The organism is Pseudomonas sp. B28(2017) (assembly GCF_002113025.1).
In the GTDB taxonomy this organism is placed as follows: domain Bacteria; phylum Pseudomonadota; class Gammaproteobacteria; order Pseudomonadales; family Pseudomonadaceae; genus Aquipseudomonas.
The window spans coordinates 1-82899 of the sequence record NZ_NEJH01000016.1; the positions used below are offsets into that span (position 1 = coordinate 1).

Sequence of the window (82899 nt, forward strand, 5' to 3'; positions counted from 1 at the left end):
CCGGATGAACACCTCCGCTCAGCCTGCCGAGGGGGCGGGTGGATCAAGATCAAGAGCGGCAGGCGAGCTAACGCTCGGCCTGTTGAGTGGTGAGGAGCGTGGGTGTACGCCGACCTGCTTTTGCTCTGCTTTTGCTCTTCTGTGGGAGCGGGCTTGCTCCGGGCGGCGTTCCGACGATGGACGTCAACGATAACGCGTGCGGCCTGATTCCCCGCGGTGTCCCGGCGTTTTTCGCGAGCCAGCCCGCTCCTACAGGGAAACGCGTTCAATTGCGATCAGGCCGGCCAGCAGGCCGCCTCGCTTTTGCTTTTGCTTTTGATCTTCTTGCCCCCTCGAGAGGCCGAGCGCAGGTTCTGCGCAGTGGGCAACCCGGCATGGATGCCGGGTTAGCCGCGTACGGCCAGGGATGGCCGATCGCGGCGGGCCCACGGAGCAGGACCGGAGCGAGGGAATGCCGAGCCTTGGCGAGGCACCGAACGTCAGGGGCAAAGCCCTTTGGTTACTTTGGGGCTTTTCCAAAGTGACCCGCCGTAAAGGCGGAACCATAGGTGGCCGTGACCGCAGAAACGGATATGTACACCGGTAAAAGACACGTCGCCCAACACCCCGCCATCGCAAGCAGGCTTGCTCGCGAAGGCGGCCTGACAGCCAGCTGTCTTTTGTTGACTGTGTACATATCCGTTTCTGCGGTAACGGCGACTTAGGGTTTCGCCCTTACGGCGACTCACTTTTTTTGACAAACGCCTCAAAAAAAGTAAGCAAAAAAAGCGCTCGCCCCGAACGTCCGGCCCCTCGCCAGGGCTCGGGGTTCCTTCGCTCCGGCATTCATCCGGGGGGCATTGCCCTCCGGTTGGCTTCGCTGCACCTACATGCAATGTGTTCGACTGCGTCGAACGGCGCTGCGCGCCCATCCCCGGATGAACACCTCCGCTCAGCCTGCCGAGGGGGCGGGTGGATCAAGATCAAGAGCGGCAGGCGAGCTAACGCTCGGCCTGTTGAGTGGTGAGGAGCGTGGGTGTACGCCGACCTGCTTTGCTTTGCTCTGATCTGCTCTTCTGTAGGAGCGAGCTTGCTCCGGGCGGCGCTCCGACGATGGTCGTCAACGATGACGCGGGCTGTCTGAATCCCCGCGGTGTCCCGGCGTTTTTCGCGAGCAGGCTCGCTCCTACAGGGAAACGCGTTCAATTGCGATCAGGCCGGCCTGTAGGCCGCCTTGCTTTTGCTTTGGCTTTTGATCTTCTTGCCCCCTCGAGGGAATGCCGAGCCTTGGCGAGGCACCGAACGTCAGGGGCAAGAGCCCTTGGTTACTTGGGGCTCTTCCAAGTAACCCGCTGTAAAAGCGGAACCGTCAGCCGCCGTTACCGCAAAAATGGATATGCACACCCTCAAAAATCCATATCGCCTGCCAACCAACCACTTCCTTACGGCCAGCCCGGCAATCTCAGCTCCGCACACAACCCGCCGCCTTCACGGTTGCTCAAGGTCAGCGCCCCGCCAATCGCGATCGCCAGTTGCTGGGCGATCGCCAACCCCAGCCCGGTGCCGCCGGTGCTGCGGTTGCGGGAGTTTTCCACGCGGTAGAACGGTTCCATCACTTGCTTCAGTTCTTCCTCGGCGATCCCCGGTCCTCGGTCGAGGATTTTGATCGACAGGTTGCCATCGGCCTGTTTTTCCACCTGCAACTCGGCGGCACCGGCAAACTTCAGCGCATTGTCCGTCAGGTTGACCAGCACCCGGCGCAGGGCGTGGGGGCGGGTGTCGATGACGGCCGCACTCTTGCCTGTGAGCTGTACGTTCTTGCCCATGTCCTGATAGTCGAACACCAGGCTGTCGAGGAACGAGTCGAGGTCGGTGCGGCGGCTTTCTTCGGTGGCGCCGTGGATGCTGCGGGCGTAGGCCACACCTTCGCGTACCAGGTGTTCCATTTCGCCCAGGTCGTTCCAAAGTTTGTCTTTTTCGCTGGAGTCGTCCATGAACTCGGCGCGCAGTTTCATGCGGGTGATCGGGGTTTGCAGGTCGTGGGAAATCGCCGCGAGCAGTTGCATGCGTTCCTTCAGGTACGCCGCGATGCGTGCCTGCATCGAGTTGAAGGCCTTGGCGGCGTGGGCGACTTCGGTCGGGCCTTTTTCGTTCAGGAGCACTGGGTGGGCATTGGGGTCCAGGTTCTCGACAGCGTCGGCGAGGCGGGTGAGGGGGCGGATCGCGATTCTGACCGCCAGCCAGGAGCACGCAAGCATCAGCGCCAGTTGCCCGAGCAACACGATAGGCAGCCAAGGCGACAACGGGACCATCGCCGGGCGGACGTCGATGGTCAGCGGGCTGCCATCGGCCAGGTTCAAGTGCACTTGAAAATGTTTGTTCGGCCCGGGGATGTCGGTAAAAGTCATCGGGTAATCGTGACCGATGGCATCCTTGATCGATGCGATAGCGATGGGCGCATCGGGCATGTCGGTGCGTATGGGCGTGCCCGGCGAGCCCTCATTGAGCAGGTAACGGTAATTGCGTCGTTCCAGTTGTTGCAGCCAGCCTGCCCGCTCATTGGCGGGCAGGCGGTCGAGGATGGCAATGGACGTGGAAACGTCGGTTTCCAGATTGCCGAGCATGGTGTTTTTCGAGGATTCGTAGCGCTCGTAATACTGCGCACCGAAGGACAGCGCCTGGGCGAGGATCAGGCCGATCAGGAAGATCAGCGACAGCCGCGAGGCCAGGGTGCGCGGCCAATGTAACGCCTGCGTCATGATTGATCGCCCAGGATTTCCACCGGCAGGGAAAATACATAGCCTTCGCTGCGCACGGTCTTGATGTAGGCCGGTTCGCGGGCGTCGTCCAGCAGGCGCTGGCGCAGGCGGCTGACCAGCAGGTCGATGGAGCGGTCGAACAGGTCGGCGTCGCGGCCCTGGGTCAGGTTGAGCAATTGATCACGGTTGAGCACCCGTTGCGGGTGATCGAGAAATACCCGCAGCAATCGATACTCGGCACCGCTCAAGGCGACCATGGTGCCGTCTGCATCGAGCAGGTGACGCGCCGAGGTATCCAGGCGCCAGCGGCCGAAGGCCAACAGGCGGCTGGCTTCGGTCACCACCAGGTTCGGCGGTAGCATGCGGGTGCGCCGCAACACCGCGTTGATCCGCGCCAGCAGCTCACGGGCTGCGAACGGCTTGACCAGGTAGTCGTCGGCACCCATTTCCAGGCCGAGGATGCGGTCGGTTTCATCGTTGCGGGCAGTGAGCATCAGCACTGGCGTGGCCTTGTGTTTGCCGGCGCGCAATTCGCGGCACAGCAGCAGGCCATCGTCCCCCGGCATCATGATGTCCAGCACGATCAGGTCCACCGGGGTGGTTTCCAGAAAAGCGCGCATCTGCCGTCCATCCGCCACGACGGTGGTGCGCAGGCCGTTCTTCTTCAGGTAGTTGCCTACCAGCTCGCGGATTTCGCGGTCATCGTCAACGATGAGGATGTGATCAACGTGATCCATTGGGCCAAACCTCTGATGAATGGGGATTGCCACACAGTCTATCGAGCCTCGGCGGGGTCGCCTGCCGCCCTTTGTATTGCAGTGTATCCGGCCTGCCTGCGGATACACACGAAGGCAAAAAAGACGATTTCCAGCGGTTTTGTATTGCTTTGTATCCAGGCACCGTTCTGATACGTACCGATTGATTCTCGCCGATTCCCGACACAGACGAGATACCTCGCAGGCTTTTAATAGGTTCCATCGAGGCAAACCAGAGCGCCTCGGCCCAACGAACAGTTGACCTGTTGAAACCTGAGGAATCCGCCATGAACACCAAAGCCATCTACGCCGCCTGTCTGTTTGCCGCACTGAACATCTGCACCTTGTCGGCCCGTGCAGAAGCCGATGTCGCTCCCAAAACCTACACCTACGGCACCCAACTTGACATCAGGAAAGTGGTGTCGCTGACCGAGGACACTACACCTTCCTGCGGCGTGGTGAATGCGCGGCTGACGTATCTCGACTCCCAGTCCAAAACCCAGGTGCTGGGCTACAGCAAGCTGGCCGACAACTGCAACTCGGAAAACTGAGTGTTGCGATCAACCACCGCTTAATCCATTTGAAACAGGAAGGACATCATGAACAACTTTTCCCGCTACTTGACCGCCATCGCCTTTTCCGTCGCCGGTGCGGCCGCCCATGCCAACGCCGCTGTCGAGCAAAGCGCCTGCGCCAGCAACACCTGCTTCCAGCTCACGCCGGTAGCAGAGAAGGGTACCCAGGGTTTCCTGGCGCAAGACGGTTCCAGCCGTACGCCGCAAGGGCAGATGCTCGCCGAGAACGGCACCAGCCGCACGCCTCAGGGGCACTTGCTGGATGAGCAGACAGCTTGAGAACCCCCCAATCCGCTGTGGGTGCAGGATTGCTCCCACAGCGGCCATGTGTCGCCCTCTAACCTGTATCAGGTGATCCCATGTTACTCATCGCTTTCCTGGGCGGCATATTGACCGTCCTCAGCCCGTGCATCCTGCCGGTCGTGCCATTCCTGTTCGCCGGAGCCGACCGCACACGCTCCTCGATCCTGCTCACTCTCGGCGGCATGGTCCTGACCTTTGCCCTGGTCTCCAGCCTGGCCGTGGTCAGCAGTGAGTGGGTGATTCAGGCCAGCAACACCGGCCGCCACGTAGCGCTGGCGGTGATGGTGCTGTTCGCCCTGTCGCTGATCTCCGCCCGGGTCGGTGACTGGCTGGCCCGTCCCTTCGTGTTGCTGGGCAATCGCATCGACCCGGACTCGCGCAAGATGTCCGGGCCGCTGGCTTCGATCATGATCGGTGTCGCCACCGGGTTGCTCTGGGCACCCTGCGCCGGGCCGATCCTCGGGGTGATTCTCACCAGCGCCATGCTACAGGGTGCGAACGCCGGCACCAGTCTGTTGTTGGTGGCCTATGGCGCGGGCAGTGCGCTGTCCCTGGGGACCTTGATCTTTGCCGGTCGCGGCCTGGTCAATCGCTTGAAACCGTCGATTCCGGTCACCGGCTGGTTGCGCCGCGGCGCCGGGGTTGCGGTGCTGGCCGGTGCGGCGGTGATTGCAACGGGGGCCAACGACCTGTTGCTGGCCAACACCTCATCCGAAGGTGTCAGCCGTGTCGAGAAAGGCGTGCTGGAAACCGTGCCGAAAGTCGTCGATTACCTGGTCAGCAAGGTCAAGGCCGACAGCACCATGGACAATGCCCAGGGCGCGATGCCGTCGCTGTCCGGCGCAGTGGACTGGCTCAACTCGCCCGCACTGACCAACGAAGCCCTGAAAGGCAAAGTGGTACTCGTGGACTTCTGGACCTTCGACTGCATCAACTGCAAGCACACCCTGCCGTACGTGAAGGACTGGGCGAAGAAATATGAAAAGGACGGCCTGGTGGTGATCGGCGTGCACACGCCCGAATACGGCTTTGAACGCATCATCGACAACGTCAAGGCCAAGGTGAAGGAATACGGCATCACCTACCCGGTGGCGATCGACAACAACTACGCGATCTGGCGCAATTTCGACAACCAGTACTGGCCGGCGCACTACCTGATCGATGCCAAGGGGCAGGTGCGTTACACCCACTTCGGTGAAGGCAGCTACGACACTCAGGAAAAAATGATTCAGCAGTTGCTGGAGGAGGCAAGGACCAGCGCACCAGCAGCGTAATCCGCTCGATCAATGGCTCACAGGTCTTGCCTCGTGGGCCATGTTTTTTTTCTCCTGACCGCGCCGCCATGCCGCCGGCGGTGCTCCAAACTCGCGACGGAAGGCCCGGCTGAAGGCAGTATCGGTCTGGTAGCCGACTTCTTCGGCGATCCGCGTCAATGAGCTGTTGCTGCTGCGTAACAGATTGGCGGCAAGCAACATGCGCCATTGCGTCAGGTACTGCATCGGTGACATCCCCACCAGTTGCTGGAAGCGTTCGGCCAACACCGATCTTGAGGTGCTGGCGGTGCGTGCCAGTTCGTCCAGCGTCCAGGCGTGGCAGGGTTTTTTGTGCAAGGCGTTGAGGGCGGCACCGACGATGCGGTCACGCACGCCGGCCAGCCAGCCGGTACGGCCTTCGCCCTGTTCGTTCATGTACAGGCGCAGCACTTCGATGAACAGCACTTCGGCGAGTTTGGCCAAGACCCCTTCGCCGCCAGGGCGGGGCGAGCGGGCTTCGGCGAGGGCATAGCGCACGGAGGACTCCAGCCAGACACCGGCACTCGAACCGCGCACATTGACCCGCACCACGGCCGGCAATCCCTTGAGCAACATGCCCGCCAGCCGCGTGTCGCACGCCAGGTAGCCGCATACCAGGCGGGTGACCGCGCCACCGCCGCCATAACTCAACTGCCGGGGCCGGCGCGCCAGCACCGCATCCAGTCGCGCACCCGTGGCCGGGGGCAATCCCGGTCGGGAGCACATGCGATGAGCGTCGCCCTGAGGGAAGATCACCACGTCGCCCGCGCTCAGCAGCAGCGGCGGGTCATCGCCGAGTTCGACGTAGCACTCGCCCTCGGTGATCAGGTGAAAGATCACCACCCGTTCTGCATCGGGCTCCAGAAACGGCGCCGCCGTATCGGCACTGGGCGACTGGTAGCACCAGGGCGCGGTGAACCGGGCATTGATGAAGATCGCACCGACCAGGTGCACGACGCGCAGGGTCTGTGACAGGGCGTCCATTGGGGTTTCCCCGTGGAAGGATTTCTGATTGTGAGCGCCTCGGCGCGCAACGTGGAATCTCCGGACGATCGGGCAGGCTTGGCCGACGATCGGGCAGGACGCCAACGCCCGTCAGGACGATAGTTTGTCTACGGGGTCAATACCGGCCCTGACACCCACAACAAGAAAAGAGAGGTTGCCATGCCGAAGTTCGTGATTGAACGCGAGATCCAGGGCGCCGGAGCTTTGTCGGATAGGGATTTGAAAGCCGCTTCGCAAAAGTCCTGCCGGGCGTTGCGTGAGTTGCCAGAGGTGCAGTGGCTGCAGAGTTATGTCACCGGTGACAAGCTCTACTGCGTGTATATCTCGCCGAGCGAGGCGCAGATCCAGGAGCACGCCAGAATCAGTGGTTTTCCCGCCAACCGCATTTCTCAGGTCATGAACATCATCGATCCGACGACGGCGGAGTAACCGCGGTCAGGCCCGATTCGTGTTTCAACCCAGAGACCTTCTCCATGAGTACACCCATTGATCTGACTGCCTTGAAAAACCGCCAGATGGCCTCTTGGGCCAGCGGCGACTACGCCGTGATCGGCACCACCCTGCAAATTGTCGGCGAGCAACTGGCCGAAGCCTGCGACTTGTTGTGCGATGAGCGCGTGCTCGATGTTGCCGCCGGCAACGGCAACGCGACCCTCGCTGCGGCGCGCCGTGGCTGCCAGGTGACGTCCACCGACTATGTCGCGGCCTTGCTGGAACGTGGCGAAGAGCGGGCCCGGGCAGAACGCCTGAACGTCGCCTTCCAGGTCGCCGATGCCGAAGCCTTGCCCTTTGCTGACGGCAGTTTTGATGCCGTGCTGTCGACCTTCGGCGTGATGTTCACGCCAGACCAGCCCAAAGCCGCCGCAGAACTGGCGCGGGTTTGTCGCCCGGGCGGGCGGATCGGCCTGGCCAACTGGACGCCGGAAGGCTTCGTCGGCCAGATGTTCAAGACCCTGGGCCAGCACCTGCCACCTCCGCCAGGGGCGAATCCGCCCTCGCGCTGGGGCACCGAAGCCTGGTTGCACGAGCATTTTGACGAGCGGGAGTTTCTGCTCCAGGTGACGCGCCGCACATTCAATTTCCGCTATCGCTCGGCGGCGCATTTCATCGACACCTTTCGCGACTGGTACGGGCCGATGCACAAGGCCTTCGCCGCGCTGCCTGCCGACGGCGCCAAGGCCCTGGAGACGGACCTGACCGAACTGATCAACCGGATGAACCGGGCGGGTGACAGGTCGCTGGTGGTGCCGAGTGAATACCTGGAGGTGGTGATTACGCGGCGTTGATCGATAACAATGCAAAACCCCTGTAGGAGCGAGCCTGCTCGCGATGGCGGTCGTCCAGTCACAAGTGCTGTGTCTGAGATACCGCTATTGCGAGCAGGCTAGCTCCCACAGGGGGGGCATGGCATCTAAATCACTTCGGCACCACGTGCCTCCAGCAACTCGCGCAACACCGACCGATGACAATGCGCTTCTTCCTCGCAATAACAGCCCACGGCCAGTGAAGTCTGGTGGGACAGCGCGGCCAGCAGGTCCAGCATCTGACTGGCCGCAGGCTGGCTCATCTCGGCCTTGAACTTGCGTCTGAACACCTCCCAGGCTTTGGCATCCTGCGCAGCCTTGGCCTCGGCTACCAACTCTGCACTGGGCGACAGCAGCGGTTGCCAGACATCATAAAAATCCCGACGGGCGAATTCGGCTTTCGGTACGCCACGGGGAGGGCGGCGTACCGTGCCCAGGCGCAGTCCTTCGTCGGGACGACGGGGTGATCCGAGTTGAACGATATGGACCGGCATGACTACTTGAGCCGCGATTCGTCGAACCACTCCAGCGCCGTGCGCCAGAAGCAGATGCCCAGGAAGTACGCCGACATCAGCAGCCACAGCCCCATCACCAACGGGTTGATCACTGGATGGTTGAGCACCAGCGACAAGCTGCACAGCAACCAGATGGCCGTCACCGCAATGTTGATCGGCATGAACCGACGCACCCGAAACGGGTGCAGGAATTTCATCCGGGTCACGGTCAGCAGGGCCAGGCCGATGACCGTAATGAAGGTGACCCACGGCGACGGGGCGATGATGTACAGGCACAGGGCAACCACGTTCCAGGCGGCGGGGAAGCCCTGGAAGTAGTTGTCCTTGCTCTTCATGTTGACGTTGCAGAAGCAGAACAGCGACGACACCAGAATCACCGACACGCTCAGCAGCAAGGTGTAGTCCGGCAGCGGGATGTAGCGATAGATGAACAGTGCCGGGATAAACACATACGTCAGGTAATCGATCACCAGGTCGAGGATCGAGCCATCGAAGCTCGGCAACACCGACTGCACATTGACCTTGCGCGCCAGCGCACCGTCCAGCCCGTCGACGATCAGGGCGACACCCAGCCACAGCAGGCAATGGGTCGGCTGGTTATCCAGCAGCGACAGGGTGGCGAGGAAAGCGGTGACTACGCCAGTGGCAGTGAAACCATGGGCGCCCCATGCTTTGAGTCTGGCGATGTGCAGGGTTGAGATCACGGGGGCGTTCTCCAGTGAATGAAGCAAGCCAGTTGTCACCCCGCGAACGGGGGTGGTGGCAAAGCGGGTCGGGTTGCAGGTATCGACCGGGTATTCGGGAATAAGGTTCACCACCTATGAATCTTAGCTGCGCCGCAAAAAAACACCCCGGACAATCCGCGGTAGCGCGGGCAAGTCGGCCCAACGGTGCTGGCACATTCGTCTGCGAGGTCTATCGTTGCCTGACTGGAAACCCCCTTCCCAAGAGGTCAAGCGTCATGAACACCAGCGATCTGCTCGAACAATTATTGCGCGCCGGCCAGGGGGCAATGACGCAACAAGGTGGTGCATCCGTCATAAAAAAAGCTTCGCGAGCCTGCTCGCGAAGAGGCAATCACTGCCGAGATGCATCGGAGGGGGGATGAAAAAATAGCTCGTAGCGAACTCCATGTGGCGAGGGAATTTGCTCCCTCGCCACATGGGCGTGTTATTTGAGGAACGCCTGGAAGTCGGTACCCATTTTGTCGATCGCCGCCTTGAAGTCCTTGGCGGTAACCTTCTGGCTCTCGTTCTCCAGGGCGGTGCCAAATACCTTGCGCACCACTTTGGCCACGGTCTGGTTGCTCTTCGCGTCGATGAACTCGGCTTCGATGAACAGGATGGTTTCCTGGTCACGGTGACCGGTGGCTGCCTGCGTTGCCCCGACTACGGCCGCGATGGGGACCACTTCATACCACTTCATGCCTTCGTTCTCGGCGCTTACCCCCGTGATCGCCGCACGCATGATCAGGGACCGGGAACCCGCCGGTGCGGCGGAGGAGTTAGACACTACTCGATACTTCTGGCCCAGCGTGGCCTTGGCCTTGTTGGTCATGTAGTTCTGAATGTCGGCCAGCGTCTGCTGGTTGACCCGCTCATTGGGTTTGGGCGCCGGGTACAGCTCCAGTTTGTTGAACACCACAGTGTCATAAGCATTCGGGTTCCACGAAGGGCTGACCCAGCGCATCGCGGTGCCGCCGCTCGGCGTCTGGACTTCCTGCAGGTTGTTGTAGTTGGACAGGAAACCTGAGTATTGCGCCTTCTCAGTCACTTTCGAGGTGCAACCGCCTAGCAACAGACTTGCCAGCGCAGCGCCGACCAGCAGTTTTCGGGACAGATTCATAGTGGTGTTTACTCCTTGGATGAAATCGTCGTTCTTTCGTTTGCAGTGCATCAGAATCGCCAGGTCATGTTCCCGGCCAAGGCTTGAATCCAGGCATTGTCGAATTGACCGGAAACTCGATTGCCCGATACGGATTTGGCCTGGTCCACCGGCATGTCGCCGAGCCAGACCATGGCCCAACTGACGTTGACATCGGTGTCCTTGTTCAGAGCATAGGTGGCTCCAGTCGCAATGCGCCAGGATTCGCCCATAGGCACGACTACGCTGCGATTGCTGTCCGAGACGGCACTGCTGTCGTAGGCCACGCCGAAGTTCCACAACCACTGCTCGGTGGCCTGGTATTGCGCGCCAAGGGAAAGGTGCCAGGTGTCCTTGAAGCCGGCGTCGACCGTTTTCGATTGTGCTCCAAACGCCGTGGTATCGACCTCTACGGCGATGTCGCCGAACTCGGACCAGTCCTGCCAGTTGGCCGAGGCCAGCAGCGCCCATTGCCGGTCCAGTTGCTGGAACAGGCTCAGGGTGATGGTCTGCGGCACCTTCATGTCGAGTTCGGTTTCGGTGTTGTTGACGCGCTCGAGCAGGCGGCCGTCGCCCTTGACGTCCAGCCGGTCCTTGAAGTCCAGGTCGACCTGACTGGTATAGGTCAGGCCAATGCGTGTGCCGGGTTGCGGGGCGTAGATCACCCCGACGTTGGCGCCATAGCCCCAGGTGTTGTCCCGGTATTTGAATTGGCCATCAGAGCGGTCAGTGAAGCCGAAAGGGGAGCGGTCGATGGCGGTGTCTGCCTTCAACATGCCGTACATGGCCTTGATGCCCAGGCCGACCGACCACTGCTCGTTGAAGCGATAAGCCACGCTCGGCACCAGCGACAAGCCGAGCAGGCTGGAGTTTTGCGCGAAATAGCGGCCCGACCAATCGTTGTCGTAATTGACCGCCAGCCCGAAGTCGCCGTACTGGCCGAAACCGACGCTCCAGTGCTCGTCCAGTTCATGGCTGATGAAGAAGCTGCCACCGGGAATCGGATCGAGGGCATTGCCGCTGCCGCTGCCCGGGACGTTGGTGCCGGAGTCGCGGTCGAAGCTCAAATCACCGTACAGGACCTGTAAGCCGGCAGTGATTTGCGTGCCGGGCAGGTAGCTCATGCCCGCCGGGTTGCTGGCGATGGTCGAGGGGCCTTGGGCGCGGGCGGCGGCGCCGGCGTTGGCGAGGCCGGCGTTATCGGTGCCGATTTCGTACAGCATGATGCCGCCGGCCCAGGCCTGTTGACAGCACAGGGCGAGCAGCGCGCAAGCAGGCAGGGCAAGTGTTCTGACCGGCATGTATCTACCTCGACAAATGTCCATTTCGAAAACGGGTGACCTGTGCCGGCCCCCCCCTGGATTCGGCTGTTTACCTCGTACCGAGCCAGCCTCCAGGCTGGTCGTTGAAGCGATACTTGAAGTCATCGATGCGGATCGCACTCAAGGCACTCTCTCCAAAGTAGAAGATCTCATGCCGGTTCGACGGACTTTTTCCCGTGATCACTGGAGTTTGATCATGGCCGTCCAATTGAACCTTGAGCGTAGGTTTGAAATGAGAAATATCCAGTAATGTGTAGTCAGAAAGCATTGATTCAGGTGCATTTAACCGAAAGAGTGCTCCGTCAAAGACGCGGGCCAAATCGGGGCGGCGAGCGGAACTCGCCGCCCCGATCGCCATTACCGGTCGGCAGTGGCGGCCAGCAATGGTGCGATTTGCTGATCGGTCAATGCGGCGTGCACGTCCATGCTCATCAGGTCGTTCCACTCCAGCACCCATTTTTGAATCGGCACCAGATCACTCGCCTCGGCAATGCCGAAGCCGGCCGAGCTCCCGACAGCGTGCCAGCGTCCGTGCATGGTGACGCCTTCGGGCGGCGCGCCACCGGTCTTGAGAAAACGTGCGATTGCGGCATCACGGTTGTCCGGGCTGATTGTCCAACTGACGATGAATAACATCGGCCACCTCCTGTTACGGATTGGCACCGGTTTTCATGCGCGTACCTGGCTGGCGCCGGGGCCATGGCCGCGCTTGGGGTTGCAGTTCCGTCCTGGCTGGCTTGCGGCAAATCTCCCATGGAAGGCATAGCAGCGCCTCGCGATTCATGTACGACCGCTGATCCTGTTCAGGTGGCTGTTAGAGGGGGGTAAAGGATGCGTGTTTCACCAGCGAAACATGGGCAGTGGCCGCAGCGGCGAGCGGATGAATTGCCGGGCTGAACGCTTTATCAGCATCGAGTGAAAACCATGGTCGGGAAAGGTCGACTGTATGGTTTTTATGAAGCTTCGGGGCAAGCCGAAACGGACCAGGCCCAGGGACACATCCACCAGATCGGCCTGACGGAAGGGTTCGACGCTGTCGGCAAAAGCGCCGCGATACCGGCGCACCTTGTGATGCTCAAGTATCAACGCACGGACTTCATCCTTCAGTTCCGGTCGTTGTTGACTGTCGAGGTACTCGGTGGCCAGGGCAATGGATGGGGGCAGGTAGTCAAGGGTGTCGTCGGTCCAGATACCCAGGTCATGAAACGCCGCCGCGATTTGTACGGCTTGCGGGGGCTGGCTATCGCTACCGCAGAGGGCACAGTGGAAATTCAGTACCCGGTAAATGTGGTTGCGGTAACCCTGCAGGTCGGCACCGATGGCCAGGGCGAACGAGGTGAGAATCTCGTCGGTGCGAGGGAATTCGAGAATGGGCTTCATCAGGCGTCACGCAACAGGTCGTTGGCATTGAGCAGTTCGTAGGCAATCTCCGGGCGCTTTTCCATGGCACGGCGAATGGCTGCGGGGATGTTGGCGCGGGTCTTGCGGCACAGCCCCGGCAGTTCGCCAATCTGGATACCGATGCCGCGCATGGTGCGCACTTCATTGAAGCCGGGGGCGATGTCCACGCGGATCCCCAACTGTTCGAACATGCGTCGTTGCACGTGCTCGAGATCGCTCAGGCTCTGCAGGTTCTCCAGGCGTTCGATCAGGCGTTTCTCTTCGTTGCGGGTCAGAAACAGAATGCGCAGGTCCGCCCCCGGTGTTTCCAGCAACGGGTCACGCCCGCAGTCGCAGGCGCCGGGCGGGCAGGGTTGGCGAATCGGAGCGGAGGCGTTCATGTGATTCAATCATAGAGCGCCATGATCGAATTTGCCCATAGGGATTTTGGAGGTTATGCAATGCAATGAAATGTAGGAGCGAGCTTGCTCGCTCCTACAGGGACTGCGGTGAAACCTGGCTAACTCATTTCAGTACCAGCATCCGGTAAACGCCGTCTTCGACTTCGATTCCGTGAGTGTCATGGGTAAAGCCGGGGAAGGACTTGTCGAAGGCTTCCAGTGCCTTGAGATACGCCAGCAACGGACCGTCCGCAGGCCCTGCATTCTCACCCGGCATGAGCAACGGGATGCCTGGTGGGTAGGGCACGATACCGGTGGCGGCAAGGCGCCCGGCAGCTTCGTTGAGGGTGACCAGTTCGATGTCGTTGCGCACCAGTTTTTCGTAGGCCTCCACCGGGCTGAATTCGGCTTTTGGCAGGGTGCCGAAGGCCTGGGACATGTTGGCGGTGGTCTTGTGTTTCTTCATGGCGGCGAAGATTTCGTCGGCCAGATCCTTCAGGCCCATGCCGGCATAGCGTTGCTGGTGGGCGTTGTACAGGTCGGGCAGGCACAGCTCGAGCTCGGCGTTGTCGTCGTAATCACGCTTGAAGTCGAGCAGGGCGTTGAGCAGTGTGCCCCACTTGCCTTTGGTGATGCCAATCGAGAACAGGAACAGGATGGTGAAGTCGGTGGTTTTCTCGACCACGATCCCCTGACGGCCCAGATACGCGGTGACCACGCAAGCGGGGATGCCGGAGGCGAGCAGGTTGCCGTCGTCACCCATGCCCGGGCTGAGTACCGAGACCTTGATCGGGTCGAGCATGCAGTAACCGTCTTCGATGTCACCGAAACCGTGCCATACCGCGTTCGGGTGCAGGACCCAACAGTTCGGGTCGGTCTTCAGCTGCACCGGATCGACCTCATGGAACGGCACGGTCGCTGCGCCCACCTGTACGGTCGGTGGCTGCCAGCAGGTGAAGAACCAGTTGTCCTTGCTCAGCATCTCGTTGTGCATGCGCGAGAGCACCTGGCGGAAGCTGATGGCTTCTTCGATCGATTCGCTGGTGAGGATCTGCCCGCTCGGCGCTTCCATCATCGCCGAGCTGACGTCGCAGGACGCCATGATCGCGTAGTTAGGCGAAGTCGAGGCGTGCATCATGTACGACTCGTTGAAACGCGCATGTTCGATCGGGTTGCGGCCATCGCGCACATGGATCATCGAGGCCTGGGACAGGGCGGCCAGCAACTTGTGGGTCGACTGGGTGGCGAATACGGTCGGCTTGGACTTGTCGTGATCGCCCGGGTCGCCGTGCATGGCATGGCGTCCACTGTACAGCGGGTTGAAGCGTGCGTAACCGTACCAGGCTTCGTCGAAGTGCAGACGGTCAACGCTTTCGCCCAGCAGCTCTTCGACGCGGGTGACGTTGTAGGTCAGGCCGTCGTAGGTGGAGTTGGTGACAATGGCGTGCACCGGCGTCGGGTCGATGCCTTGCTTGACCAGCGGGTTGTCGGCGATGGCGGCTTTCACGCCTTCGGCGCTCAGGGTCTGCGGCAGGATCGGGCCGATGATGCCGTAGCGGTTGCGGGTCGGTACCAGGTAGGTCGGAATCGCCCCGGACAGGGTCATCGCATGCTCGGCGGACTTGTGGCAATTGCGGTCGCACAGGGCGATCTGGTTGCGCGTGACGCTGGCCATGAGGATGACGCGGTTGGACATCGACGAACCGTTGGTCACGTAGTACGTGCGGTGTGCGCCGAAGACCTTGGCGGCATAGCGTTCGCCTTGGCCGATAGGGCCACTGTGATCGAGCAGGGAGCCCAGTTCGCCGACCGAGATCGACAGGTCGGAACGCAGCAGGTTCTCGCCGAAGAACTCGTAGAAGGCACGCCCGGCCGTGCTCTTGAGAAACGCCGTACCGCCGGCATGGCCGGGGGTGTGCCAGGAGTATTCATAGGTGCGGGCGAACTTCACCAGCGCGCCGAACATCGGCGGCAGGGCGGCCTGACGGTAACGTTCGATAGCGGCCAGGATGCGCCCGCTGAGGAAGCGTGAAGTATCTTCGGGCAGCCAGATGAAGTCGTCGGCGTGTTGCATGACCAGCAGCGGAATGCTCGAGGCGGTGGTACGGTCGCTGATCAGGAACACCGGCACACGTGTGTTGCGCTCGCGCAGCTTGACCAGCAGTTTGATGCAGTCGGCGTGGCCTTCGCTGGTGTCCATTTCCCAGCGGATGAGCACACATTGCACGGCAGGGTCCGAACGCAGGATCGATGCGGCATCATTGAGGCTTTCCGAGGCCAGTACACTGACGCCACGTCCCTCTACGTCGTGGACCAGTTGATCCAGGGCGCGGCCGAACACGGTTCGCTTGTCCGGCGGACTGCTGACCAGTAGCGCCAGCATTCCGAGCGAGTGTTTATATTCCGTCATGATTGAACCTCCAGAGTGGCTTTAGTCAGATTGTTCACCGGCACTGGCTCGGCAATGAGGTGCTGCGCGCTGACGGTTTGCGTCGGTACGCTGTTGTTGAGAGCTTCGAGGCGGATCAGGCGGTTGTTGACGAAGCCGAACAGGGTGTAGCCAACGATGGTGGCCACGCCGCCGAGCATCAGGGCCTGCTCACCGGAGCTGTACAGCGCCAGATAGCTGTAGGCTGCGGCGACCAGGGCAATGACGTTGGTCGCCAGTGCCTTGCCTTCCGGCACGTTGGAGACTTTCTGCATGGTCATCAGTGCGGCCATGGACAGGATGTAAGGCACCAGGTTGGTGACCACTGCGAGGTTGACGAGGGTGTCGAACTGCTTGCTCAGGTCGGGACTGATGGTGAGCAAGGCCAGCGCGGTCTGTGCGGTGAGCAACACCAGCATGCCGACGATTGGGGTTCCCGCCTTGTTGGCCTTGGCGAAGATCGACAGGAAGTAACCGGTGTCAGCCGAGCTTTTGTACACCTGGGCGATGGTGAACTGCCAACCCAGCAGCGAACCGATGCAGGCGAGCACCATTGCCGCCATCACGATATCCCCGACCATCGGGGTGAACATCTTGGCGAACACCAGGCCGAAAGGTGCGGTGGACGCGACCAGTTCTTCGTTGCCGACGATACCGAAGATGACGTTGGTGGAGACGATATAGATCACCGCCGCACCCAGGGTGCCGCCCAGCACGGCAATCGGCACGTTGCGCTCGGGGTTTTCCACCGCGTCGGTGTTGGCGCAAGCCGATTCCAGGCCGAGGAAGGCCCACAGGGTGATCGCCACCGAGGCGCCTGCCGCTTCGAACCAGCTCTTGTCATGGGGGTTCCAGCCGGCGGCGTAGACGCTGCTGTCAAACCAGAACCAACCAACCGTGGATACCAGCACCACCGGTGCAATCACCCCCCAGACCGTCACCGCGCCGATCCGGCCGGTAATTCTGGCGCCGCCAAAGTTGGCGAAGGTGGTGATCCATAACAAGGCGATGGTCGCCAGGCCTACTTGCAGGGAATCAAGTTTTATCCCGAACAACACCTGGATATAACCCACCGCAGTAATACTGATCGCCACGTTGGCAATCAACAGTGAGAGGCCGTAGGTGTAGTTGGTGATGTAGTTACCTGCCTTGCCGAACGTGTATTCGGCATAGCCACCCATGCCGCCGGTCTTGCGGCTGAGCATCCCGCATCGCGCAAAGGCGTAGGCCAGAGCGAGGGAGCCGGTGGCCGTCACCAGCCAGGAAAGAATCGAAATTGCACCGACTTCTGCGAGTTTCGTTGGTAGCAGCACAATGCCGGAGCCCAACATGTTGACGGCGGTCAACATTGTCAGTTGCCCCACACTCATTTTCTTTGCGACTGACATTCCGTTGCCTCACTTAGTTGGCGATTGAGAGTCTTAGCTATAGCAAAGGATTGAAAACTCGCAAGAAATGGCGTCAACCATTTCGTTTTTGCATTAATTCGCAAAAAAGGCAGGATGCTGGCCCCCAAGTTTAAGAATCCTCAGCAAAATTAGTTCATTTTCAGCCAGTTAAATAGGTCAAGATGCGCAAGACATGGATCGCATTAATCACGCTAGTTGTTGCGGGTATGGCCAATTCGGCTCACTCCAAAGAACTGGCCACTAATGATCAGTACATGTGCAGTTGGGGCGCGGGCACCGCCGCAAGGGCACAGGAACTCAAGCTCTCGGGCGTTTCTCTGTATGCCGCGCGCCAGAAAATCCAGGTCTACAAGTTCGCCAAACCCTGGATGCGCATGATGGCACTTGGCATTACAGAGCAAACTTATGACAGTCCGTCGCGATTCAAACCGACGGCTGTACGGCAGAGCTTTTATGAGGACTGCGTGAGGTACAAGTTGGCGCGTAAATAGAAAAGAAGCGGGCGTCGGTCGGATCGACCACGGTGTAGGGTTGAGACGTCTATATTGATTGACCATCCCTGCGACTGGATGGGGGTGTTAAAACCGGTTTCTTACAACTCAATCAGGAGGTCACCATGAACCAGATCGATAAAGTGTTGTACACCGCTAAAACCCACACCACCGGTGGGCGTGACGGCGCCTCCCGCAGCTCCGACGGTATCCTCGATGTGAAGCTCTCGTCCCCGGGCGCGGGTGGCGGCGGAACCAATCCGGAGCAACTGTTCTCAGCCGGCTGGTCGGCCTGCTTTATCGGCGCCATGCAAGTGGCGGCCAGGGAAATGAAAGTGGCGCTGCCCAAGGACGTGGCCGTCGATGCGGAAGTCGACCTGGGCACCAACGAAGGCGGCTATCTGTTGCAGGCGCGGCTCAATGTCAGCCTGCCAGGGCTGGATCGCGAGACCGCACAGAAAATCGTCGACACCGGGCACCAGTACTGCCCGTACTCGAAAGCCACGCGCAACAACATCAACGTCGTGCTCAAGCTGGTTTGAGTTGACATGAAAAGGTCTTGGCGAACGACATGGGTTGTCGCCAAGGCCTGAAATGCTCGCTGCCCCGATCCGACCTGCTCGCGAAGGCGGTGTTTCCGTCAGCCTGTCTCTTGTTGACGGTGTACATATCCGTTTTTTGGGTGACGGCGGCTTAGGGTTTCGCCCTTACGGCGAGTTCCTTTTGTCAAACGCCCGGTGTGCCGGCCCAGCCAAAAGGAACCAAAAAGTCTCGCCCCGAACGTCCGGCCCCTCGCTTGGGCTCGGGGTTCCTTCGCTCCGGCATTCATCCGGGGGCATTGCCCTCCGGTCGGCTTCGCGCGACCTACATGCAATGGGTTCGACTGCGTCGAACGGCGCTGCGCACCCATCCCCGGATGAACACCTCCGCTCAGCCTGCCGAGGGGGCGGGTGGATCAAGATCAAGAGCGGCAGGCGAGCTAACGCTCGGCCTGTTGAGTGGTGAGGAGCGTGGGTGTACACCGACCTGCCTTTGCTCTGCTTTTGCTCTTCTGTGGGAGCGGGCTTGCTCCGGGCGGCGTTCCGACGATGGACGTCAACGATGACGCGTGCGGCCTGATTCCCCGCGGTGTCCCGGCGTTTTTCGCGAGCAGGCTCGCTCCTACAGGGAAACGCGTTCAATTGCGATCAGGCCGGCCGGTAGGCCGCCTCGCTTTGGCTTTTGATCTGCTTGCCCCCTCGAGAGGCCGAACGTCAGGGGCAAGAGCCCTTGGTTACTTGGGGCTTTTCCAAGTAACCCGCCGTAAAGGCGGAACCGTTAGTGGCCGTGACCGCGGAAACGGATATGTACACAAAAAACCTCGCCAGACACAAAGCCTTAGCGAGCAGGCTCGCTCCCACAGGTTCAGTGTTTTAACTGGCGGGGCAATCAATTCATCTTGCTGTGATCATGCATCATCGTGCCGTGATCCATGGTGCCGATCGCCTTGGCAACGGCTTCAACCTGAATCGACTCTTTCTCACCCTTGGCGTCTTCCACGGTCAGGGTCAGCGGCACCTTGTCGCCTTCCTTGATCTGGGCCGTCAGGTTCATGAGCATGATGTGGTAGCCGTGGGGGTCAAAGCTCACCGCTTCACCGGCCGGCAGTGCGACAGACTGAACTTGCTGCATTTTCATCACGTCGTCTTTCATGCTCATTTCATGAATCTGCACCAGCCTGGCAACCGGCGTTTGCACGCTCAGCAACTTGCTGTCGCCGCTCGCGGTGACGGTCATGAAGGCGCCACTCGACGGCTGGCCGGCTACGGTGGCGCGGACCCAGGCGTCTTCGACCCGGGTTTGTGCCGACGCCTGAAAGGCCAGGCCGACCAGCGACAAGCCCAGCGCCAGTTGCTTGCAACGTTGCGCGAAACGGTTTTTAGCCTGCGGGGCATTCATTTCAGCAAACCTCCATCACGGTGAGCAGGTCTTCTGCGCACTCTTTGGCCGTCAGGGACGTGGACAGTCCCAGGCGCAGAGTGCCCCGGGAGTCGAAGACATAACTGGTCGCGGTATGGGAGAGGGTATAGGTATCGCCGCTGGGGACTTTTTCAAAGAACACGCCGAATTCCTTGGCGGTGGCGGCGGTTTCTTCCAGGGTGCCGTACAGCGCTTCGAAACTCGGGTCGAACGCCTTGACGTACTTGTCGAGCATCTCTGGCGTGTCGCGCTCGGGGTCCAGGGTGATGAAGATCACCTGCAGCCTTTCGCCATCGCGCCCCATCAATTTCTTGGCCTGCGCCGCACGGGCCAACGTGGTGGGGCACACGGCCGGGCACTGGGTGAAACCGAAGAACACCATGGGCATCAGGCCGCGATAGCTGCCCAACATCCTGGTTTCGCCCTCGGTGTTCTTGAGCTTGAAATTACGCCCCATGATCTTGTCGCTGAGGTCTTTGCCGTACTTGAACGACAGCTTGCTGCTGTCGTCGCAACCGGCGAGCAGGCCCAGGCTCAACAGGCCCATGCCTTGCAGGACGGTTCGGCGGGTATACAAAGTACTCATGAAAGAAAGCATCCTGTTGAACAGGCTGAAATGACAGCGTGATGACTGTACAGACGAAAAAATCGTGGGGATATTAACAAACTGTGTCGGTGCCGGAGGGGCGGATACGACCATTGGACCTTTGCTGCGGCGTGACATAGTGTCGCGCCGCAGCAAGGGGGCAGGACCAGCCGCCCCCTTGGGGCGCGCTTAACGACGCAGCTGCGCGCAGTGATCCTGTTCCGGTTGTGCGGCGGTGTACCAGACATAATCCGCGCTCTCGTCGGTCACGGTCTTGCCCGCTTCGGCCAGGATCAGCACCGCATTGCCTTCACTGGCATCGAGGTCTTTCAGGTGCAATGGCACCCCCAGATCCTTGCGCACGTGGAAGGCACCGGCCAACAACAACGCCGGCGTCGGCGCGGCCATCAGGCGCTCGGCCATGCGCCGGTCACGCTGTTGCTGCACGGCGAGCATGGCCGGCATCTGTGCTTCGGGCAACAGGCCGCAATGGGACTGGCGGATGTCGTCCAGCAAGGTCGCCTGCACCTGTCGGGTGGTGGAGGCTTCACCGGTGAGTACCGGGCGCTGTTTGTAGATCTGCATGATCTGCGCGCGGTCCAGATTCGCTGCCAGCAGCGGATAGGGTTGTCGCAGCGCGTAGGTGACGAGAGCGCCATAAACACTCCAGTCCCAATTGGCCTGCCAGGCCAGCGCCTTGAACGCATCGGCCGGTGGCTGGCCGGCGCGGGTCGCGGCTTGCGCGGCATCGACCCTGGCTTGTTGATCGGGGTTGAGCATTTCCATCAGCAGGCTGCCCTGGGGGCGTTGTGCCGCCAGCTCGCGCAGCAGCCACAATTGCAGGGCGTGGTGGTCAGGGTTGTCGTGCTGTTCGCCTACCAGGACGCGCGGTGCAACGGCCAGGTGTTCGACCAGTTCCCGGGGCGTCAACGTGCGACCGGTCGCCAGTTCGCGGATGACCCCGAGGTCAGTGTGATCGCGGCCTTGTGGGGCGATAGGCGCCGGGGGCGGTGTGACCTGATGGGTGGTTTGGCAGGCAGCCAACAGGCTGAATGCACAGAGCAACAGAAAGCGCATCGGTTTTCCTTATTGGACAGGTGCCCCCTCGATGACAGAGGAGGGGGCGGTATCAGCGCGCGATGATCAAAGGGTGGCCGCGTTCCGGATGCTGGTGAATCAGCACCTCCAGCCCATACACCGCCGCCAGTGCCTCGGCAGTCAACACTTGTGCCGGTGGGCCGTAGGCGTGGGGCAGGCCTTGTTGCAACAACAGTAGTTGATCGCAGTAACGTGCGGCCAGGTTGAGGTCGTGCAGGATCACCAGCACCGCCGCCCCGCGCTCGGCGAAGTCGCGCACGGCTTGCAAAATGGTGTGCTGGTGCAGCGGGTCGAGCATCGACGTCGGTTCATCGAGCAGCAGGATTTGCCCTTTGGCCCCCGGCCAGAGCTGAGCGAGCACCCGAGCCAGATGCACGCGCTGGCGTTCACCGCCGGACAGGGCCAGATAGCTGCGTCCGGCCAGATGAAGCGCATCGGCAGCTTTGAGCGCATCGGCGACGATTTCGGCATCGCGCACGCGACCGCTGGCGTGAGGCAGGCGACCCATGCCGACGACTTCATTGACCGAAAACGCAAAGTTCAGGCTCGAACTCTGCGGCAGCACGGCCAGGCGCTTGGCCCGCTCCTGACCCGGCCAGTCGGCGAGTTGACGCTCGTCGAGGCTGACCGTGCCTTCACTGCTCGCCAGTTCGCCGCATAAAGCGGCGAGCAGGGTGCTTTTGCCGGCACCATTGGGTCCCAGCACGCCGAGCACTTCACCGGGGCGCAATTGGACATCGATGTTGGCCAGTACCGTGCGGTTGCCACGGCGAACCAGCAAGTTGTTTGCCCGCAGCATCAGGAACGCCCTCGTACCAGCAGATAAAGAAAGAACGGAGCGCCGATCAGTGCCGTCACGATGCCGATGGGCAATTCAGCCGGCGCCAACAGCAGGCGCGCGGCCAGGTCGGCCAGCAACAGCAGGCTCGCACCAGCCAGTAACGACGCAGGCAGCAACACCCGGTGATCCGGGCCGACCAGCAGGCGCATCAGGTGCGGCACCACCAGGCCGATGAAACCGATCAGGCCAGCCGCCGCGACTGCCGCACCGACGCCGAGCGCCGTGCACAGCACCAGCTCAAGCTTGATCCGCTCGATGTCGAAGCCCAGGTGACGGGCCTCCGACTCCCCCAGCAGCATCGCATTGAGTGCCGCCGCCCGACGTGGCAACCACAACGCCACGCCCACGGTGACGATCAGCAACGGCCACAAGCGAGGGTAGCTGGCACCGTTGAGGCTGCCCAGGTTCCAGAACGTCAGGGTGCGCAAGGTCGCGTCATCGGCCAGATAGGTGAACAGCCCCACGCCGGCACCGGCCATGGCGGTCATCGCCACACCCGCCAACAGCATGGTGGCGACGTCGGTTTGCCCGTCCCGGCGGCCGAAGCGATACACCACTGCCGTGACGATCAGGCCACCGGCGAATGCGCTGACCGATAGCAGATAAGGCTCGATGGCCGGTGGCACGCCACCGAGCAGGCTGCCGCCGACGATGGCGAGGGCGGCACCGAGCGCCGCACCACCGGAAACGCCGACCAGGCCCGGGTCTGCCAAGGGGTTGCGGAACAACCCCTGCATCGCCACGCCGGACAACGCCAGTACCGAACCCACGGCGATGCCGAGCAGGCTGCGCGGCAGGCGAATCTGACCGAGGATCAGCTGCGCCTGCTGCGTGTCACCACCGCCAAGCGGCAACCCGAGCAGGCGCATTCCGGCCAGCAAGGTATCGCTCAGCGGCAGGCTGACTGGCCCGAGGGCCAGGGACAACCAGAACACCAGCACCAGCAACAGCAGCAAAAAGATCAAGGTCGGACGCGGCCGAAAAATGGCCGTCATTGGCTGATCTCGACCATCTGCGCTTTGGCGTCCGGGTAGAGCGCCATGGCACAGGCCAGCAGTGTTTTGATACGCATCGGGACTATTCCTTAGTCGATCAGAGTGGTGGCGGCTTCAGCGAGAGTACGTCAGTCGTCACGCTCGTGGATGCCCGGCTTGCGCATGCCAAACAACTGGATGAGCCGTTCGCCTTTGGCATCGAAACCTTCTTGGCGAGTGATGATGCCATCGACGCTCGGCTTGCGCACACGCCACAGTTCGGTCACACCTCTGTGGTTTTGCAGTGCCTCCGGTCGTAAAACCGCGCAATTGAACTGGCGGTACCTAGACTTTCAGCTTGATCAGCCTTGGGGGAGCCTGTCGGTCAACCTGCACCTGCGGTGCGCAGACATGAAAACCAGAGGTTAAAACATGACCACTCAATCGATAGATACCGAACAGATCAACCAGGTGGTGCGCCATTACGTGGAAGGCATGGTCTTTGCCAATGAAGCGTTGCTGCGACAGGCCTTTCATCCAGACTGTCGCATCATCGGTCACTTCCAAAAGGTGCTTGAATGGGCATCCCTGGATGAATTTGTCGTTGCCATCAAGGCCGAAATCCCGGCGTCTGCCGGTACGCAGCCGTTCTGGCAGGTGATCAACCTTGATGTCACCGGCGATGCCGCCGCGGTCAAGGTCATCGATGATTTCGCCGGGATACGGTTTACCGATTACCTGTCGTTGCTGAAGGTGGACGGTCGATGGGTGATCATTAACAAGCTTTATTACTACGAGGAGTAGTGCTTCGTTGCGACACATTCGACGCAAAGGCTTACGTCTATCTTCATGAAATAATCTCGCGATCATCACGATTTAAATGAGTTTGTCTCACCAAGGCTCGAATGCCGACAATGACGCCATTAACCACATGGAGTTTTATCGTCATGGCATTGGCCCATTCCCTTGGATTTCCGCGCATCGGCCGCGATCGCGAACTGAAAAAAGCCCAAGAGGCGTTCTGGAAAGGCGAATTGGACGAAGCCGGTCTACGTGCCGTTGGCCGCGACTTGCGCAAGACCCATTGGGACTTGCAGAAAAAGGCCGGGATCGAGCTATTGCCGGTCGGCGACTTCGCCTGGTACGACCAGGTCCTGACCCACTCGTTGATGTTCGGTGTGATCCCGGAGCGTTTCCGCCCGCACGATGGCAAGGCCAGCTTGCAAACCCTGTTCGGCATGGCTCGCGGTGTCAGCGACAGCTGCTGCGGCGGCGCGCACGCCCAGGAAATGACCAAGTGGTTCGACACCAATTATCACTACCTGGTCCCTGAATTCAGCGCCGATCAGCAGTTTCAGCTCGGTTGGGACCAGTTGTTCGAGGAAGTCGAAGAAGCCCGCGCACTGGGTCATGACGTCAAGCCCGTCATCATCGGCCCGCTGACTTACCTGTGGCTGGGCAAGGCCAAGGGCGTCGAGTTCGACAAACTCGAACTGCTCGATCGCCTGCTGCCGCTGTACGGCCAGATCTTCCAGCGCCTGGCGGCACAAGGCGTCGAGTGGGTACAAATCGACGAGCCGATCCTGGTTCTCGACCTGCCGCAAGCATGGAAAAACGCTTTTGAGCGCGCCTACAACCTGATTCAGCGCGACCCGCTGAAGAAGCTGGTCGCCACTTACTTCGGCGGTCTGGAAGAGAACCTGGGCCTGGCCGCCAACCTGCCGGTGGACGGTCTGCACATCGATCTGGTGCGCGCACCCGAGCAGTACCCGACCATCCTCGATCGCCTGCCAGCCTACAAAGTGCTGTCGCTGGGCGTGGTCAATGGCCGTAACGTCTGGCGCTGCGACCTGGAAAACGCGTTGGTCACCTTGCAGCACGCAAACGAGCGCCTGGGTGATCGCCTGTGGGTTGCGCCATCCTGCTCGCTGCTGCACAGCCCGGTCGACCTAGAGCGTGAAGACCGGCTCGATAGCGAACTGAAAAGCTGGTTGGCGTTTGCCGTGCAGAAGTGTGAAGAAGTCGCGCTGCTGGCTCAGGCAATCAGCGAGCCGGAAGCGCCGAAGGCGCTTGAAGCGCTGACTCAAAGCCGTGCCGTGCAGGCCAGCCGTGCGGCATCGCCACGCATTCACAAGCCCGCCGTACAGGCGCGTGTTGCCGCCATCACCGCCCGGGACAGCCAGCGGCACTCGCCGTTTGCCCAGCGTATCGAGAAACAGCGCGCCGGCCTGGACCTGCCACTGTTCCCGACCACCACCATCGGTTCGTTCCCGCAAACCGCGTCGATCCGTCTGGCTCGTCAGTCGTTCAGGCAAGGCAAGCTGACCGAGGCCGAATACACCGAAGCGATGCACAGCGAGATCCGTCACGCCGTGCTGGTACAGGAACACCTGGGCCTGGACGTGCTGGTGCACGGTGAAGCCGAGCGCAACGACATGGTCGAATACTTCGCCGAGCAACTCGACGGCTACGTGTTCACTCGCTTCGGCTGGGTGCAGAGCTACGGTTCGCGTTGCGTGAAACCGGCGGTGATCTTCGGCGACCTGAGCCGTCCGAAAGCCATGACCGTGGAGTGGATCCGCTACGCTCAAGGCCTCACCGGCAAAGTGATGAAGGGCATGCTGACCGGTCCCGTGACCATGCTGATGTGGTCGTTCCCACGCGAAGACGTGACCCGCGAAGTGCAGGCCCGCCAACTGGCCCTGGCCATTCGCGACGAAGTGCTGGACCTGGAAGCCGCCGGCATCAGGATTGTGCAGATCGACGAAGCCGCGTTCCGCGAAGGCCTGCCGTTGCGTCAGGCGCAACGGCAGCCCTATCTGGACTGGGCCACCGAAGTGTTCCGCCTGTGCGCCTCGGGTGTGCGTGACGAAACCCAGATCCACACCCACATGTGCTACAGCGAATTCAACGATGTGATCGAGTCCATCGCCGCCATGGATGCCGACGTGATCACCATCGAAACCTCACGCTCGGACATGGAACTGCTGGATGCGTTCGAAGCCTTCGCTTACCCCAACGAAATCGGCCCGGGCGTGTACGACATTCATTCGCCACGGGTGCCGGACTCCTCGGAAATGGCCAACCTGCTGCGCAAGGCGGCCAGGCGCATTCCCGCCGACCGCCTGTGGGTCAACCCGGACTGCGGCCTGAAGACCCGCGGCTGGGCGGAAACCGAAGCGGCGCTGGTGCATATGGTCAATGCGGCGCGTCAACTGCGTAAAGAATGGGCCTGACGCTTTACTGGCAGGAGCACGGTGTACTTCTTGTGGGAGCGAGCCTGCTCGCGAAAGCGGTAGGCCAGTCACCGATAATGTTGGCTGTGCCGACGCCTTCGCGGGCAAGCCCGCTCCTACAGTCGCGGCTCGGCCACCAGTAGCAACGACTGCGGCACGGGGCTTTGCGGGTGCTGTGGTTCCTGCAAGCCGGCCAGCGCAAAACCGGCCATGTCCAGTGCATTCAGCCAGCTGGACAAGGTGCGAAAATACCATGGCATGGGTTGCCACTGCCCCCTGAACCCGGCGAAAGTCTCTTCCCGCCAGCCATCCTGGTAGTCGCCCGCTGCAGCTGTCCATGGGTGCAGCGTCTGGATCAACAGCGCGCCGCCAGGGGCGAGCAGGCTGTTCATGGCGGTGAGCAAGGGGATGATGTCCTGATGCAGCAGGGCAAAATTGGCGCAGATCAGGTTGTAGTCGCGGCCGATGTCGACTTTCGCTTCTGCCAACTGTTCATGGCTCGCCAGATGCACCGGCGCAGTGCCCGCCGCCCGCGCCGCCTGCACCAGCGTCGCATCGCCATCCACACCGACCGCATCGATGCCTCGTTCAGTCAGTGCACGCAACAACCAGCCTTCGCCGCAACCCAGGTCCAGCACACGTTCAGGCTGACGACCCAGCACTGCCAGCAGGATCGCCTGGTCGGTGACCTTGAGGCGGCTTTCGATGCTGCCCGTGCGGATGGCGTCGATCCAGGCCTGGGCATTGTGGTGCCAGCTGTCGAGGAGGGTGGATTCGGGGTCGGGCATGGCGTTGTCCGGTGCTATGGTTTGGAAGAAAGGATAGGGCAAAGGTGCCGATCAGCCATTTCCAGTACAGACATTTGCCGGTGGTGCCGGAGTCGGCCGGCGCCACCGGCAGCGCAGCGAACGCTGGACGGGCTAGCCGCTTTTGGTGGCTGCCAAATGATAGGCAACCAACGCGTTGGCGTGGCCATGACCCATGCCATGTTCGGTCTTGAGCCAAGCCACCATTTCCATATGTTTCTTGTCACTGACGGTCTTGAGCAGATCCAGCCAATGGGCGATCGGCTGACCATACTTCTTTTCGATTGACGGGAAGTACGAAGCCGGTCCTTTGGTTCTGGTTTCTTCGGTCACGATGCAAACTCCCTTTTCGGTTTTCCGGGTTTGAAAGCAGCACCGGTCACGTTACTTATTTGCCGTCAGTGAGTCCATCTTCCGGGCGATCGAAGGCCTGCCCTGGATACAGCGGGACACCCCGCGTCAATAGTTCATCCCGTCATCGATCGCGATGCCCTGAGCACGCATGGCCTTGATCAACTCGCTTCGGGTGCCGGGCAGGTTGAGCATGGTTTTGGCGCGCAGTTCCGTGACTTCCTCGGCGGTGTAAGGCTGATAGTCGGCCGGCAGGCTGTCGCCAGCCATGCCGTCTTTACGCATCAGCCAGTTGAGCAAGTCCGCCAGTTGCGCGTTGTTCAACGCCGACTGCGACATGCCCGGTACCCGCACGAGGAATTCGCGGCCACCGGGTACTTTCAGGAAATTGCCGACAAAGCCTTTCATCCGCGGCGTGTCGTTGGCGGCGGAACCCGTGCCATCGCCCAGGTGGCAACCGGCGCATTGCAACTGATAGTTCACGCCGACGCCGTACCCGGCCTGGGCAATCGGGGTTTGCAGTGATTCATTGCCCGGCGCGTGATGCTGGTTCGGGTCGGGAATGGCCCGGGCGAGCGCGAGCGGGGCGCTCAGGGCGCAGACCAGTCCAGGCAATATCAACCTACGCATAAAACAAACCTCCGCTGATGACCGTATCTGTAGGAGCGAACTCGCTCGCGATGGACGTCAACGATAACGCGGGCTATCTGATTTAACGCGTCGCCCTTGAGTTCTTCGCGAGCAAGCTCGCTCCTACAGCAGTAAAAAAGAGCAGCAGCCACAGAAAAAAAACCGCCGATTGCACAAGCAACCGGCGGAAAGTGCGGTTTTAAACGGCGACGCCGCGGATCACCGAAACGGTGCAGTGGTAGATGTGCGATTTGGCGGCCAGGCACCAGTTCACATCGTTGTTGTTGAACGGGCGGTAAGCCGGTTCTTCACTGTCGTTACGGGTGCAGGCGCACTGGGCGCAGCTTTGCTTACCGCAGCAGTCGTTGTACGAAATGATGTAGTCCTTGCCATCGGCCGGGTTGCGGCAGGTGCCGATCCAGGTCACTTGCGAGGCTTCGGTGCCCGGTGGGCAGGAGGTCACCGACCCGCCGCAGCAACTGCACAGAAAACCGTCGATGGAGCAGTAGCGCCAGTAGTCGCAGCTGTTCGGATCACCCGGGTCGCCAGCCTGCGCCGGCTCCGCGGCCAGGGCCTTGCTGGTGCGATCCAGCGGCAGCAGCAGGGGCAGGGCGGCACCGGCCACCATCAGCGAGCCCATGCGCGACAGCAATTTACGGCGCGACGTGGTATCGGCGACACGGCGGGTCGAGCGCTCGAACAACAGATCCAGCAGTTTCATAAACGTCTCCCTGCCTTATCAGTGGCTATGGCCGTGGCTGTGGTCGTGGGTGTGCGGTTGGGCATTGAGGTACTGCTGCAGCGTGGCGTGCTTGAGGTGCTCGACTTCGAACAGGCTGTCCAGGTGCTCGCGGGAATTGACCAGGCCCTTGGCACGCAGGGTGCCGGCCTTGTCGATCAGTGCGGCGTACGGCAGCTTGCCGATCTGGTAGGTCATGCCCACTTCCGGGCCGACCACATAGGTGGCGTCTTCCAGTTTGTGTTCGCGGATCAGCGCTTGCTGGGCGTCCATGTCGCCATCGCTGACGAACACCACGTCAAGACGGTCGGCCTGTTCCCTGGCAATGGATTTGATCGCCGGCAGCAACGACTTGCAGATCGGGCAGGTCGGCGAGAGGAAGAACAGCAGTTGCGATTTCTCGCCGGCATAGCCGAAGTTCACCGGACGACCGTGACGGTCGCTGGCAGTGATTTGCGGCGCGGGCTCGTTGACCGCCACGCCTTTGTCGACCATCAGCGCGCCAGCCGGGGCCAGGCGACCGTGCAATACGCCAATCTGCCGCACCAGGCCCATGACGACAAACGCCACGGCCACCAACAGCATCCAGAGCAGAACGTTGGAAACAATCAAGCCTTCCATTTCGATTACCTACCAATCAATTTGAGCAGAAGTGGGGAGTTCGCCAGCAAGCCATCGGCGGCGGCGTAGATGAGCAACGCGACGGCGGCGGCAGCCAGGGTCACGAAGCCATCGAACGGGTTGAGGTCGCGTGCCAGCGGCGCGATGCTGGCTACCAGCGCCAGTGCCACCAGCGCACTGTTACGCAACAGCAGGACCGGGCGCAGCGGTTGTGCCTGGTCGGGACCTGCGCAACCGCAGTCGATGTCCGCACGACCGCGCCACAGGTTGATGCCGATGGCAGCGGCGTACAGCGCCAACAGGCTGGCGGCGCTCAGCGCGGCGTAGCCACGGCTGACCGGCACCAGCAAGGCGAACGCAATGGCCAGTTCCAGCAGTGGCACCAGGCGTGCCATCGGGCGCACCAGCGCTTGGGGCAGCAGTTGATAGTCCGCCAGTTGCCGGGCGAAGCGCATCGGCGCGCGCAACTTGTGGGTCGCGGCGCTGGCCAGCAACACCGCGATGGCGATGGCGCTGGCAATGATGAAGATCGGATCTGTGTGCATGGCCGAACCTCTTAGTAGCTCAGGACCTGAGTCGCGGTCTTCGCGACTTTCGGCATGCTGCCGGTGAGCTTGTTGGTCTTCAGGTCGAAGATCTGCAAACCACCCTCCACGTCGGCACCGAGCAGCAGCGGTTTGTCGTCGCCGGTGGCCTGCATGCTCCATACCGGAACCGGGGCTTCCAGGGTCGCTACCTTCTTGTGGGTCTTGAGGTCAAACGCCCAGATCAGCGGGCTCGGGTCTTCCCACTTCATTGGTTCGTGAGCGTCGTGCATCAGCACGTAAAGGCGGTCCAGCTTCGGTGCCACGGCCATCATCTGCCAGCCACCCGGTGCCCAACCGGCCTTCTTGTCCTCATCGGATACCAGCGACCAGGCCGGCAAGACCTTCGGTGTGTCGCCAGCGAAATCCACCGGGCGTACGGTGCCGGTCGTGGTGGTGAAGTAGTAGGTGTCGCCGACGTTGACGGCGCGCTCTACCAGTCTTTCCGCGTTCGGATCAAAGAACGGCGTGCGGCTGCGTGCGGTTTCCTGGCCCTGATCGTTGAGGGTTACCACTTGGAGGCTGCCGTCGCCGCACAGCGAGGCGAAACGACGGTTGCCGACCGGGTAGTTGAGCACGCAACCGGGAATCGCGATTTCCGTGGCAACCGCTTTGGCTTGGGTGTCGACCACGGTGACCGAAGTCGACGGAGTGAAGTTGTAGACGTAGACGAACTTGTCGTCGCCGCTCGGCTTGAGCGAGTAACGCTGGGTCAGCGACTCGGCGCGCTTGTTCGGAATCAGCACTTCCCAGGCGGGCGACAGGGTCGAGCTGTCCCAGGCGGTGAGCACGTCGGTGCGGGTACCGCGGGTGCCGCGGGAGTACCAGATGTCCGCGCTGTAAATGGTTTTTTTGTCGTGACTGAGGGTCGACGGCGCAGCAAAACCGGTCGGCACCATGCCGAGTATGCGCTTCTGGTCCGGGTCGACCACGGTCACGCGGCCTGCCACGAAGCTGTCGAACTCGACATCAATGACGAACGCACGGTGAGCTTCCGGGGGGAACGCCAGAACGGTCTGGCCAATCGTACCGGCGGGCAAATCCGCGCGGGCACTGTTCAAACCGAGTACAAGCAGGCCCAGGCCAAGCGCTGACTGTACGGAGATCCTGTTTGTTCGCATAAGGGGAACTTCCTGAATTGTTGGTAACGCGGATCGCGGGTGCTTTGGCAGATTTTTACCCTTTGATTCTGCCGTGCCCGGCGAACGGGAGAATTGCCCTGCCTGCCAAGTGTTTGTGTGTCTGTGCCAGTGTCAGAAAACGTTTTATGCAGGAGCGAGCACGCTCGCGAAAAACTCAGGGGCGCCGCTGGGCATCCGGTTTTGCGCGTTATCGTTTACGACCATCGCGAGCAGTCGAGCGTCGACCGGCTGCTCCTACAGGGAGGTGGGGGATGTTGCGAGGGGGAGGGAAAAGCTGAAGACGGCGCCGCACGGCTCCAGGTTTTGCGCCCAGATATCGCCACGGTGGCGGCCGATGATGTTCTTGCACAGCGCCAGGCCGATGCCGTTGCCGCTGACCTTGGATGAGAAGAATCCGTCGAACAGCTTCTCCTGCGCCTGAACCTGGATGCCACGGCCGCAGTCTTCGATTCGCACTTGCGCCACGTCGTTGTTGCGGCTGGCATGGATGCGCAGCAACCGGCGCTCAGTCGGCAGGTCGGCCATTTCTTCAATCGCGTTGAACGCCAGGTTGAGGATCACCTGGCCGATCAGGACTTTCTCGCAACTGACCTGCAGTGGTTCGGGCGCGGTGACGATTTCCACGCGCACCAGGCTCGGATCGGCCCGCAGGCTGATGAAGTAGCGGGTTTCGCGCAGCAGCTCGTTAAGATCGACCAGCTCTTCGGTCTGCTCCAGCTTGACCACGTAATCGCGCACGCTCTTGATGATCACCGACGCGTGCTCGATTTGCCGCACCGCGTTCTGCAAACCCCAGGCGACGCCTTGATCGGTGTCGCCGGCATTGCCCAGGCGAATCACCGTGCCTTCGATGAAGTTGCGGGTAGCGGCCAGGGGTTGGCTCAGTTCGTGGGCGATGGCCACGGCCATTTCGCCCATGGCGTTGTAGCGCGCCAGGTACTCGAGTTTCTGCTCGCTGACCCGCCGCGCCTCTTCGGCCTGCACCTGCTCGGTCACGTCGCGGAACAGCAGCAGATGGCCGACCAGATCGTCTTCAATCTCGATGTAGCGGCAGGTTGCGTCATGCCAGCGCCATTCGCCGTCCCGGCGCTGCACCTTGTAGTGCACGCTGAACGGCGCGTGCTCAGGTGTCTCCTGGGCGAACCGTTGCAACAGTCGCTGACGCGAAGCGTCGTCGCACCAGGCCAGGAAGTTCTTGCCCATCAGCTGGTGCACTTCGCTGTCGAGCAGGTGCGCGCCGGAGTCGCTGATAAAGCCGATATCGCCCTCGGGGCCGAGCACCGCCACACCTTCGGCCAGGTCCTGCATGAAGGCCTTGAGCCGGCTCTCGAAACGCTTGAGGTCGCGCTTGACCTTGTCCTCTTTGGAAATGTCGCGGAACTGCACCATCAACACATCGCGACCGTCCAGGTGCACCAGGGTCGCCACCGCTTCGGAAAGAATCTCCACCCCTTGCTTGGAGCGATAGCACCACTCGATGGCCCGTTGCCCGGTGCGCGCGGCCCCTTCGAGCCAGCGCAAACCCACGGAACGCCGGTATTTCGGCGCATCGCGGGTCATGTCCGGGGCCTTCAGCGGCGTCAGTTCCTCCAGGGTAAAGCCCAGCGCCGCCAGGGCAGCGGCGTTGGCCCAGAGAATTTCCTTGGTGTGCGCATCATGAAGAATGATGCACAGCGGCATGGCTTCGATCAGCGCATGAAAGTCGTTCGGTTTTGGCAAGTACATCGCACGGCCCTTGGCGGCAGAGTTTGCAGTATGGCGTTTTATACCTGCTCGCACAGGGCGATGCGCTCAGAGGTAACCGGCGTGGGCCTAGGGGTTTTCTTTAGCGTGGGGGCTGCAAGCCCCAATAGTGGTGCCCGGACACGGTTTTTACACTGGACCTCAATGCAAGGGCATCCACGCTACGCCCTTTGTAGGAGCGAGCCTGCTCGCGATGGACGTCAACGATAACGCGCCCTGTCTGAATGCCCGCGTTGTTCGGAGGTTTTTCGCGAGCAAGCTCGCTCCTGCAGAAGGTCGGTCGTCGTGCAGCCCACTAACAATAAGCAAAACGGAGAAAGCCCATGCTGCGTTCAGCTGTCGCGCAACAAGACCCTGTGTCCGGTCCGGTCGTGCCAATGGTCGAGAGTCAGCTATTTCAGCAGGTGCTGGATGAGGTTCGTCAACGCCGCGACGAATTCGACGCCGGCTCCCACGTACCTCGGGACATGATCGAGCGCTTCAAGCAGGTGGGCATCTATCGTGCCGCCACGCCAAAATGCTTCGGTGGCGACGCCTTGGCACCGGCGCTGTTCCTGCAAATGATCGAGCGTATCTCCGAAGCCGACGGCTCGGCGGGCTGGGTGGCCAGCTTCGGCAGTGCGGGTGTCTATCTCGCGGCCTTGCCGCCGCAAACCCTGGCTGAAATCTACGCCGAGAGCCCCGACCTTGTGTTCGCTGGCGGGCTGTTCCCGTTGCAGCCTGCCGAAGCGGTAGAAGGCGGCTGGCAGGTCAACGGCACCTGGAAATTCGCCAGCGGCAGCAAAGGCGCGGACCTGCTGGGTGTCGGCATCGGCGCCAGCGCCGCGGGCGGCAAGCCACGCACGGCGGTGTTCCCGGCCAGTCAGGTCGAGATCGTCGAGAACTGGGACGTGGTCGGCCTCAAGGGCACCGGCAGTCACGATCTGCGCGTCACCGACAAATTCGTCGACGACCGCTGGACGTTTATCCGGGGTGGGGCGGCAACCATTGATGAGCCGCTGTTCCGCTACCCGTCGATTGCCTACGCCGCGCAAGTGCTGGCGGTGGTCAACCTCGGCCTGGCCCGTGCAGCGCTGGACGAAATCAGCCGCATGGCCGGTGCCGGCGGCATTACCGGTGCGCCGAAAATGGCCGACCGCGCCTACGTGCGCATCGAAATCGCCAAGGCCGAAGCCAGGCTCGCCGCCGCCCGCGGGTTTTTCTACAACGCCACCGAGCAGGTGTGGAACTCGATCCTGGCCGGCAACCCGGTGACGCCAGAGCAGACCAGCCTGCTGCGTCTGTCCGCGATTCACGTGTCCCAGGCCGGTGCCGCCGTGGTGCAGAGCGCCTACAGCCTGGCCGGGACCACCGCCATTTACCTGCGCCATCCGCTGCAACGCTACCTGCGCGACTCGATGGTGGTGACCCAGCACGCCTTCCTCAGCGAAGGCCTGTACGACGGCGCCGGCTCGGTGTTCCTCGGCGTGCCGCCGTTCCCGGGCTACATCTGAATTCCCTTCAACTTTTCAAGGAACCAACCCCATGTCGCAAACCACTCAAGAACCGTTGCGCGTCGTCTTCTGCATCGGCATCACCCAGAACTTTTTCGACCTGCCCAGCGGCGAGGGCCTGAGCGTCTGGAAAGGCTTCAGCCAGATGATGGGTTCCCTCGGTGCGATGCCCGGCATCACCGTACTTGGCGCCATGGATGACGACCGGCTGATGGTCGGCCCGTCTACCACCTCGCCCTGGACCGTGTACATCATGGCCGACGTCGACTGCCACCAGTCGGTGATCGACGCCTGCAACCTGTTCCGCACCACGCCGGTCGGCGAATACAGCCTGTGGCGCTATGCCAGGGTCGAAGCGCGCATCGGTCGCCCGCTGACCATCCCAGACGCGGCCAGGGTGTAAGCCATGGACGAGGCCTTGCTGCAGCGTCTGGCGACGCTCGAAGGGGAGAGTGCGGTGCGCCGCTTGATGGCGCGCTACATGGACCTGTGCGATGTGCCGCGGGCGGCGATTCATCTGAGCCAATTGGCGCAGTTGTTCGCCGAGGATGCGATCTGGGAAGGCCTCGGCACCCAGACCGCGCAGACCTTCGGTCAGCATCACGGACGTGCGGCGGTGGCGACGTTTGTCGGTGGTTATCTGCCGCCATCCGATCACTTCAAGTTGAACCTGCATTACCTCACCAGCGAGTCGATCGTGGTCGACGGCAAGACTGCTCAGGGGCAGTGGATCATGCAGCAGATTTCAACCTACGCCGATGGCCGCAACGAGCTGTTCGGCACGCGGTTGAACATCGATTTCCGCTGTGTCGACGGCGTTTGGCTGATTGCGCATTTCCGCACGCAACGCTTGTTCAACACGGAGCTGAGTGCATGAGTACTTTCATCAGCGAGTTCCTGCTCGGTGGCGACGGCAAACGGGTTGCGATCAAAGACTCCATCGACATCGCCGGTTACCCGACTCGCTCGGGCAGCCGCGCCTTTGTCGATGCACCGGCGGCCTCCAAAAACGCCGAAGTGGTCGATGCGATCCTCAACGCCGGCTGGCAGATCGTCGGTAAGACCAACCTGCACGAACTGGCGTTTGGCGTGACCGGCATCAACGACTGGACCGGCACGCCAATCAACCCGCAAGCGCCGGATCGTGTTCCCGGTGGTTCGTCCAGCGGTTCGGCTTCGGCCGTCGCGGCGGGCCTGGCGGACATCTCCATTGGCACCGACACCGGTGGCTCTGTACGGGTGCCGGCGGCGTGCTGCGGCGTTGCCGGATTGAAACCGACGTACGGTCGCGTCAGCCGTGTCGGAGCCCATCCGTTGGAGTCCAGCCTCGATTGCGTCGGGCCGTTCGCCAAAAACATGGACGACCTGATTGCCGCGATGCAGGTGATCTGCCCGGGCTTTACCGCTCAAGGCTTGCCGGGCGATGGCGCCAAGGTCGGCTTTCTCGACGTGGCCTGCGATTCGCACCTGCAAGCCAGCCTGGGTGCCGCCGCCGACCGCGCCGGATGGCGTCGCAGCCACTTGCACCTGAGCGAGTTCGAAGCGGCGTTCGCCGCCGGCCTGACCGTGATCAATTTCGAAAACTGGGCGGCGTTCGGCCACCTGACCGGCAAGGGCCTGATCGGCGCCGATGTCGAGACACGCCTGTTGGCAGCGAGCCGCACCAGCCGCGAAGAACTGGCCCAGGCCGAATCCGTGCGCACACGCTTCACGCAACAGGTGGATGCGGCCCTGGAAGATTTTGCCGTGTTGCTGCTGCCGACGCTGCCAACCTTGCCACCGACCCTCAGCGAGGCCCGTGCCGGGAGCAAGGCCGTGGCCGGCATGACACCGCTGGTACGGCCCTTCAACTTGAGCGGTCACCCGGCGCTGTCGTTGCCGGTGGAAATCGATTGCGGCGGCTTGAAAGTAGGTCTGCAAATCGTCGGGCGCAAAGGCCAGGACGAACTCGTCTGCGCCTTCGGTGCGCAGCTGCAACAAAGCATGGCCGGCGAACGTCCAGCCCCAAAGAAATCATAAAAAGAAGCCATGAGGAGAACCGCATGAGCGCTCATGAATACCGGCTGATCGCATCATCGAAAAGCCCGGACGAACTGGTCAGTCACGACCGCGTCGACGTCTCGCTGTACAACGATCCGGCGCTGTTCGAAGCCGAGCTGGAGAAGATTTTCTACCGCACCTGGGTGTGGGTTGCCCACGAAAGCGAAGTGCGCAACAGCGGCGACTTCAAGACCGCCACCATTGGCCGTCGGCCGGTGATTGTCGTGCGCGACAAGAAGAACAACATCAACGTCCTGGAAAACCGTTGCCGGCACCGTGGCGCCACCGTGTGCGAGAAGCACAAGGGCAACGCCAGCGGTTTTACCTGCCCGTATCACAGCTGGTCCTATGGCCTGGACGGCAAGCTGCGGGCGCTGCCGTATCCGGATGGCTACGAAGGCATCCTGGAAAAGTCCGAACTGCCGCTCACCAGCCTGCGCGTTGAAAGCTACGCCGGCATGGTCTTCGCCAGCTACAACGACGAGATCGAACCGCTGGAAGACTTCCTCGGCGGCGCGAAACACTGGATGGACCTGTTCATGAAACAGGGCGCCGGCTACCCGATCAAGACCCAGGGCGAACACAAGTTCAGCTTCAAGGGCAACTGGAAGATCCAGCTGGAAAACACCACTGACGGTTATCACTTCCCGATCGTGCACAAGTCGTTCATGTCGTCGGTGGATGAAGAAACCTCGGAAATGCTTTCGTTCATGACCGACGAACAAGCCGTGACCCACTCGCTGGGTAACGGCCACAGCGTGATGGTGATGGTGCCGGAGCACGTTGACCTCGATCACGACGACGGCACCGAACAGTTGCAGGAGCGCTTTGCCCACGTTACTGAAGAACTGTCGAAAACCATGCCTCCCGAGCAAGTCCGTCGCATCGTGCGTTCGTTGCACGGCGCCGGGTTCAACCTGAACCTGTTCCCCAACGTGGCCATGTCGATGTCGTTCTTCCGCGTGCTGCGTCCGGTGTCGGTCAGCGAAACCGAGATCCGCCACGTTGCCCTGGGCATGGACGGCGGCCCGGAAATCGCCAACCGCGAACGCATGCGCATCCACGAACACTTCCAGGGCCCGTTCGGTTTCGGTAGCCCTGACGATGCCGAAGCCTGGGACCGCGTGCAGCGCGGCTCGTATGCCGGCGTCGATGCGCCAATTCTGGTCAACCGCGGCCTGAACCGCGAAATCACCGCTGAAAACGGCGACAAGGTCAGCCACGCCACCGACGAAGGCGGCATGCGCGGTGCCTACGACATGTGGAAAAGGATGATGAGCCAATGAGCAATCACGACACCCTGAACGGTTTTACAGGTCCCTTGGCCCAGGCCATCGAATTCATCTGGCGCGAAGCCGAACTGCTCGACCACAAGCACTACGCCGAATGGGCGACCCTGTGGAGTGACAGCGGCAAGTACATCGTGCCGATCGACCCGGACACCGAAGATTTCGAAGCGACCCTCAACTACGCCTACGACGATGCGCGCATGCGTGCCTTGCGTATCGAACGCTTGAGCGCCGGCTTCTCGCCGTCGGCGGTGGACGCGGCTAAAACCATCCGCACGATCTCGCGTTTCCGCCTGGTGGAGGCGGCCGGCGACATCGTCGAAGTCAACTCGGCGCAGCTGCTGTACGCCTATAAGCGCGGCGTGCATACGCCGTTCGTGGCCGACCTGAACCACTGTATCCGCTTCACCGATGGCGTGCCGTCGCTGGAGCGAAAAGTGGTGCGCCTGATCAACTCCACCGACAGCCTGAGCGCGCTCGGCTTCCTTTTGTGAGGGCAACATCATGAGTCGAGTAGCCCTCGTAACGGGTGCCTCGCGCGGACTGGGCGAGTGCATCGCCCGCCGTCTGCACACGGCCGGTTACCGCGTCGGCCTGGCCGACGTGCGCCTCGATGGCGTGCGGCAACTGGCCGACGAGCTGGATGGCAGCGGCTCCACGGCCGTCGCCATCGAGCTGGATGTGCGCAGCAAGGCCGACTTCCAGCGCGCCCGCGATCTGCTCGCCGCGCACTGGGGTGGCACCGACATTCTGGTGAACAACGCCGGTGTGTCGAAAGTCGCGGCACTGATGGAGATCACGCCGGAAGAGTTCGACGAGTCGATGGCGATCAACCTGCGCGGCACCTTCGTGGCCTGCCAGGTATTCGGCGCGCACTTTGCCGAACGTGGCTTCGGGCGCATCGTCAACATCGCCTCCCTGGCCGGGCAGAACGGAGGCACCGCCACCGGCGCGCACTACGCGGCGGCCAAGGGCGGCGTGGCGACCCTGACCAAGGTTTTTGCCCGTGAACTGGCACCACAAGGCGTGACGGTCAACAGCCTCTCGCCCGGCCCGCTGGACTTGCCGGTGGTGCGCGAAACCGTGGCGTCCGAGCGTCTGGAACAGATCCTGAAAATGATCCCGGCCGGCACCCTCGGCGATCCGTCGTACATCGCTGACAGCGTATTGCTGTTGATCGCCGACAACGCCGCCTCCGTAACGGGCGCGTGCTGGGACATCAACGGCGGCCTGTTCATGCGCTAAACAGCAGAAAAATGCCCCCCTGTAGGAGCGAGCAGGCTCGCGATGGTCGTCAACGATGACGCTGGAAACCTGACACCCCGTGGCGACCTCAGGTTCATCGCGAGCCTGCTCGCTCCTACAGGGGATCGGCCCAAGCCGTACCGTTAAACAAAAACAAATATTCAGGTGATGCAATGATGAAGGTGAAGATCGAAAGGATCGTCGACGAAGCGCTGGATATCCGCTCCTTTCGCCTCGTGCGCAGTGACGGTCAGCCGCTCGACACCTATGAGCCGGGCGCCCACGTCGACCTTACCGGGCCGACTGGGGTGACCCGCCAGTATTCGCTGTGCAGCCCGCCCCGGGATCGCCGTGCGTATCTGGTGGCGGTAAAGAAAGAAGCGCAGTCGCGCGGTGGTTCGCTGGCGTTGCATGAGCAAGTGCAAGAGGGCATGGAGCTGGAAATGGGTGCGCCGCGCAACCTGTTCCGCCTCGATGAAAGTGCCGGCGAACACCTGCTGTTCGCCGCCGGTATCGGCGTGACGCCGCTGTTGAGCATGGCTTATCGACTGTCGGAAAGCGGTCAGCCGTATCGCCTGCATTATTTCGCTCGTTCAGCGCGGTACGCCGCGTTTACCCAGCTGTTGGCGACAAACTTTGCCGATAACGTGGAATTTCACTACGGCGTGGAGCCAGCGGATCTGGACGGCGCGCTGAGCGAATGTCTGGAGCGCGCCGGCAGCGCAGCCCATGTCTACACCTGCGGCCCGGCACCGTTCATGAACAAAGTGGTGGAAGTGGCTTCGCGCAGTCGCCCGGATGATGCGATTCACCTCGAGCACTTCGCGGCGGACCCGGCGGCCAACAGTGCCCCGGCCGGCACCTTCGAAGTGGAACTGGCCAGTTCCGGCGTGGTGCTGCAGGTGCCGGCCAACGCCAGCCTGGTCGATGTACTGCAGGCTCACGGTTGCGACATCGACACCGAGTGCCGCGAAGGCATTTGCGGCACCTGCATCATCGAGGTCCTGGACGGTGTGCCGGAGCACCGCGACAACTGCCTGTCGAACAAGGAAAAGGCGTCCAACAAGCAGATCTGCGCTTGTATATCACGGGCGCTCTCCGCCCGTCTGGTATTGGACCTTTAAGACCAGGAACACTGGAAAGCGTGCGCCGGAGCCTGTTGAATGGGCGCCCGGTGGCCATCGAGGGAGGCGATGGTTACAGAAACAACGGTTTGACGAACCGCTCGATGAAGCGGTCGAAAAATAACAACAAAAACGTGAGGCATTGCGGACATGATTACAGCATCGACGGTGCGCAACGAGGCGTTCGAAAGTTGGTTGAGCCAGGTGAACCAGGCCTGTGGGCGTTTCGATGCCCGGGCACTGGACTCCGATTTCTACGGCGAACTGGCGGAGTTTCGCAGCGGTGCGATCAACCTCAGTGTGGTCGACATGGCGCACGTGCATTTGTACCGCACCAGCAAGGACGTCAGCACCAGCAGCGACGGCCACTACTACGCGGTGTTCCAGATGCGGGGCAGCTCGCAACTGGAGCAGGGCGACAACCGTGCGCAACTGGGCTGTGGTGACATCGCGCTGATCGATGCCAGCCGTCCGAGCGACATGATCTACAACGACGATTGCCGCCAGCTTTCGTTGATTCTTCCGCGCCAGGTGGTCGAGCGTGGTTCGCACTTCAATGCCGTCAACTGTGCCACGCGCATCGCGGCCAGCAGCCCCCTGGCGGCGATGGCCAACAAGCTGGTGCAGGGCACCCGCCAGCAGGAGGGGCTGGACATGCAGGAGAGCGAGGCCGTGCTCGATGCCCTGGCCAGCCTGTTGCTGCCGGGCATCAGCGCCCGTGACAGTGGCGTGGACCCGCACGAGCGACAATTTCGCAAAATCATCGCCTTCATCGACGCGCACCTGAGCGACGAAGAACTGTGCCCCGAGCTGATTGCCCGTGAAGTGGGGATTTCCGTGCGCGGCCTGTACCGGATGTTTTCCAAGCGCGGCCTGGTGGTGGCGCAATACATCAAGCACCGACGCCTGGACTTCTGCGCCGAAAACCTGCGCCGCGCTGATGTCGAGCAGAAGCTATCGGCGCTGTGTTATGCCTGGGGCTTCTCTGATTCAAGCTACTTTTCGTCGGCCTTCAAATCGCGCTTTGGCGTGTCACCGGGTGCTTATCGCAAGCGTTATAGCCATAACTGATGTTGTATTTGCTGGCCCCTTCGCGAGCCTGCTCGCGAAGGCGGCCGAATGGCCGCCGCAGATCACTCAGTGCCGCACCGGCTCATCCACCGGTAAATGCAGCACCTCGCGCACCAGCATGGCGATGCTGGTCACGCCCATCTTTTCCTTGATCTTGGTGCGGTGCACGTCAACGGTCTTCACGCTGATGTTCAGCTCCCGCGCAATCACCTTGCTGGCCTTGCCGTCGATCACCAGCATCAACACTTCCCGCTCACGGCTGGTCAGCAGTGCCAGTTTGCCTTGCAGGTTCTGCCGCTGCTGTTGGTCGGCCTGGGCGTGTACGGCAGTCTTCAGCGCGGCCTGGATGCGGTCGATCATCTGCTGCGGGTTGTAGGGCTTCTCGACGAAATCCAGCGCGCCGTTCTTCATCGCCGTGACCGACATCGGAATATCGCCGTGGGCCGAGACGAAAATGGTCGGCAAAGTGCTGCCGCGCTGGTTGAGGATTTCCTGCAGCTGGAAACCGCTGGTCTCCGGCATGCGCACGTCGAGCACCAGGCAGGCGGGCTGCCTGGGGTCATATTGGCTGAGGAACTCTTCGGCGCCGGCGAAGCACTGCGCCTGCACGCTGACAGACTCCAGCAGCCAGGCCAGGGAAGTGCGCAGGTCCTTGTCGTCGTCAACGATATAAACAATCGGTTTACGGGTTTCCATCGGGGCTGCCACGATAATTTCTAATTATTGTTTTCGCACGCGAACGCGCGGCACGCATTGGCTCATCGTTCTGGAGCCAGTATGCAGAATACCCACTGTGGCTGGCCCTTGCGATAAAGAAACCACCTAGTCGACTAGCGGAAACCCAACCTCACCATGGGGATCGTCAGAATGGTTGTGCAGCGCCTGCGGCCTTAGTCTTGTTCCATCACCTACGGACCGCTTTCGACGCGGTCCTTCTGAAGGAAGGGGCATCGACATGGCCAACCTGAGCCAGCAGCAAATCGACTTTCGCAACGCCATGGCGCAGTTGCCGGCGGCGGTGAACATCATCACCACCAACGGCCCGGGCGGGCGCTGCGGCATCACCGCCAGCGCCGTGTGCTCGGTGACCGACTCGCCGCCCACCGTGCTGGTGTGCGTCAACCGCAATAGCGCCACACACGACGTGTTCCGCACCAACGGTCGGTTGTGCGTCAACGTGCTGTGTGGCGAACAGGAAGAACTGGCCCGGCATTTCGCCGGCATGACCCAGGTGCCGATGGCCGAGCGTTTTGCCTGGGACCTGTGGGACGACGGCGCGGCCGACGTGCCGGTTCTGCGCGATGCCCTGGTGCAGCTGGAAGGGCGGATCAGCGAGTGCAAGGAAGTGGGGTCGCACTCGGTGATGTTTGTCGAGCTGGAAAAGGTCGGGGTTCGGGAACCGCGCGATAGCCTGGTGTATTTCAACCGGTTGTTCCATCGCCTTGAGCATGTGGGGGCGCATTGCTGAGAATGTGGGAGCGACGGTGCGGCGATCCGACCTGCTAGCGAAAGCGGTGCTTCAGCAGCATTGATGTTGGATGTGCTGGCCTCTTCGCGAGCAGGCTCGCTCCCACAGGGATTTTCAGTGAACACAGGAATTGTGAACGATGAAGATCCGGTGTGGGGGCGAGCCTGCTCGCGAAGGCAGTAGATCAGGCAACACATTCCTCAGATCCGAAAACTCCCCACCAACTGATTCAGCCGCGTCGCCTGTTGCTCCAGTTCGGTACAAGCGCGCAATGTCGATTGCAAGTTCTCCACGCCTTGCTGGTTCAGGGTGTTGATTTGGGTGATGTCGACATTCAGGGCCTCGACCACCGCGGTCTGTTCTTCGGTGGCGGCGGCGACGGACTGGTTGACGTTGTCGATCTCGCCGATGCGCCGGGTCACGCTGCCCAGGCGGGAGCCGGCGAGGTTGGCGATGGTGACGCTTTCTTCGCTGTGGCGCTGGCTCTCGGTCATGGTGGTGACTGATTCACGCGCGCCCATTTGCAGCTCCTCGATCATCTGCTGGATTTCCAGCGCCGATGTCTGGGTGCGTCCGGCCAGGCTGCGCACTTCGTCAGCGACGACGGCAAAACCACGACCCGCTTCACCGGCCCGCGCCGCTTCGATCGCTGCGTTGAGCGCCAGCAGGTTGGTCTGCTGGGAGATACCCTTGATCACCTCAAGAATCTGCCCGATGTTCACGGTCTTGTCGTTGAGCACTTCGATGTTGGCGCACGATGCACTGATCTTGCCGGACAGTTCACTCATCACCTCGATCGTGCGCTGCACCACCTGGCGCCCATCCTCGGCTTGTTGCCGGGCATTGGAGGCCTGATGCGAGGCATCGGAGGCGTTATGGGCTATCTCCTGTGCGGCCGCGCCCAACTGGTTGATCGCTGCCGCCACGCTGTTGGTGCGGGTGGACTGATCGTCGAAATTGCTCATCGACGAGTTTGAAGCGTCCAGTACCCGCCGCGCGCCTTCGTTCACCCCCAGCGCCGCCGATGACACCTCGCGGATCGAATGGTGGATGCGTTCGACAAAACGGTTGAACGCAGTCGCCAATTGCCCGATTTCATCCCGCGATTGCACTTGCAGGCGCCGGGTCAGGTCGCCTTCGCCCAGGGAGATATCCTCCATCACTCGGGTCAGTACTTGCAGCGGCCGGGTGATGCGCTGTGCGGTGTACCAGATCAGCAACAGGCCGAGCAGGGCCGAACCGCCACCGAGCAGCAGTTCAAGCGCGGTGCTTTGCACGCCCTGGGCATCGAGTTCTTTTTGCAATGTGGTGACCGGTGCCAGCAACACGTTCTGCGGCACACCGACCAACACGCCCCATGGCGCGGCACCGGCAATCGGCGACAGAGGTTCAAGGACCTTGATCTGCCGGGCATCGACAAACACTTCGGGTTTGCCCTGGTGCAGGGCGTCCATGACCTCGTTGCTGTCCATCGGTTGGCCCAGGCGATTGACATCCTGGCTGTTGGCGGAGATCACCCCGCGCGGGCTGACGATGCTGATCCGGCCGTTACCATTGAACAGCGCACGGGCACTGGATTCGCTGTTCTGCTGTAGGGCGGCGAGGTTGATGTCCAGTCCCACCACGGCGATGACCTTGCCGTTTTCCAGCAGCGGGAAGGCAACGCTGGTCACCAGTTTGCGGCTGCCTGAGGCTTCATCGAAATAGGGCTCCAGCACACAGGCCTGGCGGGTGTCGCGAGCGCAGGTATAGAAGGCGTTGTACGGCGCGCCGCTCGGCCCCGGCTCGGTGTTGGCGAGCAGGCCTTCGTCGCCGATCACCGCTTGCAGTTCGCCGGGTTTGCTCTGCACCCAATAGAGGGAAAAGCGTCCGGTTTCATTGCTGCCAAGTTCCGCCTGGCTGGCGAAGCCGGCGTCGGCGCCATCGAGTGCACCGGGTTCGAAAATGACATAAAGCCCGAGCAGGTCGGGCTTGTCGATCAAGGCCTGGTGGAGCTGGGCAGTCAGCTCCTGGCGCAGTTGTTGGCGGGTCAGGTTGCCCCTTTGTTGCAGTTGTCGCAGGTACAACAGATACCGCGATAACCCCTGGCCATATTCGTGGGTCTGCATGAAGGTGCGTTGCACTTGCATGGCCTGCACTTTGCCCAGGGCCTGCATGTGTTCCCTGGCCGCATTGGCAAGCATGTCGCCGCTGGCTTGCGCCACTTGCCGGCTGCTCTTGTGGGTCTGATAGAGCGACAAACCCATCAGTAAGCCGACGACCAGCAGCAGGCAGAGGCCGGCGAGGAGGGCGATCTTGCTCTGGATCGTCAGGAATTTCTTGTGCATTGGAAATACCTTTTCCCATACGGGCAACGACACCGCCGTTGCCCGTGACCGAAATTAGAAACCGGTGACGAACAGCAGTTGGGCGTAGACGTTCCGGTCGTTGTTACCCAGTTGCGTGCCGCCGTTGTCAGCGCTCTTGTCCGGTTGGTAGATACCCACCAGCGGCATCACGGTCAGGTGGTCGTTGACGTGCCATTCGGCATACAGATCGACTTCGTGGCCATCGGTGTTGCCCAGGCTGCGGTCGATGGTGTCGTAGTTGAAATACAGCGCGCCCAGGTTCAGGTTCTCCAGTGGCGAGACTTTCAGCCCGACGTTCTGGATGCGAGAGTTGGTGTTGAACGGCCCGGCGTAGTTGCCCGCCACTTCACCCTGGAACCAGGTGCCATAACCACGGCTCATGCCGTAGAACAGGGTGTCGTAGCCTTCCGAGAAGCGGCTGTAGCGGTAGCTGACGTTCGGAGTCCAGAGTGCGTCGGAGAAGGTCCAGCCGGCTTCCAGGTACCAGGCGTTTTCGTCGGAGGCGTGGGGTTTGTCCTGCCTGGCGTATTCACCGGAGAGGAACAGGTCTTTCACCCCGGCATTGCCTGCCGCGCGTACGCTGTAGGTTTTCATGCCGTCGCGTTCGAGTTGTGCCGGGGAGGCGAACTGTTCGTCGATGTCGGTGGTCTTGATGTAGGTCAGGCCGACCGTGCCGGCCTCGGCCACGTGCTCCAGGGTGCCGACGTACATTTCGGTCTTGGCCTGGGCGCGGTTGTCGGACTTGAGCCACATCAGGTCGCTGCGCCAGCCTTCCTTGCCGCCCAGACGCAATACGGCGGTTTCGTCGAAGGCTTTGCGCGCCGCCAGGTAGTAGGCGCCGCCACGGTTGAATTCGCCGTCGGCCAGGCCTTTGCCAATGTTCAGTGCGTCGCCATTGATCAGGAAACCATCGCCGACCACGATGTTCTGGCGGCCGAAGGACAGGTCGATGCCGTCTTTGCCCAATGCCCCGAACAGGTCCGCGGAACGCCAGCCGAGGTAGGCGTCTTCGAACTTGGTGGTGCGTTCCGAACCGTCGCTGAAGCCGGCGGCATCGCCGTCGCCCCAGGTGCCGGAGCTGAGCAGGTTGCCCGCACCGTAAGCCGTGCCCGCACCGCCCAGGCCCTTGTCGAAACTCAAACCGTATTTGATGTAGCCCTCGCGCCACGACGAGGAACCTTCGTCGAGGCGGCCGGACAGGGCGTAGTTTTCCTGGCTGTGGAAAATGCCGAACACCGCTTCCAGAGTGGCGTTCAGATGGCTGTCGTCATCGGCGTAGAGTTCATAGGCACCGGCATTGCCGGCACTGATCATCAGCGCCAGCGTCGAGAGACGAAGCAAGGGGGACTTGAGCATGGTGTGGCATCCGTTCTTGTTCTTGAGCGCAGGTTTGCGGTCTTTTTAGATACTAAGGCCCGACTTTTCCTTGCCCTTTTCCCTGTTTGCCAATTAGTTGGTTGTGCATGCCAGATTGCATGGCGCGTTACCACGATGTCAGTTCCTGGTGCGCATGAACGGTCGCTGCGCAGTAATCGTGCACGAACTGGTGTGGCCACAACGGTATTTCGCGGTGGCGAGCGACAGGAACGAAAAGTACAGGGCGCATCGCAGCGACTGATGCGAGGGAGGCTACGATGAGCAATGCACAACAAGTCGAGCGCTTTGATCAATGGCTCGAAAGGGTCAATCAGGTCTGCAGGCGCTTTGGTGCCAATCCGTTGGGGACGCAGTTTGCGGGCTCGATTGATGAGTACCACCGCGGTGAACTCAAAATGAGTTTTGTCGACGTGGCTCAGGCCCGATAGTTCCGCACGCTGCATGATCGTGAACGGGGTGAAGGCTCGCAATACTATGTGGCGTTCCAGCTTGCCGGTGAAGCAGCGATGGAGCAGCAGGTCAGTTTCAACACGCCGTTGCCGGGGGATATCACGCTGATCGACTCCGCGCGCCCGAGTAACGTTGTCTACCGCAACAGCGTCCGTCAGTGTCATTGATACTGCCCCGGGAGTGGGTCGAACAGCACCTTCGTTACTCCACGGTCAAACCTGCGCAACGCATTCCGGCTTCCGTTCCGATGGCGGGGTTGGCCAAGCGCCTGATCCTTGCTTTGAAAAGATAGGCTCAAATGATCGTCCGAACGCGGCTCTAGCCTTCGTAGCTCCGCATCGCTTGCAATTCTGTAGGCGAGTGCGTTTCTTTTCCAGATGCACGGACTGGGCAATACATCCTCCAAACACCCAGTCAACAACGTAGCGGACACCATCGTCGCCAGTTAGACCCTCACCGCATAACGGCATACGACCATAAAGGTTACCGTTCGTCGTATTTTTTTTGAAATTTAAAGGTCAGCTTAAAAAGCTTCTTTGAAAAATAAAGAAGTTTCTTACTCCGTCCTACAGATCGCTGAGTCCAGCGTCTTTCGGTTTGTTTCAGTTGTGAGTCAACTTTGATGTTGGATTTTAAGCGCTTATGGATATTCGCTAGTGCGGTATCGTGTTTTCAACAAAAAAGTGAACGAAAAGCGATCCGGATATCTCGAGCGAATTTTCCTTAAATGTTGAGTGAAAGTTCCTACATTCCAAAAAATTGCCTCTTGCGCCAACTTCTGGAAGTTAATAAATATAGAAGTGTCACTAACTCTGGTGACGTTTTCTCTAATAGCGAGTAATCAACGATGAATAGCGAGAGCTTTGGGGACGTTCTTTATCTTGGCGATGAATTTGAAAGCGGCTCATGCCCACACATGGCTGGAGGGTCAGGTGGTCAAGGCGGATGTGGAGGTAGCGGTGGATGTGGGGGCGGCGGCGGTTGTAGTGGAGGGAGCGGCGGAAGCGGTGGGAGTGGAGGGAACGCTGTAACTCCGCAGGTATCGTCAGATAACGACTGACAACTCATCAAATATGGCTTTTCTGGCATTGGCCAGAAAAGCCATATAAAGGAGCGGGATGATGTTAAATATACAAAGCTACGAAATACTTAATTTTCACTCTGATGATTTAGTGGTTTCAAAGAAAGGTGTTTCGAAAATCAGTTCGCCATCTTTGTTGGCGGCTTTGACTAAGTTAAAAAAATATAGAAATATTTCAAGGGCTGAGTTTCTTGAGATATTGTCGGAGCATGGCTTAAATCCAGAAACTGCCTATGGTTTTTTAGAAAAAGCGCTTTCTATTAAAGAAGACCCAGGTGAGATTTACTTTGAGAAAACAATTGTGGCCCATGATTGGGAAGAAGCCACCAATCTAGAGGCAATGTTAAGAAGTGAGATCGATACCCCGTTGGAAATAAGTGATATCTCGGATTCGCTCAGGGATGTCGTATTAAGTAAGAAATACTACATTGTAATCGTTTGTATGAGTTATGATTATGAGTTGATAAAGAAAATATACTTCGATCTTGCAAGTGTGGCGCCGGACAGTGCGATCAGTGTTTGTTATCGCTCGGGTAATTCCTTCTGTATTAGTCAGCCGTACTTGCCGAAAGTTGGAAATCCATGTCATTTTTGTAGTATAGACAGGCTGATAAATTATGAGGAGTATCATAGTGGTAGGAATACTTGGTCAAGGCTCCTTCATTTCTGTAAAAGTAAGCATATAGCCGTTCCCGCCGATTCGCTAAATATCCTGCAGCGATCATTGGTAGTTGGGCGATTGTAAAAAAAATAAAGCTGTTAACGAATGCTGGTAGTGAGTGTCGTTTTCAGGATAATGTGCTTCAAGACTCCTATGTTGATTTTAATGGGAACTTCGTGAAGGATGTCTCGGCCTCTCATTGGTATATGTGTGACTGTTTGAGGGCGCAGGGATGAAGTATATACCCCATGACTATTATCTGAGGTTCATGAGTTCAACTGTTCATGCGGAGACTTTGGATTTTCACGTAAAGGGGAACTATACGATCCATGATGCATTCAAGCATGCTACTCGTCTTCATAATCTCAGCGATGAGCAACTTGCTCAGTTGACCGGAAACGAACTGCGGCTTTACCAGGATCTTAATTTGGAGTTCCCTGTTGCCTCTGAATTAAATTTTAAGTCGGTTGTTTGTCGTGATGAATCATGTGAGTCTTTCTCCAGCACAAATATAGTTTTTTCGAAGCTGGAAAAGCTAATGTCTCCTCTGCTTTCATCAAGAAAAGATAGCTACAAGCGTGGATATCCAAGCGGTGGTGCGCTATATCCAGTTGAGATATTTGTTTGTTCTCTGATGGATGCTGAGGAAAGTTGGCCATGTCCTGAAAAGATCTTGCATTTACTACCTCGATCGAGGAGGTTTGAAGTAATGCAGGGCACACAAAATATCGATGATTTTAAGAGGGCAATTTTGTCATCTCCAAATAGTATTGGCACGCCTCGTATAGCGATAGTTTATGCCGTCTACATACCCAAGACATTATTTAAGTACAGATATCGAGGGTACAGACTTGCGCTTATGGAAGTTGGATCCATTTACATGTTGATCGAATTGCAGGCCAAAGAACTTGGACTGCGGTGCAGGTTATGGTCCGCGTACACAGACACGATGCTGTGTAAGGCAATAGGCCTTAATCCAACTGTCTTCTTTCCTATGTGTGTGCACTTCATTGGTGAGCAATGTGATTCTATATAATTCTAGTCACTACTCAACGTTACCTGGTGCGCTGATTTGTCAGCCGGCCTGCTTACTATCTCTTCCGTCCTCTGTTGAAGTGGAAGACCCTTGGTTAAACGGAGGATCTGGAATAGGAAGCGGTACCTCCTCTATAAAGGCGGGGCTAGGTGAGTACTTTGAAAGACGGCATTTCTATATGGAGGTTAAGCCCGACGTAGTAGGGGGCATCAATCATTCATTGACGAGATTGGAGGCTGGGAAATTTATCTATGCTTTTTCTCAAACCAATGAAGGTAACTTGACATCCGCACAGCTTGCCAAACATTCATATAACTTGACGGAGGTGTTGCGTGTATCGGATTTTTCTTACTGTCATATACCTACAGCATGCATTTCTCTTAACTATAATAAAATCGAAAGTGAGAATGTAATATACCCGCTGCGAGATACATGTGGTTGCAGTTTTCACTACCAATTTGAAAATGCAGCTTTTGGGTCGATAAAGGAATACTTGGAAAGGCAGTTTTTGGCAAGATTTTGGCTCACAAAAGAATGCGCTCGGTTGGTTCTTGAGTCTGACATCAAAATTGTCCTGAGTGAAAGTCGTGCTCAAGCGTTATACGGCGCTCTATGTAAGTCAGGTGAGATTACCGTTATTGATATATCAGATAATGATTATCCTGGTATATGTTTGTTGGCTGTTTACGGTCAAAAGGATAATAGGCGTCACGTTCGGTATTGCGCCGGAATGTCGTACGCGGAAACGTTAAGCAGCGCACTTGAGAAGTCAATCTATGAATTGTGGCAAACCTACAGATTCATTGATTTGTTTCGAGCTACTGAGAGTAACCTTGAAAAGGTTAAAGATTCATATTTGAAATATTTTCTAAGTTGTAATTCCTATGGGGTGTATAAGGAGATAACTTCGGTCAGGTTTCGTTGCTCCGATGTCTTAGAGTCTTCGTTTGAATTTAGCTTGTCTGGACTTTTGGCTGTGCTCAAGTCTCAGCGAATTGATGGTTATCTCTATGTTAGCTCTCTTGCGATGCAAGGTGGTTTGTATTTTTTCTGTAAGTATGTTTCTCCTGATTTATTTTTGCATATGAATAACTCTAGGGCGATAAATTTCCGCAATAGATACTCTGAGAAGTTTATGGCGCAGATATTATCTGAGCGGAAAAAGATTATGGTTCCATTTCCATGAAAAGGGTGACTCATGACAGCTTTTACAATATCAAGATCTTTCAGTTTGGCGTGGTTGTTTGTAAAGGAACAGCTAAAAGAACCTGTAGCGCTCTTTTGGATTATTGTTTCGCCGGCAGCAACCTATTATTTGCTGGCGTACTCCAGGGGAGGGCTTTCTCCTTCGGGTATGAGCTATTTAGAAAGCACTTCTTGGTTTCACGCTTATGTTTCTTCAAGTGTCGCTTTTTTTGCCTTCTCCTTTTATATTGTAGGCAGAAGGGAAAGTGGATTTATTAGGTCGTTTGTATATACCTCAGAAGCTAAGCTGATATTTATGTTGGCGCAATTTTTTGCATGCTCGCTTATTTCTTTGATTTACTGTGCCGCTTTCTACATGTTGACGCGTTTTTCTTTTGGAGGCTTTGGTGTTTCTGAGTTTTTATTGGTTTTTTCTAGGTTTTATATCTGCTATGTCATGTTTTGTGTTCCTGGAGTTTTGTTGGGCTTTTTACCTGTTAGTTTTCAGAATGCCAATACTATTTTCTCCGTGACGTCATTTGGGATGCTTGTGCTGGGTGTTTTAAGTATTCGCGATTTACATCCTGCATTGGATTTTGTCAAAGAATTTAATCCTTTGTATGTTGCAAATAAAATAATGGTTGAGGGGGTTGAAAGGCACCCGATATTGATATTGGGGGTTTTCTTTTCTTTTGTTGCTGTTTTCTTGTTGACGTTGCGATTCTTGCGCATAAATCCAGTGTGGAGTCGATATTAATGGGTAGTATAAAAGCTAGGTCGCTTTGTTTTGGGTATTCTGAAAAATTAATATTCAATGACGCATCTATCGATGTGGCTCCAGGCTCTATTACCGGTCTACTGGGGCCAAACGGCTCCGGAAAGACTACGTTTTTCGATATTGTGTGCGGCTTGAAAAAGGCGAAAGAAGGGCAGCTTGTCAATAGGTTTGTCAGGCAGCTTTATTTATCACAGACGATCATGACTCCACCCGTACTGCGTATGTTCGATATCTTTAAAATGACTACGTTGCTTTGTTCTCCCATCCGAATGTCGCAAGAGCATGCTTTGAAAAAGCTCGCTGTATGGAGCCCGGAAATAATTGAGCGATATAAGGAGATCTGGAACAAGAAGTCTTCTGTTTGCAGCTACGGCGAAAAACGCTGGTTCTTTACTCTATCATTGCTGGCTGTAGGGGCAGATCTGGTGATATTGGATGAACCCACCGCTGGAGTTGATCCTGAGTTCAGACACTACATTTGGAAGTGTTTACGTGGAGCTGCTGCTGAGGGAATGGCAATTCTAGTCTCGTCACATAACATCGAGGAGGTTGCGAACAACTGTGACAACTTTTACATGATTAGCATGCGACGGTTTGTGCCGTTCAGCTCCGGTAAAGAGTTCTTGGACTCTTACGGTGCAAGCACTCTGGATGAAGCTTTTATCCGCGCGGCGGCTGCACCCGCGTTCACGGCACCTTCTACTCAAAAAAAATCATGACTTCATCGCCTTCTCAGCTCAGCTAAAACAAGTTCCTGATGTCGCATACCTGCACGCGCTGTTTCTAATGAGCAATCTGGCACAACCGCCAACACAACTGGCACGCAGGGCAAAACCTGCGGGCCGGCGACCGCCGACAATCCCTACCAACCTGCCGAAGCTCCCTGCCTTGGCATTTTTAGTGTTGGCGTTCGCCTGGCGGCGAGCGCGCGGATTTTCAAGGTCGGTTTCTTATGTTCACTTCGCTGCGTTTGCCCTTGATCGGTTTGCTGTCCTTCACCCTGGTTCAGGCGGTGTCTGCCGCCGAATGCGCCCCGGACACCCGCCGTGGTGCCGAAGTGTTCGCCACTGAATGCAGTGTTTGCCACGCGGTGACCAAGGGCACGACCGGCATGATGGGGCCGAACCTGTTCGGCGTGTATGGACGCAAGTCCGGCTCGCTGGCGGGCTTCAGCTACTCCCAGGCCATGCGCGACAAGGACGTCGACTGGCAAGCCGAGAACATCACGCAATTGATCACCCAGCCCCAGGCCTACGTGCCGGGCACTTATATGCCGTACATGGGCCTGGCCTCCGCCGACGACCGTCAGGCCGTCGCCTGCTTCCTCAAAGAACAACACTGATCAGGCCGGATCTGCGCCTGAGCAAATCGTCTGAATGAAAGGTGAATTATGAGCAACGTTGAAATCCTGCCCCAGGTTGCTGCATTCCTCGAACGTCGCCACGGCTGCTTCATCGATGGCCAGTGGGTGTTTGCCGAGGGCGGCAGCATCGCCGTGGTCAACCCGGCCACCGGGCAAACCCTGTGCGAAACCCTGGATGCGCCACTGGAAATCGTCGAACGCGCCGTGCAGTCGTCGCACAAGGCCTTCAAGTCTGGCGTGTGGTCGAGCCTGCGTCCGGCGGACCGTGAACGCATCCTGCTGAACTTCACCCGTCTTGTCGAAGAGCACGCCGAAGAGCTGGCCCAGCTGGAAACCCTGAGCCAGGGCAAGTCGATCAACATGGCCCGCGCGCTGGACCTGAATGCTACCGTGGAATTCATGCGCTACATGTCCGGCTGGGCGACCAAGATCGAAGGGCAGACCTTCGACGTGTCGATCCCGTTGCCGCCCGGAGCCAGGTTCACCGCGTTCACCAAGCGTGAGCCGGTGGGTGTGGTGGTCGGCATCGTGCCGTGGAACTTCCCGCTGCTGATCGCGGCCTGGAAGCTGATGCCAGCCCTGGCCACCGGTTGCACAGTGATCATCAAACCGGCGATGGAAACCCCGTTGACCGCCATGCGCCTGGCCGAACTGGCGCTGGAAGCGGGCATCCCGGCCGGCGTATTCAACGTGGTCACCGGCGGTGGCGCCTCGGTCGGTGGCGTGCTGACCTCGCATCCGCTGGTGAGCAAAGTGTCGTTCACCGGTTCCACAGCCGTGGGCAAGAGCGTTGGCGTGGCATGCATGGAAAACATGACTCGCTTCTCCCTGGAACTGGGTGGCAAGAACCCGATGATCGTGCTCGCCGATGCCGACATCGAAAAAGCCGTGCAAGGCGCGATCCTCGGTGGCTTGCTGAACAACGGCCAGGTCTGCGCAGCGGCCTCGCGTTTCTATGTGCACCATTCGATCCATGACCAGTTTGTCGAAGCCCTGGCCGCCGCCGTCTCGGCGATGCCGATTGGCGCGGGCATGAACGGCGACGCGGCGATCAACCCGCTGGTGTCGCGCAAGCAACAACAAAGCGTACTCAAGCACATCGAACTGGCGCGCAAGGAAGGTGCACGGGTGGTGACGGGCGGTGAGTTGCTGCAAGGCGACGGTTTCTTCGTGCAGCCGACCATTCTGGCGGACATCGACCACAGCATGGCCGTGGCCCGCGAAGAAGTATTCGGCCCGGTGCTGGGCGTGATGCCGTTCGACGACGAAGACGCCGTGATCGAACTGGCCAACGACAACCGCTACGGCCTGGCCGCCAGCCTGTGGACCAACGACCTGAGCAAGGCCATGAACCTGGTGCCCCGCATCGAGGCCGGCACCGTCTGGGTCAATGCCCACGTGTTGCTCGACCCGGCGATGCCGTTCGGCGGTGTCAAGCAATCGGGCATGGGTCGCGAGTTCGGCCGTGCGGTGATCGAGGCTTATACCGAGCTCAAGTCGGTGTGCATCGCGCATTGATGTAGCGACCGCCTGCCGCGTGATCGGGCATCACGCAGCAGGCGGTTTCGCCAGTTCAATGCCAGCGGCACCCAGCCGCTTGAGAATTTCAAACAGCAGCTCGCTCTTGATCGCGCCGACCGTGCGTGGGCTGCCGACATAGCCGGTGATGGTCAACGTGATGCCTTCAGGTTTCAGCTGACTGAAGCGCAAAAATGGCACCGGTTTATCCAGAATGGATTCGTGTTCGGTGAAGGTGTCGTACAGCAGGTTTTGTACTTGCTCAGGGTCGATGTCCAGCGGGAACATCAGTTCGAGTATCACCACGCCCTGGGCGCTGCCGCCGAGGGTGACGTTGCGCAGGTTCTGCGAAATCAGGTGCGAGTTGGGCACGATCATGATCGAGCGGTCGGCGAGTTGTATTTCCGTGGCCCGCACATTGATTCGTCGTATATCGCCTTCGACGCCACTGATGCTGATCAGGTCGCCGACCTTCACCGGGCGCTCGGTCAGCAGGATAAGGCCGGAGATGAAATTCTTCACGATCTCCTGAAGGCCAAAGCCGATACCCACTGACAGGGCGCTGACGATCCAGGCCAGGTTGGTCCACTTGATCCCCAGCGACGCCAGCGTGAGCAGGACGACGGATACGTAACCGATGTTGGCGAACAGGGTGCTGAGCGAGGCGCACATGCCCGGGTCCATCTCGGTTTTCGGCAGGAACTCACTATCCAGCCAGCGACGCAGGGTGCGAATCAGGTAGACACCGATCATCAGTGTCAGCAGGGCATGCATCAAATTGTCCGGGACGATGTTCAGCTTGCGCAGCCCTTCACCGCCGAGTACGGCCACAGTGCCTGTAACCAGTTGCCCGAGTGTCGTACCGATCCCGCCGACAAACAGCGCAATGAGGCCAATCAGTATCAGGATGGCGCGGCCGGCCCCGGATAACAGGGTGCAGATCTGCTCCAGGCGCGGATTGCCGATGCCCAGCAGCTGTTTGATGGTCCTGCCGGTGGGTTGCCGGGGTGAAAAAAGGTAATCGCAGGTGTCCTGATACACCTGTGTGAGCAGGTAGAAACCGGCGAAGATGATGAATATCCAGACCAGTTCATAGGTGATGAACCGGGCCATCGTCACGTAGCCGATCACCAGGGCGAACAGGGACACCACCACGGCTGCGCCGGTAAAAGCATAAATCAGGCCGGCAGAGGTTCTGACGCCTTCGGGGGCTTCTCCGGCAACGATCAGGTCTCTGCGGGTCTTGCTGACGCGCAACAGGAGCGCACCGATCACCAGGGCCGCGACCAACGCCACGATGCCCCGCCCGAGCAACACCACTTCGGTGCTCATGCCGGTGACATTACTCATCTGCACCAGGGTCACCAGCACCAGCAGCAGGCTTGCCAGCAGCTTCGGATAGGGCGCCATCGCCAGTGCCACCGGATCGGCAATATCGGGCAGGCGCCATGAGGGATGTTTGGTTGACAGCAGTGCGCGGCTCAATCCGGTGATCAGCACGCAGGTATAGGCCAGCTTTTCCAGATACTGCGCCAGGTCGTTCAGCAGTGGGGTGTAGGGCAGTTGCCGGGTCCCGGCAAAGTGCAGCAATTGCAGGGCGATGCCGGCGGTCAGCACCGTCGCCAGTACCGACGCCAAGGCAAGGGAGCTGCGCCGTAACCGGCCTTCAGGCATTCGATGGATGCACAGCCACGCCAGACCCCGCCCGGCGAACCGTCGCCCTACGGTCCAGATGGCCAGGGCCAGTATCAGCAGGGCGGCGGTGATCCCGCGTTGTCCGGGTTGCCAGGCCACCCGGTGCGTGGCCTCGAGTTGCTCGATGAGGGCACCGAAACGCTGGCGGTCATCTGCCGGAAGATTGAACAAAGGCGACCAGAAAGCCGGGTTCAGGATACTGGTGGTCTGCTGGGTTACTTCAGCTTCCAGCAGGCTGCGGCGAATACTGGCTATCTGGGTGATCAGCTCGGCGGCACTTTTTTTCAGCGCTTCCAGGGTTTTGAGTTGGCTATCGATTCTGTTTTTCTGTTCGCCGAGGGTATCTCGCTGGGTGGTAATGGCAGACGTCACCTGTGCGTTCTCGGCGAGGGGCACTGGCCCCAGCACGTTGAGTTGCGCCTGCAACTGCGCCTGCCCGGGCAGCAGCGATGCGGACAGATTATCAATATCCTGGATGAGTACTTGCACCTGGTCCTGTGCGCTTTCCAGTTGGGTGTAATTGGTGGCCAGGGAAACCTGTTGCTTGAGACTGTTCAACTGGTTTTGCAGCCCCAGCAGATCGTTGTCGGGGATGCTGATGATCGGGGGTGTGGCGGCGGGGGCAAGGGTATCGGCCATGGGGGTCGCCAACAGCCAGCCCGGGCTTGCCGCCAGAAGCGCGAAGGCGACGCAGATCATTGACTTCAATACATTGCACATCGGCGTGCTCGACGGGTTGTTAGTCACTTAGCCAATGAGGTTAGGCCATGACACGCACCCTTGAGCGATGTTTTGTCGCAAGTGGCCCTGGAGGACTTCGCTCAGGCGTTACTCATGCTGTTGCCGCGCCGGGAAAAACAGCTCGAAGCAGGTGATGCCGTTGGCACTGCTGACATGGCAGGCACCGTTGTGCAGTTGCATGATCGTCGCCACGATCGACAGGCCCAGGCCATTGGATTGGGAGGAGCGTTCGCGGGATTCATCGACCCGGTAGAAGCGTTCGAACAGCCGTGGCAGATGGTGGGGCGCGATGGTCGGGCCGTGGTTGCGCACTTGCACCTGGATGCCGTCGGCAGTCGGGTTGGCGTGGATGCACAGCTCGGAATGCGGGGCGCCGTACTTGATGGCGTTGGCGCACAGGTTGGCCAGGGCACGGCGCAGCAACATGGGCTCGGCCCAGATCAAGCCGCTGCCCTGGGCATTGATGCAGATGCCAACGTCGCCCGCCGGGCCTTCGAAGTAATCGGCCATGCGTTGCATTTCGTCGGCGGCATCCAGCTCCTGACGCTGGCGCAAGGCACTGCGCGGATCAGTGCGGGCCAGAAACAGCATGTTGTCGAGCATGCGCGCCAGGCGTTCAAGCTCTTCGACGTTCGAGGCCAACAGCTGCTGATAGGCGTCGGTGCTGCGGTTCTGCTGCAAGGCCACCTGGGTTTCGCCCAGCAGGTTGTTGATCGGTGTGCGCAGTTCGTGGGCCATGTCGGTCGATACCTGGCCCAGTTGAATGAAACCTTTGTCCAGCCGGTCGAGCATGGCGTTGAAGGCGTCTATCATCGGCAACAGTTCCAGTGGCGCACCCTGGCTGTCGAGGCGTTCGTTGAGGTTGCCGACGTCGATGCTCTGGGTGTGACGGGCCAGGCGCCGCACGGGCAACAGGCCGCGATGCACCAGCACATAACCGGACAGCGACAGCAGAATCGCCGCGACGCTGGCGAACAGGTACACATTGAAGCGGTAGTCGGCGAGCACGGCGGTGCGTTCGGTCATCAAGCGCCCGGTCACCACTTGCAGGCTGCCCAGATCACCCGAGTCGATGGTCGCTGCCAGGGCGGAAAACGGCACGCCATTGACGTTGGGCAAATGCTGCACGTCGTTCAGGGTCAGGCGATGATCCATCGCCACCGGGGTCAGCACCGGCATTTTCAGGTTGCCCGGGTTGACTACCAGCAACGGCGGTTGGCCAGGGGTGCCGATGGTCAGCAGGGCCTCGCGGTTGCCCATCATGTTCTGGAACAGCGCCGGCTTGGCCTTGATCAGGTCCAGGGTATTGCTGTCGTTGAGGAAGGTACGCAACTGGTCGATGCGGGTGATCAGGGCAATGTCGTCGCGACGGATCAACTCGCGCTCCAGGTCGCGGTACAGCGCGACACCCAGCAGCGCCAGCGAGACAAACGCCAGCAGGGCAAACACCAACGCCAGACGCAGGGTCAGGGAGTGGCTGAGACGGGAGGCGGATTGCAGCGGTGTCATCGCATTCATGGGGGCGTTCAGGGTTGAGTGTCGAAGCGGTAGCCGATGCCGCGCACGCTGTGGATCAACTTGAGCGGGAACGGATCATCGATTTTCAGGCGCAGGCGGCGCACCGCGACATCGACGACATTGGTGTCGCTGTCGAAATTCATGTCCCAGACCCGCGAGGCGATCATCGAGCGTGACAGCACTTCGCCCTGATGGGTGGCGAACAGGTGCAGCAGGGCAAATTCCTTGTTGGTCAGGGTAATGCGATTGCCGGCGCGGCTGACGCGACGCTTGAGCACGTCGATCTGCAGGTCGTCGACGTGCAGGTGTTCTTCTTCCCGGGTAGGGCCGCGCCGGGTCAGGGTGCGCAGGCGTGCCACCAGTTCGGCGAAGGAAAAAGGTTTGATCAGGTAATCGTCGGCGCCCAGCTCGAGGCCTTTGATGCGGTCGGCGATGTCATCCCGGGCGGTGAGGAACAACACCGGTGTGTCGGCTTCCTTGCGCAAACGGCGCAGGACTTCCCAGCCATCCATCTTCGGCATCATGACGTCCAGCACGATCACATCGAAATCGTGTTCCAGGGCCAGGTGCAAGCCATCGACGCCGTCCCGCGCCAGGCTCACGGTGTATCCGAGTTCCTGCAGGCCGTTGAGCAGGTAATTGCCGGCCTTGGGTTCGTCTTCGACTACGAGGATGTTCATGAAAGTCTGCCTGATTCGGTCGGGCTACAGGGGCAAGCCAGTGGCGCAAGTGTAGCCCGATCAATCGTCAATACAGGCATCCGATCAGTTCTCACCAATGCAACCCACGCCCTGGACCCGATAGTCCAGCTGGTGCTCGCGACCCTGGTGGTCGAGGTAGTTGAACTGCGCCGGCACGATGCCGCACTTGCCGGAAAGGTCGGTCATGGACAGCACTTTGGCCACATCCACGTCCACGTAAAAGCCGTCCTTGTCGTGGATGACGGGTGAAGCGGATGGAGTTGCGGCAAACGCCGAGCCGGTGGCGAGCAGGGCGGCAAAACCAAGGATCAACATTTTCATGACGAATCTCTCTCTACAAGGGCAGGGTGGCTGCCGGTGGTTGGCCTGACAGTGAGTTCAGGTTAACGAGGCGATCCGGACAGCCGACCAACAGCTTGATGACAAAGTTGTAATGAAACGCCGGTTTGAACACCGCGCCCCCTGTAGGAGCGCTTTAAAACGGATCAACCCGCGGATCCATGGCCTAAGCTTGTTCGCAGGCCCATGCCCATCGAGCACCTCGATGGGCAAACGGCACCTATAAAAACAATGCAATCAGGAGATGCCCATGTCCGCTTTGATCCGTCGTTTCAGTCGCAGCATGGCCGCTGGTTTGACCGCTGCCATGCTTGTCGCACCAGCCTTCGCGCTGGATACCGTGAAATTCATGGCCCCGGGCTCGGTGGGCGGTGGTTACGACCAGACCGCCAGGGTATTGGGCAAGGCCATGATCGAAGCCAACACGGCCAAGGCCGTGACCTTCGAGAACAAGGGCGGGGCGGGCGGGACCCTGGGGCTGGCGCAGTTTGCCAACAGCACCAAGGGTGACCCGAACGCATTGCTGGTGGTCGGCGCGATCATGGTCGCGGGCATCGAACAGAACAAACCGCAGATCAGCCTGAAGGATGTGACGCCGATTGCGCGTCTGTTTACCGAATACAACGTGATTGCCGTGCGCAAGGACTCGCCCTACAAGACCCTCGATGACCTGATCAAGGACTTCAAGGAAAAGCCCACCGGCGTCACCTTTGGCGGTGGTTCCAAGGGGTCGATCGACCACATCGGCATCGCCGAACTGGCGGGCAAACTGGATGTCCCGGTCAACAAGGTCAATTACATCGCCACCGGCGGCGGGGGTGAAATCGTGGCCCAGACCCTGGGCGGCCAGATCAAGGTGCTCACTGGGGGCTACGCCGAACTGGGTCAATACATCAAGGCCGGCCAGATCCGGGTGCTGGCCATCGGTGCGCCCGAGCGTGTCCCGGGGATCGATGCGCCAACCCTCAAGGAAAGTGGCTACGACGTGATCATCGGCAATTGGCGCGGTGTCTACGGTGCTGCGAACCTCACAGCCGAGCAGCGTAAAGAAGTGACCGACGCGGTCGTGGCCGCCAGCAAAAGCAAAGTCTGGCAAGACAACATCAAAACCAATGCCTGGACCGAGAGCGTGTTGACCGGTGATGACTTCGGCAAATTCGTCGACGACGAGCACGTGCGTCTGCGGGCGATGCTGGTCAAGGTCGGGCTGCTTTGAGATGGCCGGGTCACGCGCAATCGTACCGACGCAATTGGCGATCGGCCTTGGACTGATCGCCCTTGGCGCCTTGCTGGCCGTGGGGGCCAACCGCTTTCCAGCTGAGATGGGCTTCGTGATTCTGCCGGCTTACGTCTACCCCTGGATCGTCGCCGGGTTTCTCGGCGTGGTGGGCCTGTTGCTGAGTTATCAGGCGCTCACCGGCGGTTTTCGCGAACTGGAGAGCGGCAATGGTGCGATCCCTGGCGGCAAATCCGGCGCCGCCTGGGTCACTGGAGGGTTGGTGGGGGTGGCGGTGCTGATCAACCTCATTGGTTTTGTGCTGGCCGCCGGGTTGCTGTTCGCCTGTTCGGCGCGGGGGTTTGGTAGCCGTCATCCGCTGCGGGACCTGGCCATAGGCATTGCCTTGACCCTGCCGATCTACTGGCTGTTCAACGCCGGGCTCGGGGTTTCCCTGCCATCGCTGATCAACATGTGGATGTGAGGGGGAGATCGACACCGTGGACATTCTTTCAAGCCTGATGATGGGGTTTTCAGCGGCGCTGACACCGATCAACCTGATGTGGGGTTTCATCGGCTGCCTGCTCGGCACCGCCATCGGCGTGTTGCCGGGGATCGGTCCGGCGCTGACGGTGGCACTGCTGTTGCCGATCACCGCCAAGGTCGACCCCACTGGCGCGCTGATCATGTTCGCCGGTATCTATTACGGCGCACAGTTCGGTGGCTCCACCACCTCGATCCTGCTCAACACCCCCGGTGAATCGTCTTCCATGGTCACGGCCCTGGAAGGGAACCTGATGGCGCGCAACGGTCGGGCCGGACCTGCACTGGCAACGGCGGCGATAGGCTCATTCGTCGCCGGCACCATCGCCACGATTTTGCTGACGCTGTTTGCACCCATCGTCGCCAGGCTGGCCCTGAATTTCGGCCCGACCGAATACTTCGCGATCCTGGTGCTCTCGTTCACCACCGTGTCGGCGGTGCTTGGCGCTTCCATGCTCCGAGGGTTTGCTTCGCTCGGCGTCGGGCTGACCATCGGACTGATCGGCCTGGACTCGACCTCGGGCATTGCCCGATACACCCTCGGCGTGCCCGAACTGGTCGACGGTATCGAAGTGGTGCTGGTGGCGGTCGGGTTGTTCGCGGTTGGCGAGGCCTTGTACAGCCTGCTCTATCAAGGGGAATCAAACGAAGGACGGCATCGCCTGACCTCATTGTGGATGACCCGCGCGGACTGGAAACGCTCGGTGCCGGCGTGGCTTCGGGGCACGCTGATCGGTTTTCCGTTTGGTTCGATTCCGGCCGGTGGCGCCGAGATTCCAACCTTTTTGTCCTATTCCACCGAGCGCAAGCTCAGCCGATACCCCAAGGAGTTTTCCGCCAACAAGGGCGAGGGTGCCATCGAAGGTGTCGCCGGTCCCGAAGCGGCCAACAATGCCAGTGCGACCGGGTCCCTGGTGCCGTTGCTGACTCTGGGCATCCCGACCTCTGCTACCGCGGCGATCCTGCTGGCCGCGTTCCAGAACTACAACCTGCAACCGGGGCCGATGCTGTTCGAAACCTCCGCCGACCTGGTCTGGACGCTGGTGGCCTCGCTGTATATCGGCAACGTGATCCTGCTGGTGTTGAACCTGCCGCTGGTGGGGCTGTGGGTCAGACTGCTGCAAATCCCCCGGCCGTACCTGAACGCAGGCATCCTCGTATTCGCCACCATCGGCGTGTATGGCATGCGCCACTCATCTTTCGACCTGATTCTGATGTTGGCGATTGGCTGGGGCGGAGTGCTGATGCGGCGGTTCGACTTCCCTGTCGCTCCGGTGATCGTCGGCATGCTGCTGGGGCCGATGGCCGAGAAACAACTGCGTAACGCCTTGTCCATCGGCCAGGGCGACTGGATGGTGTTCGTCACGCAACCGATCTCGGCGTTCTTCCTCGCCCTGACGCTGCTGGTGCTGGTGGTGCCCTATGTGTTGCATAAACGCGGCATCAAGTTGCATGAGGATGATTGATTCCTGTGGGAGCAAGCCCGCTCCCACATCAGGTTTCTGGGGGTTATTTGGCGGACGGCGCAGTGGCTTGCGCGGTGAACCACTGCATCACCGCCCCGCAGGCTGAAGACCAATACCTGACCAACTCAGGCCAGCATCGACATCAACCCGCCTTGACGGTCCAGCCGAGCCAGGTCGTCGAAGCCGCCGATGTGCGTGTCGCCGATGAAAATCTGCGGCACGCTGCGGCGGTTACTGCGGCTGAGCATTTCTTCGAATTTGCCTGGCTCGCGTTGAATGTTTATCTCCTGCATCGCCGCGCCTTTGCTGGCCAGCAAGGCCTTGGCGTTGCGGCAATAAGGGCAGGTGTCGGTGGTGTACAAGGTCACGGTTTTCATGGTGGATACTCCGTCGCTCAAGTCATTCAGGCGTCGATGGCCGGGAAGTCGATGTCGGTCAGCGCAGCATTGTTCAGGTAGTTGGTCAGCGTCTGCGCAGCCACGTGGGCGATCACTTCAATGATCTTGCTGTCGCCGATACCGGCAGCACGGGCTGCCGCGATCTGTTCGACCGTCAGATGGCCACGGCTTTCGGTGACCTGGCGGGCCAGGGTGGCATAGGCATTGAGTTCCCCCTGACGCGCGCTGAGGATGTCCTGGCCTGACAGCCCGGCCTTACCGGCGAACAGCGTATGGGCCGCCAGGCAGTAGTCGCAGCCGTTGACCTGCGAAGCGGCGAGGAACACCGCTTCTTTTTCCGTGGCGCTCAAGGATGTCTTGCCCAGTGCGGCCGAGTTTTGCAGGTACGAGGCCAACACCGCCGGGGCGTGGGCCAGTACCTTGAAGACGTTGGGCAAAAAGCCGATTTTCTTTTGCACGCCTTCCAGTAGCGGGCGGGTGGCGTCGGTGGCGTGTTCCAGGCTGATCGGGGCAATGCGGGTCATGGTGATACTCCGTGGTGTGAAGCGCGAAATGCGCCGGGTATGGAGCTCATGTTAGGGAGAAGGTCTGACGTACTGGGTGCAAATCGTCGAGGATATGCGACAGATCGTCCAGAAATGCCTTCGGGAGCCTTGTCATGGATCGCTTGTCCACGTTGCTCACACACTTTGGCGTCAATGCCGGCACGTTCCATAGCGGCACGTTTTGCGGTACCACCGCCTTCGACGGCCAACAGGCCAGCGGTCATTTGCACCTGCTTCAAGCAGGTGAGTTGCGGCTCAGGTTGGGGGATCAACCGGATCTGCAACTGACCGAACCGACCCTGATCTTTTTCCCCCGGCCCTATCGGCATCGTCTGTTCGCTTCAGAAGCGTCCGGCACGCAACTGGTCTGCGCGTCCCTGGATTTCGACGGTGGTGCGGGCAATGCCCTGGCGACGGCACTGCCTGATTACCTGGTGCTCAAGCTCGATGAAGTCCCGGCGCTGGCCGGGACCCTGGAATGGCTGTTCAACGAGGCGTTTGACGGTACATGCGGGCGTGAAGCGGTGATGGACCGATTGTTTGAATTGCTGGTGATTCTGTTGCTGCGGCACATTCTGAGTACGGGTGGCCAGCAACCGGGCATGATGGCCGGCCTCGCCGATGCGCGCCTGGCGCGCCCCTTGAGCCTGATGCATCAAACCCCGGCCAAGGCCTGGAGCGTGGCCGAGCTTTCGGTCGCCGCCAACATGTCGCGGGCCAGTTTCGCCGAACATTTTCGCCGGGTGGTCGGGCAGACGCCGGTGGATTACCTGGTGAGCTGGCGCATCAGCCTGGCGCAGAAACGCTTGCGCGAGGGCCGGCCGATTGCGCTGATTGCCGAGGAAGTCGGTTACGAAAGCCCCTCGGCGCTGGCCCGTGCGTTTCGGCGCAAGACCGGGCTCAGCCCACGGGAGTGGAAGGGCAGTTGATCAACGCAAAACCCTGTCGGAGCGAGCTTGCTCCGGGCGGCGTTCCGACGATGGTCGTCAACGATAACGCTGGTTGGCAGGTGCCCCGCGGCGCTCTCAGGTTTATCGCGAGCAAGCTCGCTCCTACAGGTAAGGTGGTGGCTCTAAGCTTGAATCAGAACTTGTACGCCTGCCGTCCTGCCAACAGCCATTTGCCTTTTTGTTTTTGCCAGATTTGCGATGGAGGGAAAAAGCGAACTTGCCCGGCGACCGTGCCTCGAAGTTAAAAGGGCGATGCCCTGACTTCGAGGTATTGCGCCATGCAGCCTGGCCCGCGTTTACGGCACGACCTGACGTTGCTCATGGTGTTTCTGGTGATTGTCGTGGTGTCGGGTTTTGCTCCCCGCAGCCGGGTGGACTGGGCGCTGGAGAACCTGCTGGTGCTGTTGCTGGTGGGGACGCTGGTGGCGGTTTCGCGTCGGTTTCGTTTGTCTGCGGTGTCTATCACGCTGGTGTTTGCGTTTCTATGCGTGCATGAATTGGGTGCCCACTACACCTATTCCCTGGTGCCTTACGATCACTGGTCTTCGGCGTGGTTGGGTTTCAGTTTCGAGCAGGCGTCAGGCGTTCATCGCAATCACTACGACCGACTGGTGCATCTGAGCTACGGACTGCTGCTGGCCTATCCGGTGCGCGAAGTCCTGTGGCGCCTGACGTCGCTGCGCGGGTTCTGGCTGTTTTTCGTGACCCTGAACATCATGCTGTCGACCTCCGCCGTATATGAATTGGTGGAGTGGATCGGTGGTGCCTTCCTGGGCAATGACACGGCGAACGCCTTCGTCGGCGCACAGAACGACCCTTGGGACTCGCAAAAGGACATGGCCATCGCGGTCGCCGGTGCATTGGTCAGCCTGTTGCTGGTGTCCTTTCGGGGCATGGCGCAAAAACAAGCGATGACAACAAGGTGATCGGGCAGACGGCTGCGACCACTGATGAACTGTCTAGCCTGGCAGACCATACAACGCAAAATAACGGGCTACAGGTATTTGTCCGTCACAGCCCCCTCCGAAGCACTGGACACCGTCTTCGCATACTTGGCCAGCACCCCGCGTTTGTACTTGGACGGCGGCCGCACCCAACGCGACTTGCGCTCGGCCAGCACAGCCTCGGAGACGTCCACGGTAATCTGCCGGGTTTCAGCATCGATGATGATCCTGTCGCCATTTTCGACCAGTGCAATCGGCCCGCCTTCGAACGCTTCCGGCGTGATGTGACCGACCACGAAACCGTGGGAGCCACCGGAAAAACGCCCGTCGGTGATCAGCGCCACATCCTTGCCGAGGCCCTTGCCCATGACCGCCGACGTCGGCGAGAGCATTTCGCGCATGCCCGGCCCACCCTTGGGGCCTTCGTAGCGGATCACGATCACTTCCCCGGGCTGCACCTCGCCATTGAGGATGCCGGCCAGCGCACCTTCTTCGCCGTGATAGACCCGGGCCGTGCCTTCAAAGCGCAGGCCTTCCTTGCCGGTGATCTTGGCCACGGCGCCGTTGGGCGAGAGATTGCCGCGCAGAATGACCAGATGGGAATCCTTTTTGATCGGCTGGTCGAAAGGCCGGATCACGTCCTGGCCGGCTGGGTAATCGGGTACGTTTGCCAGGTTTTCCGCCAGGGTCTGGCCGGTGACGGTCAGCACATCGCCGTGCAGCATGCCGGCATCGAGCATGCGCTTCATCAGCGGTTGAATACCGCCGATGGCCACCAGTTCGCTCATCATGTATTTGCCACTGGGACGAAGGTCGGCGACCACCGGGGAAATCTTGCCCAGTTCGACGAAGTCATCCAGGGTCAGTTCGACATCCACCGCATTGGCCATGGCCAACAAATGCAGCACGGCGTTGGTCGAGCCGGCGAGGGCGATCACCACGCGGATGGCATTCTCGAAGGCTTTGCGGGTCATGATGTCGCGGGGTTTGAGGTCGAGCTTGAGCAACTCCATGACCTGCTGGCCGGCGCGGAAACTGTCCGATGCCTTGTCGGTGCCGATGGCGTCCTGGGAGCTGGAACCGGGCAGGCTCATGCCCAATGCCTCGATGGCCGAGGCCATGGTGTTGGCGGTGTACATGCCGCCACAGGAACCGGGACCGGGAATTGCCACTTCCTCGATCTGCTTGACCTGAATCTCGTTGATGTCGCCCCGCGCTTGCTGGCCGACGGCCTCGAACACGGAAATGATGTCGGTATGGCCGGCCCCCGGCTGGATGGTGCCGCCATAGACAAAGATCGACGGGCGATTGAGCCGCGCCATGCCGATCAGGCACCCCGGCATGTTCTTGTCGCAGCCGCCGATGGTCACCAGTCCGTCGAAACCCTCGCAACCGGTGACCACTTCAATGGAGTCGGCAATCACCTCGCGCGACACCAGCGAATACTTCATGCCTTCGGTGCCGTTGGCGATGCCGTCGGAAATGGTGATGGTATTGAAGATCACACCCTTGGCACCCGCGGCGTTCGCGCCTTTTTCGGCTTCGAGCGCCAGCTTGTCGATGTGCATGTTGCAGGGCGTGACCATGGCCCAGGTCGAGGCGATGCCGACCTGCGGCTTGCTGAAGTCTGCATCGGTAAAACCCACGGCCCGCAGCATGGCGCGTGCGGGGGCGGCTTCCACGCCGTCGATCACTTGAGAGGAGTACTTGCGCAGATCGTCTTTGTCGCTCATGACTGCTCCTATCGCTCATGGCTGTTCTTGTCGCTCATGGCTGTTCTTCACATACTCATGAAGAAAAACAGGGTGAGTATAGAAGGCCGGGCGCCCGGGCCCGGACTTACCGGTCGGGAACAGACGCGCGGGTAAGCCTTGTCGTGATATTCTTCGCGCCCACTTGGTTTGACCTGTTCAGTTGGCGTGTCCTCGAGACATGCAGACGGAATCACTGTCGCTCAAGTAGCTGAAGCCAATAAAGATAAAAAGTCAGTTCAGAAGGGACATTAAAACTGGGGTCGATGCGGTTCGTCGGCCTTGTGTGCCCACCCTGCAATCCTTGAGTGCCGCACCCGTGACTGCCGTGAAACATGGGGCTGTGCGCGTGAGGATGGAAGGGCGGATGGCGTTTTATCATAGGTGCTACAGATGTTTAAGAAAGTGAACACGGCCCTGCTGGGGCTGGCGTTGTCGATGGGGATGACTTCCGGCCACGCGCAAGAGGCAAAGAAGGTCGATGTGCTGCTGATTGGTGGCGGCATCATGAGCGCGACCCTGGGTGTGTGGCTCAATGAGCTGGAACCCGGCATGTCGATGGAAATGGTCGAGCGCCTCGACGGTGTCGCTCAGGAAAGCTCCAACGGCTGGAACAACGCCGGTACCGGTCACTCCGCCCTGGCCGAGCTGAATTACACCCCGGAAGACGAGAACGGCAAGGTCTCGATCCCGAAGGCCGTTGAAATCAACGAAGCGTTCCAGATCTCCCGCCAGTTCTGGGCCTGGCAGGTTCAGCAAGGCGTGCTGAAGAACCCGCGTTCGTTCATCAACTCCACTCCGCACATGAGCTTCGTGTGGGGCGATGACAACATCAAGTTCCTGAAAAAACGCTACGAGGCCCTGCAGGCGAGCCCGTTGTTCGCCGGCATGCAGTACTCCGAGGACCCGGCTGTGATCAAGCAGTGGGTACCGCTGATGATGGAAGGGCGTGACCCGAACCAGAAAATCGCGGCCACCTGGAGCCCGATCGGCACCGACGTGAACTTCGGCGAAATCACCCGCCAGTTCGTTGCACACCTGCAAACCACGCCGAAGTTCGACTTGAAGCTGTCCAGCGAAGTGCAGGACATCAGCAAAAACGAAGACGGCAGCTGGCGCGTCAGCTACAAGAACCTGAAAGACGGCAGCAAGACCGAAACCGACGCGAAATTCGTGTTCATCGGCGCCGGCGGCGGTGCCCTGCACTTGCTGCAGAAGTCCGGCATTCCTGAAGCCAAGGAATACGCAGGCTTCCCGGTTGGTGGCTCGTTCCTGGTGACCGAGAACCCGACCATCGCCGAGCAACACCTGGCCAAGGCCTACGGCAAGGCTTCGGTAGGCGCACCGCCGATGTCGGTTCCGCACCTGGACACCCGCGTGCTGGATGGCAAGCGCGTGATTCTGTTTGGCCCATTCGCGACCTTCAGCACCAAGTTTCTCAAGGAAGGTTCGTACCTGGACCTGCTGACCACCACGACCACGCACAACGTGTGGCCAATGACCAAGGTCGGCATCAAGGAATACCCGCTGGTCGAGTACCTTGCAGGCCAGCTGATGCTGTCTGACGAAGACCGCATGAACGCCCTGAAAGAATATTTCCCGAACGCCAAGGCCGAAGACTGGCGCCTGTGGCAAGCCGGCCAGCGCGTGCAGATCATCAAGCGTGACGAAGCCGCCGGTGGCGTGCTGAAACTGGGCACAGAGATCGTCGCTTCGCAAGACGGCAGCATCGCCGGCCTGCTGGGCGCCTCCCCAGGCGCTTCGACCGCCGCACCGATCATGCTGACCGTGCTGCAGAAAGTGTTCAAGGACAAGGTCGCGACCCCTGAGTGGCAGGCAAAACTGCACCAGATCGTGCCGAGCTACGGCACCCAGCTGAACGCCAGCCCTGAGAAAGTCGCTGAAGAGTGGGCCTACACCGCCAAGGTGCTGGAACTGACTCCGCCACCGGTGATCGCGCCGGCTGTGAAGCCAGTGACTGTCGACACGGATGCGAAAGCGCCGAAGGCTAATGCTGCGAGTGATATGGCTCTGTAACTAGACCGCCCAATCAAAAAAAGCCCACTGAACCGGCAATGGTCAGTGGGCTTTTTTATATTTGGTGTCTGTGAAGAGTGCTTGCGAGAAATATCAATTGGTGCGAAGGCTGATGATAAACGTTGTTTCGTACTTTTGATTTTGTTTTTTATGCTGGATATTTAAATGCTGTAATTGTAGTAGGTTGAGGTTTCGTAATCGTAAATTGATACTGAACGCCCATTTATACTGCCATTAAAGTGGCTGCTGGTGTGATAGTCGTAACCTGTAAATTGTGATCCATTAAGGCTGAGCTGGATGTGTGCGCTGTTGCCGTAATCATAAAGGCTGCTTGAAGTTCCAGTTATATAGCAGTTCCTGTCGTGGTCGTAAATGTTGATGGTGGTTTGATTGATGGTGCCACTAATGTTTATGTATCTAGATTGTGAGTAGTCGTACACAGATGAGGCGGCATTGCCAGATAAGCAGGCTGTTGTGTAAGCGACACAAGCTCGAGAGTTAGGGGTCATACGAACTCCTGCAGTAAGTTTTTGCGGATTTTGTTCAGTGCTGATTTTTATCAGCAGCTAACTAGGCTTAGTAGGTTGTCGGTCCAGATTCCATCAGCGTAGGTTCTCAAGTAAGGTGTTCCGTTAGTGGGCTTTACAACACCGACATTTGCGCGTCGACCATTCGTGTCCATAACGTAGAATGTATCTGTACCAGTTTCTATGCGTCTTACTGTGTCAGAGGTAGAAAGAAACCAAGGTACAGAACCATTACCAACCTGAATAATTCGTTCGTGAAATCTACTCGAATCTGACAAGGTGATACAGGTTATCCTGCAATCAGCCATTTTGATTATCCTTTAGTCGATTTTTTTGGGCTTCCGGAGGTTGCCGAATTGATTGTAGACAAATATCCGTCCAACGCTAGTTCGAATGATGGACCTTTAAAATTACTGTCTAAAGAGCAGGTTCGGATCAATTTTTGATTTCAGTGAGGTGCTAGGCTATTCGTCTTTACCCGATAACTAGGGTTGCACTTCACAACCCACCTCGCTAACCTTCGCCCGTCGCTGCCAATTCAGCGAACGGGTGTGGTAGCCCGGTTTCTTCATAGACCCAGAACGCCTCATGGCGTTTTTTTATGCTGGCTGCTTTGTGGCGGCTGTGCATGGGAGGCTACGGCCTGCCGGGTTCCTATGACCGGTCTACCACCCTGTGCACAGTCGTCTCCCTATTTTGCGTGGTAGCGGATGGGGAGGGGCTCACCTCATAGGAGCTTCACAATGATAAAACCAACTCCGAATCCCCCTGATACGGACGTGCAGATAGACTCCGAGTCTTCATCTCGCAAGGCAAAAATGGCCGAGCGCCGTCCCAATCCCATCTTCACCATCGCCCCCAACGTCAACAATGAAACCCTCTTGGTTCACGCCTGTGAAACCCTTGCCTCGGCCAGTGTAATGGCCAGCGAATTGGCGTTTATCCTCTCCGGCCCTAAATGCAATTTGGCATTGGGGATTCAACAGATGATTGCCTTGGCGGAGTTATCGGTGAGCCGCGTGCTGGATCAGGTAGATCCGCAGTAGCAGGCGAGAGCCTTTTTAGGTTGATGTGAAAAAGCCCACTGAATCGACGACGGTCAGTGGGCTTTTTTAGCGGTTTTTCAATTGATCGCGAACCCGGCTGATTTTGTGGATGTATGAAGTCCCATTGCGGGAGCGAGCCTGCTCACGAAGGCTTTGTGTCTGGCGACGTTGTTTTTGTGTACATATCCGGTTCTGCAGCAACGGCGGCTTATGGTTCCGCTTTTACAGCGGGTCACTTGGAAAAGCCCCAAGTAACCAAGGGCTCTTGCCCCTGACGTTCGGTGCCTCGCCAAGGCTCGGCATGCCCTCGCTCCGGTCCTGCTCCGTGGGCCCGCCGCGATCGGCCATCCATGGCCGTACGCGGCTAACCCGGCATCCATGCCGGGTTGCCCACTGCACAGAACCTGCACTCGGCCTCTCGAGGGGGCAAGCAGATCAAAAGCCAAAGCGAGGCGGCCTACTGGCCGGCCTGATCGCAATTGAACGCGTTCCCCCTGTAGGAGCGAGCCTGCTCGCGAAAAATGCCAGGACACCGCGGGCATTCAGGCGGCCCGCGTTATCGTTGACGACCATCGTCGGAACGCCGCCCGGAGCAAGCTCGCTCCTACAATCTGGCGTTTATCCTCTCTGGCCTTGAATGCAATTTGGCGCTGGGGATTCAACAGACGATTGCCTTGGCGGTAGCAGGCGAGGGCAGTTTTTAGGCTAATGTGAAAAAAGCCACTGAGATGGTGCCTCTCAATGCCGCACGTTTCGGCGGCCCCTGTCATCAATTGCCAAGTCCCTGACGTTTAATGCGAAGCAACCCATGTGCACCTGACGATACTGGTTTGTTTATCGACATCGAACAATAAAGAGAACCCGCACTGGCACATCAAGGCTGATGCCTCTTCATCCTGACGAGGGACTGTCAGTTGCATCTCGATAAAACAATCAAGGAGAGCGTGCAATGAAGTTCAGTTTTGTAGACAGCAGCCAGCCGAGCCGCCGGCGGGTTTTGCGCGATGCTTTCACCTTGGCTTTGGCGGCATCGCCGTTGGCCAACCTCGCCAGGGCAGCCGAGGAAAGCGGGGCCGCCAGTGAATCCTCCGAGGATGTGACCTTTGCCGCTGGCCCACGACCGCTGGTGCAATACCCGCAAAAGCGGCCGTTGACCCTGGTGACCACGCGTCCACCGCATCTGGAGACGCCGTTCTCTGTCTTCAACGAAGGGCCGATCACGCCCAATGACGCCTTTTTCGTGCGTTACCACCTGGCCAATTTCCCGACCAGCATCGATCCGGACAGCTACCGCCTGACGATCAAGGGCTCGGTCGACACGCCGCTATCGCTTTCCCTTGCCGAGCTCAAGGCCCTCGCCGAGCCGGTAGAAGTAGTGGCCGTCAATCAGTGTTCGGGTAACAGCCGTGGCTTCTCGATGCCGCGCGTGTTCGGCGCTCAGTTGGGCAATGGCTCCATGGGCAATGCGCGATGGCTGGGGGTACCGCTCAAGGCGGTGCTGGAAAAGGCCGGCGTGAAGGCCGAGGCCCGGCAAGTGACTTTCCGTGGGCTCGATAAACCGGTGCTGCCGAGCACGCCGGAGTTCATCAAGGCGCTGGACATCAGCCATGCCATGGACGGCGAGCCGATGATCGCCTGGTCGATGAATGGCACCGACCTGCCATTTCTCAACGGTTATCCGATACGCCTGGTGGTGCCAGGTTATTTCGGTACGTACTGGGTCAAGCACCTGAGCGAGATCGAAGTCCTCGACCATACCTACGACGGTTTCTTCATGGCCAAGGGTTATCGGGTTCCGGATAACGACTGCTTCTGCGTTGCTCCCGGCACTACGCCGGCGAAAACCCAGCCGATTTCAAAATTGCCGGTGCGCAGTTTCATCACCAGCGTCAAGCACGGCGATGTATTGCCGCTGAACAAAAACGTGGTACTCAAGGGCATCGCGTTCGACGGTGGTGCCGGGGTCAACAAGGTAGAGGTGTCGATCGACGGCGGAAAAACCTGGCGCGAGTCCACCCTCGGGCAGGACCTTGGCCGCTTCTCCTTTCGTGAGTGGACTCTGCCGATCACTTTTACCAGCAAGGGCGCCACTCAGTTGATGGTGCGGGCCAGCAACAGTGCCGGCGAGACGCAACCGCTGCAAGCCGACTGGAACCCCGGTGGCTACCGCCGCCACGTCGTCGAAACCAGCCACGTGACCGTCGCCTGAGGAGGGCCGCATGAAACCCATGAAATTCATGACCGCCTTGCTGTGCGCGGCTCAGGTCGGTCTGGCCAGCATGGCTGGGGCAGCACCACTTTCGATCACGTTGCCGCCCGAAACCGCGGCGCTCAAGCCCAGTACACTGCCGGGCTACTCATTGGCCCGGCAGAAGTGTTCCATCTGCCACTCGGCCGATTACATCAACTTCCAGCCGCCTGGCATGAGCCTGGCGCAGTGGACCGCCGAAGCGGGCAAGATGCAGCACGTGTACGGTGCTCCGATCAGCGACCAGGAGGTGAATGTCATCGGTGCCTACCTGGCGGTGACCTACGGCAGTGCCCAGGCGAGCGATGCCGATGTTCAGGCGGCCTCGAACCTCCCGGCGGATCAGCCACCGACGGTCTCTGTAGCGAAAGTCGCCTCGGCCTTGCTCAAGGACAACGCCTGCCTGTCCTGTCATGCGGTCGACCACAAGGTCGTCGGACCGGCCTATCACGATGTGGCAGTCAAATATGCCAATGACCCGCAGGCACTGGCCCGGGTCATGTCCAGCATTCAGCACGGCGGCAGCGGAAAGTGGGGAGATGTGCCCATGCCGCCATTCGCGCAGTTGAGCTCGGACGACCTGAAAAGCCTGGCGACGTTCATCATGAGCCAGTGAGCCTGATGCAAAAAAGCCCACTGAACCGGCGACGGTCAGTGGGCTTTTTTGTAGTCGGGTATGCGAGATTCGTTCAAGACATCGAGCTGTTGTCCGCGCTGAAGCGCTTGAGAATGTCCTGGTACATTTTGGTCCGTCGGTGATCCTGGCCATATCCGCCAGCGGCGGCGACGGTGCCGGCCTGGACATGGTCCAGGTACTTGAATATCTTGCCGGGCGAAAGAAACACGACTTTGTAGCCAAGCCCGATCACACGATCCTGTAGCTCATAGCCGGGCACCCGATCATCGATCTGAAAATGCAGACCCTGCTGTTTCATCAGCCTGCAATTCCATAGCGTGCAAAAGCTTTTCAAGTGGGTTTCCCGGTAGGGTTTCGGGTCTTTTGATCGCAGGCCCAGCGATTGCTTCAGGCGTCGGTAATGGTGTTTGCACAGGCGTGAACTGAAACGCCACGCGGTCCTTGGCAGTCCGCGGTTGAGTTGCTCCGTGCAACCGACCGCTGCGATGTTTCGATCCTTTGTGCAGTGCTCCATCATCATCGCAAAGACATTGGCATCGAAGACGAACGTGTCGGTGTGCATCAGGAACAGATAGTCGGTATCGATCCTGGCCAGTGCCATGTCCAGTGCCTTGCCATGGGCGATGTGGCCCGGCTCTTTGGTGGGGGCATCCCGTTCGATCAGGTTGATCCAGTCGAGTGAGCGCAAATACTCGACGCTGGCGTCCGCCGAATCGTTATCCACTACCCAGACGGCAATTCCGGCTTTTCGTACAGGCTCGCGCAAGAGGTCCAGGCAGATCCTGGTCAAATCAAGGGTTTTGTAATTAACCAGAACGATGCTGAACGGCGGTTTGGCGCTTGTATCGACACTACCCATCTTCGAAATGCTCGACGACTCAAAAGCGTCGAAGACTAAAGGGGCAACCTTAGCTCAAGCTTAATTTCAGCCGGGCCGTTGGTGTCGAGGCGGGCGCACGGTTTTGAGCCGATGCCAGGGGCGCTGGCTATTGCTGCCTGACGCCCTCGAACGAGCCTGTTCGCACCTCGCCGCTGCGAATGTAACGGGCGATCAGCACGCCCCCGGGCGAGCTGGTCGAGTTCAGCAAGGTGAAGGCCGACGCTTGGGCGTTGTCGCCGAACAGGCGCTTGCCGCGCCCCAGCAGGATCGGGTGAATCATCAGCCGCAATTCGTCCACCAGGCCGGCGGCAAGCAGCTGGCGCACCAGATCGCCGCTGCCTTGTGTCAACAGCCGGGGACCGTCCTGACGCTTGAGCGCGCTGATCGCGTCGACCAGGTTGCCCTCCAGCGCATGACTGTTCTGCCAGTCCAGCGACTCGGCACGGTGCGTGGCCACATGCTTGGGGACGCCGTTGAACAGGTCTGCAAGGGTTCGATTGGTTGAGTCGGGCTGAATGCGCGGCCAATAGGAGGCGAAGATGTCGTAGGTGCGACGCCCCAGTAGCAATTCGAATGGCTGTGAGAACAGGTCCTGTACGGCCTGGCCGGTGGTTTTGTCGGCGTAGGGCACTATCCAGCCACCGAATCGGAATCCGTCAGCGAGATCCTCTTCAGGCCCGCCGGGCGCCTGCATGACGCCGTCCAGACTGACGAACGCGGCAACGGTAAGTGTGCGCATGCTCTTCTCCTGATTCATCCGGGTGAAAATGTTTGTACAGGGGCGTTTGCGATCCCTTGAGATCATATCCCTGATAGATAGTCGAAACAGATACTGCGAAATCGACAACAGGATGCGTGGTTTGTATTCCTTGTTGGAATGTATTGAATAAAATTAATGAATTTTAATTATCTGTTTGTGTGGCGTAGCTTGATTTGAGGACATGGAGAATCGCCTTGAAATCATCCTCTACCCAATCAGCTGAAAAGTTTGATACCTCCCGGGCCAACGAGTACGCAAAACAGAGCCGTATCGCGTTGGCCGGGTATGACGCCTGCCACGATCTGGCCGCGTGCATGCTGGCGGCAAGCCTGGGCAGCACGGCTTTGGCAAAAGTACTGGTCGTTGGCGCGGGTGGTACGGCCCGGGAAATTATTGCGATAGCCGCGCTGGAGCCGAATTGGCGCTTCATGGCCGTCGATCCTTCCGGGCCGATGTTGGAAGCCGCGACACAGCAGTTACAGGCAAACGACCTGCTGGAAAGAACGGACGTGCATCTTGGGCATGTTGACGACTTGCCGGCCGACGAGTCATTCGACGCGGCCACCTTGATCGGTGTGCTCCATCATCTGCCGGGCGATGACGCCAAGCGAGAACTTCTACAATCGGTTCGTGCTCGCCTGAAACCCGGTGCCCCACTGATTGTGGCGGGAAATCACTATGCCTATGCCAGCCAACCGCTATTGCTCGAGGCCTGGGGGCACCGGTGGCGCCAGCAGGGAGCCAGCCCGGATGAAGTGAAGATCAAGCTAGGAAAAATTCTGCAAGGCGCCGATCCCCCACATTCCGAAGCGGCGGTCCACAAGCTGTTGCACGACAGCGGATTCGCAGAAACCACGCGCTTCTTTAGCAGCCTTTTCTGGGGCGCGTGGCTGACGTGTAAAACCGGCTGAAGGCGACCGATGCTCGGCCTTTGGGTGATTGCGGCCTGTCGTGGAGGGCCGCAATATGAGCAAACGCTCGCTGCAATGGGGGATGGCTACCTGGTGGCCTCGGCAAGCGTCAGTCGTAACTGATGATCCCAAGTTGTTTTGCCATGAACAGTTCGTTTCGTTCTACGATTTCTTCGACAACCTTACCTTCTTCATTAAAACGGAAATATGTAAGGGCTGTCCAACTCAGGCTCTTGCCTTCTACGTTAAAGCCATGCCACGTATTTGATCCGGTGGCGAAATGCGTCAATGCGACTACCACAACGTCGTCGGTGACGATTTCCTTGGTGAACGTAGTATTGATTGTTTGATATCTGCCGAGAACATTTGTGCTCAATGCTTTCTTGAAGTTATCCAGGCCATGGATCGGTGCGTCGCAGTCCGGTCGGTGCACAATTACATTGGTGTCAAAGTATTCGGAAACTCGCTCGGCATCTTTTCCGTCTACGCAGTATTTGAAGTAATTTTTAACGGCTTCGAGGTTTTTAGCACTCATATGGTATTTGCTCCGGTTGTGTTGAAGAGGGGAGAAATTAAACAAAGCTAAAAGTAGCAGTCAGCAAGGTTCAAGTGCTTTCTTTCGGGTTTTAGATTTAAAGTCTGGTTGAGTGTTGTCACTTCGGCGCGGCAACAAAAGCAGTTCCTGTTGCTGGTGATGTTCTATATCACTCCGGGGTTTTGGGGGGGCATTAATCAATCGTTTACGTATGAAGACTGTTCGCTTGGCCATATTCTAGGGGGGGTTATGGTATTCGTAAATCTAGAATATAGTGGGTGTGGTATCGATTATTGGAATATCACATGGGTTTGGACAGACTGGAAAGATGGGCGACGGTCAGACATTTTCGCCTGGCTATAGCCCTGTTCGAATATGGCAGTGTCGTGCATGCAGCGCGCTCGCTTCACCTCTCACAGCCAACGGCCAGCAAGTTGTTACAAGACCTCGAGGAGGCAGTGGGGGCCCAGCTCTACATACGGAACCGTCGAGGCGTTACACCGACAGAGCTTGGTCGGGCCTTTGTAGAACGCAGCCGTATGGTTCTTGCCCAGCTAGACCATGTTTCCCAGGCTATTGATGCTCTTGGCAAGGGGCATGCTGGACGTGTTGCCATAGGCAGTGTGTTAACCGGATCCAGTTATCTCGTGCCTGCGGCAATTGCACGACTTTGGAAAAAGCGGCCAAGTGTCAGCATCAAGATTGTCGAGGGCGTGAGCGGCGAACTGATTCCTCGACTTATCTCGGGAGAGCTGGACTTCCTGATTGGGCGGCTTTCCGATGTTGTCTCAAGTGTTGCTGTCTCTCAGGAGGCTCTTTTTAGCGAGAATGCTATCGTTGTTGCGCGGCGGGAACATCCTCTCGCTCGGCAATCAAAGGTACAACTTGAAGAGCTTGCGCGCGAAGCATGGATTCTTCCACCAGTAGAGACTACCTTGCGGAAACAGTTCGACTGTATATTTTATCGGGAGAATGTTGACCCGCCGAGTGCAACTATCGAGACGGTGTCCTTTTTCAATATACTTTGGTTGTTGAAACAGACGGACCTTCTTGGGATATTGCCGCAGTCGGTTGTTCTCGATCCGGCGCACAGTAGTAGTCTTGTTCGTCTTCCTGCTTTCGAACCTCTGGTTTTGGAACAGATCGGTATTTCTCGTCTGGCAGGTACTGCATTACAACCTGCCGCTTCCGCTTTGGTGGACGCGTTAAGAGAAGTGATGCATGGCGCCTTGGACTGAGTTTGGTTCTCTGTAATGAATACATGAGTCATGTTCAGTCAGTCGCCATTGGCATGGGGTTCTTCAGCTAGCGGCTTTTTGGCTGCGACGTTTTCGGCCGCTTTTGACCAACTGCGGCCTGTCGCGAAGGGCTGCAAACGATTATGCATTCAACTTTTGGCGTCTGCAGAATCGCTACGACCCGCATTGCTCCACGCAATGACCCGTGGTATCTGTGATTTTATTGCTGCAATCTGTGCACTAATGATCTGCACGCAACCCGTCTTGTTCATTGGAAGGTCAGTTCTCACACTAGTGGCATCTATGTGAAGTCAGCTTCTGACTGAAGGGGAAATGACAATGGTATCTGCGATCCGGTTTAGCCAGTGCGGCAATCCTGAAGTACTGAACCTGGAGACACTGCGCGAACAATCGCCAGGACCCGGCGAGGTCTGGCTTGAGCAAGAAGCCATTGGTGTCAACTTCCTCGACGTCACCCAGCGTAAGGGAGCGGTGCCCATTGCGTTGCCATCCGGGCTGGGGCTGGAAGGCGCCGGGCGTGTCGCCGTTGTAGGTGCCGGTGTCAGCAATGTGCAAGTCGGGGATCGCGTCGCCTATGCCACCGGCCCTATTGGCTCGTATGCTTCGGCCCGGCTTTATCCGGCGCAACGGCTGGTCAAAATTCCGGATGCACTGTCGTTCGATGATGCCGCAGCTGTCATGTTCAAGGGCATCACTGCGCAGTACCTTTTGAAAGCCACCTATCCCGTAGGGCAGGGCACAACCATTCTCCTCTACGGTGTGGCTGGAGGGCTGGGGGAGATCATGGTGCCGTGGGCCAGGCACCTGGGTGCCACTGTGATTGGTGTGGTTTCAAAGCAGGCCAGTGTCGAAAAAGCCAGAGCGTCGGGCTGCGATGACGTCCTGGTGTTTGATGCTGACAGCCTGGCATCGGATGTCGCACGTATCACCAACGGGAAAAAGGTCGACGTCGTCTATGACCCGATAGGGCGTGTTTCTTTCCAGGCATCCCTGGACAGCTTGCGACCCCGTGGCCTGATGGTATCGTTCGGCGCTTCATCCGGTGCGCCGTCAGCCGTGGAGCTGTCGACACTCAACGCCAAAGGCTCGCTGTTCCTGACGCGCCCTTCATTGGCAGCCCATACGGCGAGTGTCGCTGAGTATCAGGCGCGTGCACAGGATGTTTTGGCTGCGATAGGCGCGGGTATTATCAAGCCCCGGATCCGGGCCAGCTACTCGCTGGCCGATGCAGCATTGGCACATGCCGATCTGGAGTCGGGGCGTTCTTCGGGGGCGATCATTCTAAAACCATGAATCCTGATGTTCTGAACAATCAGCACAGTGACGAAATCGCTGCGTTTCTGGCCGTGGCCTCGCAAGGCTCGTTTGTCGGTGCCGGCCGGCTATTGCAGCGACACCCGACAGTCGTCTCAAAGCGGCTCGCGGCAATGGAAAAGCGCCTTGGCGTTCGGCTCGTGGAGCGCTCGACCCGGCAGGTGCGAATCACTGAAGTCGGTGCCAGGCTGGAGCAGCGTCTTCGCTCAGCCATCGACTCGATGAATGAAGCGCAGCAACAGGCGGCCGAGGGTGCCAGCGAAATTCGCGGTGCTTTGCGACTTGCATTGCCAGCAGCCATGGGGCGGCTTTGGCTTGGCCCTATGCTGCCGGAGTTTCTTGCGGCTTATCCGCAGGTCTCGATCCTTGCCGACTATAGCGAGCGTCTGGTCGACATCATTGATGAAGGTTTTGACGCTGCCATCCGGATTGGAGAACTGGAAGACAACAGGTTGATCGCCAGGAAGCTCAGCGACCATCGCCGGATTCTGTGCGCCTCGCCTGCCTACATCAAAAAGCACGGCATGCCCGAAACGCCACAGGATTTGATCAAGCACAATTGCCTTCGATTCAGCGGTCTTGCGTCTTTTCCCCAGTGGCGACTCTATCGCGGCAACGAACTTCAAGCGGTTTCCCCTAAAGGAAACCTGACTGCCAATGACAGCGAATCATTACTTGCCGCGGCCCGCGCCGATGCGGGAATCCTGGGGGCAGGCGACTGGTTGATGAGTCGTGATATTGCTACCGGGAAACTATTGCATGTGCTTCCTGACTGGCAACTGGATGCCGCAGGTGGGGTCTATCTGGTCAGGCCATCGGCCAAATTTCCCGGTGCCGTGGTTGTCGCGTTCAAACAATGGATCGAGTCAAAGTTTATCCCTTCGCCTCCATGGGCCATTTGAGCGCAGGCAAGCTGCTGCCATCAGCCTGTCTGGTTTGCCGGGTTATGTTGAACCGGTATTGAGGGTTGCAGTGGTCCTGGGTGAACAGATCAGGACAGAGCAGTGGATGACATGCCTTGCAATCTGGAGGACGGTGGGGTTGTTTGCGATACCTGACTCTCATGTTGATCTTCCTTTATTGGCCGTTGAACAATGACGCGTGAGAAACCACAGGACCAGGGCACTTGCGCTGATCGAGGCGCCCAGCAGGCTGACTGCCATCCAGCCCCATAGCGCATACACCTGGGTCGCGGCGGCGGCGCCCAGTGCGCTGCCAACCGAGTAGAAGCACATATAGGCTCCGACCATGCGACTTTGGGCATCGGGTCGTGCAGCGAAAATGATGCTCTGGTTGGTGACGTGTACTGCCTGCACCGCGAAGTCGAGCAGCACTACGCCGCAGACCAGCGCGAGCAAGGATGTCTCGGCAAACGTGATGGGCAACCAGGACAACGTCAGGAGCCCCAGCGAAATACCGGTCACTCGTTGCCCCAGGCCTTGATCGGCCCAGCGACCGGCTCTTCTGGCAGCAAGCGCACCGGCGACGCCGGCCAGGCCAAACAGGCCGATGGCTGTGTGTGAAAGCGACAGCGGCGGGGCGCTCAATGGCAGCACCATGGATGTCCACAGCACGGAAAAAGCGGCAAAGATCAGCAGGGCCAGCAGGCCCCTGACGCGCAGCGTGCGCTCGGTGATGAATAGTTTGAAGAGCGAACCCACGAGCACCGGATAGGTGTCTTGATGCCTTGGCGGCGCTGTGACAGGAACCACTCTCCACAACACCACCGCGAGGGTCAGCATCATTGCCGAGGACACGAAGTAAACGGCGCGCCAGCCCGCAATGTCCGCTATCAGGCCAGAGGTAAACCGCGCCAGTAGAATGCCCAGGACAATGCCACTGGTTACCGTCCCCACGGCCTGCCCGCGTTGTGATGGTGTTGCCAGCACTGCGGCGTATGCCACGAGCACCTGAACGACCACTGCCAGCAAGCCCATCACGATCATGGCCCCCAGCAGGGCCAGCCATTGCTGTGATGCGCCGACTACCGCCAGCGCAATGGCAGACAGCAGTACTTGAATCAGAACCAGCCGCTTACGGTTGACCAGATCGCCGAGAGGGACGATGAACAGCAACCCCAGCGCGTATCCAGCCTGAGTCGCAGTCACCACAACCCCGATCGTTGATGAGGCTACACCCAGACTCTGAGCCATTGAATCGAGTAATGGTTGTGCGAAATAAACGTTGGCTACCGCAAGCGCGCAGGTGAAAGAAAACAACACCGTGAGCGACGGAGAAAGCCCCGGAGATCGCTCAGCCCAGCCACTTTTTTCAATGTCTGCAGGAGGCAATGCCGAAGGCTGGCTGGAGAAACGTTTGGTAGTTGAGTCGGCATCTGCTGTCATGTACGCCTCCGTGGCGCTAAACTGGTTTCAATTCAAAACCTGATCGATTGTTGTCGAGTCTTGTTTCAAATTGCAACCGCATTCTGCCGGGCCGGTGGGCAGGCTTGGCAAATCGAAATTCCGGAAGGTCAAAAAGATGGTCGGAGACACTTCACCGCAAAGCAGCGAATGCCCGGTAGCAAGAACACTTGAGGCCATTGGTGATCGCTGGTCACTGATGATCATCCGCGACGCCTTTGACGACATTCGCCGCTTCAGCGAATTTCAAAAGAGCCTGGGCGTAGCCAAGAATATTCTGGCATCGCGACTTAAAACCCTGGTTGAAGTTGGGGTATTCGATGTCAGACCGGCATCAGATGGCAGCGCCTATAAAGAGTACGTGCTGACGGAAAAAGGACGGGAGATCTTTCCGGTTGTGGTCAGTTTGAGGCAGTGGGGCGAACGTTTCCTGTTCAAGCCGGACGAGACGCGTTCTGTGCTGCTGGATAACGAGTCCGGCCAGCCTCTGATGCCGCTTGATGTTCGTTCATCAAACGGTCAAAAACTTGGCCCCTCTGATTGCCACAGGGTGAGACTCGTTGACGGCGGGTCGTGAGTCGACAGCAGGCTTGCTTCACACCCGAACGAGCCTGGGGAATTAACGTCGGTATCCGTATATGAATGTGTGCCAGGATGAAAACTGCAATGGGTGCGCTGGAAGGAGAAGAATTTTTAGTTGGGGGTTGACCGCGTATTTTAATGCTGTATTATTCGCCTCCCGCTGACGAGCAGTTTGCTGCTGGTCTGGCTTAAGTGGCTGATTTTATTAAGTAAAAACAGAAACTTTTAAGGTTGCTTTTTGAAAAAGGTGCTGTAGAATGCGCGCCTCGGTTGAGACGAAAAGCTCTTGACCAACCGCTCTTTAACAACTGAATCAAGCAATTCGTGTGGGTGCTTGTGGAGTCAGACTGCTAGTCAACAGATTATCAGCATCAC

Annotated in this window: 82 protein-coding genes and 3 pseudogenes; 41 read left to right on the plus strand and 44 right to left on the minus strand. The window is 59.3% G+C overall.

Annotated features, from left to right (window positions below):
• Window positions 1–1421: 1421 nt before the first annotated feature.
• Together CAF65_RS25510 and CAF65_RS25515 are read right to left on the minus strand one after the other, a co-directional pair.
• Window positions 1422–2738 (minus strand): ATP-binding protein, encoded by a 1317-nt coding sequence (locus CAF65_RS25510; RefSeq protein WP_085718764.1) that lies wholly within the window; start codon window positions 2736–2738, stop codon window positions 1422–1424.
• Entirely contained in the window at window positions 2735–3475 is a 741-nt protein-coding gene (locus CAF65_RS25515; RefSeq protein ID WP_008023822.1) for a response regulator, read from the minus strand. Before CAF65_RS25515 ends, CAF65_RS25510 begins: the two co-directional genes overlap by 4 nt.
• 305 nt (window positions 3476–3780) lie before the next feature.
• Here CAF65_RS25515 and CAF65_RS25520 point away from each other — a divergent pair, with 305 nt between their 5' ends.
• The 3 genes from CAF65_RS25520 to CAF65_RS25530 all read left to right on the plus strand — a co-directional run bounded on the left by CAF65_RS25520 (window position 3781) and on the right by CAF65_RS25530 (window position 5645).
• Window positions 3781–4044, plus strand: a complete 264-nt coding sequence (locus CAF65_RS25520) for a DUF2790 domain-containing protein (protein ID WP_085718765.1) — start codon at window positions 3781–3783, stop codon at window positions 4042–4044.
• Window positions 4045–4092: 48 nt separating this feature from the next.
• Window positions 4093–4347, plus strand: a complete 255-nt coding sequence (locus CAF65_RS25525) for a hypothetical protein (protein ID WP_008023818.1) — start codon at window positions 4093–4095, stop codon at window positions 4345–4347.
• Window positions 4348–4427: 80 nt separating this feature from the next.
• Window positions 4428–5645, plus strand: coding sequence for a cytochrome c biogenesis protein DipZ (locus CAF65_RS25530; RefSeq protein ID WP_085718766.1), 1218 nt, complete (start codon window positions 4428–4430; stop codon window positions 5643–5645).
• Window positions 5646–5654: 9 nt separating this feature from the next.
• Here the strand turns inward: CAF65_RS25530 and CAF65_RS25535 are convergent, their stop codons facing one another.
• Entirely contained in the window at window positions 5655–6647 is a 993-nt protein-coding gene (locus tag CAF65_RS25535) for an AraC family transcriptional regulator (protein ID WP_085718767.1), read from the minus strand.
• A gap of 180 nt (window positions 6648–6827) precedes the next feature.
• Here CAF65_RS25535 and CAF65_RS25540 point away from each other — a divergent pair, with 180 nt between their 5' ends.
• Window positions 6828–7097 carry a DUF4242 domain-containing protein gene (locus CAF65_RS25540; RefSeq protein ID WP_085718768.1) on the plus strand — a complete coding sequence of 90 codons (270 nt, stop codon included), beginning with the start codon at window positions 6828–6830 and terminating at the stop codon, window positions 7095–7097.
• A gap of 44 nt (window positions 7098–7141) precedes the next feature.
• Window positions 7142–7954 carry a class I SAM-dependent methyltransferase gene (locus CAF65_RS25545; protein WP_085718769.1) on the plus strand — a complete coding sequence of 271 codons (813 nt, stop codon included), beginning with the start codon at window positions 7142–7144 and terminating at the stop codon, window positions 7952–7954.
• Between the two features lie 125 nt (window positions 7955–8079).
• Here the strand turns inward: CAF65_RS25545 and CAF65_RS25550 are convergent, their stop codons facing one another.
• From CAF65_RS25550 to potE, 10 genes and pseudogenes are all read right to left on the minus strand, one after another.
• On the minus strand, window positions 8080–8466 hold the full coding sequence (locus CAF65_RS25550) for a DUF488 domain-containing protein (protein WP_085718770.1): 387 nt from the start codon (window positions 8464–8466) through the stop codon (window positions 8080–8082).
• Between the two features lie 2 nt (window positions 8467–8468).
• Window positions 8469–9191: a phosphatidylcholine synthase gene (gene pcsA, locus CAF65_RS25555; RefSeq protein WP_085718771.1), complete on the minus strand. Its 723-nt coding sequence runs from the start codon at window positions 9189–9191 to the stop codon at window positions 8469–8471.
• A 466-nt stretch (window positions 9192–9657) separates the two neighbouring features.
• Window positions 9658–10332 (minus strand): DUF3313 domain-containing protein, encoded by a 675-nt coding sequence (locus CAF65_RS25560; protein ID WP_085718772.1) that lies wholly within the window; start codon window positions 10330–10332, stop codon window positions 9658–9660.
• A 50-nt stretch (window positions 10333–10382) separates the two neighbouring features.
• On the minus strand, window positions 10383–11651 hold the full coding sequence (locus tag CAF65_RS25565) for an OmpP1/FadL family transporter (RefSeq protein ID WP_085718773.1): 1269 nt from the start codon (window positions 11649–11651) through the stop codon (window positions 10383–10385).
• A gap of 73 nt (window positions 11652–11724) precedes the next feature.
• Window positions 11725–11895: pseudogene (locus CAF65_RS29140) on the minus strand (arylsulfatase); the annotation flags it as partial.
• 134 nt (window positions 11896–12029) lie between these two features.
• Window positions 12030–12308, minus strand: coding sequence for a DUF3303 domain-containing protein (locus CAF65_RS25575; protein WP_008016189.1), 279 nt, complete (start codon window positions 12306–12308; stop codon window positions 12030–12032).
• A 204-nt stretch (window positions 12309–12512) separates the two neighbouring features.
• A complete protein-coding gene (locus CAF65_RS25580; RefSeq protein WP_085718775.1) occupies window positions 12513–13052 on the minus strand; it encodes a phosphohydrolase in 540 nt (179 codons plus the stop codon).
• Entirely contained in the window at window positions 13052–13453 is a 402-nt protein-coding gene (locus CAF65_RS25585; protein WP_085718776.1) for a hypothetical protein, read from the minus strand. Before CAF65_RS25585 ends, CAF65_RS25580 begins: the two co-directional genes overlap by 1 nt.
• Window positions 13454–13577: 124 nt before the next feature.
• Window positions 13578–15863 (minus strand): Orn/Lys/Arg decarboxylase N-terminal domain-containing protein, encoded by a 2286-nt coding sequence (locus CAF65_RS25590; RefSeq protein ID WP_085718777.1) that lies wholly within the window; start codon window positions 15861–15863, stop codon window positions 13578–13580.
• On the minus strand, window positions 15860–17269 hold the full coding sequence (gene potE, locus CAF65_RS25595; protein ID WP_085718778.1) for a putrescine-ornithine antiporter: 1410 nt from the start codon (window positions 17267–17269) through the stop codon (window positions 15860–15862). The genes CAF65_RS25590 and potE overlap by 4 nt, the downstream gene beginning before the upstream one ends.
• A gap of 182 nt (window positions 17270–17451) precedes the next feature.
• On the opposite strand from potE, the gene CAF65_RS25600 reads away from it, so the two are divergent.
• Together CAF65_RS25600 and CAF65_RS25605 are read left to right on the plus strand one after the other, a co-directional pair.
• On the plus strand, window positions 17452–17781 hold the full coding sequence (locus tag CAF65_RS25600; protein ID WP_085718779.1) for a hypothetical protein: 330 nt from the start codon (window positions 17452–17454) through the stop codon (window positions 17779–17781).
• Between the two features lie 125 nt (window positions 17782–17906).
• Window positions 17907–18323: an organic hydroperoxide resistance protein gene (locus CAF65_RS25605; protein WP_007991821.1), complete on the plus strand. Its 417-nt coding sequence runs from the start codon at window positions 17907–17909 to the stop codon at window positions 18321–18323.
• A gap of 886 nt (window positions 18324–19209) precedes the next feature.
• Here the strand turns inward: CAF65_RS25605 and CAF65_RS25610 are convergent.
• The 6 genes and pseudogenes from CAF65_RS25610 to CAF65_RS25635 all read right to left on the minus strand — a co-directional run.
• A complete protein-coding gene (locus CAF65_RS25610; protein ID WP_085718780.1) occupies window positions 19210–19719 on the minus strand; it encodes a copper chaperone PCu(A)C in 510 nt (169 codons plus the stop codon).
• A 1-nt stretch (window position 19720) separates the two neighbouring features.
• The gene (locus tag CAF65_RS25615; protein WP_085718781.1) at window positions 19721–20326 is read right to left on the minus strand and encodes an SCO family protein; all 606 of its coding nucleotides are present in this window, start codon (window positions 20324–20326) and stop codon (window positions 19721–19723) included.
• Window positions 20327–20515: 189 nt separating this feature from the next.
• Window positions 20516–21403, minus strand: a complete 888-nt coding sequence (locus CAF65_RS25620) for a ChaN family lipoprotein (RefSeq protein WP_085718782.1) — start codon at window positions 21401–21403, stop codon at window positions 20516–20518.
• A 52-nt stretch (window positions 21404–21455) separates the two neighbouring features.
• A complete protein-coding gene (locus CAF65_RS25625; RefSeq protein WP_085718783.1) occupies window positions 21456–22223 on the minus strand; it encodes a heme ABC transporter ATP-binding protein in 768 nt (255 codons plus the stop codon).
• Window positions 22223–23206: an iron ABC transporter permease gene (locus CAF65_RS25630; RefSeq protein WP_178076744.1), complete on the minus strand. Its 984-nt coding sequence runs from the start codon at window positions 23204–23206 to the stop codon at window positions 22223–22225. The genes CAF65_RS25625 and CAF65_RS25630 overlap by 1 nt, the downstream gene beginning before the upstream one ends.
• 182 nt (window positions 23207–23388) lie before the next feature.
• Window positions 23389–23529, minus strand: a pseudogene (locus tag CAF65_RS25635) (hemin-degrading factor); the annotation flags it as partial.
• A gap of 142 nt (window positions 23530–23671) precedes the next feature.
• On the opposite strand from CAF65_RS25635, the gene CAF65_RS25640 reads away from it, so the two are divergent.
• Both CAF65_RS25640 and metE read left to right on the plus strand, forming a co-directional pair.
• The gene (locus CAF65_RS25640; RefSeq protein WP_085718785.1) at window positions 23672–24043 is read left to right on the plus strand and encodes a nuclear transport factor 2 family protein; all 372 of its coding nucleotides are present in this window, start codon (window positions 23672–23674) and stop codon (window positions 24041–24043) included.
• A 143-nt stretch (window positions 24044–24186) separates the two neighbouring features.
• Window positions 24187–26475, plus strand: a complete 2289-nt coding sequence (gene metE / locus CAF65_RS25645; RefSeq protein ID WP_085718786.1) for a 5-methyltetrahydropteroyltriglutamate--homocysteine S-methyltransferase — start codon at window positions 24187–24189, stop codon at window positions 26473–26475.
• A gap of 116 nt (window positions 26476–26591) precedes the next feature.
• Here metE and CAF65_RS25650 read toward each other — a convergent pair whose 3' ends face one another.
• The 8 genes from CAF65_RS25650 to CAF65_RS25685 form a co-directional block, all read right to left on the minus strand.
• Window positions 26592–27263, minus strand: coding sequence for a bifunctional 2-polyprenyl-6-hydroxyphenol methylase/3-demethylubiquinol 3-O-methyltransferase UbiG (locus CAF65_RS25650; protein WP_085718787.1), 672 nt, complete (start codon window positions 27261–27263; stop codon window positions 26592–26594).
• A gap of 132 nt (window positions 27264–27395) precedes the next feature.
• Window positions 27396–27614, minus strand: coding sequence for a DUF4287 domain-containing protein (locus CAF65_RS25655; protein WP_085718788.1), 219 nt, complete (start codon window positions 27612–27614; stop codon window positions 27396–27398).
• Window positions 27615–27740: 126 nt separating this feature from the next.
• Complete coding sequence (locus CAF65_RS25660; protein WP_085718789.1) at window positions 27741–28262, minus strand: cytochrome C; 522 nt, start codon at window positions 28260–28262, stop codon at window positions 27741–27743.
• 199 nt (window positions 28263–28461) lie between these two features.
• On the minus strand, window positions 28462–28983 hold the full coding sequence (locus tag CAF65_RS25665; protein WP_007978110.1) for a methylamine dehydrogenase light chain: 522 nt from the start codon (window positions 28981–28983) through the stop codon (window positions 28462–28464).
• A gap of 18 nt (window positions 28984–29001) precedes the next feature.
• A complete protein-coding gene (gene mauD / locus CAF65_RS25670) occupies window positions 29002–29622 on the minus strand; it encodes a methylamine dehydrogenase accessory protein MauD (protein ID WP_085718790.1) in 621 nt (206 codons plus the stop codon).
• 5 nt (window positions 29623–29627) lie between these two features.
• Window positions 29628–30167: a MauE/DoxX family redox-associated membrane protein gene (locus CAF65_RS25675; RefSeq protein ID WP_085718791.1), complete on the minus strand. Its 540-nt coding sequence runs from the start codon at window positions 30165–30167 to the stop codon at window positions 29628–29630.
• Between the two features lie 11 nt (window positions 30168–30178).
• On the minus strand, window positions 30179–31327 hold the full coding sequence (locus CAF65_RS25680) for an amine dehydrogenase large subunit (RefSeq protein ID WP_085718792.1): 1149 nt from the start codon (window positions 31325–31327) through the stop codon (window positions 30179–30181).
• Between the two features lie 255 nt (window positions 31328–31582).
• A complete protein-coding gene (locus CAF65_RS25685) occupies window positions 31583–33073 on the minus strand; it encodes an ATP-binding protein (RefSeq protein ID WP_085718793.1) in 1491 nt (496 codons plus the stop codon).
• 341 nt (window positions 33074–33414) lie between these two features.
• On the opposite strand from CAF65_RS25685, the gene CAF65_RS25690 reads away from it, so the two are divergent.
• The 9 genes from CAF65_RS25690 to feaR all read left to right on the plus strand — a co-directional run bounded on the left by CAF65_RS25690 (window position 33415) and on the right by feaR (window position 41353).
• Window positions 33415–34584 (plus strand): acyl-CoA dehydrogenase family protein, encoded by a 1170-nt coding sequence (locus CAF65_RS25690; RefSeq protein WP_085718794.1) that lies wholly within the window; start codon window positions 33415–33417, stop codon window positions 34582–34584.
• Between the two features lie 31 nt (window positions 34585–34615).
• The gene (locus CAF65_RS25695) at window positions 34616–34987 is read left to right on the plus strand and encodes a hypothetical protein (protein ID WP_085718795.1); all 372 of its coding nucleotides are present in this window, start codon (window positions 34616–34618) and stop codon (window positions 34985–34987) included.
• Between the two features lie 3 nt (window positions 34988–34990).
• Window positions 34991–35461 carry a nuclear transport factor 2 family protein gene (locus CAF65_RS25700; RefSeq protein WP_085718796.1) on the plus strand — a complete coding sequence of 157 codons (471 nt, stop codon included), beginning with the start codon at window positions 34991–34993 and terminating at the stop codon, window positions 35459–35461.
• A complete protein-coding gene (locus CAF65_RS25705; RefSeq protein WP_085718797.1) occupies window positions 35458–36603 on the plus strand; it encodes an amidase in 1146 nt (381 codons plus the stop codon). The genes CAF65_RS25700 and CAF65_RS25705 overlap by 4 nt, the downstream gene beginning before the upstream one ends.
• Window positions 36604–36626: 23 nt before the next feature.
• Window positions 36627–37910: a Rieske 2Fe-2S domain-containing protein gene (locus CAF65_RS25710; RefSeq protein ID WP_085718798.1), complete on the plus strand. Its 1284-nt coding sequence runs from the start codon at window positions 36627–36629 to the stop codon at window positions 37908–37910.
• Window positions 37907–38407, plus strand: coding sequence for an aromatic-ring-hydroxylating dioxygenase subunit beta (locus CAF65_RS25715; RefSeq protein WP_085718799.1), 501 nt, complete (start codon window positions 37907–37909; stop codon window positions 38405–38407). Before CAF65_RS25710 ends, CAF65_RS25715 begins: the two co-directional genes overlap by 4 nt.
• A gap of 10 nt (window positions 38408–38417) precedes the next feature.
• Entirely contained in the window at window positions 38418–39158 is a 741-nt protein-coding gene (locus tag CAF65_RS25720) for an SDR family NAD(P)-dependent oxidoreductase (RefSeq protein ID WP_085718800.1), read from the plus strand.
• Between the two features lie 173 nt (window positions 39159–39331).
• Window positions 39332–40282 carry a PDR/VanB family oxidoreductase gene (locus tag CAF65_RS25725; RefSeq protein WP_085718801.1) on the plus strand — a complete coding sequence of 317 codons (951 nt, stop codon included), beginning with the start codon at window positions 39332–39334 and terminating at the stop codon, window positions 40280–40282.
• A gap of 150 nt (window positions 40283–40432) precedes the next feature.
• Window positions 40433–41353 (plus strand): transcriptional regulator FeaR, encoded by a 921-nt coding sequence (gene feaR / locus CAF65_RS25730; protein ID WP_085718802.1) that lies wholly within the window; start codon window positions 40433–40435, stop codon window positions 41351–41353.
• Between the two features lie 66 nt (window positions 41354–41419).
• Here feaR and CAF65_RS25735 read toward each other — a convergent pair whose 3' ends face one another.
• Complete coding sequence (locus CAF65_RS25735) at window positions 41420–42049, minus strand: response regulator transcription factor (RefSeq protein ID WP_007978139.1); 630 nt, start codon at window positions 42047–42049, stop codon at window positions 41420–41422.
• A gap of 259 nt (window positions 42050–42308) precedes the next feature.
• Here CAF65_RS25735 and hpaC point away from each other — a divergent pair, with 259 nt between their 5' ends.
• The gene (gene hpaC / locus CAF65_RS25740) at window positions 42309–42821 is read left to right on the plus strand and encodes a 4-hydroxyphenylacetate 3-monooxygenase, reductase component (RefSeq protein ID WP_085718803.1); all 513 of its coding nucleotides are present in this window, start codon (window positions 42309–42311) and stop codon (window positions 42819–42821) included.
• Window positions 42822–43021: 200 nt separating this feature from the next.
• Here the strand turns inward: hpaC and CAF65_RS29145 are convergent, their stop codons facing one another.
• From CAF65_RS29145 to CAF65_RS25750, 3 genes and pseudogenes are all read right to left on the minus strand, one after another.
• Window positions 43022–43786 carry a methyl-accepting chemotaxis protein gene (locus tag CAF65_RS29145; protein WP_371919029.1) on the minus strand — a complete coding sequence of 255 codons (765 nt, stop codon included), beginning with the start codon at window positions 43784–43786 and terminating at the stop codon, window positions 43022–43024.
• Between the two features lie 93 nt (window positions 43787–43879).
• A pseudogene (locus CAF65_RS29150) lies at window positions 43880–45148 on the minus strand (HAMP domain-containing protein); the annotation flags it as partial.
• Window positions 45149–45202: 54 nt separating this feature from the next.
• Complete coding sequence (locus CAF65_RS25750) at window positions 45203–46525, minus strand: hypothetical protein (protein WP_085718805.1); 1323 nt, start codon at window positions 46523–46525, stop codon at window positions 45203–45205.
• Window positions 46526–46803: 278 nt separating this feature from the next.
• On the opposite strand from CAF65_RS25750, the gene CAF65_RS28395 reads away from it, so the two are divergent.
• The 8 genes from CAF65_RS28395 (at window position 46804) to CAF65_RS25785 (ending at window position 54618) form a co-directional block, all read left to right on the plus strand.
• Entirely contained in the window at window positions 46804–46974 is a 171-nt protein-coding gene (locus tag CAF65_RS28395) for a hypothetical protein (RefSeq protein WP_158090075.1), read from the plus strand.
• Between the two features lie 48 nt (window positions 46975–47022).
• A complete protein-coding gene (locus CAF65_RS28400; RefSeq protein WP_158090076.1) occupies window positions 47023–47163 on the plus strand; it encodes a hypothetical protein in 141 nt (46 codons plus the stop codon).
• Window positions 47164–48117: 954 nt separating this feature from the next.
• The gene (locus CAF65_RS25755) at window positions 48118–48822 is read left to right on the plus strand and encodes an McbB family protein (RefSeq protein WP_158090077.1); all 705 of its coding nucleotides are present in this window, start codon (window positions 48118–48120) and stop codon (window positions 48820–48822) included.
• 938 nt (window positions 48823–49760) lie between these two features.
• Complete coding sequence (locus CAF65_RS25765; protein WP_085718808.1) at window positions 49761–50960, plus strand: YcaO-like family protein; 1200 nt, start codon at window positions 49761–49763, stop codon at window positions 50958–50960.
• A gap of 12 nt (window positions 50961–50972) precedes the next feature.
• Complete coding sequence (locus CAF65_RS25770) at window positions 50973–51716, plus strand: ABC transporter permease (RefSeq protein ID WP_085718809.1); 744 nt, start codon at window positions 50973–50975, stop codon at window positions 51714–51716.
• Complete coding sequence (locus CAF65_RS25775) at window positions 51716–52456, plus strand: ATP-binding cassette domain-containing protein (RefSeq protein WP_085718810.1); 741 nt, start codon at window positions 51716–51718, stop codon at window positions 52454–52456. Before CAF65_RS25770 ends, CAF65_RS25775 begins: the two co-directional genes overlap by 1 nt.
• A 233-nt stretch (window positions 52457–52689) precedes the next feature.
• Window positions 52690–53079 (plus strand): cytochrome c family protein, encoded by a 390-nt coding sequence (locus CAF65_RS25780; RefSeq protein ID WP_085718811.1) that lies wholly within the window; start codon window positions 52690–52692, stop codon window positions 53077–53079.
• 48 nt (window positions 53080–53127) lie between these two features.
• The gene (locus CAF65_RS25785; protein WP_085718812.1) at window positions 53128–54618 is read left to right on the plus strand and encodes an aldehyde dehydrogenase family protein; all 1491 of its coding nucleotides are present in this window, start codon (window positions 53128–53130) and stop codon (window positions 54616–54618) included.
• Window positions 54619–54648: 30 nt separating this feature from the next.
• Here CAF65_RS25785 and CAF65_RS25790 read toward each other — a convergent pair whose 3' ends face one another.
• The 4 genes from CAF65_RS25790 to CAF65_RS25805 form a co-directional block, all read right to left on the minus strand.
• On the minus strand, window positions 54649–57033 hold the full coding sequence (locus CAF65_RS25790; protein ID WP_085718813.1) for a DUF3772 domain-containing protein: 2385 nt from the start codon (window positions 57031–57033) through the stop codon (window positions 54649–54651).
• A 108-nt stretch (window positions 57034–57141) separates the two neighbouring features.
• Window positions 57142–58572 carry a heavy metal sensor histidine kinase gene (locus tag CAF65_RS25795; protein WP_085718814.1) on the minus strand — a complete coding sequence of 477 codons (1431 nt, stop codon included), beginning with the start codon at window positions 58570–58572 and terminating at the stop codon, window positions 57142–57144.
• 8 nt (window positions 58573–58580) lie between these two features.
• Window positions 58581–59252: a heavy metal response regulator transcription factor gene (locus tag CAF65_RS25800; RefSeq protein WP_046040381.1), complete on the minus strand. Its 672-nt coding sequence runs from the start codon at window positions 59250–59252 to the stop codon at window positions 58581–58583.
• Between the two features lie 84 nt (window positions 59253–59336).
• A complete protein-coding gene (locus CAF65_RS25805) occupies window positions 59337–59594 on the minus strand; it encodes a DUF2790 domain-containing protein (protein ID WP_085718815.1) in 258 nt (85 codons plus the stop codon).
• A gap of 268 nt (window positions 59595–59862) precedes the next feature.
• Here CAF65_RS25805 and CAF65_RS25810 point away from each other — a divergent pair, with 268 nt between their 5' ends.
• From CAF65_RS25810 to CAF65_RS25820, 3 genes are read left to right on the plus strand one after another with little or no spacing between them, the layout of a single operon-like run.
• The gene (locus tag CAF65_RS25810) at window positions 59863–60828 is read left to right on the plus strand and encodes a tripartite tricarboxylate transporter substrate binding protein (RefSeq protein ID WP_085718816.1); all 966 of its coding nucleotides are present in this window, start codon (window positions 59863–59865) and stop codon (window positions 60826–60828) included.
• Window position 60829: 1 nt separating this feature from the next.
• Entirely contained in the window at window positions 60830–61312 is a 483-nt protein-coding gene (locus tag CAF65_RS25815; protein ID WP_085718817.1) for a tripartite tricarboxylate transporter TctB family protein, read from the plus strand.
• A 16-nt stretch (window positions 61313–61328) separates the two neighbouring features.
• Complete coding sequence (locus CAF65_RS25820) at window positions 61329–62837, plus strand: tripartite tricarboxylate transporter permease (RefSeq protein ID WP_085718818.1); 1509 nt, start codon at window positions 61329–61331, stop codon at window positions 62835–62837.
• 125 nt (window positions 62838–62962) lie between these two features.
• Here the strand turns inward: CAF65_RS25820 and grxC are convergent, their stop codons facing one another.
• Both grxC and CAF65_RS25830 read right to left on the minus strand, forming a co-directional pair.
• Window positions 62963–63214, minus strand: coding sequence for a glutaredoxin 3 (gene grxC, locus CAF65_RS25825; RefSeq protein ID WP_085718819.1), 252 nt, complete (start codon window positions 63212–63214; stop codon window positions 62963–62965).
• Between the two features lie 26 nt (window positions 63215–63240).
• Window positions 63241–63759, minus strand: coding sequence for a carboxymuconolactone decarboxylase family protein (locus tag CAF65_RS25830; protein WP_085718820.1), 519 nt, complete (start codon window positions 63757–63759; stop codon window positions 63241–63243).
• Window positions 63760–63893: 134 nt separating this feature from the next.
• Between CAF65_RS25830 and CAF65_RS25835 the strand changes: the two genes are divergently transcribed.
• Window positions 63894–64709 carry an AraC family transcriptional regulator gene (locus CAF65_RS25835; RefSeq protein WP_085718821.1) on the plus strand — a complete coding sequence of 272 codons (816 nt, stop codon included), beginning with the start codon at window positions 63894–63896 and terminating at the stop codon, window positions 64707–64709.
• A gap of 299 nt (window positions 64710–65008) precedes the next feature.
• Complete coding sequence (locus CAF65_RS25845; RefSeq protein ID WP_085718823.1) at window positions 65009–65656, plus strand: DUF2238 domain-containing protein; 648 nt, start codon at window positions 65009–65011, stop codon at window positions 65654–65656.
• 68 nt (window positions 65657–65724) lie between these two features.
• On the opposite strand, the gene ilvD is transcribed toward CAF65_RS25845, so the two are convergent.
• On the minus strand, window positions 65725–67407 hold the full coding sequence (gene ilvD, locus CAF65_RS25850) for a dihydroxy-acid dehydratase (protein WP_085718824.1): 1683 nt from the start codon (window positions 67405–67407) through the stop codon (window positions 65725–65727).
• A gap of 411 nt (window positions 67408–67818) precedes the next feature.
• On the opposite strand from ilvD, the gene mqo reads away from it, so the two are divergent.
• Window positions 67819–69462 (plus strand): malate dehydrogenase (quinone), encoded by a 1644-nt coding sequence (gene mqo / locus CAF65_RS25855; RefSeq protein WP_085718825.1) that lies wholly within the window; start codon window positions 67819–67821, stop codon window positions 69460–69462.
• Between the two features lie 161 nt (window positions 69463–69623).
• On the opposite strand, the gene CAF65_RS25860 is transcribed toward mqo, so the two are convergent.
• Together CAF65_RS25860 and CAF65_RS29155 are read right to left on the minus strand one after the other, a co-directional pair.
• Window positions 69624–69971, minus strand: coding sequence for a hypothetical protein (locus CAF65_RS25860; protein WP_085718826.1), 348 nt, complete (start codon window positions 69969–69971; stop codon window positions 69624–69626).
• A gap of 50 nt (window positions 69972–70021) precedes the next feature.
• Complete coding sequence (locus tag CAF65_RS29155) at window positions 70022–70297, minus strand: DUF3892 domain-containing protein (RefSeq protein WP_085718827.1); 276 nt, start codon at window positions 70295–70297, stop codon at window positions 70022–70024.
• A gap of 435 nt (window positions 70298–70732) precedes the next feature.
• Here CAF65_RS29155 and CAF65_RS25870 point away from each other — a divergent pair, with 435 nt between their 5' ends.
• The 3 genes from CAF65_RS25870 (at window position 70733) to CAF65_RS25880 (ending at window position 73899) form a co-directional block, all read left to right on the plus strand.
• Window positions 70733–71035 (plus strand): DUF6124 family protein, encoded by a 303-nt coding sequence (locus tag CAF65_RS25870; RefSeq protein WP_085718828.1) that lies wholly within the window; start codon window positions 70733–70735, stop codon window positions 71033–71035.
• Window positions 71036–71984: 949 nt separating this feature from the next.
• Window positions 71985–73244 carry a molybdopterin-dependent oxidoreductase gene (locus tag CAF65_RS25875; RefSeq protein ID WP_085718829.1) on the plus strand — a complete coding sequence of 420 codons (1260 nt, stop codon included), beginning with the start codon at window positions 71985–71987 and terminating at the stop codon, window positions 73242–73244.
• Window positions 73245–73254: 10 nt separating this feature from the next.
• Window positions 73255–73899 (plus strand): c-type cytochrome, encoded by a 645-nt coding sequence (locus CAF65_RS25880; RefSeq protein ID WP_085718830.1) that lies wholly within the window; start codon window positions 73255–73257, stop codon window positions 73897–73899.
• 73 nt (window positions 73900–73972) lie between these two features.
• On the opposite strand, the gene CAF65_RS25885 is transcribed toward CAF65_RS25880, so the two are convergent.
• Entirely contained in the window at window positions 73973–74779 is an 807-nt protein-coding gene (locus tag CAF65_RS25885; protein WP_085718831.1) for a glycosyltransferase family 2 protein, read from the minus strand.
• Between the two features lie 127 nt (window positions 74780–74906).
• The gene (locus CAF65_RS25890; protein WP_085718832.1) at window positions 74907–75539 is read right to left on the minus strand and encodes a dihydrofolate reductase family protein; all 633 of its coding nucleotides are present in this window, start codon (window positions 75537–75539) and stop codon (window positions 74907–74909) included.
• 215 nt (window positions 75540–75754) lie between these two features.
• Here CAF65_RS25890 and CAF65_RS25895 point away from each other — a divergent pair, with 215 nt between their 5' ends.
• Entirely contained in the window at window positions 75755–76471 is a 717-nt protein-coding gene (locus tag CAF65_RS25895) for a class I SAM-dependent methyltransferase (RefSeq protein WP_085718833.1), read from the plus strand.
• A gap of 109 nt (window positions 76472–76580) precedes the next feature.
• Here the strand turns inward: CAF65_RS25895 and CAF65_RS25900 are convergent, their stop codons facing one another.
• Window positions 76581–77006 (minus strand): ester cyclase, encoded by a 426-nt coding sequence (locus CAF65_RS25900; protein WP_085718834.1) that lies wholly within the window; start codon window positions 77004–77006, stop codon window positions 76581–76583.
• Between the two features lie 305 nt (window positions 77007–77311).
• On the opposite strand from CAF65_RS25900, the gene CAF65_RS25905 reads away from it, so the two are divergent.
• The 3 genes from CAF65_RS25905 (at window position 77312) to CAF65_RS25915 (ending at window position 80481) form a co-directional block, all read left to right on the plus strand.
• A complete protein-coding gene (locus tag CAF65_RS25905; RefSeq protein WP_085718835.1) occupies window positions 77312–78244 on the plus strand; it encodes a LysR family transcriptional regulator in 933 nt (310 codons plus the stop codon).
• A gap of 339 nt (window positions 78245–78583) precedes the next feature.
• Window positions 78584–79558: a quinone oxidoreductase gene (locus CAF65_RS25910; protein ID WP_085718839.1), complete on the plus strand. Its 975-nt coding sequence runs from the start codon at window positions 78584–78586 to the stop codon at window positions 79556–79558.
• Entirely contained in the window at window positions 79555–80481 is a 927-nt protein-coding gene (locus tag CAF65_RS25915; protein WP_085718836.1) for a LysR family transcriptional regulator, read from the plus strand. Before CAF65_RS25910 ends, CAF65_RS25915 begins: the two co-directional genes overlap by 4 nt.
• A gap of 159 nt (window positions 80482–80640) precedes the next feature.
• Here CAF65_RS25915 and CAF65_RS25920 read toward each other — a convergent pair whose 3' ends face one another.
• Window positions 80641–81924, minus strand: coding sequence for an MFS transporter (locus CAF65_RS25920; protein WP_085718837.1), 1284 nt, complete (start codon window positions 81922–81924; stop codon window positions 80641–80643).
• Window positions 81925–82060: 136 nt separating this feature from the next.
• Here CAF65_RS25920 and CAF65_RS25925 point away from each other — a divergent pair, with 136 nt between their 5' ends.
• Window positions 82061–82519 carry a helix-turn-helix domain-containing protein gene (locus tag CAF65_RS25925; RefSeq protein ID WP_085718838.1) on the plus strand — a complete coding sequence of 153 codons (459 nt, stop codon included), beginning with the start codon at window positions 82061–82063 and terminating at the stop codon, window positions 82517–82519.
• Window positions 82520–82899 lie beyond the last annotated feature (380 nt).

Bases quoted from the DNA above. Each gene is read 5' to 3' on its own strand.
- CAF65_RS25755 (WP_158090077.1), top strand. From the start codon at position 48,118: ATGTTAAATATACAAAGCTACGAAATACTTAATTTTCACTCTGATGAT.
- CAF65_RS25525 (WP_008023818.1), top strand. From the start codon at position 4,093: ATGAACAACTTTTCCCGCTACTTGACCGCCATCGCCTTTTCCGTCGCC.
- CAF65_RS29155 (WP_085718827.1), bottom strand. From the start codon at position 70,297: ATGGCTGATTGCAGGATAACCTGTATCACCTTGTCAGATTCGAGTAGA.
- CAF65_RS25880 (WP_085718830.1), top strand. From the start codon at position 73,255: ATGAAACCCATGAAATTCATGACCGCCTTGCTGTGCGCGGCTCAGGTC.
- CAF65_RS25750 (WP_085718805.1), bottom strand. From the start codon at position 46,525: ATGCTCAAGTCCCCCTTGCTTCGTCTCTCGACGCTGGCGCTGATGATC.
- CAF65_RS25515 (WP_008023822.1), bottom strand. From the start codon at position 3,475: ATGGATCACGTTGATCACATCCTCATCGTTGACGATGACCGCGAAATC.
- CAF65_RS25920 (WP_085718837.1), bottom strand. From the start codon at position 81,924: ATGACAGCAGATGCCGACTCAACTACCAAACGTTTCTCCAGCCAGCCT.
- CAF65_RS25615 (WP_085718781.1), bottom strand. From the start codon at position 20,326: ATGAGTACTTTGTATACCCGCCGAACCGTCCTGCAAGGCATGGGCCTG.
- CAF65_RS25705 (WP_085718797.1), top strand. From the start codon at position 35,458: ATGAGTACTTTCATCAGCGAGTTCCTGCTCGGTGGCGACGGCAAACGG.
- CAF65_RS25925 (WP_085718838.1), top strand. From the start codon at position 82,061: ATGGTCGGAGACACTTCACCGCAAAGCAGCGAATGCCCGGTAGCAAGA.
- CAF65_RS25700 (WP_085718796.1), top strand. From the start codon at position 34,991: ATGGACGAGGCCTTGCTGCAGCGTCTGGCGACGCTCGAAGGGGAGAGT.
- CAF65_RS25870 (WP_085718828.1), top strand. From the start codon at position 70,733: ATGATAAAACCAACTCCGAATCCCCCTGATACGGACGTGCAGATAGAC.
- CAF65_RS25785 (WP_085718812.1), top strand. From the start codon at position 53,128: ATGAGCAACGTTGAAATCCTGCCCCAGGTTGCTGCATTCCTCGAACGT.
- CAF65_RS25790 (WP_085718813.1), bottom strand. From the start codon at position 57,033: ATGTGCAATGTATTGAAGTCAATGATCTGCGTCGCCTTCGCGCTTCTG.
- mauD (WP_085718790.1), bottom strand. From the start codon at position 29,622: ATGGAAGGCTTGATTGTTTCCAACGTTCTGCTCTGGATGCTGTTGGTG.
- CAF65_RS25680 (WP_085718792.1), bottom strand. From the start codon at position 31,327: ATGCGAACAAACAGGATCTCCGTACAGTCAGCGCTTGGCCTGGGCCTG.
- ilvD (WP_085718824.1), bottom strand. From the start codon at position 67,407: ATGAGCGACAAAGACGATCTGCGCAAGTACTCCTCTCAAGTGATCGAC.
- CAF65_RS25900 (WP_085718834.1), bottom strand. From the start codon at position 77,006: ATGAGTGCTAAAAACCTCGAAGCCGTTAAAAATTACTTCAAATACTGC.
- CAF65_RS25685 (WP_085718793.1), bottom strand. From the start codon at position 33,073: ATGTACTTGCCAAAACCGAACGACTTTCATGCGCTGATCGAAGCCATG.
- CAF65_RS25780 (WP_085718811.1), top strand. From the start codon at position 52,690: ATGTTCACTTCGCTGCGTTTGCCCTTGATCGGTTTGCTGTCCTTCACC.
- CAF65_RS25605 (WP_007991821.1), top strand. From the start codon at position 17,907: ATGAACCAGATCGATAAAGTGTTGTACACCGCTAAAACCCACACCACC.
- CAF65_RS25565 (WP_085718773.1), bottom strand. From the start codon at position 11,651: ATGCCGGTCAGAACACTTGCCCTGCCTGCTTGCGCGCTGCTCGCCCTG.
- CAF65_RS25770 (WP_085718809.1), top strand. From the start codon at position 50,973: ATGACAGCTTTTACAATATCAAGATCTTTCAGTTTGGCGTGGTTGTTT.
- mqo (WP_085718825.1), top strand. From the start codon at position 67,819: ATGTTTAAGAAAGTGAACACGGCCCTGCTGGGGCTGGCGTTGTCGATG.
- CAF65_RS25905 (WP_085718835.1), top strand. From the start codon at position 77,312: ATGGGTTTGGACAGACTGGAAAGATGGGCGACGGTCAGACATTTTCGC.
- CAF65_RS25625 (WP_085718783.1), bottom strand. From the start codon at position 22,223: ATGCTGCGGGCAAACAACTTGCTGGTTCGCCGTGGCAACCGCACGGTA.
- CAF65_RS25665 (WP_007978110.1), bottom strand. From the start codon at position 28,983: ATGAAACTGCTGGATCTGTTGTTCGAGCGCTCGACCCGCCGTGTCGCC.
- CAF65_RS25795 (WP_085718814.1), bottom strand. From the start codon at position 58,572: ATGAATGCGATGACACCGCTGCAATCCGCCTCCCGTCTCAGCCACTCC.
- CAF65_RS29145 (WP_371919029.1), bottom strand. From the start codon at position 43,786: ATGAGCAATTTCGACGATCAGTCCACCCGCACCAACAGCGTGGCGGCA.
- CAF65_RS25675 (WP_085718791.1), bottom strand. From the start codon at position 30,167: ATGCACACAGATCCGATCTTCATCATTGCCAGCGCCATCGCCATCGCG.
- CAF65_RS25890 (WP_085718832.1), bottom strand. From the start codon at position 75,539: ATGCGCACACTTACCGTTGCCGCGTTCGTCAGTCTGGACGGCGTCATG.
- potE (WP_085718778.1), bottom strand. From the start codon at position 17,269: ATGTCAGTCGCAAAGAAAATGAGTGTGGGGCAACTGACAATGTTGACC.
- feaR (WP_085718802.1), top strand. From the start codon at position 40,433: ATGATTACAGCATCGACGGTGCGCAACGAGGCGTTCGAAAGTTGGTTG.
- CAF65_RS25610 (WP_085718780.1), bottom strand. From the start codon at position 19,719: ATGAATGCCCCGCAGGCTAAAAACCGTTTCGCGCAACGTTGCAAGCAA.
- grxC (WP_085718819.1), bottom strand. From the start codon at position 63,214: ATGAAAACCGTGACCTTGTACACCACCGACACCTGCCCTTATTGCCGC.
- CAF65_RS25710 (WP_085718798.1), top strand. From the start codon at position 36,627: ATGAGCGCTCATGAATACCGGCTGATCGCATCATCGAAAAGCCCGGAC.
- CAF65_RS25575 (WP_008016189.1), bottom strand. From the start codon at position 12,308: ATGTTATTCATCGTCAGTTGGACAATCAGCCCGGACAACCGTGATGCC.
- CAF65_RS25735 (WP_007978139.1), bottom strand. From the start codon at position 42,049: ATGGAAACCCGTAAACCGATTGTTTATATCGTTGACGACGACAAGGAC.
- CAF65_RS25775 (WP_085718810.1), top strand. From the start codon at position 51,716: ATGGGTAGTATAAAAGCTAGGTCGCTTTGTTTTGGGTATTCTGAAAAA.
- CAF65_RS25720 (WP_085718800.1), top strand. From the start codon at position 38,418: ATGAGTCGAGTAGCCCTCGTAACGGGTGCCTCGCGCGGACTGGGCGAG.
- CAF65_RS25510 (WP_085718764.1), bottom strand. From the start codon at position 2,738: ATGACGCAGGCGTTACATTGGCCGCGCACCCTGGCCTCGCGGCTGTCG.
- CAF65_RS25915 (WP_085718836.1), top strand. From the start codon at position 79,555: ATGAATCCTGATGTTCTGAACAATCAGCACAGTGACGAAATCGCTGCG.
- CAF65_RS25845 (WP_085718823.1), top strand. From the start codon at position 65,009: ATGCAGCCTGGCCCGCGTTTACGGCACGACCTGACGTTGCTCATGGTG.
- CAF65_RS25520 (WP_085718765.1), top strand. From the start codon at position 3,781: ATGAACACCAAAGCCATCTACGCCGCCTGTCTGTTTGCCGCACTGAAC.
- CAF65_RS25540 (WP_085718768.1), top strand. From the start codon at position 6,828: ATGCCGAAGTTCGTGATTGAACGCGAGATCCAGGGCGCCGGAGCTTTG.
- CAF65_RS25690 (WP_085718794.1), top strand. From the start codon at position 33,415: ATGCTGCGTTCAGCTGTCGCGCAACAAGACCCTGTGTCCGGTCCGGTC.
- CAF65_RS25805 (WP_085718815.1), bottom strand. From the start codon at position 59,594: ATGAAAATGTTGATCCTTGGTTTTGCCGCCCTGCTCGCCACCGGCTCG.
- CAF65_RS25545 (WP_085718769.1), top strand. From the start codon at position 7,142: ATGAGTACACCCATTGATCTGACTGCCTTGAAAAACCGCCAGATGGCC.
- CAF65_RS25725 (WP_085718801.1), top strand. From the start codon at position 39,332: ATGATGAAGGTGAAGATCGAAAGGATCGTCGACGAAGCGCTGGATATC.
- CAF65_RS25860 (WP_085718826.1), bottom strand. From the start codon at position 69,971: ATGACCCCTAACTCTCGAGCTTGTGTCGCTTACACAACAGCCTGCTTA.
- CAF65_RS25885 (WP_085718831.1), bottom strand. From the start codon at position 74,779: ATGGGTAGTGTCGATACAAGCGCCAAACCGCCGTTCAGCATCGTTCTG.
- CAF65_RS25910 (WP_085718839.1), top strand. From the start codon at position 78,584: ATGGTATCTGCGATCCGGTTTAGCCAGTGCGGCAATCCTGAAGTACTG.
- CAF65_RS25530 (WP_085718766.1), top strand. From the start codon at position 4,428: ATGTTACTCATCGCTTTCCTGGGCGGCATATTGACCGTCCTCAGCCCG.
- CAF65_RS25800 (WP_046040381.1), bottom strand. From the start codon at position 59,252: ATGAACATCCTCGTAGTCGAAGACGAACCCAAGGCCGGCAATTACCTG.
- CAF65_RS25560 (WP_085718772.1), bottom strand. From the start codon at position 10,332: ATGAATCTGTCCCGAAAACTGCTGGTCGGCGCTGCGCTGGCAAGTCTG.
- CAF65_RS25640 (WP_085718785.1), top strand. From the start codon at position 23,672: ATGACCACTCAATCGATAGATACCGAACAGATCAACCAGGTGGTGCGC.
- CAF65_RS25830 (WP_085718820.1), bottom strand. From the start codon at position 63,759: ATGACCCGCATTGCCCCGATCAGCCTGGAACACGCCACCGACGCCACC.
- CAF65_RS25660 (WP_085718789.1), bottom strand. From the start codon at position 28,262: ATGCGTAGGTTGATATTGCCTGGACTGGTCTGCGCCCTGAGCGCCCCG.
- CAF65_RS25535 (WP_085718767.1), bottom strand. From the start codon at position 6,647: ATGGACGCCCTGTCACAGACCCTGCGCGTCGTGCACCTGGTCGGTGCG.
- CAF65_RS25590 (WP_085718777.1), bottom strand. From the start codon at position 15,863: ATGACGGAATATAAACACTCGCTCGGAATGCTGGCGCTACTGGTCAGC.
- hpaC (WP_085718803.1), top strand. From the start codon at position 42,309: ATGGCCAACCTGAGCCAGCAGCAAATCGACTTTCGCAACGCCATGGCG.
- CAF65_RS25815 (WP_085718817.1), top strand. From the start codon at position 60,830: ATGGCCGGGTCACGCGCAATCGTACCGACGCAATTGGCGATCGGCCTT.
- CAF65_RS25835 (WP_085718821.1), top strand. From the start codon at position 63,894: ATGGATCGCTTGTCCACGTTGCTCACACACTTTGGCGTCAATGCCGGC.
- CAF65_RS25715 (WP_085718799.1), top strand. From the start codon at position 37,907: ATGAGCAATCACGACACCCTGAACGGTTTTACAGGTCCCTTGGCCCAG.
- CAF65_RS25600 (WP_085718779.1), top strand. From the start codon at position 17,452: ATGCGCAAGACATGGATCGCATTAATCACGCTAGTTGTTGCGGGTATG.
- CAF65_RS25650 (WP_085718787.1), bottom strand. From the start codon at position 27,263: ATGCCCGACCCCGAATCCACCCTCCTCGACAGCTGGCACCACAATGCC.
- CAF65_RS28395 (WP_158090075.1), top strand. From the start codon at position 46,804: ATGAGCAATGCACAACAAGTCGAGCGCTTTGATCAATGGCTCGAAAGG.
- CAF65_RS25620 (WP_085718782.1), bottom strand. From the start codon at position 21,403: ATGCGCTTTCTGTTGCTCTGTGCATTCAGCCTGTTGGCTGCCTGCCAA.
- CAF65_RS25550 (WP_085718770.1), bottom strand. From the start codon at position 8,466: ATGCCGGTCCATATCGTTCAACTCGGATCACCCCGTCGTCCCGACGAA.
- metE (WP_085718786.1), top strand. From the start codon at position 24,187: ATGGCATTGGCCCATTCCCTTGGATTTCCGCGCATCGGCCGCGATCGC.
- CAF65_RS25810 (WP_085718816.1), top strand. From the start codon at position 59,863: ATGTCCGCTTTGATCCGTCGTTTCAGTCGCAGCATGGCCGCTGGTTTG.
- CAF65_RS25585 (WP_085718776.1), bottom strand. From the start codon at position 13,453: ATGAACGCCTCCGCTCCGATTCGCCAACCCTGCCCGCCCGGCGCCTGC.
- CAF65_RS25875 (WP_085718829.1), top strand. From the start codon at position 71,985: ATGAAGTTCAGTTTTGTAGACAGCAGCCAGCCGAGCCGCCGGCGGGTT.
- CAF65_RS25695 (WP_085718795.1), top strand. From the start codon at position 34,616: ATGTCGCAAACCACTCAAGAACCGTTGCGCGTCGTCTTCTGCATCGGC.
- CAF65_RS25580 (WP_085718775.1), bottom strand. From the start codon at position 13,052: ATGAAGCCCATTCTCGAATTCCCTCGCACCGACGAGATTCTCACCTCG.